Genomic DNA, 114751 nt, shown 5'->3' on the forward strand with positions numbered 1-114751 from the left:
TGTTAAAAATGAAGCAAAATCATGCATTTGTACGGCCTCAGCCGCGTCTTGTGTCCGCTTTTTTTGCCCTAACCGATTGGAAAGAGCCGACAGCTTTGATACATCTTTTGCGACTTCGACCGCGCCTATTAACTCGTTATCTTCGATAATAGGCAATGTCGTGTTCACTGTTTCAATCCTTTCTCCATTTTTATTCAAATAGGTTTGCAGCGAATGATAAATGGGCTTTCCTGTTCGCAACACATGCATGAGCGTACTTGTTTTTTCAGTTAAAGAGGGATACACATCAAGGATGTACTTGCCAATCACCTCTTCTTTTTGTAAAGAGTCAAACTTAGCGGCATTATGATTGTAAAAAATCGTCATCCCTCGATCATCTACAACGTGAATGGCTTCATCAATAGCTTCTAAAATCAATTCAAACCAATCTGCTCTTTCGACAACCTTCCCCATTCTTTCCCCCTCACTTTCAGTGCCAAAAAACCGGCATCAATTGCCAAGTTTTCAGCGGCTTGATCATTTCTTAAAGGTTCCTGTCCTTTTCATGTTTCGCTTTTTCCTTTCTACTTCCTGCAATCATTGCGAAAAAAGCACCCCTCTTATGAGGAGTGCTTTCGTCTGGATGTTTGATAAAGAGACATATCGAATTCTTGCAGCGATTCCCTATACAGCGGCACAATCGGGTTTCCTTCCTGAAAAAACGCAAATTGGGATGGGTACAGCTTAATCGGCTGATGATAAAAAGCAAATCGCTTCACGACCTCAGGATCAATACGGCAAAAGGCATAATGCACAAGTAAATAAACATCTTGTTTCCATTTAAACAGGCGCCTGTTTGGCGGACTGAAAACTGGAGAAGCCTGAATTATGCTGCCATCCTCAAATGCCTGAAGCTGATCATTTGAAATCGTATAGATCTCCTTAGGGTGAAACTGAAAATATTGCACGTCACGTTTTGAAGCAAACCGTCTTTTTTTCTGATCTTCAATATAAAAGAACGTTTTCCCATTATCTGCGGTAACGACTGTATAATTGGGTACTGCCAGCTTCTCTTTCATTTCATATTTCATCTCACATAACAGCGGAACACGGATCGCACGCCTGTTCTTTTCATTGATCCAGCGTTTTTCAATTCCATGAAGTTTCCCGTCTGCGATTTGATAATAATCTCCTTCTTTTTCAATGACCGTTCCGTCAATTAAATCATACGGCATACTCGAAAACAGATGATGAAAGGAATGGGGCGTTTTATACGTTGTATCCAGTACATCTTTTAATGGAAAAAACGCAGCGAAATGATTCAGCCTCATCCAAAATACAGAATCTGCATGATGCCAGTGCTTTGGCTCATCATCCCAATATTGTCCGTATTTTTCATAGATCAGTGGAAGCAAGCAGCTTCTGTGCATGACCGAACAATGGTCCACTTGAAAGGACGCATGCTCTAAGATTTGATCTGCTTCTCGAATAAAACTCATCGTTTCCACTAAATGCTGATCAACATGCACGACCCGCTGCGAGGAATACACAATATCTATGTGAGGCTTCGACCGAAAAACATCCACCATTTTAAGCAAACGATCTTGATGGTACATGGTATCATCGGTTAAATAACAAATGAGCTCACCTGTTATACGGGTTAATGCTTCATTAATAAGCGTCGCATATCGTGCGGTTAACAGCCGTTTTGCTGGATGAACTGTGTGCGAATACAGCTGAATGCGTTCATCACTTAAATAGGGCTGGATCTTTTGAATGGTGCCCTCTTCTGAGCCATCATCCATAATCAAAAGCTCCCAATGCGGATACGTTTGTTCTAGCATACTCTTTAGCACACGATCAATGAAATCTGGTTTATTGTAGCTTGTTAAAATCACCGATACTTTCATGATCATTATCCTTTTTGATTAGATTAAAAAGCCCCCCAGCTGACAATGTTCACATAAGGAACACTCACTCTTAGCTGATTTGTCGCGTTTTTAAAGACCGCTACCGTATCAAACAATTGCACGACAACCACGTTTTGAAGTACATCTCCATTAACTAAATGAACACGCGGCACCGGAATGCCAAGCTCAAGCCATGGACGAAGTAATTCTTTGATGTCTGACACATTCTCATCATCACTTTCTTCTAAAAGGCGAAGAAGAAGTAAAATCAAGATGACTTCAAGCACTCCTTCCGACTCTAGTAATTCTTCGTTCCAACCATCTAATAATTGTTCAAATTCCATTCATAATCCCTCTCTCTTCACATTTAATCTTTACTAGAGTATGAGAACTGCTTCATTTAGCCTCAGCATTTGAAAACATTTTTAAAAATGTGTGAACTGATTAATTGAAAAAAAGAACAAGGAATCAGCGTTATGCTTATGCCAAAAAAAATGAATGGCATATACATAGGGGTGAGTTTGAATTGATGAGGAAAGGATGGGGAAAAAATGAGCGAAAAGCGTGCTGAATTAAAAAAGGAACTATTGAAAGTGTTTTTCAAACCAATTACTCATGCATTAACAGCTAATCTCGAAGAAGGAGGAGTTCAAATGGAAGAAAAATTGAACGATTTATTAAGTGAAGTGGCAGCTGAGGCATCACCTTCAGATTCTGCTACAACACTCGATGTATCTCAGCCAGCAAGATGGATCTTTGCAAGACTTGCACCAGGAACAGTCATTAGCATTGTCACTGACTCAGGAGATTTAATTGGGCCAGTTCAATTTGTATCATTCGATGCTTCAACAGGCGTTGTATTTGTTACACAAGAAAGCTCTGTCACACCTACAGGCTCAGCAACGACTCTATTAGATGTAGATAAAGTTGAAAGTGTTACATTCACTTCTTAATGTGAGAGGATCATCATGAAGCTTCTTTATATCAGTTCTGGCTACGGCGGAATCTATCACATGTTTGATCAATGGGTAGAAGAAAGCTTCATTGATTCCCCCTTTTCATGTGTAAAGATTGATAGAGAATCTCTACCCACGAACATGCACAAAATCCGGACATTTTCTCCGGATTTTGTTTTGATGATGATCGGTGATCATGTTCCGAAAGATGTGCTTCATCAATTCAAACAAGAAAAAATCCCGATTGTTCTTTGGATGACAGAAGATCCCTTTTATACAGATGTGTCAGCTGCTTGCGCACATGAAGCTCAGCTTATATTAACGATTGATGAAGGGGTTTTGCCATTTTATAAACAATTAGGCGCTGATCATACGCACTACTTTCCCATTCCGGCAAATACACGTGTCTTTCAGAAAAATGAATCGCCAGAAGAGATGTGCACGTATGACATTGCACTCATTGGCTACCCTTATCCCAACCGCATCAAAGCCATCGATACACTCTTGCAGCAAAACAAATGGCGTATTCTCGTTGCAGGTAAGGAATGGCACCGTCACTTAAACAAATCACGGAGACATTATCGTGATTTCACACTCATAACGAATTGGCTGAGTCCTCAGCAAATGGCGGACATTTATCAGCAGACAGCGATTGTCCTGAATCCGCATAGGCCGGCTCAATTTGCGTATAACAAAAACAAAGCCATGATTCAAAATATGAGCCTCAATAACAGAGCATTTGACATTGCTGCAACTGGGAGTTTTCAATTGACGGATCTACCTCCGCCGCCTGCTTTTTCAAGCTTTGCTTTTTACAAAGATGAGGACGATTTGATAGAACAGGTTGAATACTATGGATCAAATGCAGGTGAAAGAAAGACGGCCGCACTGAACAACTACGAGCAAGCCGTTCGCTGGAATACATTTGATACGATGCCACAAAGGCTTTATGACATTGTAAAAAGCGCCCTATAACTGGGCGCTTTTTCTCGTTGAATGCCAGCTTATGCATGATCTTCCGCATCTCGGTGAGCTAATAAGATTTTCTCTGCCTCTTTCCGGTCTGCCTCCTGTTTCACCACAAGCGACCGCGTGCGATCCATCATATAAGCTCCGACAGATCCTTCTAAAAAGGAATGAATGCATTCTTTTGCATAATGAGCATGAAAAGCATATACCGCACCATTTAGCCGGCCATACGTATATGGCTGCTCATGCTTTGGCATGAAAAAGTAATGATTGTCCTTATATAAAGTAGCTTCATTGTTTTCATGCAGTGTCCAAGTTTCATTTGGGTTTTCTAACGCCTCTGTAAAAGATGCGGTGCAGTCATATCCCCCTTCCACTAAAAGCTGCAAGCACTTCTCGATATCTGCCGGCTGTCTTAGAGGAGACGATGGATGCAGATACAGCACAATATCAAAGGTTTTTCCCTCCCGCTCTAAATAAGCAAGCGCATGCTTCACAGCTAACAGTGACGGCGTTTGTTCTGTCACATGTGTGCTTGGCAGTTCAATCACATTTGCTCCGTAGTGAGATGAAATGATTTGCGTATTGACATCCTCTGAGGAGACGATGACTTCATCTAATTCAATCATTTGCAGTAACGGCTGAATGGTCCAATAGATAAGCGGCCTCTCTGCCAATATGCGTATGTGTTCATCATGCTGGCCGTCGTGACTTCTAAATGCAGGTATCATAGCTAAAATACGATTTCCCCTATACATGTCTTCTCTTCTCCCCTCGCGCACAGCTCCCTTACCATTTTCTTCCCGAGCTGACCGCAGTACTGAAGTATTCAGGTCTCTCGTTTTTCTAGTTGATCTCTTATCTCTCCATATTCTATTAAGACGACTAGCAGATGGTTATAATTTGTTCACCTAATTTATGCATGAAGTGGTTCTTTTCCTCAAACGAATGCCGCTCTTTCACATATGATGCAAAGTAGAGAAATGAGAGTTGGGGGATTAGATATGTCCAAACAGATAGAAACGACTTTGAAGACCTTTTTTCGTGACAAAACGATATTGGTTACAGGCGGTACGGGGTCAATCGGCCGGCAAATCGTGAATAAATTAACAAGTTGCTCTCCAAAGAAGATAATCGTCTTCAGTAAAGATGACAGCAAACAATACATGATGAAAAATGAGTACGCAGAACATCCAGAAGTCGTATTCGCTTTAGGAGATGTCCGGGATGCAAGCCGCGTGAGACAGCTCGTCAAGGGTGTGGATATCATTTTCCATGCAGCGGCCTTAAAACAAGTACCCACTTGTGAAGATAATCCGTTCGAAGCCGTTCAAACGAATATCATCGGCGGACAGCACGTCATTGAAGCCGCCCTCGAACATGAAGTGAGTCATGTCGTCAACATTTCAACTGACAAAGCGGTTTCTCCGACGAATGCCATGGGTGCAACAAAATTGATTTCAGAAAAACTATTTTTCCAAGCAAACGAAAGTATTCCGAATCAAAAAACCAGGTTTTGCTCTGTACGCTTTGGCAATGTGCTTGGATCTAGAGGTTCCGTTATTCCGATCATGCTCCAGCAGCTATTAAATGAAAAACCTTTGACCGTGACTGATCCTCATATGACACGTTTTTTTATGTCTATTGAAGAGGCTGTTTCCCTCACACTTCAAGCAGCAATTATGATGAAAGGCGGCGAAACCTTCATTCTCAAGATGGAGTCCTTACAGCTTGCCGATCTTTTAAAAGCGTTTCACGAATATGCCGCTCAAATCAATGCTCAATCTCCAGATGTTCTTGTAGTCGGAAAAAGACCTGGCGAAAAGCTTCACGAGGAGCTCACATTCCCGCACGAAGCAGATGCACTGTTTGAACATGAACAATTTTATGCCATTTTACCAAGACCACATTTGCACCCTGCCTTTCAAAAAGTCGACTTAACGAATTACACCTCAAAAGAAGCACCGCTCATTACAAAAGAAAAGCTGTTCCACATCATTGAACAATTACATCATACACATCATAAAAAATAAAAAATCGTCACACGGAAGCAGCTGCTTTCCATGTGACGATTTTTAAATGGATCAATCAAATAGATGTTTCAAATCCCCGTAGCCTTCTTTTTCAAGATCATCCTTTGGGATAAACTTTAAAGCGGCTGAGTTAATACAATACCGAAGACCGTTTGGCCCTGGGCCATCAGGGAAAACATGACCTAGATGAGAATCAGCTGTTTTACTGCGAACCTCTGTCCGCACCATTCCATGACTCGTATCAACCTTCTCTGCTACTTCTTCCTCTTCAAGCGGTTTTGTAAAACTTGGCCATCCGCAGTGGGCATCAAACTTATCTAAAGAAGAAAAAAGCGGCTTTCCTGAAATGATATCCACATAGATACCTTCTTCTTTATGATCCCAAAATTCATTTTGAAATGGCGGCTCCGTGCCATTATTTTGCGTGACTTCGTACTGCATGCGGTTTAATTCTTTTATACGCTTTTCTTTTTCATTTGCCATTATTTATCACTCCAATGGGACTCAATAAAACCGGCTCTGCCCGAACCGACATGATATCGTTCGTAGTGCATTTTGTTTTTCTTATAATAATGCTGATGATATTCCTCTGCTGGATAAAAAGGACCTGCGTCTAAAATTTCTGTAACGATTGGCTTTTTGAAAATCCCGCTTTGGCTCAGCTGCTCTTTCGATGCTTCTGCTAGCTTTCGCTGCTCGTCATGATGAACATAAATACCTGTACGGTAAGATTCCCCTCTATCGCCAAATTGCCCCCCATCGTCTGTTGGGTCTATTTGCTGCCAATACAGCTCTAGCAGCTTCTCATACGGGAACACGTCAGGATCAAACGTGATTTGAACCGCTTCTCTATGTCCCGTTGTATTTGTACATACTTCCTCATAGGTCGGATTCACTGTATGTCCGCCAGTATACCCTGATTCAACTTTGATAATGCCCGGCTGTTCATCAAAAGGTTTAACCATACACCAGAAGCAGCCTCCTGCAAATGTGGCTAATTCTTGTTTTTCAGACATATTAGTGCCCCCTTCATTTAAAAAATGGTATCATCATATTATAACATGATAAAAAATAATGAAAATGATACGACTTGTCTACCTAAAATAAAAGAAAGCATTCTGTCGTATCTTTAAAATATAATGGGGGTTTAATGATTGGAACAAAGAAAACAAATGATGTACGAAATGGACACTTTACTGAGAACCGTATTTAAGCAGATCCGTTATGAAATTAACAGCCTGCTCGAAAACGAATTATCTCGGAATGAATTTCTTATTTTAAATCTGCTCCGTGAGCAAGGTGCAAAAAAAGTAACGGAATTCGCTTCCATTCTTGGAGTGTCAGCAAGTCATATTACCGCTGTGACTGACACACTCGTAGAAAAAGGCTGGATCACCCGTATCCGCTCAAAAGAGGACCGCCGCATCATCAAAATCCACTTAACCGATAAGGGTAAGGAAATTACTGAGCATTTTGAGAAAAAGAAAACCGAATACTTTATGGAGCGATTTGAATCATTTGATGACGAAGAACTAAAAACAATGATCAAATTATTTAAAAAGCTGGATAAAAGTCAAAAGGATTAAGCATAGATTTTAGCGCTCAGGACATGCTACGGATAAAAAGAGGTGGAACAAACCATGACAAGCCCTTATCTTTGTCCAAACTGTAAAACAAACAGAACGCGCTTTAATCTCATTGAGCAGCTTTCAGAACCTGTAAAGCTTGATCCAGCAACAGGAGCAGTTGTTGAAAGATACGAAGGAGAACAGCTGTCTCCTTTTCACTTGAGCTATCAAGGTCCTCAAATGAAAGTCCAGTGCGGTGTTTGTGGTTTAATTGAGGATGAAAAAACGTTCATTAAACTAGCTGAATATCATCAATATTCTTCTCCTTCTTAACATGCCGGCCTGACGGAAAACGTCAGGCTTTTTTCTATGCTTCTTTTGCCTATACAGATCGTCTTTTTCATGCATACGCTACAAAAAACACCATTGCATGAGAAAGAAGGGATTGATGACATGCAGCAGCTCTTTTATCATGACTTTCCATATCGGCCATTCGCTGACACCTACGAGCATCTTCAAAGCAGCCCTTCATCAAAAGCCTTTATTCGATTATTTCACGCTGCACCAGATCTCAGTGAGCTCGCTGTTTATGTGAACCGGAAGCAGATAATGAAACCAATGCCTTACAGCCATTTGACCGCTTATATGGAGTGGGATGAGGGAATGTATGAAATAGAAGTGTTCAAACTGGCTACAAATGAGAGAATTCTTCATTCCCGCATTCGATTTAAGAGCGGCGAGGTCTACACATTATGTATCACAGGTGCCCGTGCAGGCTTTGCACTCTTGACTGAGCAGCAGGCTACTTTGATCAAACAAGAAGACCTGTCAGCACTTACATTTGTACAGCTGTCTCCGGACCTTCCTTCTATAGATATATACGAACGAGACCATGGGGTTATATCGAAGGAGCTTGATTATGTAAACAGCACCCACATTCATCATTTCTCCCCGAACAAATATCATTTTGAATTGAAAGCCGCCGGCACTCAAAGTGTACTGCTTGATATCCCAAAAGTTCATCTGCAAACAAAGCGTGCATACCTGATTCTGCTTCATGGTTTTGCTAACGGAGATCCTGAACTTATGGCAAAGGTGGTCTTGTCTCGGCAATTATAAAAAAGAGCCTTTCCTAAAGAGGAAAAGGCTCCTTACGAGACATCTTCAGCTTTTTCTTGCTTTTGAAAATCAAAAGCAAGAATCATCGTGCCTAGAAATAATGCACAGTAGGCAATATTTAAGTAAAACTGATCGATATTTTCTGCTTTTAAAGCATTGGCAGCTGTTATGCCAAAGTACGCAGCAAATAAAAACGACAGTAAACTAAAATATTGATAGACTCGCTTCATGATTTCACTCCTGACTCACACGTTCTATTGCTTTGGATGATAATATGAGAATTCAATTTCATCGTTCTGCAGATCAATTTTATTTGCTTTCACATACATATCATTCGTCAGCGGCATTTCTGAAAGACGCACTTCAACCGTTTTTTGATCCGGTTTTACATGAACGAACTCTGGCAGCTCATAGAACTGACCCATGTAGCTTAAAACAAAACTAATCGGAATGCTCAATTGTCCAATTGAAAAGTCATCCACCTTCAAAAGCACATCACCATTATCTTCAACAGTTGGCGTAAATGAGACGTTTGCATCAATCGTTGAAGAGAAAGCTTTAATTGCGCCTGTTACTTTCACATCTTGATCGATTGCTACATGAAAGTCTGGCATATCATTTGATCCTTGATTTTTCAAATAATCATTCACAAAGCTGGTGAGTGATTCCTTTGAGCTGGATATATTAAAAGCATATTCGCTTTTCACTTCTTTGGTTGAAGCGGATTGACCGCCTGGCAGCAGCATCAAAATACCGCAGCCAATCACAATCAATAGATTGATTGCAAGTAAAATAAAAAATAAGCTTTTCCATTTTTTCATCTGTTTCACCCTATTCCTTCGGCAGTCCTTCTTTTTTCACTTCGGAGAATAAACGATTTGCCATAAGAGAGTACCCCTTTTGGTTTGGGTGGAAATCATCTTCTGCCAGTAATTTTTCATCAGAACCTTCTTCAAATAAATCTGCTACATTGATCATATCCGCATTGCCGTCTTTTTTGAGTTCCTTTTTGGCAGCGGCATTCCAGTCTTGAACGACTTCATCAATATCTCGCAGCTCAGACAAACTGAATTTAAAAGGATTGTACATGCTGACATACATGATTTTCGCATGGTCATTCTGTTCTCTCAGTTGAGCAAGAATGGTTTTAAATCGCTCTTCAAAAGGACCCTGCTCTTTTTGAAAAGGAGCAAACGTCAAATTAAGCACATTTTGACGGACAACATGCATGAGATCATTCCCGCCGATCGTAAAGAAAATATAGTCAGCGTCTTTCAGTCCGTCCTGCACCTTTTTTTCTTTTAATCTTTTTAATAAATCTACTGTTCTACTGCCTTTAATGGCATAGTTTTTTAATGTGACAGACTGCACGCCGTCCACTGCTTCTATCTTGTCACGGGTTATGCCTGCATAGCCTTTTTTATCTTGATCTCCGATTCCTTCTGTTAAGGAATCTCCAACCGCTGCGATGGTAATATGTTCTTTTACTTTTGGTGTGTCTTCTAGTTTATCCTTTATGCCAGCCTCTTGCGCGGAACATGCAGAAAGAACAAAAGCTAGAGACATCACAATCAAAATCAAACGAGCCTTCAAACGATGATGTCCCTCCTTTTTCTGATTAAAAAAGTGTATCATGTTTTCGCCCATTTGAACATCCTTATGCTAGCTTCGGTTCAGCGTTTTGATGTCCTTGATGATGTCATCATAAGGTGTGTTTTGCACCCCATCATAGTTTTTCATCACTTTCCCATCTTGATTGACAAGAAAAAACAGGGACTGATGAATCACTTGGTCTTCATCTTCAGGTTTTTTTACAATGGTTTTAAAGCTTTTCATTGCGAATTTTTCAATTTCTGACTGTGAATACCCAGTGAGAAAATCCCAATTTTTAAAGGACAATGGATAGGCTTTTGCAAATTCCTTTAGCTTTTTCGGTGAATCGACCTCTGGGTCCACGCTAAAGGAAATGATATGAGCATCCAATTTTTCTTCTTTTAACCGTTTTTGCAGCTCTGTCATATGAGCAGTCATCGGCGGACAAATCGTTTCACAGCTTGTGAAAATAAAATCAGCTACCCATACTTTCCCCTTCAAATCATCCAATGACACCTTTTGGCCATCTTGGTTTTCAAACTCAAACGGCTCTATTTGATAATTTAAAGCATCTTTGATTTGTCCATTTGAACATGAGACTAAAAGAAGCACGCTTACCATCATAAGCGCACCAAGTAAGGCTCCCCTTTTTCTATCCATGATATGTCCATCCCCTTTTTCTATCAATCGGTATAAAAAGTAAAGCCTATTGCACCCTTTCCGGTATGACACGAAATAATCGGTGTTGTGTAGGCGATGTCAATCAGTGCTTCAGGTGTGTGATCAAGCAGCGCTTTTTTTAGCTTTTCAGCGAGTTCTAATGCATCTGCATGTGCGATCCCAATGGCTTGAACTGTTTTTCCCTTCACCGCCTGTACATACTGTTTTGTCAGATGGCGGACAAGCGCAGAGTAGCTTCTCACATTCGCTTCTGGCGTATATACCCCGTCTGTCAAGCTGGCAATAGGTTTGATGTGAAGAAGTGAGCCGATGAGCGCCTTTCCTCTTCCAATTCTGCCGCCTTTGACGAGATTTTCTAATGTATCGATCGTGACATATAGCTTTGTTTGATGACGGATTTTATCTAATTCTGTGATAATATCTTCACGGCTTGCACCCTTTTTGGCTAGTTCTGCTGCTTTGATGACTTGAAATCCTAATCCATAGGAAATAAAATGCGAATCAATCACCGTGATATTTCCATCTACCATTTTCGAAGCGCTTTCAGCAGTTTGAACAGTACCGCTCATACCACCAGTTAAATGGATACTGATCACTTCGCTTCCATCTGCCGTCAGCTTTTCATATAATTCGACGAATTGACCGATCGCAGGTTGAGACGTTTTCGGCAGTTCCTCAGCGGCCTCCATTTTCTCAATAAATTCATCTGGCTGTATATTCACCCGGTCAATATAATCAACTCCAGAAATGGAGATATTGAGCGGAATCACGTGAATGGAAAGATCATTGATTTTTTCTTGCGGAAGGTCCACAGTTGAATCTGTTACAATTTTAATTTGTTTCACTATCGTCTCATCCTTGCTGTCTTAGTCTTTACTTATGATATTACCTTATTTCCTGCACACTTGAAAACAACTGACCTAACGTTTTTGAAATTGTCACATTTTCTTCTTGTCAAGAAAAAAATCCTTGCCAAACTGAGCAGCGGCCACTTCAAAATGGCTGCTTACCCCTTTTGACAAAGATTCCTGCTTACGCATTGTGTTTCAGTGTAGGCTCCTGATAGATCTGTTCATATGTGCTCCACTTGACGTTACGTTTCACATCCTCTCTGAAAGAGTACACAGTTCTCTTTCCTTTAGATACATAGACTTTTTTCAAGAAAGCTTCAAGTCTAAAGGTGAGCATGAAACGATACGTCTCATCTCCCTTTAGAACAGGGACTTCTGTTACCTTGATCTGAGCTCCATCCATCCGTCTAAAACATATTGTTTTGAGCAGCACAAACGATCAATCCTCTTTTCCAATTATCTGTTAAGCCTAAATAAATAGGTGGAATAAATCTTGATCTTTATTCACTTCAACATAGTGAAAGCCTTTTCTATCCATCCGCTCAATCAGCGCTGCATAGTCATCTCTTTCTTTCAACTCGATGCCGACTAGCGCAGGACCTTTGCTTCGGTTATTCTTTTTCGTATATTCAAAGCGTGAGATATCATCATTTGGCCCTAACACTTCATCTAAAAATTCCCGAAGCGCTCCTGCTCTTTGCGGAAAATTGACAATAAAGTAATGTTGAAGCCCTTCATAGATCATCGAGCGTTCTTTGATTTCCTGCATTCTGCCGATGTCATTATTTCCTCCACTGACAATACAGACAACATTTTTCCCTTTGATCTCCTCACGATGAGCATCTAATGCTGCGATTGGCAATGCGCCTGCCGGTTCTGCTACAATCGCACATTGATTATACAGCTCTAAAATCGTTGTACACACTTTCCCTTCGGGTACAAGACTGATTTTATCGACAACAGACTGAAGCGATGTAAACGTCTTTTCGCCAATCCGCTGAACCGCTGCTCCGTCTACAAACTTATCAATCGAATCAAGTGTCACAACCTCGCCCTTCTCATGCGAGGCATGCAGTGAAGCTGCGCCAAGCGGTTCGACTGCAATGATTTCGGTTTCTGGTGAGATATTTTTGATATATGTACCAACACCAGATAACAGACCTCCACCTCCGACACTTGCAAATAAAAAGTGAGGCTCCACTTCGATATCATTTAAGATTTCGACAGCAGTCGTTCCTTGTCCTGCCATCACATCCAGATCATCAAACGGATGGATAAATTCGCGCTTCTCTTCATCTCCGCATTTTACGGCTTCATGATACGAATCATCAAACGTATCTCCGGTTAAGATAATTTCAACATATTCTTTTCCGAACAGCTCCACTTGTGATACTTTTTGCCTTGGCGTCGTAGCAGGCATAAAGATTTTCCCGTGGATGCCTAAATATTTACAAGAATAGGCAACACCCTGTGCGTGATTTCCTGCACTTGCACAGACAATGCCATTTTCTAGTTTATCTTTTGGAAGCTGGCTCATTTTATTAAAAGCGCCTCTTAATTTAAAGGAACGAACTACTTGAAGATCCTCTCTTTTTAAGTAGACATTGCATTCATATCGTTCAGAAAGTCGCTCATTTTTTTGAAGTGGTGTATGAATGACTACATCCTTCAAATTTTGATGGGCTTTTAAGATGTCTTTCACTTGAATTAGCGTATTTTCTTTGAGCAACGGTTTCATGTACAAGATCCTTTCTCTTTAACCTTATTTAATTTGTCATTATAACATGAATATTCAAAAAATAAACCAATAGATCATGGATCCATCATAAATTTTATAAACTTTTTCGTTTTCCTGTACATTTGTTTTAATTGGGTGTTACAATTGAACCAATTAGAACCACAAAGAAAGGAATCACCCAATGGCCACTCAATCATTCGCATCTATCTATGGTGATCATCAAGATATCAAGCATGCAATTCATCTGGCAAAACAATTTTCGAAAAACGAACAGCCGGTCTTGATAACAGGAGACATCGGTACAGGCAAAACGCTATTCGCCCAAGAAATGGCGAACGTATCTGTTCCACACGCATCACTGACACACATGTATTGCCCCATCTTGAATGAAGAAACCTTACAGAAAGCCTTCATAGAAAAAAACAATCAAATTCTTTATTTAGATGAAATCGGTGCATTAAGTATTTCTATGCAGCACCAGGTCATTCACTTTCTAGAAACGTCACCTGCAACAAAAGTAATCGCTTCTTCGTCTTTATCAATAGAGGCACTCAGGGTTTCTTCTACCTTTTTACCCGAGCTGTTTTATCGTCTGAATGTTCTTCATTTGGCCCTTCCAGATTTAGCCGAACGAAAAACAGATATTCCTGTGTTAACAAATGTTTTCTTTCAAGAGCTGAACATGGCACCTGATATTGATCCAAGTGTTTGGGAAGCCTTGCAGCAGTATCCATTTGAAGGAAATGTCCAAGAACTCAAAAATATCGTTCATTACGCTGCGTCCATACTCGAAGGCCACACGGTATTTTTACATCATTTACCGCCCTTTGTGTTAGCACCTCTTCCCTCAGCCGTGAAAGGTAAAAAGGAAGAACACCAGCTCACACTAATGGAAAAACAAGAGTTTGTTTTCTTGCTGGAAGCCATTAAATCTCTTAATGAAAAAGGAGAAGCAGCCAGCAGGCGCATCTTATCTGAATTAAGCAAACAAGGAGATATCCCGCTGACCCCTCAGCAGGTGCGAAACCGCTTAGATGATCTTGAGAAAAAAGCATACGTGACGAAAGGAAAAGGCAGGGCCGGAACGAAGATTACACTTGAAGGTCTTTCATTCCTGAAGTCGCTTGATGGTTATATACCGGTTCAATAAAAGGAGGACATCCATTGTTTACTGTAAAAGAAGAAATTGCAAACGCCATTACACATGGCATAGGTGTTATTTTATCCATCCCAGCCATTGTGTTTCTCGTCTTATTCGCTGTTCAATACGGCACTGTCACAGACATTATCAGCTTTTCGATATTTGGTGCATCCATGCTGCTGCTTTATTTAAGCTCAACCCTGCTTCATAGCATTCGGCACAAAAAAACAAAAGATATTTTTGAAATCCTCGACCACTCGGCTATTTATGTATTGATTGCTGGTACATATACACCCTTTTTACTTGGACCACTAAAAGGTGCACTCGGCTATACGCTCCTTGCCATTGTATGGGCGCTTGCTGCTGGTGGGATTGTCTTTAAAATCTTTTTCGTCAAACGCTTTATTATCGTATCTACCCTTGTCTATTTATTAATGGGCTGGATGATCATCATCGCCATCAAACCGCTTTATATCCAATTAACAGGTGCAGGATTTGGCCTCTTACTGTTAGGCGGCATATTATATTCAGTCGGAACCATCTTTTATATTTGGCGGAAAATTCCCTATCATCATGCGATTTGGCACAGCTTTGTTCTTGGCGGCAGCGCATCGATGTTCTTCTGTATTTTATTCTATTGCGTAAACATTCCTGCTGCATAGAATGAAAAAACCAGCATCCACTATTCGGATGCTGGTTTTTTCTATGCACGTTTTTGTGCGTAATCACTGATCATGACAGGAGCTTTAATATGAATATCGACATTAACAGGACGCAGTCTTTTCACGATCTTCCCAGTTAAAAGACGATCCGTTCCGCTAGTTTCAATTGGTACAAGCGGACAATCGTATTCTTCAGCAAGCGCCTCTGCAATATGACGATACGCTTCTGAAAGCAATAGACTCTGCCCAGACACGATTCTTTCCTTTGCTTCTTCTAATAAGACCTCATCCGTTTGATTCTGATGGATAACCGCCATTTTTTTGAGCCATTGTTTTAAAATCGGATACCGAAAGAGCTTCGGCTTTGCCATGAAAGCAAATGGCTTCTCAAGGTGGCCGATCAATAATGTCGTCGTGACTGAATTCAGCTCTTTTGTGACATAAATAACCGGGCCATCTGGCAGCTTCTTTTGCTGATGAATGGTCATGACTGATCCTGATTGATCAATACATCCCCGGGAAAACCTTTTTGCATGCTCATGAATGAGATGCATTCGTTTCGTATAGGAAATGCGTGGATCCGTTAATTCATGATCGTACAAATGCCTCATACTTTTTAAAAAGGATACAACAACATAAATCGTTAAAAACCAATAACGAAACAACCGTACTCCTCCTACTCACTTATCCTTTTTTGTCATATACGACAAATTCATAATTGTAGGGGTTCTTTTCGTCACGATGGCCTTTTTCGCGTGATACAATCGTCCATTCATCTTCATTGTAATACGGGAAATAGCGGTCTCCTTCAAACGCATGGTGAATGTGCGTGATATAGAGACGATCAGCATATGGCATCATTTCTTCATACAGCTTAGACCCGCCAATGATAAATAACTCTGTCTCGCTTTCCCCAATTGCCAAAATATCAGCAATTGAATGAACAACCTCGCATCCTTCTGCTTTAAAAGAAGAACTTGTGGTCAGCACAATATTTCGGCGGTTAGGCAGCGCTCGTCCAATCGATTCAAAGGTTTTTCTGCCCATGACAATCGTATGACCGCCTGTGACTTTTTTAAAATACGCTAAATCTGCTGGTAAATGCCAAGGCATTTGATTATCTAGACCAATGACTCTGTCTTCTCCTGTCGCCGCAATCATGGAAATCATACACTGACTTCTCCTTTTATATGCGGATGCGGATCATAGTTCTCAAGCACAAAATCATCAAACGTAAAATCAAAAATGCTCTTTACATCTCTTGTAATACGAAGCGTAGGAAGCGTGCGTTCCTCGCGCTCTAGCTGCATTTTCACCTGTGGAAGATGATTTTGATAAATATGAGCATCTCCGAGTGTGTGAATAAACTCTCCTAGCTCAAGATTTGTGACTTTGGCAATCATCATCGTTAGAAGGGCATATGAAGCAATATTAAATGGCACGCCTAAAAAGATATCTGCCGATCTTTGATATAGCTGGCAGGAAAGCTTCCCGTTTGATACGTAAAATTGAAATAGACAATGACAAGGAGGCAGCGCCATTTGATCAATTTCCCCCGGGTTCCAAGCGCTGACGATCAGTCGTCTTGAATTCGGGTTGTGCTCAATATCATGAATCAGCTTTGTGATCTGATCCACTGTCTCGCCGTCTCCGCTCGCCCATGATCTCCACTGTGCACCGTATACACGGCCCAGCTCTCCATTTTCATCTGCCCATTCGTTCCAAATGCGGACACCATTTTCTTGAAGATATTTGACATTTGTATCACCTTTTAAAAACCAAAGCAACTCATGAATGATCGATTTCAGGTGTAATTTCTTTGTGGTTAAAAGAGGAAATCCTTCCTGTAAATCAAATCTCATCTGGTAACCGAACGTGCTGATTGTACCTGTACCCGTTCTGTCACCTTTTTCATCCCCGTGCTGTAATACATGACGGCATAACTCTTTGTATTGTTTCATTTTTTTCATCCTTTATTTATGTTCTTGTTGTAGTTTACCTTATTTCGGCTTTTCTTGAAACCAAAAAAACATGCCTGCATGATGAGCAGACATGTTTTTCTTTTTATGCTTGATTCACTCGTTCCTGCTCTTCATCCTTAATATCTTGGTGTGAGTGAGCAATGCGGCTTGCAGCTGCTGCGGCAAGTGCAGCGACTAGGTCATCAAGGAAAGTATGCACTTCACCTGGACGGCCTTCATCTAATTCACGAATAATACCAAATTTCTCTTTATCTAAATAACCGAAGTTGGTCAAACCGATTGATCCATATACATTGACAATGGAAAGCGGAATAATCTCATCAATTCCATATAGCGGCTCATCTGTTTCAACTAAGTGCTGTAAAGGTTCTGGCAAGAGCTTTTTTTCTGCCAGCTGATCAAGGGCAAGTCCTGTTAAAACTGCATGGACAATTTCTCTTTTATTCAGCACTTTTTCAACATTTTCAATACAGACACTAAGTGGAAGGTTTGGATGATATTTTTCTTGGAGCTTCAGCACAATGTGTGCGATATCTTCAATTTTCACTCCGCGATCGTTTAACATTTGTTTTGTAATCTGCACCATTTCGTTCATTGTATATTTTTTCAATTGGCATGACATCTCCTTCTAGTGGCTCATCCAGCTCGGCGGGGTGTTTTTGTCCCAGTAAATATTACCGAGTTCGTGATGCGTCTGGAATCCATCTTCTGCTGTATGGTAATGAAAGTTAAACCAATATCCGCTGTGAGGCGGCTGATCTCTTCTGACATGAAAACGGAGCAAATCTTCTCCGGTCTTGCGGTTGTAAATGTGGAAGATTTTTTCGCCATTTCCGCTTGAAGGCTGATCAGTTAAAACAACATCTTGAAATTTTTCGTCATCTTTGAAATTTGTTAAATAGTCGGTTAACACTTGTTCAATCTTCGGCTGAATCTCTTCTCTGTACTCGTCCTCAATGACAGGTGTGATTTTACGGCCAAATTTGAGAAAGGATTGATTTTCTGCACTTGACAGCACCTCTTGCTTATATTGCTCAAAGGGATCTAACTGTTCTTTGCTTTCCTCTTGCGTTAGTTCCCAGCTGCGCATTTCATCTGATGTATCATAAACAGCTGTATAAGGCGTTTTATCAGATGAAGAAAGTTCAGAGGGCTTGTCTGTCATCAAAGCCGACGGAGGAGAGACTAAACCAAAAGTTGCAATCGTAAAGAGCGCAACAAGCGTTTTTCTCATCCACATCTTCATGATATCTAATTCCTTCCATAAGTTATCATACTGCTATTCTAGCATATAATGAATTTTCAGTCATTCAATTTGGTCATCGATTTGAGACTTTCTTTTTCATAATAAAACGTTTACAATGGCAGTAATGACGACTAAAATTTGGGAGGAATGGGTATGCTTGAAGGTTTTTTTATTACAGCTTCCTTGCTGACATTATTTTATTTTGTCTATATGGAGATTACAGATTAAAAGCCCTGAATAAGGGCTTTTTTAGATGATTGACAAGGAATTAAAAAGAATTGTCTGCACACCTGAACCTTTAGCGAGGGCTTTTTTCTTTCTCAATATATCCATAATGAAATTGGGCTGTTTTTCGTTTTAAAACGTGAAATTGATAGGATTCTGCTAGAAATCGGGTGCTTTTCCAATGATCTTTTAAAACCACTCTTTTTCTCGCCACTCTCAGTGCTTCTTGGACGGCAGTTTCGTGGTCAAAGTGGTGCTCTGCCGCATGACGGAGCGGTGCGATACTTGCAGATTCTTGAATCGTCTCCTCAAACATCGGGTCAAAATAGACGACATCAAATGATTCATCAGAGAGCTTTTTTAGCTGCTCGATACTGTCTCCACTTACAACAGATATCCGGTTCATCGCCTCATCTGCCTCTCTTACCCCTGTCTCCCATGTGTTTAATCCTTCTCGCACTAGCAATGCTGTCATCGGATTCTTTTCGATACCGACGACCCTTCCATTCGCACCTACTCGCAGGCTTGCTGTAATGGCATCTGATCCTAGGCCAAGCGTACAATCTAAAAAGGAATCGCCCGGCTGAAGCTGCGTGGCTTCGATTAAAGGATCCTTTTCCCCGCGCATGAGCCGCTTCACCCTGAACATCGCTGAGCTTGGATGGAAGAAGAACTTTTCACCATTTGGCTGATACCATTCAAATCTTTCTTTCCCCACAACAAGGACATCTCCTCGTTTCATCGCAAGCTGCTTGACGGATTGTTTGCGCCTTTCTACATACTCACCATGTAAATCCTCTGCAAGGGCTTTTGCTGTTTCAATTGTTTGTTGATTTGCTCTAAAGCTTGTTGTGATAAGCATGCGGTTCCTCCATCATGATCAAGAAAAAATGCCCTGACTTGATCACAGGACATTTCAACATGTGTATTAGCAATGTTTTTCAAATGCAGATAAGACGTTGTTCATGATGTCTTCCATTTCATGACCTTCAATCTCGTCACGCGGAATAAAATGAACGAGTTCATTTCCTTTTAAAAGTGCCATAGATGGAGACGATGGCTCTTCGCCTGTGAAGTATTCTCTCATTTTTGCCGTTGCTTCCCTGTCCTGACCAGCAAAAACTGTGACAATTCGATCTGGAGTTTTTTCTGCCTTCATCACAGCTTGAGTAGCAGCTGGGCGTGCTAAGCCGGCAGCGCACCCGCATACAGAATTAACAACTACAAATGTCGTTCCTTCTGCTTCTTGCATCGTTTGTTCTACTTCTTCTTCCGTTGTTAGTTCTTGAAATCCTGCACTTGTCAGCTCTTGACGCATCGGTACAACGAGCTGGCGCATGTATTCTTCATATGCCATTGACATAAAAAAGCCCCCTCTATAATCCTTATGTTGTGAATAAAGGATACTATAGAGAGAGCCAATTTTCAAATGTTCGATATCAGATTAAATTTTCATGATTCCGCCTGTATTGGCTGATGTCACAAGTTTTGAATATCTAGCAAGATAACCCGTTTTCACTTTTGGCTCAAAGCCTTTCCAGTTTGCTTTTCTTCTTTCCCATTCTTCCTCTGGAACATCTACGCTTAAAATGCGCTGTTCGATATCGACAACGACATGGTCACCATTTTCAACAAATGCAAGCGGGCCGCCCTCAGCTGCCTCTGGAGAGACGTGTCCAATAGACAATCCGCGAGAAGCGCCGGAAAAACGTCCGTCTGTAATTAAAGCAACCTTTGGTCCAAGTCCCATGCCGACGATTTGTGAAGTAGGTGCAAGCATTTCAGGCATGCCAGGTCCGCCTTTAGGTCCTTCGTAGCGAATGATGACAACATGTCCTGCTTCTACTTTTCTATTAATGATACCTTCAAGGGCTTCTTCCTGGGATTCAAATACGATCGCAGGCCCCTCGTGGCGTGTGATCCCGTCTTGTACCCCGCCCGTTTTAATGATGGCTCCATCTGGCGCAAGGTTTCCAAATAAAACGGCTAAGCCGCCTTTTTCAGTAAATGGCTTGTCAATTGGATAAATGACGTTATAATCTTTTACCTCATGCCCCGCAATGTTCTCGCCAAGCGTTTTCGCAGTGACAGTCATTGTATCTAAATGAAGAGCTCCTTCTTTTTTAGACAATTCATTTAGTGCCGCTGTAACACCGCCAGCTTCATGTAAATCCTCAATATAAACGTCTGAAGCTGGAGCAAGTTTTGATAAATGAGGCACACGTTCTGCTACTTCATTGATACGTTCAAGTGAATATTCAACACCTGCTTCATTCGCAATTGCCAATGTGTGAAGAACGGTATTGGTTGAACCACCAAGAGCCATATCTAATGCAAATGCATTATCAATTGCTTTTTCAGTGACAATATCCCGTGGTTTAATATCTTTTTTGATGAGCTCCATGAGTTGTTTTGCAGACTTCTTCGCAAATTCTCTTCGTTCTGGTGATGTCGCCAAAATCGTTCCATTTCCAGGAAGAGCGATCCCGAGTGCTTCCGCTAAACAGTTCATTGAGTTAGCTGTAAACATACCTGAACAAGATCCGCAGGTTGGACAGCCAAACTGCTCTAATTCATTTAATTCCTCTTCATTGATTTTACCTGACTGGTATGCACCAACGCCTTCAAACACAGAAGAAAGAGAAATTTTTCTGCCGTCACTTGTTCTACCCGCTTCCATCGGTCCCCCGCTCACAAAGACAGTCGGGATATTCACGCGCATCGCTGCCATCATCATTCCTGGTGTGATTTTATCGCAGTTAGGAATACAAACCATTCCATCAAACCAATGAGCAGATACAACGGTTTCTACAGAGTCCGCAATGATTTCACGGCTTGGCAATGAATATCTCATCCCGATATGACCCATGGCAATTCCATCATCGACGCCAATCGTATTGAATTCAAATGGCACTCCGCCAGCTTCACGAATGGCTTCCTTCACAATCTTCCCGAATTCCTGAAGATGGACATGTCCTGGGACAATATCAATATAGGAATTACATACGGCAATAAATGGCTTGCCGAAATCCTCATCCTTTACCCCCGCCGCTCTTAGTAAGCTTCGGTGAGGTGCTCTGTCGATTCCTTGTTTAATCATGTTACTGCGTAGTTCTGCCATCTGTTTAAAAAGCCTCCTATACTACAAGTCTTGTTGACTGCATGATTTTGAGTTGATTTTATTTTACAAATTTTCTGTTTATTTAGCCACCTATGAATGACCGATGACTAACATGGCTGCTGAAGCAAGCGCTCAGCAAGGTTCGTGTCATAAAATCTGACCTCCAATATTCTATATTGGTACTACTATATAGAGTTTTTTCGCATATTTCAACAATATTCAAAATAATTTTTCTAAAAAAATTTTTCTGTCTATCATTTTTAGAAAAACAAGCTGCTTTTCATTGGCAGCTTGTTCATCTTTCTCATCATTCTGATGCATTCTTTCTACTTTCTGTCATTTGCTTCCATACAGAGCCTTTTGCTTCTTCTCCATGCTCAATGCGCTCAATCGCCATTTTCACTTGAAGACTGACTTCAAACTCAGGGTCTTGCTCTGCTTCTTTTAATGCTTCAAGTGCCGTTTCGTCCCCTTCTTCATAAAGAAACATAGCTGCACGCCAGCGGACGAGCTTACTCGGGTCCTTTAATGCTGCGATCATGGCTTCGCTAGCACTCGGGTCACCAAGGTCAGAAATACAGTCACCAGCCGTTCTGCGGACCGTCACTGTTTTGTCTTCGAGCCCTTTATATAAAATAGGCAGAATGGCAGGATCTTCAATCATGCCAGCATTCACAACGGCTTGTCTGCGAATAGACGTTTTGGGATCCTCCATTGCTTTCATTAAAACAGGTATATCCTTTAGCTCTGGCTGCATTTGCTCTAAATGGGCAAAACGTTTTTTCCAATCTTCCTCTTGCAGCATGTCTTCTGTTACATCATATGCCTTTCGGTTCACCTGTCTATCTACAGCTTCCTGCCCTTCTTTCACTGCCTCTGTTAAGCGGGCTAAACGCTCATCATCATAGGCTGCTTGCAGCTCCTCTGTGACTTCCTGACCGATATCAGCAAATTCTCCAAAACGAACGCCGTGTTCTTTCCACACACGTTCAAACACGACATTGTCTGAGCTGCTTCTAAGCTTTAAAATGGCTGCTTGAAAACGTTCAGGCATGCCAAACCGCTCTTCTCTTTCACCGTCTGACAGTTTGACCTGCATTGGAATCCCATTAAACATTTGGACAAACACTTTCACTTCACCAAATGTGTCATCGCCTGACTGCGATCCTTCCTGAAGACCTTCTGTTTCTTGTCCAAAGGCTTCTCTAACCTGTTGTAAAATACCCTGCCAGTCAAACTTTGCATTTCGCTCAACCGCTAAGAAATCTGCAACATGATAAACCCCTTTTACACCTTCAATGCTTAAAATACGCTTGATCATTTCTGGCGCTTCGTCTTTTTGATCCTTTTTGTAGTTGTTGCTTTTACCGCCAGCAAGTGCTTCTGTCAAAATTACCTTCATGGTATTCGGACTTGGCGTTGGTTCTATTGCTGTTATTTTCATTGATATATCCTCCTTACACACATAAAGACCCTACTCATCTGTAAGGCCGCATTCTTCTTTCCACTTCTTGATAAATAAACTCATCAATTCATGCCGCTCATCAGCAAGCTGCTTTCCTGCATGAGTGTTCATCAAGTCTTTTAATTTGAGCAGTTTTTCTTCCATATGCTTTAGCACAGAGCCCTGCTGCGTGTCCTCTGTATAATGGGGCTCACCTGTAGCGCCAGCATACGTAAACACTCTAGCGATACCGCTTGCTCCTATCGCATCCAGCCTATCGGCATCTTGAACAATGGCCCCCTCTAACGTCATTGGCTTAAACTGCTTATGCCGATGACGAAAAGACATCGTTGTAATGATGTCCATGATATAGCGGACATCCCGCGTGTCCAATTCCCACAAAAGGAGCTGGTTCTCAAGCTGCTTTTCAGTGACCTTCCATTCACTTGACAGCTTTTCATCAATGACATCATGTACAATCGCTGCCATCTCGATGATAAATAGAGAGCCGCCTTCCTGATTTGCAATACGGACGGCAAGCTGGCGCACACGAGCAACATGAGCCGCATCGTGTCCAGTCGGTTCATCCTTCAGCCTGTCTGAAACAAAGGAGGCAGCTGCCTCCAATTGTTTTCGCTGCATGACTGTCAGCATCTTATTTGTTGAGCAGAGCGATGATTGAGCTTTCTAATTCTTTTGGTGGTGTTTTCGGCGAGAATCGTTCAATAACTTCTCCGTCTTGGTCCACGATAAATTTTGTGAAATTCCATTTCACTGTTTTTGTCCCAAGCACACCTTTCGCTTGACTTGTTAAATGCTTGAACAGCGGGTGCGCCTCTTCGCCATTGACATCTACTTTCGCAAACATAGGGAAGGTCACTCCATAATTCAAAGAACAGAATTCTTGAATGGCTTCTTCTCCTTCTGGCTCTTGGTTCATAAATTGGTTACACGGAAATCCTAAAATTTCAAGGCCCTTTTCATGATATTGATCATATAACTCTTGTAATTGTTTAAATTGAGGAGTCAGCCCACATTTGCTTGCTGTATTTACAATAATGAGCACTTTTCCTTTATAATCTGCCATCGATTGTTCCTGACCGTTAATGGTCTTGACCTGAATATCATAAATTGACATCTCATAGCCTCCTAGGATTCACTTTTTCCTATCGTAACATGCTTCTTTTAGAAAATCGCTTTTTATGCTCCCGTTTAAAAGAGTCCTGTCACACTGCCGTCTTCTAATATATCCATTTCGAGAGCCGCAGGTTTTTTAGGTAAGCCAGGCATTGTTAAAATGCTTCCGGTTAAGGCTACAATAAACCCTGCTCCTACAGATGGCTTTAACTCTCGAATCGTAATGGTAAAGCCTTTAGGTCTGCCGATTAAAGCTGGATCATCTGAAAGAGAATATTGTGTTTTTGCCATACAAACCGGCAAATGAGCCCAGCCGTTTTCTTCAATGGCAGCCAGCTGCTTTCTTGCTTTAGTTGTGAGCGTGACCCCATCTGCACCGTAAACCACTTTGGCCACTTTAGATAACTTTTCTTCGATGGAATCGTTCTCTTCATACAAATAGGTAAAGTTGTTCTTTTTCTTTTCAATGAGTGCTGCTAGTTCCTCGGCAAGAGCTGTTCCGCCTTCGCCTCCTTCTTCCCATACATTCACGGCTTTGACTGGATGGCCATGTTTGCCGCACCAATCTTCTATCGCTTGAATCTCTTCTTTTGTATCCGTTATAAACCGGTTTACCGCCACAATATATGGAAGACCAAAAGCTTGCACGGTTTCAATATGCTTTTCTAAATTATGTATACCTTCTATTACGGCGTGTGCATTCTCTTCTTTGAGTTCGGTTTTCTTCATTCCGCCATGCATCTTTAATGCTCTCACTGTCGCCACAATGACAACTGCACCAGGTTTGAAATCACCAGCTCTTGTTTTAATGTGGAGGAATTTTTCTGCTCCAAGATCTGCTCCGAATCCTGCTTCTGTTACGACATAATCAGCTAATTTAGCTGCCATTTTGGTTGCAATTAAACTATTGCATCCATGTGCAATATTAGCAAAAGGACCGCCATGGACAAGGGCTGGGGTTCCTTCAATCGTTTGAACAAGGTTCGGTTTGAGTGCGTCTTTTAAAAGTAGCGTCAGAACACCTTCATATCCAAGTGCTCCCACTGTGACTGGCTCGCCTTCTTGATTATAGGCAACAACAATAGAAGAAAGACGTTTTTTTAAGTCGTTTAAGTCTTCTGCTAAACAGAGGATCGCCATCATTTCGGAAGCCACTGTAATATCAAATCCGTCTTCTCTAGGATACCCATTTAACTGACCGCCAAGTCCGACAACGACCTGTCTTAATGCACGATCGTTTAAATCAAGCACCCGCTTCCACACAATGCGCCGCGTGTCGATACCGAGTTCATTTCCGTGATGGATATGGTTATCAATAAATGCAGATAAGGCGTTATGTGCAGATGTAATGGCATGAAAATCCCCTGTGAAATGAAGATTTATTTCTTCCATTGGCAGCACCTGTGAATATCCTCCGCCCGCTGCTCCGCCTTTAATCCCCATTGTAGGACCTAATGATGGCTCACGCATCGCAACGATCGCTTTTTTGCCAATTTTTTCAAAGGCTTGACCAAGGCCGACAGTTACGGTGGATTTCCCCTCACCTGCTGGCGTAGGGTTAATCGAAGTGACAAGAATCACGTGTCCTTCTTTTTGTTTCTTTAAACGGTCAAAAATAGTCAAAGATATTTTCGCTTTTGTGAAACCATAGCATTCTAATTCTTCGTCATGTATTTGCAGCTTTGCTGCGATGTCTTGAATCGGTCTCAGCTTAGCCTTTTGGGCAATGTCAATATCAGATAAATGCTTTGTGATCATAACAAAATGGCCTCCTTTTTTTACAGAAACAGCATTCTTTTTTGCTCTATTTTTCATTGTAACATAATTGAAACATTGAAATATCGCCAGAAAGTTCCTATAATGAAGTGAAATTAGCTTTGGTTCAGGGGGTGGCGAGTTGCCTATTAACATACCAGTTCATCTGCCGGCAAAACAAATACTAGAGAGCGAAAATATTTTCGTCATGGATGAGACAAGGGCATTCAAGCAAGATATCCGTCCTTTGAATATCGTGATCTTAAATTTAATGCCAAAAAAAATACAAACTGAAACGCAGCTGCTGAGAATGCTCGGAAATTCTCCTTTACAAGTGTACTTCACGTTTTTGATTCCAAGTACACATACACCGAAGAATACGTCGAGAGAGCATCTAGATGAATTTTATACGACCTTTGAATCGATCCGCCATAAAAAATTTGATGGAATGATCATCACTGGCGCACCAATTGAGCACTTACCTTTTGAAGAAGTTTCTTATTGGAAAGAGCTGCAGGACATTTTGGACTGGAGTAAAACCAATGTAACGTCTACCCTTCATATTTGCTGGGGTGCACAGGCAGGTTTATATCACCATTACGGGATTGAAAAAATCAAGCTTCCCGAGAAAAAATTTGGTGTATTTGAGCATATTGTGAAAGAGAAAAAAGAAAGATTAGTCAGAGGTTTTGATGAAGTATACTATGTCCCACATTCTAGGCATACAGATATTAATACAGAACAATTAAAAAACACGCCGAATTTGAAAGTCTTGAGTATGTCTGAAGAAGCGGGTGTTTGTTTAATTGTTTCAGATGATGATAAACAAGTATTTTTAACTGGACATCCTGAATATGATACAGATACATTGATGCAGGAATATGAAAGAGATTTGTTGAAACATGATACAGTCCAAAAACCTGTCCACTATTTTATAGAAGATGGTGACACATTAATCCCAGTAAATCGCTGGAAAGCCCATGCAACCTTATTGTTTATGAATTGGCTAAATTATTATGTTTATCAAGAAACACCATACGTTTGGGAATAAAATAGACTGTGGTCTGATGATAAATCGTCAAAATGTGTTAAAATACAAATGGCTCTGTCTTCCATTATCAATTGAATCTGTTTGTTTTTTAAAATTAGTTTAATTCTTTCGTAACGAATGATATGCTCTAACTGTTTATATGTTATCTTTATGTATATGTAGACCTATGAGATTAATAGTTTTCGTACGAAGTTTTGTTGTTGTTGATTACATTTGAGGTGAATATTCTTGAATACCAATAAAAAAATATTAATCTTGACCGCAAATTATGGAAATGGACATATGCAGGTAGCAAAAACACTGTATGATGAATGCAAATCCCAAGGGTTTGAACATGTTGTAGTTTCTAATTTGTATCAAGAATCGAATCCCATTGTGTCAGAAGTGACTCAATATTTATACTTGAAGAGCTTTTCCATTGGGAAACAATTTTATCGCTTGTTTTATTACGGTGTAGATAAAATTTACAATAAACGCAAATTTAACATTTATTTAAAGATGGGAAATAAGCGTCTCGATGAATTAATTCAGTTACACAATCCGGACATCATCATTATTACATTCCCGATGATTGTTGTACCAGAATACCGAAACAAAACCGGTAAAGTGATTCCGACTTTTAATGTCATGACAGATTTTTGTCTCCATAAGATTTGGGTACATGAAAACATCGACCGATACTATGTTGCAACCGATTATGTGAAACAAAAATTAGTGGAAATCGGCACACATCCAAGCGATGTCAAGGTGACAGGTATTCCTATTAGACCACAGTTTGAAGCAGACGTGCCAAAATCGATGATCTATAAGAAATATGGATTATCATCAGATAAAAAAGTTCTTCTCATCATGGCCGGTGCTCACGGTGTACTAAAAAATGTGAAGGAATTATGTGAGGCGCTGCTTCTCGACAGTGAAGTACAAATTGTTGTTGTATGCGGAAAGAACGCCGCGCTGAAACAATCGCTTAGCGTTCTTGAACAAGCACACCCAGATCAATTGAAGGCGCTTGGATATGTGGAACAAATTGATGAATTGTTCAGAGTAACAGATTGTATGATTACAAAACCAGGCGGCATTACTTTAACAGAAGCAACTGCAATCGGTGTCCCGGTCATTCTTTATAAGCCTGTCCCTGGACAAGAAAAGGAAAATGCTCTTTTCTTTGAGGATTATGGCGCTGCCATTGTCATTAACCGACATGAAGACATTTTAGAATCTGTGACCAACTTGCTGCAGGACGAAGAAAAATTAGAAACAATGAAACAAAACATGAAAAAACTGCACTTAAAACAATCTTCTCAAACCATTTTGGAAGATATCGTTGAGCAGTCAGATCTCATCATGAATAACAAAACATATGCTCGCGCATTATCATAAAAAGGTGTCCGTCATTGACGGACACCTTTTTCCTCACCCTTGATTTCCATTTGTTGTGTATACTTCTTCAAACGGCTGAACGACAACAAAGCCGCTTCCGGTAAACTTCATTTGAATGGACTCTCCGCTTCCCCTGCCAATAAACGTTTTAAAGGAAACATCTGTCACAAATTCAGTTTTTAAATCCCCTGACCACGCAACAGTCGCATTCGGATCTGTATAAACAGAATCACCCGGCTGAACAATGAGTGTCAGCGGCTCATAATGACTTGTGATTGCAACTAAGCCTGCCCCTTCTAATTTGACATTAAATAATCCGCCTGCAAGCATACCAGACACTTTTTTCATCAATTTGATATCCCAGCGGACAGATGGTTCAAACGCAAGCAGGTCGTTTCCATTCACAAAAATGGATTCTCCTTGTGCCAAACGAAGAATCGAGATTTTTTTACCTTGATCTGCCACATATAATTTCCCATCACCTGTCGCCTTCATTAGTGAGGTGCCTTCTCCTGAAAGCATTTTTTTGAACATCTTGGAGACGCCGTGCTCAAAAACACCTTCACGTTCAAATTTGATTTTCCCTCGATAGGAAACCATGGAACCCGTTTTTGCCCAAATCGTGTCAGTCAAATTAATTTCTAAAAGTCTTGGTGTTTCAAGTTCGAAGACCCCTTCTCCTTTATCTTCTTGCTGCGTATTCTGAACAAATTCTTCAAGTGTATAACGATTCATGATTGCACCTCTTTCTGTATTTTTTTTTATATACGGACAAGCTGCACGTGAGGTTCCGAAAACGTTTTATATTTCATTGTTATTCACCAAAAAAACAAAAAAATCAAACATTCTGCTCAAAATTTGGCTCGCCTGCTTGACGCTTTACTTTTGATGGTGTATAGTGGAACCATCATTTAACAACTGCAAAGTCGTTAGGTGATGAAAATTTTTTTTAGTATGCCAAAAGGTGTGCTACAGTACTAGGAGGAAAAAGCAATATGCAAAACGGTAAAGTAAAATGGTTCAATAATGAAAAAGGTTTCGGCTTCATTGAAGTTGAAGGCGGAGACGATGTATTCGTTCACTTCACAGCTATCGAAGGTGACGGCTACAAGTCTTTAGAAGAAGGACAAGAAGTTTCTTTTGAAATCGTTGAAGGTAATCGTGGACCTCAAGCTGCAAACGTAACAAAAATCTAATCAACTAAATCAATGATGAAACGACAAAATAAAGAGAGGCATATGCCTCTCTTATTTGATTTTCAGCTGAATTTCAATTGCTAAAATATTTTGCTTCAGTCGTTGTTCAATTTCAGAAATATCTTTTTCGAGAAAAGGTCTTCCCTTCTTTGCTACATCTACTAGCTGCTCTAGATCGCTGTATACCTCTTGAAATGTTCGATGTAATACCGTTTCGAAATCCTTATTATCCATGCCGGCCTTCCCCTTTTCCTCTATTATCCGTCACTTAGTCAAAAAGTAACTCAACCAAAACTTTCTATAGTTATATCGGCTCATTTTTCAGAATATGTTCTCTTTTTACACATTCTATCCGTTTTTTTTCATGAGCGGATGTTTGAGCAGGGAAAACCGGGGCGGCAGCCGCTTACTTTTTAAGCAGCGTCTGTCCGTATTCTTTTATTTTCTCTCCTACTGTGCATTGCTGAATACAAAAGGAGTGGGCGTATTTTTTTCCATATTCTTTTCGAAAGTGCTTCTTAATCAAACAATCTGAACAATACGTGTCTTGGAGATCCGTCAATTCTTGTACTGCTGTTTTTTTATCCACATTATTCAGCTCCGTCTGCTTCTAATTTCAATTTACTTTCAATTGGAACGTCTGCAAGCATCTGCCTTGCAAGCTGATCCGCCTCTGCATTTTGTTTACGATCGATGACTTCATATGTTGGCGTAAGCCTCAGCTCCCTTAAAGCCGCTTCAATCCGGTCGAGCCATTTGTTATGTATATCATCATAACAAGGCCATTCTCCTTTTAATTGATTCATGACAACAAGTGAATCGCCTCTAATCGTGACAGAATTTCTGCTTGCTCCAAGATCTTTTAAAGCTTTGACAGCCTCAAATAAAGCCGCATATTCTGCTTCATTATTGGTGATTCCTTGGAAGGGCTGATTTTTTCTCAAACGATAAGCATCTTCTCCGAGCTTATAGTAAACGACAACCCCAAGACCAGAGTCGCCTGTTTCTTTGTGAAAACTTGCATCAAAATAGACCTGAAGCTGATCAGGTTCAAGCTTTAGTTCTTCATTTAGTTTTTCAAGTTCTTTAATAGACCACATCGCCCCTTTTTCATCTTCAAATGATAGGAGTGACTGTGGTTCTTTTTTGTCGATATGTTTGGCTAAAATCAAGGCCTCTTTTAGCTCCATCCAATCTTCTTGGAAAAAAGCAATGGACCCAATCGATTTCACTTTCATTGTATAGTGTGCTCTTAATTTCATTGATCACATCGCCTTCCCGTGCTTTTAAGGTAAACGTTCGTTATGCTATAATCAAAAAGTTACATTTCACAATGAGAAAGGAAGTTCATGTCACTTGTTTAATGAAGGTATTTGGATCTTATTTGCGATCATTAATTTTATCATTGTTCTTCTATTTTATAAAGGATTTGGCAAAATGGGCCTTTTCGTCTGGATTGGCTTTGCGACGGTTGCTGCAAATTTACAAGTGGTCAAAACCGTTGAATTGTTTGGCTTAACGGCAACACTTGGAAACATTTTATACGGCAGTGTATTCTTTGCAACGGACGTATTGAATGAAAAATACGGACAAAATGAAGCGAGAAAAGCTGTCTGGATTGGTTTTGCCACTCTTTTAACACTAACCGTTGTCATGCAGGAGGCTTTACTTTTCCATCCCGCTCCATCCGACATTTCTCAAACATCCCTGGAAACCATTTTTGGCTTTATGCCAAGGGTCGCACTTGGCAGTCTTGCTGCTTATATCATCAGTCAAATGTTAGATGTTTATGTATATTCGTTTATTCGCCGGATATTTCCTTCCGATGGTGCGCTCTGGGTGCGCAACGCTGGAAGTACGATGATCAGCCAGCTGCTTGATACACTGATCTTCACAACAATTGCCTTTCTTGGCACCTATCCATTTCATGTATGGATCGAGATCTTCATCACGACTTATGTGATTAAATTTATCGTCGCCGCGATTGCGACACCATACGCGTATGCAGCGAAAAAAATGGTTCCGCTTGATGAAAGGGTGAAATAAATTGCCAGCTGAAATATACATTGATGGTGCTAGCGCAGGTAATCCGGGTCCTTCTGGCATCGGCATTTTCATTAAATATGATGGAAAGGCAGAATCTTTCTCGATTCCTCTTGGATCAATGAGCAATCACGAAGCAGAATTTTCCGCTCTCATTGAAGGGATGAAAATCTGCGTAGAAAAAGGACTGCGATCCGTTTCGTTTCGAACAGATTCACAGGTAGTTGACCGTGCAGCCAATGCAGGATTTGCTAAAAATCCAGCCTTTCAGCATTTTATAAAAGAGATGATCGAGCTTCAAAGCCAGTTTGATTTATTTTTCATTAAGTGGATTCCAAGCAAGGAAAATCAAGTAGCTGATCAGCTCGCTAGAAAAGCGATTCACCTTTCTAAAGGATGAATCGCTTTTTTTCGGTTATGCTAATGTATGAGGTGATACTGATTGGATAAAGAAAATAAAGGTCGTGTCACAAATGGGACAACGCCTCAAGGTGATGCGCAAACAAAAGATAAGCAGCCACTATCTCAGCTCGAAAATAGAGCGAAGAAAAGCAATACAAAAAGATGAATGTAGGGATCAGCTTAGCTGATCTCTATTTTACTTAACCGATTCACCATCGGTTCAATTCCTTTGATTTGATGGTATCGCAGCATGGCAGCAGCCCGTTCTTGATTGATGTTCACCTTCGTCTCTTCTATTGGACAGCTCAGCGGGACATCACATTTGATCTCTGCCAATAAACGGGAAAGCTTCAAATCTTCTAATCCTGCTTGCATTTTCTTTTGCTGGGCAGCCGTTAGTTCATGAACATTTTCTAATAATCCGTCAATGGTTTGATATGTTTGAATAAATTTTAATGCTGTTTTTTCTCCGATTCCTTTGACGCCTGGGTAATTATCACTTGAATCCCCCATAAGTGCTTTCATCTCGATCAGCGCCTTTGGAGAGATGCCCATTTCCTCTTCAAATAAAGCTTTAGTATAATGTTTATAGTTCCCGATTCCTTTTTGCATTAGAGCAACCGTCACTTGTTCATTCAATATTTGCAGCAAATCTCTGTCCCCAGTTAGGACAGTCACACGTGCTTCATTCTGATAGACTGCCGCCAGCGTGCCGATACAATCATCTGCCTCAAAGCCCTTTATACCAACGTTTACAATTCCTAGTTCTTCTGTCGCTTCCTTCGCTAAATCGAATTGCGGAATGAGCTCGACAGGTGCCTCTCCTCGATTTGCTTTATAATCTTGAAACAATTCATTTCGGTATGTTTGGCTTCCCATATCCCAGCAGCAAACAATATGGGTTGGCTCAAATGTTTGAACAGCGGTTAATAAATGCTTCAAATAGCCATTTACTCCATTCGTCGGGACACCGTGATCATTTATCATAAAATTTCGATGGACAGCCGTTGCATAAAACGATCTGAATAGAAGCGCCATGCCATCAACAAGCAATACGTGTTTATTCATTCTTATAAACTCCCTTTTTCAAAACAATACTCCTATTCTATCATAGAACATAGAATTCGACATAAAAAAGGCGCCTTCTTCTTTTGGAAAAGAAGTGGCACCTGGGGATTACTTTTGACCGTATTGCATTTTTTTCGATTCTGCTTCTGCGTAGGACGGCATCTCTTTTTGTTTAGGATGACGCTCATCCTGCTTTTTTGCATGCTGTTTTTTTTCCATCATCATTCCCCTTTCTCGGTTCACTTGTTAAGATGACCAAAAAAGAGAAAGTTACTCTTTACTTCTGTTTTCGTTCGACATACTCCCTGACCATATCAATCGTGACATGCTTACGCAGCGGAACAATTCCGCCTCGTGCAAGCTCATTCATCTTCGAAGTAATCGCATTGATCTCGTCAGTTGTAAATGGCTCGTTTTGCTCACACTTGAAAACAGCAGTCTCTATTGCCTGCTCTCTTTTCTGCTCAAGCGCAAGAAACGATTTGATATGAGCATTCTGTTTTTGTGAATGTGCGGAAATTTCTTCGTGTACGCTCGTCATTTTTTATCAACTGCTTTCTTTTTTATATAGTCTATCATGAATCAAATGGTTTTCAACTGGTTCTTCCATTCATTTGTTTGCTTGTATACTTGTTCTATCATCGCCTGCTCTTTCGCATCTGTCGTCAAGCTCATGATAAATGTTTGTTTTTGTTCACTCAGCTGCTTGAGCGCTTCTGTTTCATATCTTTCAGTAAAGGTCTTCACCATCATATCGTATCTGCTCTGTAGTTCTTCTTTTTCTTTATCTGCCCATTTCGTCGTTAACTGGAAAAGAACATCTCGAATCGCTTCTATAAACGCTGCCTTCCCGTTCTGTTCAAAGAAAGCTTTCGCTGATTTTTGCTTCTTTAAGAGCGGCTCAAACGGCGTCAGGTCCGCTTCCACTTCAATTTGTTTCAGCTCGGCATTTTTCTCATCTGGCGGCGACAGCCGGAGAGAAAAGTAAGGATCTTCTGCACACGCAGCCTGTAATCCTTTCTCCCACTCCTCTTTGAAATATTGAGTGATAAACGATTCCATTCGAATATCAAGCGCTTTTATCTCCTGTACAAATTCAAATTCATAATCCTTTAGCGCCTGTTCAAGCGCTTTTTTCAACTCCTGTCTGAAGTCCCCTTGAGATATTCCAGGATAAAAGGCTGTCTTTAACAGATCATTAGCATAAAGTGACAAGCGCTGAACAATGTGGTAAAGCTGTTCGTGCAAGTCCTTTTTCACACTTTCTGTTACTAACTTAGATCGTTTAATATAGCTCATTTGATCAACGATCGCTTCATAGGATGTGTTTATCTTTTTCTTTTCTGCTTGCTTTTCATCTTCCGACTGATGCAGCGTCTCATGCAGCTTGTCAACTGTTCTACATAATGTACTAGCTTCAAAATACAGAAGCTCAATCGCATCTTTCGTTAATTCTTCCTCAATAAAATAGTCGAGCTGTGTTCTAAGCTGTGCATACTGGTTATAAGGCGACTGTCCCTTTCCTTCGATCTCTTCTTTGCTGGATACGTGATGAAGGTTTGGGTGCCGAATGCCTTCTTTTGTGAGCTCATTTTTCACATAGTCAAAGACGGTTTCAAGCTCTGCTTGATCCTTTGCGAGGTCAGCTGCATTGATAATAAAAAACATTTTATCCATGCTAAATGAATCTTTTACAAGCCCGAGTTTACGTAAAAATGACCGGTCTGCTTTTGAGAAAGAATGCTGGTAGTAAGTTAAATAAAGAAGGGCATCAGCATCCTTCATATATTGAAAGGCAATCTCTGTGTGACGTTTATTCATACTGCTGGCGCCTGGTGTATCAACAATCGTCAGTCCTTTATCTGTTAAAGGTGTACTTAAATAGACCGTCACTTCCTTCACCACACAAGAAACAGCCTCTTCAGCCACATATGGCTTTAATTCTTGCAGGGTGACATTGAGCGGCGTTTGTTTTTGAATCGAATCACGGAACGTTTCATGAGCGTTTAAAAAATGGTCAACAATGATGCGGTGATCCTGTTCAAGCTCTCTTTTTTTCAGCGTCCGCTCGAGTTTCGCTTGAAACGTATCTCCCTTTTCTTCTGTTATAGAATAACCGAGAATTTGATCGAGCTCCTCTAATATTTCCTGCTCGGTTTTAAACACCACTTTCACACTTTCATGCGGATGGTCTTCTGTCGGCCGGGTCAGCTTATTGATCGTGGCCGTCGTTGGTGTAGGAGATGATGGCAGCACCTTTCTCCCAACAAGGGCATTGGCAAACGAAGATTTCCCCGAACTAAAAGCACCGAATAAGGCGAGTGTAAATTCCTTCGCTTGCAGCCGCTTTGTTCGTTTTTCAAAGGACTTTCTTTGAGACCCAAGCGCGTTTAATGGCATTAAAATTTGAGAAAGCTGCTCAAACTGGTCAATCGACTGCGCTGTCGGGATATGCTGTGATTGTCGCATTTGATCAAGCTCTGTCTGCTGCTGATTTTCTTTTTCGCTTTCTTCGGTATGAGTTGATGTTTGATTCTGATTTAGCTCGTCATGCTGCATCCGGTGTTTTTTCACATAAAACCAATCTTCTTCGATCTGCTCATTTGTTCCGTTTTGCCATATATCCCATACATGCTCAATATCTTTTCTGATGTGATCATTTTTTTCCATGCATTGCTCCAGCGCTTGGAGCTCCTGTGCTGCCTGGACCCATTTATCTTGCTGCTTTCCCTTTTCATTCAGGAGCTGGGTTTTCAGCATCTCGGTCATTTGTTCAATCAATGGTATTGCTTTCTGTTTCGTCTGTCTTTTCAGTGCTTCACCCGCATCTTTTGCATATTGCAAAACGTATTCATTTGAAAATGTCGCACCGTGATGGATCACGTTTTCAAGCAGTGATTCTTCTACAGGTGTTTCAAAAGCCATCACTTGATTTAATAGCTCTTCACCAAGCTGATGTTTCTTGACTTCTTTTTTGAGCAGCTCAGCAATATGCCAGTCTACTTCTGCTTTCATTCTTGCTTTGACATCTGCTAAGAACTCGTTCGCCCGCTTTTCTTTTTCCTGCTCGGTTTTATTTTTAGCGAACAGCAGACCTACCTTAAAGCCAGGTGCTTTCGATTCAATATAATCACTTGCGAGCTCCCTCATTTTAAATGGGGTTAGATTTGCATTTTTTAAAATGTTCTCGACTTCAGAAGACACTTCATCTTCTAACTGTTTTGCTCCATTTTCAATGAAGCTGCTTCTCGCTTCAAGTTCCTTCACTTCTTTTCTTTTTTCTTGAAGCTGTAAATCCAGATCCTCTTCCTGCAGCTCTTCTTTTAATGAGTCAATATGTTCTTTTAAAACATGCTCTATTTTCTGCTCGGTATAGGCGCGAAGCGATGCTTTCGGCAATGTTTCTAATTCTTGCAGTTTCTCGATTAAACGAATCATTTCGTTTCTTGGATGCGACTCATCGGTTACAGATGTAAAGTATAGATGTTCTTCTTCAATGCCTTCTTTTTGAAGCATATCAACTACTTGATTTTTGTAGTCTTCAAATGCTGTCTCATGCTCATCATGTCGATCGACTTGATTGACGATGAAATAAAGATTTGGCACTTTCTCTTTAATGGAGCGAATGAAACGAATGTTTTCCTCAGAATGAACATGGTTATAATGAACGACATAAAAAAGAGCATCTGCTTGATGAAGAATAGACGCAGCAGATAAAAAGTGAGCATGATCCGTTGAATCAATTCCGGGTGTATCAATCACTGCCACCTTTTCTTCCAGTCCTCTATAGTCCCCGCTAATTTCCACCATTTCAATCTGTTCTCCATCCTTACAAAAACGCTGAACTGCTTCTTTATCATAAGAACCGCTCATTTTTGCAAAGCGGCCATCTGAGGTGTGAAGCTTTATTTCACTCTTCCCCTTCCTCACGACGACCAAGTTGGCACTTGTTGGAATTGGACTCGTTGGCAGGATGTGATCATGAAGCAGATGATTCACAAGAGATGACTTTCCAGCTGAATAGTGGCCGGTAAATGCGATATACACTTCTTCTTCTGCTTCCTTTTTGATAATTGATGCAAGTTTTGCTGCGCGTTCATGATCATCCCTTTTAAGAAGGCTTTGATATAAAGCACCTGTAGTTTGAACGAGCGAATCTCGAATAGACAAGTCTTCCATGACGATAAACCCCTTTGTTTTTAGAAAAGTCAGTTATGTATGTGATACCATTTTACACAAAATGAAGAGATTTTTCTTCTGATCTGAGGAAATAAAAAAAATCTGCTTCCCGATCAGTCGCAATTGACTGCGATCAGGAAGCAGATTTTTTAGAAACACCTTTTAATACGAAGCCAATTAATAGGCTGTATACACAGACCGTACCGAGTAAGAAAACCATTGTCATGTGATCACCGTCCATCCTTCGTGATTGAGAATGCTTATCATTAATGAAAGTGTATCACAATTGATAATGATTTTCAATATTAATTTAACAAATACTGATTGAGCGCTTTCTCTTCTGTTTGAATTCTCACAGCCATCATCCATGCATTTAAACATGTGAACAAAATGGCGGTAAAATAAGCATTAAACAAAAGCGGGATCAGCAAAAGCTCAATCGCCACCACGACATAGTTAGGATGCTTTAACCAGCGATAAGGTCCTTTTTTCACCATCATCGCATTTGGTACAACTAAAATCTTTGTATTCCAATACGTCCCAAGAGAACATAATGCCCAGTATCGAATCACCTGTGCGGCCAGCAGGAAAACGAGAAGCACAAGAAAATAGCGAGACGGCGGCCTGTTTAACCCCCATACCTCAACCATAAGTGAGAGAAAAAAGCCCGCATGCATAGCGACCATATAAGGATAATGACTTGCACCAAATTCAATGGCACCGATCGCTTTTACTTTCTTTTCATTTCTTTTAGCCACAAGCATTTCAATAAGCCGCTGACAAACGAAGAAACCAATGACGAGCCAAATGATCATGATAAGACCTCCTCCCATTTCATGAGCAGCAGCTCTGAGGAAAAGCCCGGACCAAGCGCTCCGCAAAGACCCATATCTCCCGCTTCAGCGGATTGATGTTCAAGATAATGTTTGATCACATACAAAACTGTGGCAGAGGACATATTCCCGTGTTGTTTAAGTACCTCTTTTGATGAAAAAAGTTGATCCTCTTGTAAGGATAGACTTTCAATATAGGCGTCAATCACTTTTTTTCCTCCAGGATGGGCAAGAAAAACTGATAGATCTTCTGCCGAATACCCTTGCTGCTCTAAAAATTGATCAACCTGCTCTTTTAACCAGCCGGAAATAATGGAAGGAATGTCACGGGAGAAAATAACCCGAAAGCCGTCACTTGTAAATTCCCATCCCATCACATCCTCAGACTCTTTCATTGTGACGGATTGTGTACCAATCACTCTAGGAACTGTTTTTAGATCGGCGTATTCAGATACACCTTTTTCTCCAGTTAAGAGTACCGCTGCTGTCCCGTCTCCGAACAAAGATGTCCCGATTAAATTGCTTTTTGATTGATCTTGCGGCTGGAAAGTTAAACTGCACAGTTCACAGGCGACAACCAGCACCTTTGCTTCTGGAAATGCCCTTATGTATTCGTAAGCCCGGGACAACCCTGCCGCTCCGCCCCCGCACCCTAATCCCCAGATCGGCACTCGTTTCGTATAAGGCGAAAAAGGAAGAACGTTCATTAGTTTTGCATCAAGACTTGGTGTCGAAAGTCCGGTGCTAGAAATAAAAAACAATGCATCGATCTCTTCAAACGGAATCGGTTTTTTCAGGAACGCCTTCTCATGAAGACAGTGTATGACTGCTTCTTTTGCATGAGCCAATGCTTTTTCCAAATAGAGATTGTTTTTCTCCTCAAAAGAGTGGTGCGTCTGATACCATTCAATTGGCTGCACAAACTGTCTGCTCTCGATTTCTCCGTTTTGAAAAGCTCTCAGCAGCCGGTCGATATCTTTAAACGATCGTTTAAATTGGGATCTAGCAAAATCAGCCGCCTTTTTCTGATCCACATGATGTTTTGGCAGACTCGTTCCAACAGAAAAAATGTACGCCATCGGCTTCACCTCTTTTTTCGATTAATATCCCCTATCGAAAAAAGGATATACATGCCAAAACGTCACAATTCAGTCAAAATATTTTCCTCCGGCTAACTTTTTGTCTTGACGACAATTGATAAATATTGGATAATATAGGTGAAAACATGATGTAGTTTTCCTCCTTCACAGGTTCGTTCTAAGCCAAGCGAACCTGCTTTTTTTATGCAAAAAAACACCTCTAAAAGAGAAGTGTTCAGAACGTAGACACCCCCCCCTTTACTTATACAACACTTTCATACGGAATCTCCCTTTCGCTTCGAATTAATGGTCAAATCTGCTGCTATCTTAGCGTATAAATATTAACGTTTCGATCATTATTCAGAATGATTTCATTTAAACATGAATGGATCACCTTTTTTTGCTGATCAACACAAAGTAACAACCATAAATTTCTAATTCATTCATTTGAATTTTCTATATAAAAAGGATTTTTTCCACTATATATTTAATCAATATGAGTACCAGGAAAAACAGTGAAAAAAGAAAGAATCTACAACATGGTTCGGCTCAAAATTAAATTGACTGGAGTGATTGTAATGAAAAAGGTTTCCAAAAAAAAGACACCCTACAACACGATACTTCTCTCAAAGGTAATTGGTTTAGTGCTTCTTACACTGTTTCTCTTTTTTATCTGGGATATGTCTAAACCCCATTTGCAGGCGACAAATGGGCAAGCAAAAAATGCTGCCAGCAGTGACTTCCGTGACACAAGCATCAGTCTGAAAGCAAAAGATCAGTCTACAAGAACATTGGATACACATTTTAAGACCAATCCAAACCAACAGGCAACGAATAAAACAGTCTTTTTAACATTTGATGATGGTCCTTCTGCTACATCAAATCAGCTGTTAAATGTATTAAAAGCACATCACGTGAAGGCGACGTTCTTCATGCTTGGACCGCAAATCCAAGCACACCAATCAGCTGTGAAAAGACTTTATCAAGAAGGACATCAATTAGGTCTTCATGGCATGACGCATGATATAAACCTCTTTTATCAGAACAGCGAGTCTCCAGCAAATGAAATGAGAGAAGCTCAGCGTATTCTTGCCTCTGTTACAGGCGTCTACAGCCGTCTTGTAAGAACCCCCTTTGGCAGTGTTCCAAATTTAACATATCATCAAAAAGTACGTTTAAACCAAAATGGCTTTATTTACTGGGACTGGACGATTGATAGTCTTGACTGGAGATATAAAAACGCACAATATGTTCCAGAGGTATTGAATCAATTGCAAATGTTTGAGAAAAATAAACCATGGGAACCAAAAGTTATATTAATGCATGATCAACCCACTACCACAAACTATTTAGATAGCCTGATTATACAGCTAAAAGCAAGGGGCTATACATTTGCAGTCATTAACGAAACAATGCCGCCGGTACAACATTAATAGTGCTAATCACAAAAAGCCCGTATCCAAAAGATGCGGGCTTTCAGCTTGTAGACAAACCCTCACACGCTCCTTCCTAGGATCCTAGGACTTCAAAGGTTTTTTATCAAGCTAAAAAGAAGACAAAGAGCTAAAATAAAAGGTCATTTTAGCTCTTTGTCCATAATCTGAACCCCCTCTCCAAGAGAGGGGTTTACATAACAGATTGCTTAGGTTCTTCTACCAGGTCATGCCCGGCTTCTTTTTTAAAAGGAATCATGTGATAAATAATATGAAGCAAAATAGCGGTAAAGCTTCCGGCCACAATGCCGTTACTTGTTAATAATTTAATCGAATCTGGCAGATGCTCAAACATTTGCGGTACGACAGTAACTCCTAAGCCGATTCCCACGGAGCAAGCGACGATCAGCAAGTTCTCCTGCTTTGCAAAGTCCACGCGCGAGAGCATTTTAATACCGTATGCAATGACCATGCCAAACATGGCAACCATTGCACCGCCAAGGACTGACTTTGGAATAATCGTCGTAAAGGCAGCGATCTTAGGAAAAAGACCAAATAACATGAGCAATGCCCCTGTGACGACAATGACTTGGTTTTTCTTGACTCCTGTTAACTGGATCAATCCAACGTTTTGCGAGTAGGCTGTGTATGGAAAAGCATTAAAGATTCCGCCTAATAACACAGCAATCCCCTCTGCCCGATAGCCTTTAGCCAAATCCTTCTCTTTTAATGACCGGTTTGTTAAATCACCTAATGCGAAATAAACGCCTGTTGATTCAACTAATGACACAATCGCAACTAACGTCATGGTCATGATCGGTGCAAATTCAAAGGTCGGCATCCCAAAATAAAATGGCTCAATCATCCGGAAAACCTGAGCGTTTGCTACCTCAGCTGTTTCCACTTTCCCCATAAACGCGGCAGCTGCTGTCCCAAGAAGAATACCGATTAAAATGGCGATCGCCTTCATAAATCCTTTCGTGAATCGATAGAGCAGTACAATGATAAACAGTACAAGGAAAGCGAGTCCTAGATTTTCAAAAGAACCATAGTCTGCACTTCCTTCTCCTCCTGCCATATTGTTCATCGCTACAGGAATGAGGGTGATACCAATAATGGTGACGACAGAACCTGTGACAACAGGCGGGAAAAATTTCACAAGCTTCCCAAAGAAAAAAGAAAGAAGAATGACAATACATCCAGAAGCGATAATACTTCCATAGATAGACGAAATGCCATACTTAGAGCCAATCGCAATCATCGGCGAAACCGCAGTAAATGTACAGCCTAATACAACAGGCAGACCGATCCCAAAGAAGCGGTTTTTCCATACTTGAAGCAATGTGGCAGCCCCGCACATGAAAATATCCGCAGAGATTAAGTAAGTCAGCTGTGCAGGCGTGAGCCCGAGCGCATCTCCAACAATGAGCGGTACAAGAACAGCACCTGCATACATTGCCAGTACATGCTGAATACCCAGTGAGAGCGTTTTGACTTTTTTAGCGGTACTCATGATTGTACCTCCCGTACAAACGTGACTTTCCCTTCCTCAAGTGATTCAATACGTGCGAGGGACTCAACGCGGTAGCCCATTTGCACAAGCGCATTTCTTCCAGGCTGGAATGATTTTTCGATGACAATGCCAAATCCGGCTACTTTTGCCTTCGCCTGCTTTGCAATTGCAGCAAGTCCTTTCGCGGCTTCACCATTCGCTAAAAAGTCATCGATGATTAACACACAATCATTTTCACTAAGATGCGTATTTGAGACAGCAATCGTGCTTTCTACTTTTTTCGTAAAAGAGTACACACTGGCTGTTAACAGGTTATCCGTTAATGTGAGTGATTGACGTTTTCTTGCAAACACAACAGGTACTTGAAGAGCAAGCCCAGCCATCACAGCAGGTGCGATGCCAGAAGATTCAATTGTGATGATTTTTGTAATGCCATCGTGCTTAAATAATCTAGCAAACTCTTGCCCGATCTCATGCATTAACACAGGATCAATTTGATGATTTAAAAAAGCATCTACTTTTAACACTTGATTTGACAGAACGATTCCTTCGTTCTCAATTTTTTGACGTAACAATTCCATCATTTTTCCCCCTAGCATAATTGGCAAACATTCAATTTTTGGCATAAAAAAAGCATTGCTGTCCATGAGGAGCAAGCAATGCGAAAACGATCAACGGATCTTCAGCTCAAACAAGAGCTGTTTCATTTTGCTCACTCATAGTCGGACCGTATCGGTGTCCGGTAGAAACTTGCGTGCCATCATCACGCGATTATATGAGTGTTATAGTGTTCAAATTATAACAAGATTTCAGACGCTTGGAAAGCACTTTTCTAGAAAAATACCGAACTTAAATAATAGATCAGAACAAAATGTTCGTTTTTAGAATATTCAAGCATCAAAAAAGCACCCCTCTCATGAAAGGGTGCCCTTCTTTTATGATAAATACAGTTTTGTATATTTATCTGTTAAGTAGTCGATTAAATATTGAACATTTAATTCTTCGCCTGTTGCATCTTGAATGATTTCAGATGGCTTTTTCCGTTTTCCATGCTGGTGAACATGTTCCGTCAGCCATTCTTTTATCGGTGCAAAAGACCCATTTTGAATAAGCTCATCAAAATTTGGTAAATCTTTGATCATTTGCTGCTTTAATTGCGCTGCATACATATAACCAAGAGCATATGAAGGGAAATAGCCAAAGCTTCCATCAGACCAGTGAACATCCTGCAAGATACCGAGTGCATCATTAGGAGGCGTAATGCCAAGATACGCTTGATATTTTTCATTCCAAAGTGCAGGCAGATCTTCAACTGCTACTTCTTCATTGAAAATCGCTTTCTCAATTTCATAGCGGATGATAATGTGAAGCGGATATGTCAGTTCATCGGCTTCAATTCGAATGTAAGTCGGCTTCGATTCATTCACTGCATGCACAAAGTCTTCTAAAGAAACATCTTTAAATTGCTCAGGAGAAGCTTCTTGTAGCTTTTGATAATACGTTTTCCAGAAATCTTCGTGTCTGCCGATAAAGTTCTCAAAGAAAAGAGACTGTGATTCATGGATTCCCATCGAAGTCCCATCACATAAAAGTGTTCCGCTCAGTGCTTCATCAATGTTTTGCTCATAGATCGCATGACCACATTCATGAATTGTTCCAAAGATCGCCATTCGAAAATCATGCTCATCATAACGGGTCGTCACACGTACATCGCCTCTGCTTAACGTTACAGCAAATGGATGAACTGTTGTATCCAGGCGGCCTGCGTCAAAGTCATATCCTAATTCTTTTAAGAAAAAGAGACTCAATTCCTTTTGTTTATCGATTGGGAAGCTTTTCGATAAAAATGAAGTATCCGGCTTATTAGGTGAGGCTTCGATTTTTTTCACAAGAGGAACAATAGCGTCACGAAGTGCACCAAACTTTTGATCAAGCTGTTCAACCGTCATATCTGGCTCATAGTTATTGAGCAGCACATCATAAGGCGTTTTTTTCACGCCCCAATATTGGATGAAACGCTTGTTAAAGTCAATAAGCTGTTTTAAGTATGGTGCAAAGAGTGAAAAGTCTGATTTCTCCCTTGCTTCTACCCAAACATGCTCCGCTTTTGATTGTAAAATCGAGTATTCTTTAAATTCTTCTTTCGGAATTTTACTGTTTTCATCATACTCTTTTTGGGATAATTCGAGCGCCTTCTGTGTATCTTTTGACAGCTCATCTCGGTGTTTGTTTAATGCGTGAAGAAGATCTCTCATTTCGTCAGAAGTCTTCATATTAAAAATATCACTTGATAATTGACCGATCGTTTCAGCTCTAAAATCCGCACTTTTTTTAGGTGCTTGTGTTCTAGAGTCCCAATAAAGTAAATGGAGCGCCTCTGTATAATGGGCGATTTTCCCTAGTAATTGATAAAACGCTTTCTCAGTTGCTTCAAGACTCATGCGTTTGTTCCCCCAATCAATAAAATATGTATGTACGTTTCAAGGCTACTTCAATGAATGTTCTTTTGTCAATGAAAAAGGAGGATACACCGTGGTATCCTCCTCATTTGCAAGTTTTCAGCTATTTAAGATGTGATGATGGGCTTCACTGGCAGGACGGATTCAATTTTACTTTGAAGCTTAGTATCTTCTTTACGATCAAAGTAAATATGAATGCTTCCTGCGTCTTGGCTTGTCCGGATCAGTCTTCCGATACCTTGGCGTAAGCGAAGCAGCATATACGGAAGGTCAACTTCAGCATGTGCATCCTTTGCTTCATTACGTTTCGCTTCAAATACCGGATCATGCGGCGGATAAGGAAGTCCCCAGATGATCACATTCGTTAATGATTGACCTGGAATATCAAGCCCTTCCCACAGATGAACAGAACATAACACGGATGTTTCATCTGCTTGGAACTTTTGAACAATCGTGCTGATTTCCTCGTCTCCCTCAAAATATACGTCAAACGGCAGTGATTCATTTGCTGCTTCAAGTTGTTTTCTAAAGAAATGAAGTTCATCAAATGAAGGGAAGAGAATCAGAGATCGTCCTCCATTTTCTTTCAGCTGAGTGATCACTTGCTGTGCTTTTGCCTCTTGCTCAGCGAGCTGCTGAATTCCATGGAAATAAATCTTCATTTGTTCATCGTAATCATACGGCGAAGCGACACTCATTGATAAGTAATCTTTAATCCCAAGACTTTCAGCTAAATAATCAAAGGATTGATTCTCAGACAATGTAGCGGAAGAGAAAATATATGGTCTTTTTTGCGAGAATACTTTTTCGCCAAGCACCTCTGCAACCGTCTTTGGCATCACAACAAATGTTGTATCTAATTCCTGTTTTTCCAGCCAGCTAATGGCATTTTTTTGATAAAGCGATAAAGAATACGCCATTTGTTCAATGTATTCTTCCACAACAGATAATTCGTATTGATCGATTGTATACATCTCAGATTCAAACACGAGCGCTTCTCCGATTTTTTCAAGCAAGTCACACAATTCACTTGCAGAACGCTTCACCTCATCCACACGCCCAATTTCAAGCCGGTGCGAGCCTTTGACTTCTTTGGCATGTGTTTTTAAGAGATAAAAGAACTCATCGTTTGTTGCAAGTGCATCTTCAACAAGCTCTGCAAATTCTTCGCGTATGTCGTTTTGCAAAAGACGTTCCAAAAATGTTTCGAGCGTTGATTGCTTCACTCGGTACGTTAACGCTTTTTGTGCGGCAAACTCGAGAAGATGTCCCTCATCAAATACGACGGAGCTATGCTCAGGAAGCAGCGGAAGCTGGCCCTCACGTTTCCGGGATTCCTTTGTCCACACATGCTCCATGTAAAAATCATGTGAACAGATGATGAGGTCTGTCGCTTTCCGGTAATGATCTCTTGATAAATTCAAACCACAGCGATGACGCATATCGCACGTCAGACAGTCCTGAAACGAGTCATAGCCAATTCGTGACCATTCATCATTTGATAACTCCGGATACTCTTTTCGATCGCCATACGGATAAAAGGTTTGCATGCCATGTGATTCATGAACAAATGAAGGCAGTGATTCATAAATATCGAGCCACTTTTCATCATCTTCACGCTGCATCGTTTTCTCCAGCTTCTTTAAGCATAAGTATTGATCATGCGATTTACTTAATCTCGCATCTATTTGAATATCAAGGTGATTAGCAATTTTATAGATATCACCTTCTTGTTTAACGAGCTGTTCAATTAACGTTTCGTCTGCACATGCAATAATCGCAGGCTTCCCTGTATACCTTGCATATGTGACGGCAAATAATAGATAGACGATGGTTTTGCCTGTGCCTACCCCAGCTTCGGCAAACATCACACTTTTTTCTTTAAAGGCTCTTTCTAGTTGAAAAGCCATAAATATTTGTTCATCTCGAAGATCAAAGCCCTTTTCTGGCAAAATGTCATAAAACACATCACCAATCCAGTTGCCCAGTTCTTCGTAAAAATTGTGTTCTTTTGATAATGAAAAAGGCAAACGAGATGCTGTCACCTGCTTCAACCCCCAACTTTTGAATCATTCAGACATTCAATAGTACCATTTACGCTGGGGAAAAACAATCTTTTTTTATGAGCGCAGGCGATGTTGATAGCTTTCCTTCATTAAAAATGCATGCTCAGAACGTTCTATGTATGCCTGAGCCAGCGCCAAATCTTCGATGGCTGCCGTAAGCTGAGCAGATTGTCCACCTTCATGCCCTTCTATTTCTTGAGCAGTCGAATTGAGTGCTTTTTGGATTAACTGAATTTGATCATAATGAATCATGAAGACACCTCTTTTTTTAAAATCAAGTTCAGTTTATTCCGCCACGCGAGGAGTTATACCTTTTCAGCATAAAAAAGCCGCACCTTTTTTCGGTGCGGCCATTTATTACGATTCGGTTGGTTGCTTTCTAGGCGGACGTTTTCCCCAATATTGATAATAGTCGGTTTTAATAAATCCATTAAACAGCTTTCTCTTTTTCGTCGCTTTTCTTCCGAAGCACTCTTCGAATTTTTCGTGTGACGTTAAGATGTAAATGGACCATGTATCTAGGTTCTTAAACGCTTCACCCATTCCTTGATACATTTTTTCAACAGCTGGTTTATCACTCAGTCGTTCACCATAAGGAGGATTTCCAACAATCACACCGTACTCTTCTTTTGTTTGAAAGTCTTTTACTTGCATTTGTTTGAACTCAATCAGTTCACTCAGTCCTGCTTCTTCTGCATTCATTTTTGCGATGTCCACCATACGATGGTCGATGTCACTTGCGATAATGCGGAGCGGCTGATCATAGTTTGCTTTTTCTTCAACTTCCACACGCGCTTTGTTCCATACGTCTTCACCGATCCATTCCCATGATTCAGACGCAAAATCCCGGTTAAATCCTGGGGCAATGTTTTGTCCTATCATCGCTGCTTCTATGGCGATTGTTCCTGATCCGCAGAAAGGATCAACAAACGGACGGTCAGGTGTCCAGTTCGTTAATAAGACGAGCGCAGCAGCAAGCGTTTCTTTAATAGGTGCTCCGCCTTGATCCATGCGGTATCCGCGTTTATGAAGACCTACACCAGATGTATCAAGCGTAAGAACCGCTTTATCTTTTAAAAGAGCGATCTCGATTTTATATTCAGGTCCCGTCTCTTCAAGCCATTCAGACTGAATGTTGTAGGAGGATTTAAGCTTTTGAGCGATGGCTTTTTTGACGATGCGCTGGCAGTCAGGCACACTGGCAAGCTGAGATTTCACAGATTTCCCGATGACAGGAAACGTACTGTTTTTTGGTAAAAAAGCGGCCCAGTCAATCGCTTTCGTTTGTTCAAAAAGCTCATCAAATGTTTTTGCCGAAAATTCAGCAACTTGTACCTTGATCCGGTCTGCTGTACGCAGCCAAAGGTTTGCACGGCAAATGGCAAGAGCATCCCCCTTGAAAATCACTTTTCCGTTGTCGACTGTGCACTCATAGCCAAGGTCTCTTACTTCTTTTGCAACAATTGCTTCAATTCCCATTGGAGCTGTTGCGATGAGTGTATAGGTTTTCATTGATTTATCACCTGTTTTCTCGTCCTTTTATGTATTCAAGATAAAAGCTCTCCATATGTTGAAATAGGAGAGCTTTGTTTCATCATGTTTATGATAACGGATTTAACGTTCTGTAAGCCATGTTTTGTTCCATCGTACTGCAAACGGCAAATGCCTCGTACTCAGGTGGTAATCATCTATCTACAGAATTCTCTGTCCTTCTCTCCGTTTGGTTCCTTTGAGAAAGTTCCCCTACCAAGTTTGGGTTTCTCGCTCGAGGGGTTTACCGCGTTCCACTCTCACCATTTCTAGTGAGACTTCGTCACTGTGGCACTTTCAAGGATACTTTGCCATATCCTAAAAAGGACGTAGGCATTTTTCCTGCCGTCAGCCTTTCCCAGGCTGCCCTGGCTTATTTTTTCGCCAGGCACGAACACTACGGGCATCTCAGCACCGTGCGAGCATGGACTTTCCTCTGCAATGCCCTAAATAGCATTACAGCGATTACCCGAACGTTAATCAATAAGCGTTATTATAAACGACAATGACATCTGACACAAGCTTTTTCAGCAAGACTCAATCATAAAGTTTGCTGCCGAAAACGTGTTTCTCAAGGTTCGATAGTCTTTTTAAAATATCAAAGTTTGTTGTATTAGACTGTGCAGGCTGTCTTTTCCCTTGTTCAACAGCTTCTTCAAGCTGTTTTGACAAGTGGAGGTTTTCTTGTTGAAGTTTTTCGATTTCTTGGTTGAATGTCTCATAGTCTTTAATGACCATATCTAAAAATTTATCGACTTCTTCTTGTTTGTACCCTCTGACACCTGTTTTAAATTCTTTTTCTAAAATTTCTTTCGCAGAAAGCTTTACTTTATCAGCAAGCATCTTTTTCACCTCATATCGTGAATTCATAGTATATTTTTTCAGAAATACGTGACGTTGTCAAATTTTCTCTTGCTTTTAATCAAAAAACGGATCTTCCGCCTCAACCTGCGCTCTTAGATCATCCATCGTGATGTACATAATGGGGTAATCGGTATAGGCTTCCGCCTCCCTGATCATATACTTCGGCGATCCCTCATGCTCGGGATCATATAAGACGAGAAGACCATCTGTTTTTTCAATAAAAAAGCGATTCTTTTGTTTAAATTGTGCCGGACTTTCGTACGGTCTATGCGTGACACTTTCTACAAAATCGGCCTGTGCAAGAATTCCTTCATACAACTCTTTGTTTTGTTCATTCCAGCGCTCTTCCTGTTCATAAAATGGCGTAATGACTGCAAGTTTTAACGCTGGATATTCCTCCTGAAGCTCAAACACCACTTCGGCTGTCCAAATTTCTGCCCCAAGCTGTCCCGATATGAGCACCCATTCCAGACCTTCTTCGATAAGGGCTGTCAGCCTTTTTTGAAGCTCCGCTTTTATGTATTGAAGTGCAGGCTCGTCTTGTTTGAATATCCCAAGCTCAAACGGCTTGTACCCTGTGACAGCAATAATTTTCATTTTTTCACCTGCTTTTAAAAAATGGGACTTATAAAAGTCCCATTCACTTTATCTGTTACAGCAAGGTCCACCGCAGTTAAAGTGTTGATGTGTTGTCGGGTCCACCTGAGAAAACGTATGCGGGAAGTAGTGAACATGTTTGAAATTATGGTGGTGAACATTTGTCACATGCTGCGGGTGGATATGCGGCACAATTGTTGTTGACTCGCTGTGTGTACAGCAATGATTCGTCGGATGAACAATTGGCTGTGTAACATTCGGATGGCAATGATGATGATGGTACATGTAGCATTCCCCTCTCCTTTATTTTCTTACATTATCAATGTATGAATCAAGAGGTGTACATGTACTAATGCATTAACCTATTTTAAAAGTTGGCAAGAAAAATATCTTTATAGTTTGAAAACACAAAAGCGACCAAAATGACCACAAGAAAAAACAAGTAGAAAAGACCCTTATACATGCTAAACGCTCCTCATTCAATATCTAACGTTATTTTACAGGATTCGCGGACTTTCTACAATAAAAGTGCTAAACAATTTTTATTTTCGGCCGAGAGCCGAACGTTGTCATTTTTTGCGCTTTCCCGGGTAATAATATTTCATTGCCCAGCTTTTCTCAATAGCCGTTTTTTTCGCTTCTCAAGCTCTTTTGTGTCTCGCTCGCTTAACGATGAGAAAGATAATAAAGATTCCGTGATGGAAAGAGCTGACTTTGCATCTTTTTGGCGATGCTCTTTACACTTCGCAAGCTCTATACCTGCTTTTAATGCCAAATGGACATCACTTGATTCAAATAATGTTTCCCAAATTCGAACTGCTTCATCCCACTCGTTTAGCCGTTTATATTGTAATGAGAGATCAAAAGCCGCCTGATTGGCATGTTCAAAATCAGCACCTGTTAATTCCCGCAAATGCTTCGTAGCTTCCTGTACATCACGATGCGCAAGATGCCACCTAGCCAGCGCGTATTTCTCATCATGCTCCTTTACCGCATCCATAGATAGAATTTTTTTGGATAGATGGATGTAAAGGCTGATTAACGAAAGGACGTCTAATTCATTATGAGTCAAAATCCCTTCGATGAGCTTCGGTTTTTGTTCCTTTAAAAAGTGAAAATAGATCATCGGTGCTAAAAAACCCGGTGTGTCGCCTTCCCGGTGGACGTGCAGCTCTTCTTTTTCAACCACAGACAGCTCCATTCGTTCATATTTATGCTTCCACAATCGTCTTGACCCATGCAGAAGATCAAAGTGGCCAAACTCTGGAAGCGCAGGGATTTGATCTCGCAACAAAGTATGTCTCGTTTTCACTTGCGGCCAATCGAATGATTTTCCATTATATGTAACGAGTGATTCTACGTTCACTTCATCGAGAAAGCTTTTATAAAGAGCCGCTTCATTTCCCGGATTTGTGAGCAGGTGCTGTTTCACCACTACTTTGTCAGCAAAAACCCGCGCATGTCCTAGCAAGAAAATCATATTTCCCGTTCCGCCAGATAATCCAGTTGTTTCTGTATCAAAGAAAAACAGTTCATGCGGCTTGTAACCTTTAGCCGATAGAGAATGCTGGATGCTGCTTTTGTTCCATGCCTCGATGATCTTTGGCAGTTCCGCAAACGAGTAGAGTCCATGCTTATCATCTAATGAATAGGTGACTTCTCGAATAAGACAAAAGGAATTCTCAAAGTGATAAGGAGCTGCACCCAATTGCTCCCATTCCTTTAAAAATGGAATGTTTTCGGCCGTCACAGGCTGAGGCTGCCCTTCCACTGCTTTTTGCCGTTTTTCGTTTGGCTGGTTGTGCGATAGGTGCTTCTTCATTCGATTTAATTTCCCTTTTAAAGACATGAGTAGGTATCTTCCTCCTTCCTCTTAAAATGCAGACATCAATTCAACAATGCTGCTTTTTCCGCTCACCTCTTTTATTTCCATGCCAATGCAGGATGGACAGCCGTTCTCACAGCGGCACCGCTCTATCAGCTGAATGGCTGCACCTGCTATTTCATCGAAACGAGCTTGGACTTCTTTGCTTAAGCCGATTCCGCCAGGGTAGTGGTCATATAAAAAGACTGTCGGTTTACCGGTATGTGCCGCTTTAATTTGTGAAACAACATGAATATCTGAGCGGTCACACATCACAAAAGCAGGTACAATGTGCTGAAGAACATTTGCGATGCCAAGCAGGAGCTGTTCAAGTGTCTTCTCTTCAAATCTCCGCTCTGCCTCGTGTAATTCAAACCAAGCCGCACTCGTATGAATTTCTTCTTCCGGTAAGTGAATCGGTCCAGACCCGATATTTTCACCAGTACTCAGACGGATTTTCTTAAATATCGTAGGCATTGCGTTGACAGTCACATCACCGTAGTGAACAGATACCGCTTCTTTCTCTGTCGTCTGATCGATTTCAAGCACCTTGAGCTGAACAGCTAAATTAGCATCTGTATAGTATTCTACATCCACCTGTTTCACATAAGCCTTCAAATGCTCGTAATCTAGCTTTTCTACTTGATACTGAACCCCTTCGTGTAAATAAATCGCTTCATCATGCAGCAATGTCATTGCACTGAATCGATCCATCTCTCCAATAATCCGGACATTCGCTACGTCGGATTGATCCACAATCACCACATTTTCCTGACTTGCAGACCGCAGGCTGATGCCATGCGCTGGGAACGATTGATCTGACCAATAATACCGGTTCCCGCTAAAATGAAGAACCCCTTCCTCATGTAAGTATTGCAAAATGTCTTCTACTTCCATGCCGCCAAACTGTTCATCCGTCCGAAATGGCAGCTCGTAGGAAGCACATTTTAGATGATCCACTAAAATAATGAGATTTTCAGGATTGATTCTGGCTGCTTCAGGCGGTCTATTAAAGAAATATTCAGGGTGTCTGACAATATATTGATCAAGGGGTGAGGAACTTGCTACCATGATAATGAGCGCCTCCTCATGACGCCTTCCAGCACGTCCTGCCTGCTGCCATGTACTCGCTACACTGCCAGGATACCCCGTCATAATGCATACCTTTAGCTGACCTATATCTACCCCTAATTCTAGTGCGTTCGTGCTGACGACACCTAGAATGTCTCCTTCTCTTAACCCCTTTTCAATCACGCGGCGCTCTTTTGGCAAATAGCCTCCGCGATACCCGCGAATCGATTTTGGACCGATTTCTTTTTTCACAAGCTCTTGAATATGACTTAAAATCACTTCTACTCGTACCCTGCTTCTAGCAAAAACGATCGTTTGAATTTTTTCTTTTAAAAATGTTTTAGCCAATTGGTTGACGACAGTGGCAGCGCTTTGTCTAATATTTAATGGTTTATTCACCACTGGCGGGTTATAAAACACAAAATTCTTTTTACCGCTGGGCGCTCCGTTTCGTTCAATAAGATGCACTTTGCTCCCTGTGAGCTGCTGCGCCAGCTCTTTTGGATTCGCAATCGTTGCTGAAGTACAAATAAACACCGGATCACTTCCGTAAAATGCACAAATTCGCTTTAACCTGCGAATCACATTGGCCACATGACTGCCAAACACACCTCGATATGTATGAAGCTCATCAATGACAATGTATTTCAAATTCTCAAACAAGCTGACCCATTTCGTATGATGAGGCAAAATAGCTGAATGCAGCATATCCGGGTTTGTGATGACAATATGTCCTGCTTGTCTGACTCGCTGCCGAATAGCTGGGGATGTATCTCCGTCATATGTTTCACTATGGATTGGAACATCCATCTCGTGGATGATCTCGTTAAGTTCACTCTTTTGATCCTGCGCGAGCGCTTTTGTTGGGAATAAATAAAGAGAGCGGTTTGTCTGGTCTTCTGCAATCGACTGAAGGACAGGCAGATTGTAGCAAAGCGTTTTACCTGAAGCTGTTGGTGTAACCGTTACTACATGCTCACCATCCATTACTCGTTCAAAGGCTTCTTTTTGATGAATGTACAGCTCTTTGACGCCTCGTTTTTCAAGCGCCTTTTTTAGCCTGTCGTCCACTCTTTCAGGAACGGGTGAGGTCTGTGCAGGCTTTGCTTCAATTTCATGCCAATGTTCTACCTGTTCGTCTTTCTTTAATTCTTCTATCAGTTCGTTCATTGTTTTCTTTTTCATATTGCGTCCACCTCTCGTTCTAGTGTACCGAATATTTGTTTGCATGACTAGGCGGCAATTTTTTGATGCGGACTTATGAGCAAATACTTTGAACTGTTGTAACAATATCTATTACACTTCTAAAGTGAAATGATTTTATCAAGGAAGAAGATGATCAGATTGAAAAACGAATTTAAGCCTTTATTTGAACCATTTACGTTTCCAGGAGGCGCTTCTATTGATGGCCGGTTAGTCGTTGCTCCAATGACACACTTCGGTTCTCATGACGACGGCACCATTTCAAAAGACGAAATTGACTTCATTACAGCTAGATCAAGTGAAATGGGCATGGTGATTACTGCATGTGCGAATGTGACTCCAGATGGGAAGGCATTTGAAGGACAGCCTTCTATCGCAAGAGATGAAGATATCCCTGGCCTGAAAAAACTGGCTTCAGCTATCCAGGCAAAAGGAACAAAAGCCATCATTCAAATTCATCACGGCGGCTCTCAGGCTCTCCCTCATTTAGTTCCAAACGGTGATGTGGTTGCGCCAAGTGATGTGTTCAAAGATGGAAAACAAATTGCACGCGCTTTAAAAGAAGAGGAAATTACGCAAATTATCGACTCCTTTAAAGAAGCAGCAAGACGAGCGGTTCAAGCAGGGTTTGACGGCGTGGAAATTCACGGGGCAAACGGTTATTTATTACAACAATTTTACTCACCGCATAGCAATCAGCGTACAGATCAATGGGGAGGAAATGAAGAAAAACGTCTAGCTTTCCCTATTGCTGTTGTAGATGCAGTTAAGGAGGCCATCAAAGAACATGCGGCTAAACCGTTTATCTTTGGATACCGGTTATCTCCTGAAGAACCAGAAACACCTGGTTTAACAATGACAGAGACGTTTACATTAGTGGATGTTCTCAAAACAAAAAGCCTCGATTATTTGCATATCTCTCTAATGGAGATTGGCTCTAAAGCAAGACGAGGCGCAGATTCTAATAAAACTCGTATGGAACTGCTAAAAGAACGCTGCGGCGATGCTCTTCCGCTTATTGGAGTAGGCAGTGTCATTACAGCTGAAGATGCACTCCATGCTTACAATCAAGGGATTCCTCTCATCGCTGTCGCACGAGAGCTGATCGTCGACCCAGATTGGGCTAAGAAGATTAAAGAAGGCAGAGAACAAGAGATTGAAACCGTCATTAAACGCAGCCAAAAAGACAAGTATCTCATTCCAGAAGGATTGTGGTCTGTCATGGAAGCAAGTCAAGGCTGGGTTCCGATGGAGGATTAATGTCCTCAGCACAATAAAAAACTACCCTATCAGTGGGTAGTTTTTTCTATTCATGGATTATTTCATTTTCACTGTAAAGAGCTTGGACATCTGCTTTTCTACAGAGCCTTTTGGTTCTTTATCAAGTCGTTCGATAAGGTCACCATTCATAATCACAATCGGTGTCACTGTACTTGATGCTTTCTCTTCAATCAGTTCTAAATCACATGTAATAAGAGGATCACCGATTTTCACTTTATCCCCTTCTTTCATGTGGGCTTCAAATCCTTCACCATTTAACCCAACTGTTTCAAGTCCGATATGAATCAGAAGCTCAAGCCCCGAGAGTGTTCGAATGCCAATTGCATGTTTTGTATGGAAGAGCTGAATGATTTCACCCTCTACTGGTGACACAATCGTCCCACTTTTTGGTTTTACTGCTACGCCGTCTCCCATCATCTTTTGAGAAAAGACGGGATCTGGTACATCAGTCATATCCATTAACTCTCCATCAACTGGAGAATAAATGACTTCTTCCTTTACATCATCTTGGTTTTTTCCGAAACCGAATAATTTTTTCAGCAATGTCAATTTGCTCCCTTCAAGCTTTGCTTCTTAAATCTATTTCGTGCATGAAACTTTACGCCCATACACCTTGCTTCATTCAACACTATTTAATCATAATTTTTTCCTCTCATCAATTGATAACCGCCTGAGCCCCCTCTGCATAGGCTGTAGATGAGAGGTGATTCAGATGAAACATGAAGGCGAAAAAAAACATGAAATGCTGGCAAATGAAGATATGCTATATGAAGCGATTGAACAATTTTTTGCATCCTCCCCGTTTCACGAGATATTAAATAGTGCAGAGGCACTCATGACCACATCGCATTCACTTGCATCCATTACGACCGGTGTGACAGAGGATGAACAGAATGTGTATATCGAGATTCAATTTCCAGACCATTTTGTCGAAGGAGACATTGCGCTAGAAGTAAAAGCCCAATATTTACACTTATCAGTACAGGAAAAAATCAAAACAGATACGACTTCTTCGTATTCAAGCTTTACCAAAACCATTTTAATGCCGGCAAAAATAGATGAAACGAAAATGAAGAGTGTGTGGAAAGATCAATCGCTTCATGTGTCTGCGCCAAAGCAAACAACCCAATAGATCAATCTATTGGGTTTTAGCTATGCTTTAAAAATGCTTGTAAATCCTTTCGCCAATGAGCCTACTTGATTCATTGTACTCATCATTTGGCCAGCTGTATCAAACATTTTGTTAAAATCGTATTGCCCATTCGTCTTTTTGAATTGTGACAGCACACTTTTAAATTGAGATGGCTGCTGTTTTTGCGGCCTTGGCAATGGATAAGGGTTCATAGGCGGCTGCATGGGCATCATGCCTGGAGGCGGCTGCATTTGGGGTGGGTTCATCGCTTCAGGCGGCTGTAAAGGCGGCACGTTTTCTTGGTATCCATAAGGCGGCTGATAAACAGTAGATGGTGCCTGATTGATTCCCCCTCCACCTTGATACGGCGGCATGAAATAGTCTGGAGGCTGCGGAGGCTGCTGCTGCATCTCTGGATACGGAAAAGGCCTTTGCTTGAATTGATTGAATTCATAAGGCTGCTGGTTTGAATAAGGGAACATCTATCTCGCTCCTCTCGCTCTCAACACATATTGATGACACTCATATATTATGACCAAGAGCAGAAGATGTGCCTAAAGAAGCCATAAGAAAAACGCAGCATCATGTCTTTAGCTGCGCTTTTTGATTTCTTCTATTAAAAGGTTCAGAGTGTAAACCACTGACTCAACTAAATTTTTTACACGGGGTGCGTGCTGTTTACCAAAATAAGATTGCAGGACAACCTCTTTTCCATTTTCTTTTACGGCTTCAAGCTGTTCTTGGTGTAAATATCTAGGTTTGGCCTGCTCAATAAACGAGATGGCAGCGGTGAGCCACTCCTCCATTTTCTGATCAAATGTAACAACGGCCGGCTGAATATCCGTATAAAAATCATACGATGGGTACTCCTCTTCAGCCTTTCCCTTTTGGTACTGCTCATACGCTTCTTCGATCCATATTCTCAAGTTTTGTGTATGTTCAAGTAATGTTTGATTATCCAAAGTGTTCACCTCTATGAACCATCCTATCAAACGTTTACCTATTGCTCAAATAGAAAGGCTATCCGGCGTGATATGCCGGTCTTGCTGCCAGTTTATACTCGGCTGCATGAAGCTTCACTTCACAGTCCTTTACTTCTGATTCAAGCCGGTCAATCATTTGTTCTTGCTCTTCTATCGCTGCACGTTTCGTCTGCTTCACAGCAAGAGACAGCTCTTCCTCTACCGCATCAATTTTTCGCTCGATTTCCTCTAACAACTGCATAATGGATTCTTTTGATACAAATTCGCTCATCATCAGATTCCTCCTTTATCGTCTCTCGTTACATTCTCTTTTCTTTCTCACCCTCCTTCACACATGACAAAACTAGAAGCAAATCGCCAATCTAAGTGTAGATAAGCGCTATTTCTTCCTTTTCGACAGATGCTTGTCCTTCTTTGTATGATTGCGTCCGATTGTGTAAATTCTAAAGACAAAAGGAGGTAGATTTCATGAAAAAGCAGCCAGCACCAAAAGAGCAAAAGCCAAAAGGGAAAGAAAACAGTCCAGATCAGCTGGATAAAAAGCTCGGCGGTCCTAATCGTCCATCTACGTAAAAAAAGCAGGCACCCCCTGCTTTTTATTTATGCAAAAAATAGTGCTCTAATGAGAAAAGAAAACGAAGCTGTCTTTTTTTATGAAAATACCAGTCGGTCAGCTCAATCTGCTTTGGCAGCGGCTCTGCCTCAAATAAAGATGGACTCAATTTCTTTTGAAACCAATCTTCCCTTTGATCGTCTAATGAATGTGTCATCACCGGATAAACCGTCCGAAGAAAAGGTGTTGACCTTCTAGCGATCCCTAAAAACGGTTCAAAATCAAACCGAGACCCCGTATGCGGAACGGTATGCAAAAAATGATAAAAATCCGAAAACAAATCGGCTCGAAATAATAGTTTCGCTAGTTTTTTACCTAATGTAATGCGATCCTTTACATTGGAAAACTTCCGTATGGTTAAGCCGTACAAATGCCCGTCCACCGTTGGAAAAACAACGGTTTGGAAATGTCCCCACTCGCTGAAAAGATATTGAATCGAGTGAAAAACATTCTTTTTCAGAAGAGGATTTTGTATAATAGGAGATTGTATAGTATATTGTTCATTTATGATGAGTGCATAAAGCAGACGCTCTGTGTCACGCTTTAGCCAGAAGCGTTCCCACTCAGCGCTCATAAAACGAGACACGGAGAAATAAGGAAGCAGATGAAACAAAGGTTTACTGCATCGCTTAGACCATTCGTACAAAAGAAGCTGAGGGTAAGCATCCGAAAAGATCAGCCAATTCGCTCTTTCATATGCTGTGAAAAAAAGGTGCCCCTGCTGATCCGTTAAACCTGGATGGAAGAGCTCGCCTTTTAAATCCGTCATGGACCACCCAGCATTTCTCGAGACAAAGGAAGCGAGCAGCGACCATTTCATCTCTGGATGCCGGTCATAAAAGCGCTTGTAGGCATTTGTCCTCGTCAGGTTGTCTTTATTTTTTGCTTTCGTTTCACGCAAAATTTGCTGAGTGATGATATGCTCTTCTTGGGACAACATGGTGATCTCTCCAATACAAAATGCATTAAAAGGAGGCTGAAACTTGATGATTCGGTATCCAAACGGAAAATCGTATCAGCCCATACAACAAATTGGGACAAAAAAAAGAATCAGCGGCGAATCCTCTTATAGTAACCGCGGGATGACGCTTGAGGCTGATTTAAATGAAACAAACCAATACTATTTGGTCAACGGGATCGCAGTCATTCATAAAAAGCCTACCCCAGTTCAAATTGTGAATGTGGATTATCCAAAAAGAAGTGCTGCTGTCATTAAAGAAGCCTATTTTAAACAATCATCCACAACAGACTATAACGGGGTTTACAAAGGCCGCTATATCGATTTTGAAGCAAAGGAAACCAAAAGCACTACCTCGTTTCCGCTCAAAAATTTCCACGACCATCAAATTGAGCATATGAAACAGGTTGAAAAGCAAGGCGGTATTTGTTTCGTTATTATATCCGCTTTTGGCTCCGTTTATTATTTGCCCGCTTCAGATCTCTTTTTCTTCTGGGAGCGGCAGAAAAAAAATGGCCGTAAATCCATTAGCAAAGACGAATTAATGGAAGCTGGCCACATAATGACACTTGGATATTCGCCAAGAATTGATTATATTAAAGTAGTGGAGACACTTCATTTTTCGGATGAAAGCAAGCAGCAATTACGTTCGAAAAAGGTTTAACACGAAAGGTTGAGATGTGATGTCTGATCAATTTACAAGTCGTGAACAGCGACGTAAAGCAAGTCAAGAAAACAATAAGAAGCAAAAGAACAAAAAAGGCAAAAAGAAAGCAGGTCTATTTAAAAAAATATTTTTATCTTTACTCGTGATCGGTCTACTTTGTTTAGTTGCCGGAATCACAACTTTTGCCGTTTTTGCATCAAGCGCTCCTTCTATTGATGATAGTAAGCTTAAAACACCATACTCTTCAAAGCTTTATGATAAAGACAAGAAAGTGTTTGCAGAAGTTGGTGCAGAAAAAAGAACGTATGTCTCGATAAAAGATATACCCGATGTAGTAAAAGACGCGTTTATTGCGACTGAAGATGCACGTTTTTATAAGCACCACGGGATTGATCCAATCCGTATCGGCGGTGCACTTGTCGCAAACGTTGAGGACGGCTTTGGTGCTGAAGGCGGAAGTACAATTACACAGCAGGTTGTGAAAAACTCCCTCCTGAGCAATCAAAAGACGTTAAAACGGAAAGTACAGGAAGTATGGCTCTCGATTCAGCTTGAGCAAAAATACTCTAAAGATGAAATTTTAGAAATGTATTTAAACCGTATTTTCTTCTCTCCTTATGCTTATGGTGTTGGGAAAGCAGCTGAACAATTTTTCGGAGTCACAGATTTAAATAAACTAACCGTTGCACAGGCTGCCACACTTGCAGGTATGCCGCAGAGTCCTTCTGCCTATAACCCAGTGAAACATCCCGAGGCAGCGGAAAAACGCCGTAATATTGTTTTAAGCCTTATGAAAAAACAAGGCTATATTTCTGAAAAAGAATATGACGCTGCAAAAGCAACCCCTGTCAGTAAGACAGTTGTTTCAGCTAGTAAATATAAGAGCCAAAACTCTAGTAAGTACTCTGCCTACATTGAAGAAGTGATGGAAGAAGTACAGAAAAAAGCCAAAGTGGATGCATCAACTGATGGATTAAAAATCTATACATCACTTGATCGAAATGCACAGGATCATCTAACTGAAATCATCAATGGAGATTCAGTTGGATTTACGAAAGGGATGCAGGCGGGTGTGACTCTGCTTGATACGAAAAATGGTGAAATTCGCGCCATTGGCGGTGGACGTGATGTACCAGCCGGCGGCTTTAACTATGCGACGGATGCAAAACGCCAGCCAGGCTCCACAATCAAACCGATCTTAGATTACGGCCCAGTCATTGAAAACAAAAAATGGTCAACATATCAGCAAATTGATGATGCACCGTATACGTACTCAAACGGTACGCCGATTAATAACTTTGACAGAAGACACTTAGGGAAAATGTCGATGAGAAGTGCTTTGGCACAATCACGTAACATTCCTGCCCTAAAAGCTTTCCAAGAAGCTGGTACAGACAATGCCGTTCAATTCGCTAATAACTTAGGTATGGACTTACCTTCTGACATTCCAGAGTCCTACTCAATCGGTGGATTTGACGATGGTGTCTCCTCCCTTAAGATGGCTGGAGCATTTAGTGCATTCGGTAATAACGGATACTATAACGAACCGCATGCTGTCACGTCTGTTGAATTTAATGACGGGACAAAACTTGACCTTACGCCGGACTCAAAAGCAGCAATGAGTGATTATACAGCATTTATGATCACAGATATGCTGAAAACTGCTGTCCAATCTGGAACTGGTACACTTGCACAAGTACCGAACGTTCAAGTAGCTGGTAAAACAGGTACAACGAACTTTATAGAAAAAGATATTAAGACACACAATATCCCTTCTGGCGGTGCAAAAGATTCGTGGTTTGTCGGTTATACTCCGCAATACACAGCAGCCGTTTGGACGGGAATCGGTAATTCAAAAGATGCAGACGGCAAAGTATGGCTGAATGAAAACGAGCAGCGTGTTGCCAAAATTGTCTTCCAGCGATTGATTTCTCAAATTGATGATGGAAGCGGCTCATTTGAAAAACCAGACAGTGTCGTTGAAGCTACGGTTGAAAAAGGATCCGATCCTGCAAAATTAGCCGGACCGAATACACCAAGTGACAAGAAGACAACAGAATACTTTGTAAAAGGTACGGTTCCAACAAAAGTGTCTGACACTTTTGAGAAAAAAGAAGCCGATAAGCCTTCTGACTTAAAAGCGGTGTATGATGAAGAGAAAAAATCCATCACACTGACTTGGGGCTATTCTGACGACGCTGATGCTACATTTAATGTCAAGCAAGCAGTTGATAATGGCGGCTATAAAGAGATTCAAAACAGCTCTGCTAAAGAAGCGGTCATCTCTGATGTGAAGCCTGGCTCCACATATAAATTCCAAGTGACAGCCACTGTAGATGATGTCACGAGTAAAGCGGCATCTACCTTCCTCACCATTAAGGATGACGCAGATGAGGAAGAAAAAGCGGATGATGAGAATAAAGAAGAAGAAGAACCGCAGCAGCCTGACGACGAGCAGACAGACCAAACAGACGATAACAAAAATCAGCCCCCTGGCACTGATGAGCAAAAGCCTGATGACAAAAAAGATCAAGATAAGGATCAGGACCAAGGTGGAAATACAGAAAACGGAAATAATGGTTCTTCAGATAATGGCTCAGACAGTACAAATGGGAACAGCAACTCGCAAACTGATAATAAAGATAAAAAGAAAGATGATGAGAAAGCCAACTCTCAAAGTTCCAATTCGCAATCAAATGCTACTTCTCGAAAAGAAGATGAATAATGAAAAAGCACTTGCCTCCTATGGCAAGTGCTTTTTTTAACGCTGCTGTTTGATTTTTTTAAGTGCTTCATATTTTCCATACTGCTTTTTTAATTCCGTGTATAGCTCGTCCAATTGAATAAAGCAATGATATTGAGTTGGTTTTAGCAAAATGAACTCTAAACGTTCCGTCCAATTAATCGGAGCAACAGGAAATGTCTCTTGCTTGATATGTTCCCATTCAAACGTTTGGACACTCTCCCCTTTGATCCAGTAAAACATCGCAATCATACTGACGATTCCTTGCAGCATATCATCTTCTTCACAGCGGGATTTTCTTGTTTGGAAACGAGGAAGCATTTTTTCTTTTAATTCGTCCCACAGCTCAAACATCACAGGAACAAATTCTTCCGTTTCCTGCCATGGAAACTCGTCTGTTAAAGGTTCTGAAGATAGATCATATGCGAGCGGATTGGCCCTCAGTATATCTACTCGATCACCTTTAATCTCTACCTTTTTTTCTTTTAGCTTTTCGACATATGAGGTGAAAACAGCTGCCCCGCTCATGCCAGCTTCACCAATCCTTTTTTCAGCCTCTTCTGCCCTTCTCTGCACATATCAAGAAGTGGACACGATTCGCACTGCGGCCGCTGCGCCTTACAATGATATCTCCCAAAAAAGATCAGACGGTGATGCGTCACAGACCAATCTTCTTTTGGTACCTTTTTCATCAAGGTTTGCTCTACTTCAAGCACAGAATCTTTCCAGCGGCAGATGCCTAGACGTTTACTGACTCGTTCTACGTGTGTATCTACTGCTATTGCCGGTACACCAAAAGCGACCGAAACGACGACATTTGCTGTTTTCCGGCCAACCCCAGGAAGCTTAACAAGCTCATCCCGGTCCTTTGGTACTTCACCGCCATATTCTTCAATCAGCATTTTGCTCAACTTTTGAATGTTTTTAGCCTTATTTCGATAAAGACCAATCGAACGAATATCTTGCTGCAGTTCTTCAAGCGGTACACTTAAATAGTCTTCTGGTGTTTTATATTTTTGAAATAACGTTTTGGTGACCTTGTTTACAAGCACGTCCGTACATTGAGCAGAGAGCGCAACAGCAATCACAAGCTCAAATGGATTGGCATGAACAAGCTCACACTCAGCCTCTGGAAACATATCTCCTATAATGTCTAAACACTCATTGATTTGTTTTTTTGATAACATGCCTTCTCCTTTATTGGTTATTGTTCCAGCCAATTATAAAAAGGAACTTGTCGTTTATAAGTGGACGTCTCTTCGTTTGAAGGCGGCGTTTTCTGCTGAGAACGGAAGTGCTGGCTATGTTCTTTTGCTTCTTCCGCTGTTTTCAGCCCTTTCTTTTTCCACTCAAATAAAATTCGATCAATATAACGGAAATTTAATTTCCCTGATAAAACGGCTTCTCTTAGCGCCAGCCGAATCATCTCAGTATCATGATGGTCTTGATCCATCCAGATCGAAAGTGTTTCTCCTTCAAGAGGAGACAGCGGTCTGCCGAATTCATCTTCAAATAAAGCATATAAAGATTTTTCAGCCTGCACATGATGTTTTTGCGCTTCTTTCGCCTGTTTTGCTTCTAAAAAGTCATACAGCACGCCCCATAAAGGTTCTACTGAATAGCGGTCATGCTGAATACCAGACCTGTCTTCAAATGGCTGAATCGAGATAAATCCTTTTTGAATGAGATGCTGAACCATATACGCACACTCTTCCGCTGAAATGGTCATGCCTTGAGAAAGCTCTTCAAATGTTTGGAAGAAAACGCCTTGTTCTTCATTCATTTTAATTTTAAGCATCACCATCATCTGTGATTCATTCAGTCCTAACTGCTCATAATGAGCAATCAGCAAATTAGGCAAACTTGTCGACCCCATTTGCTGCATATTAATAAATTGCTGTCTATTCATCGGATACACCTCTTCATTTTAAGTATATCACGTTTTATTTCACGTGCCCCTCTAAAAAGACGTTTGAAAAAGCCTCCATTTGTTGGAGGCTTTCACGTCTTAAGGGTATAAACGGTTTAATAATCTTGGGAAAGGAATGGTTTCACGCACATGCGGCGCTCCGCTAATCCAAGCAACTGTACGTTCAAGTCCAAGACCAAAACCTGAATGCGGCACAGAACCATATTGTCTTAATTCTGTATACCATTTGTAAGTTTCCTGATCAAGCCCATGTTCTTTCAATCTTGCTTCAAGAAGCTCTAAATCATGAACACGCTCAGAACCGCCAATAATCTCTCCGTAGCCTTCTGGTGCAATCAAGTCTGCACAAAGGACAACATCTTCACGATCCGGTGCTGGCTGCATATAAAACGGTTTTAATGATGTTGGGTAATGAGTGATAAACACTGGTTTATCATAGCTTTCGGCGATCGCTGTTTCGTGAGGCGCTCCGAAGTCATCTCCCCATTCAATATCATCAAATCCTTTTTCCTGCAAGAATTTAATCGCTTCATCGTAAGTGATGCGCGGGAATGGTGCTTTGATGTTTTCTAATTTCGCTGTATCACGGCCTAGTGTATGCAGCTCCACTTTACAGTTTTCAAGTACACTTTGAACAACATGAGACACATAATTTTCTTGATACTCAAGGTTTTCATTGAATTCGACAAAAGCCATCTCCGGCTCGATCATCCAAAACTCAATTAAATGACGTTTCGTTTTAGATTTTTCAGCTCTAAATGTTGGGCCAAATGAGAATACTTTTCCGAGTGCCATTGCTGCAGCTTCCATGTAAAGCTGGCCACTTTGAGAAAGGTATGCATCTTCATCAAAATATTTCGTAGCAAACAGTTCCGTTGTGCCTTCAGGTGCACTTCCTGTTAAAATTGGCGGATCTACTTTCACGAAACCTTCTTGATGGAAGTATTCATATGTAGCACGAATAATTTCGTTACGGATTTTCATAATGGCATGCTGTTTTTTAGAACGAAGCCATAAATGACGGTGATCCATTAAGAATTCTGTTCCATGCTCTTTTGGTGTAATTGGATAATCTGTCGCTTCATGAATCACTTCAATGGATTTCACTTGCAATTCAAAACCTAGCGGTGAACGCTCATCTTTTGTCACTTGACCTGTTACATAGACAGATGTTTCTTGAGTGACTGATTTCGCAAGCTTAAAGACTTCCTCTTCCACTTCTGCTTTTACTACGACTCCTTGAATAAAGCCTGTCCCGTCACGCAGCTGCAAAAATGCAATTTTTCCGCTTGAACGTTTATTGGCAATCCATGCGCCGATGGTTACTTCTTGATCGACGTGTTTGAACACTTGATTAATCGTTGTTTTCAACATAATTCCCTCCAAAGCCAGAAAGAAACTCACCTTTAGACAGGTGTGAATCTTTTTTCATACATTTTATTATAACCGTTCTAAATCAGCATGGTCAACGCAAGACAGGAGAAACTACGGTGTTAAATTTTTTTCCACGTGTCCTGTCGAGAAGTCGACATAGCTGAAGCTATATTGATTGTTCTCATTTAAGTATGTCACTTCCCAAAGAAGTACGTCACCTTCTCTCGCTAATTTGACTTCTTTTAGCTTAGAGACCGTGTTCTCCTTTTGAACGGCTTGTACTGCTTGATTCGAGGTAATGCCTTCTTTTGCTTTTTTTGCGATCACTTTTTCTTTTTTGCTGGCAGGAACCCAAACGTAGGTCGTTTCATTCTGTTTGTTTTTCCCTTCAACAATAAATTGTTTTTCTTTCCCGACAAAGGTTTCCACTTGCTCCACTTGTACGATATTTGCTTGTTCTTTTGCTCGTTCGATCGCTGCTTCATGCCCTTGTTCTCTTTGTCCCATGGCAATTTGATAAATCCACGTAAAGCTGATGATGCCAATAAGCAGAACGAGAGCCACTACAGATGAAATAATCCAGACTATTTTTTTCATGTCAAGCTTCCCCTATGTGCGGTATATCGTAAATACCGCTTGATTTTGATCTTCTTGATCTAATGCTAATCCAAACATAAGATCTTCTCTTTTAAGCGTTCTGTTCAATAAGTCAACGATTTTGTACAGGTCTTCTGAATGTTTAATTTGAACAGTTGAAAGTACCTCTATTTTACTTTCCACTTCTAATTCCTCCTCGGTACGTAAATATTGTTAGTCATACTTTTCTGCACGGGAACCGATACTATTTTTACAACGGAACACAAAAAGCCGTTACGATAAATTAACTCCAAACCCACACCAGCTAAAGGCCGCTTATGACAGCGGCTTTTCGTTGTTAAGGTTTTCTATATACGCCTCAAGTGACTCTTTTGACATCTCGTGAACTGGCGCATGAGGGAGTGATTCTAAAAATAGTTTTCCATATGAAGCGGTTTTCACTCGGCGGTCTAAAATCAGCAATGTGCCTATGTCTTTTTCAGAACGCAGCAAGCGTCCAGCTCCTTGCTTAAAGGTTAACACAGCTTCTGGTAAAGCGACGGCTTTAAACGGATTTTTCCCTTGTTTTTTTGCTGCATCACATTTGGCTTCAATAAGCGGAGAATCAGGCGGCCTGAACGGAAGACGTGCCATGATGACTGTTGTCAGCTCTGCGCCCGGAAAATCAACACCTTCCCAAAAACTACCCGTACCAAGTAAAATGGCTTGTTTTGCTAATTTGAACATTTTCGTTAATTTTACGGGGCTTCCGCCCGTCAAACCTTGAGCAAAAAGGGCTGACTGCATCCCTTCTGTTTTTAGCTCTTCATAGACTGCTTTTAACATCTCATGTGAATTAAACAAAACCAATATTTTTGCATGCTGCTGCTTTTCCATGACCTTAATATATTGCGCAGCCTGCTTTACATAATCTCGTTCATCACGGTTTGTAATCGGTGGCATGTCTGCTGGAACAATGACCTTAAGCTGTTTTTCAAGTTCGAAAGGTGAATCAATTTGCACAAGATGAGGGTAAAAATCTTGCAGGCCAAACCGTTCCAAGCAATAATCAAAACGGTGATTAATGGTAAGCGTCCCTGATGTGAGGACAACACTCTTTTTGTTCATAAAGAAACGGTCAGCCAAAAGCTCCCCAGTATCTAACGGCTGTGCATGCATAAAGACAGCGTTTTTGGCCCCTTTTGCATCAATTTCAATCCAAACCGTTTCATCGTTTTTCGGTTCAAAGATAAACCGGTACAGTGTACTGCAAAAAGTATGCATAAACGACATGACTTGGTCGTATTCCTCTGCTTCAAAGGCAAAGTGTTCTGTCAGCTGATCACTTTTTTGAAGAAGCTCATTTTTTTGCTGTTCATACAGCTTCTCACAAGCAATTAACAAGGAACAAAGCTTACTTGCCGTTTCTTTAATCCGTTTCCACTGAGCATGCTTTGAATGATGACGTACTCTATGAATGAGACGATTGATGTCGGCTTTTGGTTTTGTCCTTTTCACAAATGAATGGACGGTGCTAAAGAAAGCGTCACTTTCCATTTGAAGCTGATTGAGATACTCATCCATTTCAATAAAGGTGTCTGTCTGTAACCCTGCATGATGAAATCTCTTTTTCAGTTTCTTTAACAATCCGCCTTGCAAGGAGCCAAGCTGTGTTAACTTCGCGTGAAGCTGGATATAAGACGCACTATCCCCTAGGGTTTCATTGGCTGTTTTCTCAAATTGATGGGCTTCGTCTATCACATATACGTCAGCATGCTGAAAGATAGACGATGCCTCCGTTTGTGATAAGAGCAGACGATGATTCGTTAAAATTAAATCAGCTGTTTTTGCCCTTTTTTTAGCGCGCTCATAAAAGCAATACTCTTTAAAACGGCGCTTTTTCGATGTAAACGGCATATGCACACAGGAAATGCGGTCTTTTATATTGGCAGCTCCTGACGGTAAATTCAGTTCAGATAAATCACCTGTTTCTGTTACAAGGAGCCACATTAAAATTTGCGCCTTCGTTAAGACGACATCATAGTTATCATCTTCCTCATGAAGCACATGCTCAAACTTATCTAAACAAATATAATGCGCCCGACCTTTAAATACACAGGCAGCAGGCTCAAACGGGAGCAATTGATTCAACATAGGCACATCACGCTGAAGCATTTGCTGCTGCAAAAGTATGGAATATGTACTAATAATGACAGGTTTTCCTGATTTACTCGCTTCTAGAGCAGCTGGGATGAGGTAAGCGAGCGTTTTCCCAATACCCGGTGCCGCCTCAATTAATGCATAGGCTCTTTCATGAAACACATCTCTCACTTTATTCATCATTGTAAGCTGGCCTTCTCTTACCTCATAGCCTTCTACCGTTTGCGGAAGCTTCTTTTTGATTTCCTCAAACAGCTGTTCATCATCTTCACCTACTGAATGTGTCGCCCTACTGATAGAATTGGTGACATCTTTTACAGCAAAAGAGCCGACTTCCACCAAAGAATCTTCCCGGCTAGCATGACTTGTTTCAAGCTGCTGAATTAAAAGTCCTATATCACTTAGGAGATAAGAGGATAATCTGCGCAGCTGCTTCAGCACGATTTTCGGTGTATGTTTTAATTGATGTAATAAAGTTAAAAATAACATGGCAGTAACTTCCGCATCACTATCCGCCCTATGCGGGTGGTCATGTGGAAGCATGAGCTCTTCACTTAATTCAGTGAGCTTATAACCTTCAAGCTCAGGATAAAGAATTCTAGAGATCTCAACTGTATCAATTGCTAGCACATCCAGCTCATTTTTCCCGCATGCTTTTAGTTCATCATTTAAAAAATTCAAGTCAAAATGAACATTGTGCGCAACAAAATAAGCACCCTGTATGAGATCATTCACCTCTTGGGCAATATCCTCAAAAAACACCGCATCATCAACCATGTGCTGCTGAATGCCTGTCAGCTGTTCAATAAATCCAGGGATTGCTTTTCCCGGGTTCACATATTTTGAATACCGTTCGACAATTTGTCCATTTTCAATGACCACCGCAGCTATTTGAATGATTTTATCACCCTTTTTAGGTGAATTTCCGGTGGTTTCAATATCAACGACAACAAACCTTTGATCGGTCATAAAATGGACACCTCAATTCCTCGTTTCACCCTGAAGTGAAACACACTCTGGACAAAATAGATGAAACAGAACAGCCTCTCTTCTGAAACTGTTCTGTTTCCATGGAGCTTGCGTTATAAAATCGTTCTCGCAGGCTCTTGCCCAATCATTTGTTCAATTTGATTTTGTTTATTTAACACGACCACTTTTGGTGTATGTGTCTTTGCTTCTTCTTCTGACAGCATCCCATAAGCGATAATAATGACTTCATCCCCTGGCTGAACGAGTCTCGCCGCCGCCCCATTTAGACAAATAACACCGCTCTTTCTTTCGCCGGGAATAATATATGTTTCAAGTCTTGCGCCATTATGATTGTTGACAATTTGTACTTTTTCATTTGCCATCATACCTGCCGCATCAAGTAAATCTTCGTCAATTGTAATACTTCCCACATAATGTAAGTTTGCTTCTGTTACCGTTGCTTTATGAAGCTTAGATGTCATAAAGGTTCTATACATGTTTTTCACCGCTTTCAGGAACATGGAAAATCACATTATCAATCAGTCTTGCCCGTGAAAATTTCACCGCAATCGCCATAATGACTTGACCTGTTAACTGCTCAAGCGGCTCAAGTTCTGGATATGAGTAGATCTCAATATAATCAATTTCTCCGCACGTCTGAACAAGTTCCTCTTCAATCAGCTGGTATACACGACTGACATCACGTTCACCTTTTTCAACAGCTGACCGGCCTTTTTTTAATGCGCGGTATAAAGCGGGTGCTTCTTGTCTTTCTTTTTCTGACAAGTACACATTCCTTGAGCTTTTCGCTAAACCGTCTTCTTCTCTGACTGTCGGTACAGATACAAGGTGAAGATCAAAGAAGAAATCCTTGATCATCGCATCGATCACAGCGACTTGCTGTGCATCCTTTAGTCCAAAGTAGACATTTGTTGGTGACACAAGATGAAACAGCTTTGTGAGCACAGTGACAACGCCGTCAAAATGTCCTGGGCGTTTTTTTCCGCATAAGACATCCGTCCGCTTTTGAACCGTCATCGTAATAGATGGTTCATTTTGGTACATTTCCTTCACATCAGGTGTAAATAAAATATCCACCCCTGCTTGTTCTGCAAGACGCTTGTCTCTTTCCATATCCCTCGGATAGGATTCAAAGTCTTCATTTGGTCCAAATTGCAAAGGATTGACAAAAATACTCATCACGACAATGTCATTTTGACCTCTTGCCTCTTTCGCAAGCGTCAGATGTCCTTCATGAAGAAAGCCCATCGTAGGAACAAAGCCGATGGAATGCTGCTTTTCTTGATGCTGCTTGATCAATTCTTTTAGCTCGTGAATATGGGTGACAACGTTCATTTTTTGATTCCCCCATATAAGCCATCAAGGACTTCTTCTTTGATATGAAACGTATGCATGTCCTCTGGAAATGTGCGTGCTTTTACTTCTTTTGTATATTGAATGAGCGCTTCTTCTAAAACAGTATCAATTTGCGCGTATTGTTTCACAAACTTAGGTGTTCTAGACACCCCGTATCCTACCACATCATGGTAAACGAGAACTTGTCCGTCTGCCTCAGCTCCTGCACCAATTCCGATCACAGGAATCTTCAGCATGTCGGTAATTCGTTTTGTCAGTTCGCCAGGTACGCATTCCAGCACAAGTGCGATCGCTCCGGCTTCCTCACATTTCAAGCTGTCTTCAATCAATTTTTGAGCACTTTCGTGGTCTTTTCCTTGCACTTTATACCCGCCAAGTACACCAACTGATTGAGGTGTGAGGCCTAAATGACTGACGACAGGAATTCCGCCTCTTGTTAAAGCTTGAATGGATTCAAATACTCCATCTCCGCCTTCTAGCTTTAAGGCATCGGCACCGCTTTCTTGCATGATGCGTGCTGCATTTTTCATTGTTTCTTCTAACGAATAATGGTAAGACATAAATGGCATATCAGTCACAACAAATGTGTCTTTTGCGCCTCTTTTCACTGCTTTTGTGTGATGGATCATATCATCCATCGTGACTTGAACTGTGGAATCTAGTCCAAGTACAACCATCCCAAGTGAATCACCAACTAAGATCATGTCGACTTCCGCTTTTTCCGCTTGCTTTGCAGCTGGATAGTCGTATGCGGTCAGCATCACAATAGGTTCGTTTTGTTCTTTCATTTTGAAAAAATCTAGCTTTGTCTTCATTTGTTCCTCCTCATTCTGGAGAGGAGATGGCTAGCCTCACATCACATGCTTTGATTTCTCATGTGCGGCGAATCATCCCTCTGTCCAAGTCCCTTAGGATCAAGGCAGAAATTTATCGAATTTTTCTTCCTAACAGGTACAGTTCTTTGCAGATACTGCCCACACGAAGTATATCAAAAATGTGCCGGGTGTTCCACTCAAGTTGACTTGATCTCAATGTCTGCGGAGTAGATTTTTTGGATACCGTCCTCCGTTTCAAGCAATAAAACACCTTCTTCATTGATGCCAAGCGCCTTCCCCGTATATTTCCCATTGACGGTGCGGGCAACAATATGTTGACCGATCGTCATCGCAAACGATTCCCATAATTGTTTAATCGGCGCAAATCCTTGCTTCATGTAATCGTCATACCTTTTTTCAAAAGTGGACATCATCTGTTGTATGAGTGCAGCCCGATCCACTTTTTCATTCAGTTCCATTCGCAGACTTGTGGCGACATCCTTTAGTTCATCCGGGAAGTCATCAACTGTTTGGTTCACATTAATGCCCGGCCCAATGATGACCGCATGAACCTGGTCAGCTTCTGCTTTTAATTCAGTCAGAATGCCAACGACCTTTTTTCCATTCAACAAAATATCGTTTGGCCATTTAATAGATGGATTGAGTCCTGTTTGCTGCGCAATCGCTTCTGCGATGGCTACAGATGCCAAAAGCGTCATTTGCGGCGCTTTATGCAGCGGGATCTCAGGCCGGAGAATAAGACTCATCCAAATGCCTGTCCCATTTGGTGAATGCCACGTTCTTTGAAGACGCCCTTTTCCGTTTGTCTGATGATCGCTGACAACGATTGTGCCGTGGGGCGCACCTTCATTGATAAGATCATGGGCAATCAGCTGAGTGGAAGCGACTTCTTTCTGAAAGTAAATATGCCTGCCGAAGCTCTCTGTTTCCAGACCAAACAGAATTTCGTCCTCACTAATTTTGTCCGGTTTACGAAGCAGACGGTATCCTTTTCTTCTAACTGCTTCTACCTCATACCCCTCTTTTCGCAAGTCCTCCATATGCTTCCACACAGCTGTTCGGGAGCAGCCAAGCTCATCACAAATCTGCTGACTTGAGACAAAATCCTGACTGGATTCTGTAAATAGTTCAATTAATCGTTTTCTAATTGCGGATCGCATGCTTTAAGCCACTCCTCTATGGCTTCTTTTCGGTTTTCTAAACGGTTTTGCAAAACGGCTTTTTTCACAAAATCAAGCTCCTCTGCAATCCATTTCCCAGACGGCTTTTGCCGAAAGGCCATTAAATCTTTTCCTGAAACAGCGAGGTCTTGGAGCTTTTTAATCGGAAGTGCATCATAAGAACGCTTCGCTGACTCCAGTTCATCAAAGAAAATGCGGCGCTCATGTTTTAGCTGTGTAATCTTCAAACTAGATAAGAGCACGTGTTCACCAGCTTCAAACATGGTTTCCGCATCCCAGTCACAATCAACGTATTGACTAATAGCTACTGCGTCTTTCAAAAGCTTTGTTGACAGCTTCCATTCTTTTAAGAAGGCCGCAGCCTCCGCTTCATCTAGGCCGAGCAAATGGATGAAAGCCCCCCATACCTCTTCTCGTCCATCCAGTAAGTAATATGGAAAGGCTTGAAAGGATTCATGAAGACGCTCCTCTTTGAGACCTGGCAATTCTTCATATAATTTGGTTGAAATGAGTACTTGAATGGCCTTCTCACAATGACGGCCTTTTAAAAGCTTCTCCATTTCAATCTTTTTGCGCTCAACTGATATGTTGGCAAGCAGATGCTTATCCTTTTTCATAGCTTCAGCCGTTTCATCAGCGAGTTCAAAGCCAAGCTGGCTTAAAAAACGGACAGCTCTCATCATGCGAAGCGCATCTTCTTGAAAGCGGCACGCAGGATCTCCTACGGTTTGAATTCGTTTCCGCTTAATATCCTGTTTTCCACCTACATGATCAATAATTTCCCCATTTATATCCATGGCCATCGCATTAATCGTTAAATCTCTTCTTAAAAGATCTTCCTTAAGCGATGTGATAAACGCCACTTCTTTCGGTCTGCGAAAATCTTCATATTCTGATTCCGTTCGAAACGTCGTGACCTCATAGCTGACACCATCATGCAACACAATGACAGTGCCATGCTCCTTACCGACATCTACTGTTTTTTCAAATAAGGACTCAACCTTATCAGGTGTTGCATCTGTCGCAATATCGATATCGCCGATTTCCCGTCCTAATAGAACATCTCTCACCGCTCCGCCGACAAAGTAAGCCTGATGCCCATGTTCGTGCAGTGTATGTAATATAGGGATCGCATGTGTGAATGGTTCATTCATCTTCATCATCACCTTCGATCAATTCTAGGTAAAGCTTCTCATATTCACTCACAATCTTATCAGAGGAGAAATGAGCCTGAACACTAGACTGTGCTGCCGCTGACACTTTTTCATGAAGCGCTTCGTCTTTCAGCAGAGACACTGCGTGCTTTGCTGCTCCATCTATATCGCCGAGCGGGACAAGAAACCCTGTTTCTCCATGTGTAATGACCTCTGGAATACCGCCGACATCCGTACCGATACAAGGGACACCGCATGCCATTGCTTCAAGAAGCACAAGCCCAAAGCTCTCCTTCTCCGAAAGAAGCAGCTTCAAATCACTTATTGAATAAAGCTCCTCAACCTTCTCTTGCTTGCCTAAAAACAATACGCGGTCTGTCAGTCCTAATTTTTTCACGAGTTCACATACAACCGATTTCTCAGGACCATCACCAATGAGCAGCAGCTTTGCCTGCACCTGTTCAGAAATCTTTTGAAACACATGAATCACATCATGCACCCGTTTCACCTTTCGAAAGTTTGATACATGGATGATGACCTTTTCGTTCGGTAAAAGACCATAATGTGTCTTTAACAAATCGTGATCTTCACGCAAATACACCCGTTCATCAACAAAATTATGAATCGTATCAATTTTTTTATCTGGTTTGATGAGATCGTATGTCTGCGCAGCTAATGAATGCGACACCGCTGTTACGCGGTCCGATGATTCGATGGCGAACCGGATCACTTCTTTTAATGATGGATCATAGCCTAAAACCGTAATATCCGTTCCATGAAGCGTCGTAACGACTTTCACAGAGTGTCCAGTCATTTGTTTGGCTAGAAACGCACAGACAGCGTGCGGGACTGCATAATGCGCGTGAATAATATCAAGCTTTTCTCGTTTTGCGACTTCTGCCAATTTACTTGCCAGCGCAAGGTCATAAGGCGGATATTGAAAAACTGCATATTGATTCACATCCACCTCATGAAAATAAATATTCGGATATACTTTATTAAGCCTAAACGGAATGCTAGAGGTAATGAAATGAACATCGTGCCCTTTTTCAGCTAAACGTTTTCCAAGCTCCGTGGCGATAATGCCTGAGCCGCCGACACTTGGATAACAAGTAATTCCGATCTTCAGTTTTTTCATAATTACCCCCCAAGTAAGTCATCGTCTATTAAAAGTGGTTTCTTTGTGATAAACCCTTCTGCATAAGCTTTGTTGACTTCTCTTCCATACATAGACTCTCTCATTTTGACAAAATCAATATAACCGTTCACAAGAGGTGTCTCTACTGAGTTTGCCGATTTAACAAATTGGCTTTTATACGCGTGCAAGCTATCAATTTTTTGGTGCATTTCCTCAGAAATATCGATCACAAAATCTGGACGATGGTGCCCATTAATCATGTAATAATACATTTGGCTTATTTTATGCGCTGGCTGCTTGTATGAATCTTCAAATTTATGTATACCTGCAGAAAAAGCGGCCTCTTCTACAAGTGAGCCCGCATGGCCATGATCTGGATGCCGATCTTGGTGGTACGGAGCGAAAATCAGTTTCGGTTTGTATGTTCGAATCACGCCCGCAATTTCCTTCATCGCTTCGTCGTTTAGATAAAGCCCTCTATCTGGCAGTGTAAGCTGGATTCTCGCTCTGACACCTAAAATAGCGGCGGCGGCTTTTGCTTCTTCTTTGCGGCTCTCGACTGTTCCATTTGAAGATAATTCGGCCTGGGTCAAGTCGCAAATCCCGACGCGCGCCCCTTTTTTTACGTATTTTGCAATCGTTCCGCCCATTCCGATCTCTACATCATCGCTATGGGCACCGAATGCAAGGATATCAAGTCGTTTCATTTGTTCCTCCGTTTTTTGCTACATCTCGAAAATCAAACGTACCTTTATTTAAATTCCTGACTAAAATTTCAGCAGTTCCCATATTGGTGGCTAATGGAATGGTATACACATCGCAAAGCCGGATGAGTGCAGATACATCCGGTTCATGCGGCTGCGCAGTTAGCGGGTCTCTAAAAAAGAGCACAAGATCCATTGCATTATCAGCAATTAAAGCACCGATCTGCTGATCTCCCCCAAGTGGTCCTGATTGGAAACGATGAATGGGAAGCCCCGTCGCTTCTTTCACTCTCAAACCTGTTGTCCCTGTTGCGTAAAGTGTATGATCTGCCAAAATATCACGATACGCGGTGGTAAACTGAATCATGTCACTTTTTTTCTTATCATGAGCGATTAAAGCAATGTTCATCAGGAATCCACTCCTTATTAGTCGATGATATTTTCTAAACCATAAACGAGCTGATCAATGTGCATGACCTGCTCTACTGAAAGCTTCACGCCTGACATAAAGGATGCACGGTTATAAGAATCATGACGAATGGTGAGCGTCTGTCCGTCCATTCCAAACAGCACTTCTTGATGTGCAATCATACCAGGAAGTCTCACGCTGTGCAGACGGATACCATCATAATCGGCTCCTCGTGCCCCTTCGATCAATTCTTTCTCTTCTGGATGTCCCTGCTTTTTGCTTTCTCTTACTTCTGCAATCATTTCAGCCGTTTTTAAGCCCGTACCGCTTGGGGCATCTAGTTTTTTATCGTGGTGAAGCTCAATGATTTCAACGTCAGGGAAATAATTCGCGGCCATTTTGGCAAATTTCATCATTAAGACCGCACCGACAGCAAAGTTTGGTGCAATAATACAGCCTATGCCCTTTTCTTCTGTTAATTGCTGAAGCTCTTTTAGGTCATCTTCTGAAAATCCAGTTGTTCCTACGACTGGACGCACGCCATGTTCAAGTGCTTTTTTTGTATGTACTTTCCCGATTTCAGGTGTTGTCAGATCAATTAATACATCTGGTGCTGTTTCTGAAAGACACACATCAATATCCGTATAAATCGGTGCATTAGATGTCGTATGAATCACATCAGATAATTTTTTTCCTTCATGCGTGTGATCAAGTGCGGCCACCAGCTCAAAATGGCCTGTTTCTTCCGCCAGCTTCACAGCCTCTATACCCATTCTCCCTCTTGCTCCAGCGATTACTACTTTGATGGTTTCGTTCGTCATCGTCTCTACTTCCCTTCTTTTTTCGTCCAGCGGTCTTTATCTCTTGTATTGAATTTATGCATCACACGATCATGTGCTTCTTCTAGTGAAATATCAAGTGAATTAGCGAGGCATGTTAACACAAACAAAACATCGCCAATTTCTTCTTCCATGCTTTTTTCTGTTTCCGTTGTTTTTTTCGGCTTTTCTCCATAGTAATGGTTAACCTCTCTTGCCAGCTCCCCTAATTCTTCTGTCAGGCGGGCCATCATCGCAAGCGGGCTGAAATAGCCTTCTTTAAATTGTCCTATGTAATCATCTACTTCTTGCTGCACGTGACGCAGCGTTTTTTCTTTCGTCATGAAGCTCATCCTCCTATCCATCTCTTACATGTTAGCGAAATCATAAATATTTGACAAATGTTTAAGACTCAGTTTGCTTGTTTCTCTCCCATACCATATAATATTATCGCTGTCTAAGCAAAAAAAGGAGTGGTCTCTTGCTAAAAGAAATTCGTCTTAAAAATATCGTATTTATTTTAATAGGATCTGCGATTTTTTCTTTCGGTCTTGTTCATTTTAATATGCAGAACAATTTGGCGGAAGGCGGATTTACAGGTATTACACTGCTTTTATATTTTCTATTTCACATTGACCCATCTATTTCAAACCTTGTCTTAAACATTCCGATCTTTTTTATAGGCTGGAAAATGCTTGGCAGAACGATGTTTACTTATACAATTGTAGGAACAGTGAGTCTTTCTGTCTTTCTTGCCATCTTCCAGCGCTTTCAAATACATATGCCTCTCCAGCACGATTTAGCCTTAGCCGCCCTCTTTGCAGGTGTATTTATCGGAACAGGCCTCGGGATCATCTTTAAATTCGGCGGTACAACAGGCGGTGTGGACATCATTGCAAGACTGATCAACAAGCATTATCAGGTGGCAATGGGACGAACGATGTTCATCTTCGACGCATGCGTCATTACCATCTCTCTGACCTACTTAAATTATAAAGAAGCGATGTATACACTTGTCGCAGTGTTTGTTGCTGCGAAGGTCATTGACTTCATGCAAGAAGGCGCTTACGCTGCCAAAGGCGCCATGATTATCTCTGAAAAAGATGACATCATTCAAAAGAAAATCACGGATGAAATGGAGCGCGGTGTCACCATCTTAAAAGGGGTCGGTTCTTATACGAAACAGGAGCGCAACGTCCTTTATTGCGTCGTTCCGAAAAACGAGCTTGTCCACCTTAAAAGCGTCGTGACCTCAGTCGATCCTCATGCGTTTGTATCTGTCAGTGACGTGCATGATGTACTCGGTGAAGGCTTTACATTAGATGAACACAAAAAGCCGCTCAATCCGCATTAAAAAAGAAGCACCAGTTTTGGGCTTCTTTTTTTATGATTTAGGATAATCAGCCTGACGTTTTTGTTTCTTTTCTTTTTCGGCACGATATTTCCGAAATCCAACATACGTTAACGTTAATAAAATGATACTCCCGGTTGTTAGGATGACCCATAAAAGCGATGGATCAGCTTCATCTTCATCGACGTGAGCAAACACACTCGATAAATCCTCTTCCAGCTTCGTGAGACGTTCAATCTTTGTCCCACTTGATGCTTTTAAAAACTCACCTTGCTCAATTACTTCCATGTGCTGCTTAATTGTCTGCAACTTTTCAGACGAAATATCAATGGTTAAACTTGGATAGATCATATCGTATAAAGAAACCAGCTCATTCCAAGTTTCATAAAATGTCGTCGATTCTGGATCTTTTACTTCTTTTTTCAAAGTAGGAAAAGACCCCATAATGGGCTTCTCCAGCGAACCCCAAAGAGGCTCAGAATCCGACTGGATCGCATCAAGCAGCATTCTAAATTGAGAGGCATAACGAAGCTTTTCGCGCTCATTCAATTCTTCTTGCGGCAGCCCTTTTATCATATCTTGATAGCCAAGTGTAATTTGCCGAATCTGCGTATTCGTCAAAGTTCCACGCCAATTCTCAGCTTTAAATGTCTTTTCAACATACAATGCGACTTGTAACGCCTCATCATATTTACCTTGTCTCGTTAATTGAAAGATGGAATCTGATAGTTCCGTTAATTCTTGCAGCGTGTTAGCAGCTGTTTCCTCACCTTTGGCAACTGCTGGCTGTAATACGAGAAAAAATAATAGAATCATCGCGATTGGCTTTCGTTTCATGCAAGTCCCTCCTAGCCCTTCTCCTTACAGCGTATGAAGAAAAGGACAAGGTTAGACCAACATTGTTAAGGGAGTTCCAGCTTGACCGATTTTTTCGATAGTACGAGATAATACGAAACAAGAAGAACCGCAATACTTAGCCAAAACGTCACGTAGCCGATCTCGTTTGAGTAAGCAGACAGCATAGAATAACGGGGCATCATACCAAATACATAATCAATTACATCATTATGTAAGATCCAAATGCCTGCTACCACGAGATGACGCATTTGAAAACGATAATATGGCGCAAACAATACAGCCTGAACCGCCATCGCAAAGTGAGACCCAATCAGCATGTATCCTTCCCACGGAAAATCATCAACAGATAAAAGCACAAAGATATTCATTCCTACCGCCCATAGCCCATATTTAATCAAGGTCACAAGAGCAAGTGCTTCAAAATAAGGAGCATTTCGTTTCATCAAAAACGCAAGTAATACAAATAAAAAGAAAAAGCTGGCCGTTGGACTGTCTGGTACAAAAGCTAAAAAGACAGCCGGTGTCTCTACGAGCTGCGGAATATACCAATAGTAGCCGTACACAGTGCCAAGGAAATTGATCATAAGCACCAGCAAAAGCATGTAGCGCGTCGCTAGCAAATATTGAATCCATCTCATATGTCTCTTCACTCACGATCTGTTAAAATCAGAAAAAAGCTGACAGCGCCAGCTTTTTCTCTTTTGAGTATATCCTTGTACTTGCATTTAAACAACTGAATTATTTTGATTTGACCTCAGATAAATATTTAGAGAGCTTCTCGAGTTCTTCATCACTGCCTTTAAAAACACCCTTCGGCATGTTGCCTTTACCTTCTACAGCGATTTTAGCGATCTCCTCAGGCGAAAGACCGTTGTCAACAAGTGACGGTCCAGCTGCTCCGCCCTGCATGTTATCCCCATGGCAGGAGATACATGTCTGCTCTTGATAAATTTTATACTCTTCAGCTGAAGTATCAATCTCTGCTTCTTTCTTAATCTCACCTTGTTTTGCCGCTGCTTCCCAATCATGAGTTGCAACAGACTCCCACGTTAAATATGTTGCTGCGCCGACTGCAAGAATCATCATCCCGACTGCAATTGGTCTTCTATACGGTCTGCGTTCTGGACCTGAATCAAGAAATGGTGCGAGCAAAAGTGCACCAAACGCAATTCCAGGCATAATCATCGCGCCGACGACAGTGAAGTTTCCTGCAGCAAATTCATATTTTAATAACTGGTACAAAAATAGGAAATACCAGTCTGGCAGCGGAATATAGCCAGTATCTGTTGGATCAGCCATCCGCTCAAGCGGAGGCGCATGAACAACAGTTAGGACAAGAAATCCAATTAAAAAAACGGCACCTACAAGCCATTCCTTTAAAAGAAAGTTCGGCCAAAAGGCTTCTGTTTTTCCCGGATATTCGGAATAGTCTTTAGGTATGTTAGGTTTTCTTTCTGCCGGTATTCTGGAATCTCCGACAAACTTCATCCCTTTTCCCCTATGCAAAGTCATCCCCTCCTTATTGAACATTCATCAAACGCAGCATTTTAAAGCGGTCCAGAAATTCCTTGCTTACGAATCATAATAAAGTGGGCAGCCATCAGCCCAAATAATGCCGCTGGCAAGAAAAAGACATGGATAGCAAAAAATCTCGTCAGCGTTTGTGCCCCTACAATGTCAGGATGACCTGCAAGCAGCGTTTTGATCTCTTTACCAATGAAAGGTGTTGCTTCTGCTATTTGAAGACCAACCTTCGTCGCAAACAGCGCCTTCATATCCCATGGTAAAAGATAACCTGTAAAACCAAGTCCAAGCATCACAAAGAAAATGAGCACACCAACAATCCAGTTCAGCTCTCTAGGCTTTTTATACGCCCCTTGGAAAAAGACCCTTAGCGTATGTAAAAACATCATCACAATAACTAAACTCGCACCCCAGTGGTGCATCCCTCTGACAATCTGGCCAAATGCCACTTCATTTTGCAAATAATAGACAGATTCCCAGGCATTTTTAATATCCGGCACGTAATACATCGTTAAAAACATGCCCGAAAGGACTTGAATGACTGTCACAAAAAACGTTAAACCGCCAAAACAATACACAAAAGCGGAGAAATGATGTGCTGGATTGACGTGCTCTGGCACCTCGTGATCTGCAATATCTCTCCATATTGGTGTAATGTCCAGCCGCTCATCTACCCAATCGTAAATCTTGTTAAGCATCGTTACCCTTCCCCTTTCGGCACAGCTTTTCCAAGATAGAGGTATCCGTCCTTCACTTGCTGCTTATAATGGTCAAGCGGTGCAAGCGGTGGAGTTCCGGGTACGTTTGTACCATCCTTGTCGTACAGCCCATAATGGCACGGGCAGAAAAATTTGTTTGAATTTTTCGGATCACTGTTCCAGTTCACTGTACATCCTAAATGTTTACAGATTGGCGATAAAGCGACAATTTCATCCCCTTCTTTGTACACCCATGCTGACCTAGATTCCTTTGACTCGTACCATGCATCTACTTGATCAATTTTAAAGTCAAAGCGCTTCGGTTCCTTTGTCAGTTCATCTACACTGACAACTTGAACCATATCCTGATCCTCTGTTCCTTTTAGCACAGGGTCAAGCGCAAAGCGAACCATAGGCATGAGCATTCCAGCGGCCATAAATCCCCCCACGCCGGTCAACGTGTAATTCAAAAATTGACGCCTGGACACTCCATGTCTCTTCTCGCTCATTTTTTTCTCCCCCCCTCAGGTCGTCAGCTACTTTATAACTGAATTAGAAAAAATTTCATAAAACTAGGACACCCTCATAATATATCAATCTATTCACAAGGTCAACATCCTAAAAAGCTATGTACAATGCAAATGTAAGGGTTTTTATGAAGGGTTCCATTTTTGTAACAAAAAGTTCAAAATTTGTTCTACACTGTCTTGAATCACTTTTTGCTTTAATTCAACCTTCAAATGCTCCAGCGGAACCGGCTTGAGCAAAAATAGCGATTCACTGATCTCAGCATGCTCTTTCCACTGGTGATCAGATGTGATCAATACAACATGCTGAAAATGATCGTTGAGCGACTGCTTCATTGTGAGTATGTCTTCTTGTTTCCGGTCACTTACTTCCAAATATGTATGTGGCGGAAAAAGAAAAACCCGCCCTTTTAACTGTCTTTCAAGTTCATCTGCTACAAGAATAGTAAACTCTCCTAAAGACACGGTTTGTTTCATTTGATCCGCATTCATCCCAACTAATGGAATGACAGCGGTATCAATGTAAGCTTTAGATTGCAAAAAGCGATCCGCGTCCTCTGATTGAAATCTCATCAAATTCCCCTCTTTCATGACATAAGCCCTGCCTGTATAGGGCAAGGCTTATTCGTTCAGTTTATGACAATAGGCTTAATTCTTTTGCCAGCTTATTAAATGTTTCTTGATCATGACGGTCAAGTGCTTCATCTATCTCTTTCATGAGCCGTTCTTTTTGGAAAGTTGCGATTGAGTGCTCAAGCACTTTCTCAGCAAGATCCTTATCTTTTTCGTTCTCATAAAGATCCTTTGGAATATGAGGATTTGTTTCAAGAACAGCTGCATATTCCGGCGAACGATAAGCAGAACGGAAATTCAATTGAATAAACAAATCCTGCTGTTTATTCAAACGAATATCATGAAATGACTTTTCAGCATCTGTCGTCATGATGTTTTCTTTATAAAATCTAAAGGGAACTTCATCCACACAGTGTGTTGACATGATGATTCCCCTTGGGCAAAATTCTGCTTGCTCTACAAAATGAACCTTTTCCATCAAAGAGTCGTGACTCATTAAATAATTTAATATCCAAACACACTCTCTTCGCTTTAGCTGATAATGGTTTAAGAACCACCGGATAAATTCCTTTTTTTCATTGACAGAAACAGGGGTCTGCATGTTATTCCCTCCTCTATCGTAAATTAAATTGCTATACATGAATTATTCAACAAACCAGTTCTTCATTCCTGCAAACTATAAGGAAATTTCGTCTTCAATTCTTAAAATCGTTTCTTCAATTTCTTCATTCGTGCCATCTTTCTCTAGAACTTTGCGTAATAACGGCAATGCTTCTTTTTGTCTGCCCTCTTCTAAAAGGAACGAAGCGTATTCATATAAAAAGTCACGTTCCTCATCAAAATCAGGCAGGGCAAGCTTGAAATACTCGGCAGCTTCTTTGTATTCTTCTCGCCCGACAGAAGCAGATGCAGCATACCAATTCCATTTTGGATCATCTTCCCCAAAGCTTTTAACCTCTTTAATAACATCCAGAATTTCATCAAACAGCTCTTCATTTAAATAGATCGCCAGCAATGTTTGAACTGCTTCAATATAACCCGGATCGAGAGCAAGTGCTTCTTGAAGCAGTTTTTTCGCATCTTCTGAATCCCCATTTTTCAAATCAATCTTGGCACCATATAAATATAATTCTTTGTTATACTCATCAACTTTAATACCCTCTTTTATTACCTCTAAAGCCTCGTGATATAGTCCTTCTTCCTCATAACTTTTCGCTAAAGGCATATAAAGTGACGAATAGGAGGGATCAATATCTTTCAGTTCTGTAAGCTGCTGAATGGCTGTTTTCGTTCTGCCAGCCCTCATTGCTGTAAATCCGTAGCCAAAAAGAGTATTCGGGTCTGCTTGATCTTTTACTGCCTTTTCATACCATTCAAGTGCATCCTCAAATTCTCCAGCTGTGCTGAGCGATTCAGCGAGCCGCTGATACACATTGACACCGCCAACCTCATGCTGTTGATCTGCCACTTTGTAGAAATAATCGGCCGCTTTCTTTGAAAGACCTTGAGAAAAATACAACTCACCTAATGCAAAATCGATGATGGCTTCATTCGGAAGTAGCTCTTTCGCTTTTAAAAGCTTTTGTTCACTGACTTCAAATAGTCCTTGCATTTGATACAAATCTGCCATTAACAATAAACTCTCTGGGTACGCATCATCATCTTCAGGAATCGTTTCTAATACTGCAATCGCCTTCTCTTCTTCATCAGAGTCAATCAACAGCTCTGCATAAAAACACGTTAAACCTGTTTCCTCTGGATATAAATCATGTAAATCACTGATGAGATTCCGTGCTTTATCGATATCTCCCCAATCATAATATAATTGAGCCGCTTGCGCCTTTTCTTCATCATGCAAATGCTTCTCTGCTTGAGCAAGTGTTTGGAGTCCTTTTTCAGTCTCACCCGCCTCAACTAATTTTATGGCTTCTTGTAATGAACTATTCAAATCAAACCGTTCCTTTCTGTTTCCAAAAACCTAAACTATTGTTACTTCATATCATAATCGACAGGTACACATCCAGCAAATATGTTGCTCTTTTAAAATGAACCCATTTTTGTGTTTTAAAGACTGTTTTGCATTTCATCCTATACGAAACTGATGATTTGTAAACTGCAGACACTATTTTTATCGGACAAAATGTTTTTTTTCAAGGTTTCACCTTGAGACAAGCTATGCTATATTTCTGACAAATATGCAAAAGGAAAGAAAAAGCCTGAGGACCTCCTCAGACTGTTTTCGTTAAATATTCAATGTGTTCAAAGAAATTCGGGTATGAGACACGAACAGCATCTGTATCTTCAATCTCAATTGCTTGCTTTGTCACACATGCGGCAATTCCCAGCATCATACCGATACGGTGATCTCCGTAGCTTGAGACGACTGCGCCGCCTTGAAGCGTAGTTTTACCATGAATCTTCATACCATCATCTGTTGCTTCAATATTAGCACCGAGTTTTTTAAGTTCTGATACGACTGTATCAATTCGATTGGTTTCTTTAACTTTTAACTCAGCAGCATCTTTAATGATCGTTGTTCCTTCTGCTTGGGTCGCAAGAAGCGCAATAATCGGAATTTCATCGATGAGTCTTGAAATCATGTCACCAGAAATTTCAATCCCTTTTAATGATGAAGTAGAAATCGTTAAATCACCATACGGTTCTCCGCCTTTGGCATCTACTTCATTGATCTCAAGGTTTGCACCCATAAGTTTCAGCACATCAATAATACCTGTTCTTGTTTTGTTTAACCCGACATTTTTTAAGACAATCCGGCTGTTAGGAACGATTGATCCAGCTACAAGGAAAAATGCAGCTGAAGAGATGTCTCCTGGAACAAATATATCTGTTGCTGTTAATGTCTGGCCGCCTTCAATGGAAACACTTTGTTCATCTTCATCTAGTTTTACACCAAACATAGAGAGCATTCTTTCTGTATGATCTCTTGATTTATGAGGTTCAGTTAAAGTCGTTGTTCCCTCTGCTTGAAGTCCAGCTAAAAGGACAGCCGACTTAATTTGTGCACTTGCCACCGGGGACTCATAAGAGATTCCTTTTAAATGACCGCCACGAATAGAGAGTGGTGTAAACTCGCCATTTGCTCTGCCGTCTATTTTGGCTCCTAGTTGTTTAAGCGGACCCGTCACTCGCCTCATTGGTCTTTTGGCAATACTCTCATCACCGATTAGTGTACTGTGAAACTCACAACCAGCTAATATTCCCAACATTAATCGAATGGTTGTACCAGAATTGCCAACATCGAGAATGTCAGACGGCTCCTTGAGCTCTTTCAGTCCTTTACCATGAATGACAACATCTGTCCCTTTTTGTTCAATTTCAACGCCCATCTTTCTAAAGCAATCAATCGTACTTAAACAGTCAGCTCCAGGAAGAAAGTTTTTCACTACTGTGGTCCCTTCAGCAATTGCACCAAACATCACTGATCTATGTGAAATAGATTTATCACCTGGGATATGAATTTCTCCATTCATAGGAGCATTTTTATGAATTTTCATGTTTGTCACCTCAGTCAGCATAAAATGTATCGTAATTCGCTCTATTTTTTATACAGATTTCTGCACGCTTGCGGTCGTCATCTGTTTGAAAACTAATGCGTAAAATCCCATTAATGTCTTCCCGCGTCTCAATAATTCGGATATTTGTAATACTAATGTTTTCACTTGCTAGATGCCCTGTAATCTCCGATATGACCCCAGGGTGATCCGGAACATCGACATACAGATCATAAAAAGCAGGAATGGCTCCTTTTTTCCTTAGAGGAAGTCCATCGCGATATTCCTTAGCATCTTGAAAATAAGAGAACAATCCTTCAGCATCTTCTTGCTCTACGAAGGTTTCAATGCGGTTAATCTCTTTTTTCCATTCATGGAATCGGTCTAAAATCTTGTGTTTATTGTGCAGCAGGATATCCCTCCACATTGCAGGATTGCTTGAAGCAATTCGTGTGATATCACGAAAGCCTCCAGCAGCAAACCGTTTAACAAGTGGGAATTGTTCTTCAAAATGATGTGCTTGATGCACAAGGCTGGCTGCAACAATATGAGGGAAATGGCTGATAACACTTGTCACAGCATCATGTTCTTCTGGTGTCATTTCGATGAAATGAGCATGTGTCCCCTTTAACAAATCCATCAACCGATCAACAGCTTGACGTTTTGTTTCCTTTGCAGGCGTTAAAATATAGAACGCATTTTCAAATAAAAAGTCTTTCGCTGCAATAACACCTGACTTATGAGAGCCTGCCATTGGATGTCCGCCAATAAATTGGTACTGCTCAGGCAGCACTTTTTCAGCAAAATGGACGACCTTTTGCTTTGTGCTGCCGACATCAGTGATTGTGAGCTCTCTTTCAATTCCAGAGTCTGCAATATCACTAAGCATCTTTATTGTTTGCTGGACAGGAGTTGCCAAAATAATGGTCGAAGATTCTTCTAAACCAGCCAAAAACGAATCAGCTGTTGCATCAATAATTCCCAGCTTTGTTGCAGCAACCATTTGCTCTTTGGAAACATCAAATCCTACAATTTTTTTATGAGGATGCTCTTTTTTAATTGAGAGTGCAATGGATCCCCCAATTAAACCGAGTCCAGCGATTAATATTGTTTCGTTTGCATCATTCATATTCATCACCTGATTTTTCGCGAAAATTAAACAACCTATTTCAACAGCTTATATGTATTGAGGTTGGTACAATGAAAGCCATATCCTGCCTTAGGATATGACTTTCTGGTTATGCTACGCACGAATGCCTTGCAGTAAATCGGCAAGTGTGCTTAGAATGTCTTCATTTTGCTCTTTTGTTCCGACGGTAATACGTAAAGAAGTCGGAAAACCAAGTGCTTTACCGGAACGAACAATGTAACCTTTTTTCAATAATGCATTGAACAATTCATCGGCATCTCTTTTAAAATCAATCAGCACAAAGTTTGTTTGAGATGGATAGATATATAGTCCAAAACGGTCAGCAAAATCTTGATATTGCTTGAGACCTGCTTCGTTTTTCTGTCTGCATGATTGTATGAAATCTTGATCTTTGATCGCTGCACGAGCAGCTGCCTGAGCGATACGGCTGGTATTAAACGGCTCTCTCGCTGGTTCAATGGCAGTAATCAGCTCTTCTGATGCAATTCCGTAGCCTACTCGAAGCGCTGCAAGTCCATATGCTTTAGAAAACGTTCGAAGTACAATGACATTTTGATAATTGTGTAATAAAGATAAACTGTTTGGAAAATCTTCCGCACGAACGTATTCAAAATACGCTTCATCTAGTACAACAAGCACGTGAGCTGGCACTTCATCTAAAAACGCCACAATCTCAGATTCTGACAAATGATTTCCTGTCGGGTTATTTGGATTACATACCCAGACAACCTTCGTGTTTTCATCGATCGCATCCAGCATACCCTTCAGATCGTGAGCTCCTCCTTTTAAAAGAGGCACTTCTCGAATTTCCGCCTTTTCAATCACTGCATTGTGACGGTATTGCGGAAACGATGGAGATGGGATGACGGTATTTGTATGTTGGTCAAGGAATGCTCTCGCAATAATTTGCACAAGTTCATCTGAGCCATTCCCGAAAATTAATTGTTTTTCACTTACTTGAAGAAACTCAGCAAGCTCCGTTCTTAAACTTGCGCTGTATCCATCAGGATAAATCGCTAGATGTTCGAGCTCGGCTTGTATTGCCTCTCTTGCATGTACAGAATATCCAAAAGGGTTTTCATTTGAAGCCAATTTCACAATTTTGTCTAATTGATATTCTTTTTTGACCTCTTCAATTGGTTTCCCAGGTTGATACGGTTTTAGCTGTTTTAATTGATCTTTGATTTGCAAAATGTTTCACCTCATTTGAATGAATAGAGGGGACTAAATGTTTTTGCATATGTTTCAAATTCTCTTAAAGCCTCTTGACGTGTATCACTTGCCAGCAATTGTTCTTGAAGCTCTTCAATTTTTTTCACAAGTGCACTTCCGACAACAACACCGTCACTCAGTTTATTCATTGAGTCTACCTGCTCTCTTGTTGAGATGCCAAAACCGACAGCAACCGGTATGTGACTCAGCTGTTTCACTTGTTGAATAAAATCTGTAATTGACGCGTCAAAGGATTGCCTGACACCTGTTACACCAAGAGATGAAACACAATACACAAAACCTTCTGCCTGCTCTACAATGTTTACTAATCGTTCCTTGCTTGTTGGTGCAACGAGTGAAATATATGAAATGTCATGTGTTTGACAGTTCTTTTGCAGCTCGCTGCTCTCTTCAAACGGCAAGTCGGGTGTTAAGAGTCCCGAAATATGATTTTTGCGCAGTAAAGCGAAAAAGTATTCTGTGTCTAATTGTAACACAGGATTATAATACGTAAATAGAATTACAGGAATTTTTACACCGTTTTTTTTCATCTTCCCTGCTAATTCTATCGCTTTTACGATATTCATGCCATGATTTAGAGCTCTTTTGGAGGCTCTTTGAATGACAGGACCGTCTGCTAATGGATCGGAATAAGGAACACCGAGTTCAATCGCATGTGCACCGGCTGCTTGAAGAGAGACAGCTAAATCAATCGTAATGTCTTCTGACGGATCTCCCGCTGTGATAAATGGGATAAATAATTTTTCGCCTTGCTCTAATTGAAACGTGATCATTTTGTTTTTCCCTCACTTTCAAGCACGTTCATTAATGTATGCACATCCTTATCGCCTCTTCCTGACAGGCAGACAAGAACAATTTCATCTTCATTCATCGTCTTGCTTACCTCAAACGCCTTGGCTAACGCATGTGCAGTTTCAATTGCTGGCAGAATTCCTTCTTTTTCAGTCAGCAGCTTTAGTGCATCTAGTGCTTCTTGATCTGTCGCACTCACATATTGAACCCGCCCGCTCGCATGTAAATATGCGTGCTCTGGTCCAATTCCCGGATAATCTAAACCAGCGGAAATAGAATATGGCTCAATAATTTGGCCAAATTCGTCTTGGATTAAGTATGTCAAAGACCCGTGGATCACACCTTTGGTTCCTTTCGTGATGGTTGCAGCATGGAGCGGCGTATCGATTCCTTTTCCAGCTGCCTCTACACCAATGATATCTACCTCTTCATCTAAGAATGCCCGGTACATTCCAATGGCATTACTTCCGCCGCCAACACAGGCAATGACTTTATGAGGAAGCCTTCCTTCTTTTTCAAGCAGCTGCTCTTTTGCTTCATCACCAATCATCCGCTGGAACTCACTGACGATTTGAGGATACGGATGAGGGCCTACAACGGAGCCAATCATGTAAAAATGATCACTGCAGTGCTGAACCCAATAGCGGATAGCTTCGTTGGTTGCATCTTTTAGTGTGCCATTCCCGCTTGTGACAGGTATGACTTCAGCGCCAAGCAGCTTCATCCGAAAGACATTGAGTGATTGTCTTTCCACATCTTCTTTTCCCATAAATACCGTGCAGGATAACCCGAACTTTGCGGCCACCGTTGCAGCAGCTACTCCGTGCTGGCCCGCGCCTGTTTCCGCGATGATGTTTGATTTCCCCATTTTTTTCGCAAGCAGGGCCTGACCAAGCGCATTGTTAATTTTATGAGCACCCGTGTGGTTTAAATCTTCCCTTTTTAAATAGATCTTTGCGCCGCCGAGGTATGCTGATAATTGTTCAGCATATGTAAGCGCAGTTGGTCTGCCTGAATAGTTTCGAAGTAGTGATACATATTCTGCTTGAAAAGCAGGGTCTTCTTTTAATTCACGAAATGCCTGCTCGATTTCTGCAAGTGGCTGCATGAGCGTTTCCGGGACAAATTTCCCTCCGAATTCTCCGTATCTGCCAATCTCATTTGGATATGCGTACATCATTTAACATCCTTTCTTCGAGCGCTTCGATCTTAGCGCTGCTTTTCTTCCCGTTTTCTTCTATTCCGCTTGAAAGATCGAGCGCTTCTGGACCATAGGCAAGGAGCTCTGCTACCGTTTCTGGTGTGATACCGCCTGCAATTATGCAAGTTTTCTCCAGCCGTTTTGCGTGCTGAACGTATGCAGGCACCGCCTCCCAAGTAAATGCTGTTCCAGAGCCGCCTCTCATCCCTTTTACTTTCGCATCAATGAGAAAGCCATCGACAACAGGTGCAAATGCCGTCATTTTTTCCAGCGTGTTTGTGATATTGGATTCGTGGTGAAACACTTTCCAAACGACAGCCCCTGTTTGTTGTTTGATTTCTTTTGCGTCATCTTTCGTTTCATCTCCATGAAGCTGTACGATATCTAAAGGTATATGTTTTGTGATGTCACATACTTTTTCGATCTTTTCATTTACAAATACACCGGTAATTTTTTTCTCACACTTTGTTTGAATGAGCCATTGTTTCACTTGAGCTGGCTGGACTTGTCTTTTACTTGGAGCAAAAATAAATCCAATGGCATCTGCGTGAGATTGCGCAATACATTCCACATCGCCTTGTGATACTGCTCCGCAATATTTTAAGTAAGGCTTCATCCTGTTCATTCTCCAAACAATGTTTGAACGGCTTTTTCTTGTGATTGTTCTCTCATTAATGATTCTCCTACAAGAACTGCACCCGCTCCATGTTCCTTCACAAAGGTCAGATCATCAAATGTTTGAATACCGCTCTCACTCACTAGTAAGACATCGTTTGGAACGAGGGGTGCGATCTCTTTTGTTTGTTCAACTGTTGTTGTAAATGTATTTAAATTCCGGTTGTTCACTCCAATGATTTCAGGGGTAAACAACTTCAAAATATTTTCCAGTGTATCTGCTGCATGTACTTCGACAAGGACATCTAGGCCTTTCTCTTTCGCTTCAGCATAAAGCTCGTGCAGCTTTTGCGGCTCAAGAACTTCTCCAATTAATAAAATGGCATCTGCCCCTATACGTCTTGACTCTTCTACCTGTATGGAATCAATGATGAAATCTTTTCTTAAAATTGGACGATCTACGTGTTTTTTAATGAGGGATAAGTATTCGTTTTTTCCTTGAAAGAACGGTTCATCCGTTAAAACAGATAAGCAATCAGCGTTTGATTTTTCGTAAGCTTTTGCTGTTTGTAAAGGATCAAAATTCGGTTGAATGATTCCTTTGGAAGGAGACGCCTTTTTCACCTCCGCAATGAGACCAATTGAGCGATGAGGATTCATGAGTGCTTTTTTAAATGATCGTCTTTCAAAGTGTTCATCCTCTGGTAACTGCAATGTTTGGATATGTTCTTTTTTGCGAGCAATGATTTGATTAAGCATAGATCTCTTCCTCCTTCGTTTTTTGTTTTAAACGAGCCAATTGTTCTTTGGCTGCACCATTTTTAATTGTTTCAATCGCTTTTAATGTTCCGGCCATGAGGCTTTCTGACTTTCCTGCGACATATAAAGCCGCTCCAGCATTCAGGGCTGTAATATGAAGCGGCGCCCCTCCTGTTTGATGATTCAATATATTCTGAATCAATTTAGCACTCTCTTCCGGTGATTGGACCTGAATATCTGATAAATATCCTTTTTGCAGCCCAAAGTCTTCTGGATTGAGTGTATATTCTGTCATGACATCTTTTTTGAGTTCAATCACATATGAATTTGCTGTAATCGTTAATTCATCCAGCCCATCTTCTCCGCAAACAAACAGCACATGTTCTGGCTCTAACGGTGCAAGGGCTTTTGCCATTAATTTCGCCTTTTCCTTTGAGTAAACGCCGATGATTTGCTTTTTGGCTTGCATTGGGTGGCAAAGCGGGCCTAATAGATTAAATACCGTCCGGAAGCCGAGCTGCTTGCGGACTGCGGCTACTTGTTTCATAGATGAATGATACAATGGGGCAAATAAAAAACCCATGTTTTTCTCTTGTATTTGTCTTCTTGTTTCTTCTGGTGTGGATTGAATATGAATCCCAAGACACTCAAGTACATCGGCACTCCCGCTTTTAGAAGAAACTGATCGATTTCCGTGTTTGGCGATTTTGGCTCCAGCAGCGGAAGCGACAATGGCGGCGGCAGTTGATATATTAAAGGTGGAGAGTCCATCGCCTCCTGTGCCACAAGTGTCAACAACATCAAGCGATCGTTCCATTGGTGCTGCATTTTGCCGCATGGCTTTCACAAAACCCGTCATTTCTTCAGCGGTTTCTCCTCTATGCGCTAAAATCGAGAGACTAGCAGCGACTTCAGCATCTGTTAAAAAGCCGCTCATCATATCATGCATGAGTTTATTTGCTTCATTTTCTGATAGAAAGCCTCCATTAACAAGAGCTGATAGTCGGTGATTCATCCTGCACACTCTCCTTTTCTGAGAAAATATGTTCCGCAAGCTGAATGGCTTTCAAAAGTGCTCCTGCCTTGTTACAAGTCTCTTCCCATTCATTTTCCGGGACAGAATCAGCCACAATGCCGGCGCCTGCTTGTATAGAAGCGGTCTGATTTTTGACGCTCATCGTACGAATGGTAATACAGGAGTCGATATTGCCGTCGAATCCAATATAGGCAATACAGCCGCCATACGTTTCTCTTGGCTCAGGCTCCATTTCATTTAATAATTGCATCGCTCTTATTTTCGGGGCACCTGTTAATGTGCCTGCAGGGAATGCGGACATGAGCGCATCGACTGGATGTGTATCCCGCTTTAGCTTTCCTGTCACAATGGAGATGATGTGCATGACATGTGAAAAATTCACTACTTTTGTAAAGGTAGGTACGGATACACTGCCGTATTCTGCCACACGGCCAACATCGTTTCTGGCAAGATCCACTAACATGTAATGCTCGGCTTTTTCCTTTTCATCTTCAAGCAGCTCTTTTGCTAGCTCAGCATCCTCTTCTATCGTTCTTCCTCGTTTTCTTGTGCCAGCAATAGGATGAATTTCTAAATGCCCATTTTTTGCATGGATTAATCGTTCTGGCGAGCTGCCGACTAAATCACGATCTTTTAATTTCATAAAATACATATAAGGAGATGGATTCACAATCCGAAGCACGCGGTATAATTCAAATGAACTCACTGACACAGGGATATCAAAGCGCTGCGAGAGTACGCCTTGAAAAATGTCACCCGCTCGAATGTATTCTTTTATTTTTTCAACATCTTTTAGAAATTGCGCTTTTTCATAGGTTGACGTCACATGTTCAAAGGACGGCGGCTCATTCATATTCCCTGATAAAATCAGTTCTTTCATATCAACCTTTGAATGAAGCTTGTGAATCATCTGTTCAAGTTGTTTTTGATTTTCTTTGTAAGCGCGTATTTTTTCGTCTTCTGTTTCATGTCCGGTTAGCTGGGTGTACTGGATAAAATGAACATGATTTGTTTCATGATCAAAAGCAATCATCGTTTGGCAGACAAATAATGTGCAATTTTCTGTCGTCGATGCGCTGCGGTGAGGCCTGACAGAAGGTTCAATGTTTGGGATTAGATCGTAGCTTAAGTACCCAACAGCCCCGCCTGTAAATGGGATATCAATATCTGGCGTTTTGATTTGATATTGCTCCTTCATCCAATCCAGCAGTTTTTTCAGCTCTTGCTTTTGCATGACTTCCTGCCCCGCAGCGTCACGTGCAACGTATTTGTTTTGGTCATCATGTAAGGTTAAAAACGGATGCAATCCAATGAAAGAATATCTCGACCAGCTGGAAGACTCATCTTTGCTTTCTAGCAAATACACAATATCTTGTTTGAGCTTTTCAACAATTTGAATCGGTGAGAGCGTATCGACTGTAATGGTTTCAACAATTGGGATCGTTTTGTAGGACTCACTATCCTTTAAAAATTGGGTCAGGTTTGATTGGGAATTCATAAGCACACTCCTTAAATGGGATTAAGGAGAATGAGGGGACATATAGAGGGTTTGTATGAGTATACAAAATAAGCCTAAAAGAGGGTTACTCTTTTAGGCAGTATGATTAAATAGAAGTATCGTATCTCTGCTCAACTCTACTCATCTCAACTACCCTAGTCTCATTCTCATCTTCTCTAAGCTTGCAATGCCGTTTACACCTGTGTGTAAACTTCGGCTGTTCATATCGTATTATAATTCCTTGTTTTTTGTCAACTGTAAATCAGGGCGAAGCGTCACAGCTTCTTCCAAGTATACATGCTGTATGTCTTCCTGCTTTGTATCTGTCTGGACAGTCATTAAGACACGAATACATTGCTTTAAACCGCCATCAATGTCCAGTTCCTGCATACAAGTAACCGGTACATATGTCCATCCTTCAAATTGACGAAGTGCTTTTGCCGGAAAAACGGAGTGAATATCTTGTGTAGCTGAAATCAAGATCTGCACGACACGTTCTGGATCTACTTGGTTTCTTGAAATGATCGCTTCTAGCAGCTGTTTCGTTTTATTTAACACTTCTGTTTCTGTATCTTCTATCACAGTTGTAGCCCCACGTATCCCGCGAAACATCATAGACATCCCTCCTCCCGTTTCCATTCTTCGAGCCAGTAGTGCAGCTCATCTTTTGTGAAAGACTGTAAGGTGACGTCTCCAACCTGTTTTAATAAAACAAATTGAACACTGCCGCCTCTTGCTTTTTTATCACCAATCATCCGGTCAACAAATGTTTTCGTGGAAATATCTTTTGTGACTTTGACCGGGAAACCGAGCTCTTTCATCCACTCTTTTAGTTCCAAACGATTAAGGCTGAGCCCCAGCTGCTTTTCGCTCACATACAGCGCAAACTGCATGCCGATTGCAATGGCATCTCCGTGCGTGATGGCGCCATATCCATACTCTGCTTCAATGGCATGCCCTAGTGTATGGCCTAAATTCAAAAATGCACGCACACCTTGTTCTTTTTCATCTTCTTGAACGATTGACGCTTTGACTTGAATGCCTTGATACAGCATATGTGCCAGCTCGCTTTTTGATAAATCCGTCAAAGAACGAATGGACATGAGTTCTGATAAAAATTCTTCACTTGAAATCAGTGCATGTTTGATGACTTCTGCAAAGCCTGATCTTCGTTCAATTTGAGAGAGGGTCTCAAGCATACTAGTATCATAGATCACAGCTTTCGGCTGATGAAACGCACCGATTAAATTTTTACCGAGCGGATGGTTGATCCCTGTTTTCCCGCCAACTGCACTATCATGTGCCAGCAGCGTCGTCGGCACTTGGATAAAATCAATGCCTCTCATATAAGTGGCAGCAGCAAAGCCAGCCAAATCTCCAATCACGCCTCCTCCCAGCGCAATGATGCAGGAGGAACGATCAAGCTGAAATTGAATGGCTTTCGTATGAATATGCTCAAATTCGGCAAAGGATTTTGACTGCTCTCCGCTTGGCACAACCACTTTGTTCACAGGCCACTTCTGCTGAAGTAAGCGAACCATCTCATCCCCATAAATGGCATCAACAGCTGCATCTGTGACGATTAAGAGCTTCGTATAGGAATGCCCAGTGGAAGTTATCAAGTCGACGATATTGTGTTTAATCCCATCACCGATAAATACAGGATAAGTGGCTGAAGACGTCTTAACTTCCAGTGTTTTCATTAAAATTCCCTCTGAAGCTGGCGCATTTTCTCAACATTTTCTTTAATGCGGTCGATTTGGTCAAGGCCAAACTGCTCCACAACTGCATTGGCAATTTCCCATGCAACGACTGCTTCTGCAACAACACTTGCAGCAGGAACAGCACAGCTGTCAGATCGTTCAATACTTGCAGAGAAAGGTTCTTTTGTTTCAATGTCAACGCTTTGAAGCGGCTTATAAAGCGTTGGGATTGGTTTCATAACTCCTCTTATGACAATTGGCATACCGGTTGACATTCCGCCTTCAAGACCACCTAGGCGATTTGTTTTTCTCGTATAGCCCTTTTCTTCATCCCAGATGATTTCATCATGGACCTCACTGCCGTTTTTAGAGGCTGCCTCGAAGCCAATACCGAATTCAACCCCTTTAAAAGCGTTGATACTAAGTACAGCGCCCGCAAGCTTGCTGTCCAATTTACGGTCGTAATGAACATAGCTGCCAACCCCAACCGGCATCCCTTCAACGATGACTTCAACAATTCCGCCAATTGAATCGCCGTTTTTCTTCGCTTCATCAATTGCATCCATCATTTTCTGACCTGCTTCACTGTCATAGCAGCGAACAGGTGATTCTTCTGTTACCTTCTGCAAATCTTCAATAGACTCATATGCTGTATGAGCTGCTTTCACTCCGCCAATTTCAAGAACGTGGCCAGCTACTTTAATCCCTAGATGTGCCAAGATTTGTTTGGCAACTGCGCCTGCTGCTACGCGAACAGTTGTCTCGCGGGCTGATGAACGCTCTAAAACGTTTCTCATATCACGGTGTCCATATTTGATCGCCCCATTTAAATCCGCATGTCCTGGTCTTGGACGGGAGATTTGACGCTTCATTTCACTTTCTTCTTCTTCCGTGATCGGCTCTGCCCCCATCACCTTTGTCCAATGCTTCCAGTCGTTGTTTTCAACAACAAGTGCGATTGGAGAACCTAATGTTCTCCCGTGGCGAACACCACTTAACACTTTCGCCTGGTCTTTTTCAATCTGCATTCTTCTTCCGCGGCCATGACCTTTTTGTCTTCTAGCCAATTCATAATTGATGTCATCCTGCTCTATGTAAAGTCCCGCTGGAACTCCTTCAATAATTGTGGTCAGTTGTGGACCATGTGATTCACCTGCTGTTAAGTACCTCATGACTCAATCTCCCTTCATCGCATTAACGCTTTTAAGTAAAAATATAATAACACACTTGCTACTAAAAAGTCAGCTACATACCCTTCTTTTGATAAAAGAAAGTATCAGCAGATGTCAGTCCAAACTTTTCTGGGTGAAAAATTTGCTCTGTAGAACCAACAAATAATACGCCATTTTGTTTTAAACTGCTGCTCATTTTTAAGTAAATTTCTTCTTTTGCCTCTTCAGTAAAGTAAATCAGTACATTTCGGCAGACGATGAGGTCAAGCTGTTTTTCATATGGATCTGCTAAAAGGTTGTGCTTCTTAAATTGAATATGCTTTCGAACCTCATCCTTCACAGTGTAAAATGAAGAATCTTCTTTTGTGAAATATTTTTGCTTGATATGATCTGGCACCTCTTGCAGAGAGCGTTCATGATATCTGCCTTTTTGAGCTGACTGCAGAACTTTATCATCAATATCAGTGGCAATAATTTGGAAGTCTTTCACAAGAGGATGGCTTGATAGCAGCATGGAGAGTGTATATGGCTCCTCTCCTGTCGAACATGCTGCACTCCAAATCTTTAAGGTGCCGCCATTTTTCGAAAGCAGCGGCAGAATTTTTTGATCAAGTACTTCCCAGCGCTGATAGTTTCGGTAAAATTCTGACACATTTATCGTCATGCGGTCCATCGTCTCATCTAATAATGCTCTGTCCTTTTCAAGCGCGGCCGCGAATGCTTCAAAATCTCTATATCCTTTTTTATCATAAAGTGATGTTAATCTCCGTTTCATTTGTGCTTCTTTATATAAATTTAGATCAACCCCGGTTAGTTTTTTCCATTTTCCAACAAATACTTGATATGGATCCATCAATGTCCTCTCCTGTCTCATCTATCTTTGTCCTAGTATAGCTGTTTTTATCGAAAATTTGTATCTTCTCATGAGAAATTTCGTGCAGAAAGTTCAATATAAAAAAAAGCCAAAGTGCCCATTAGATGAACACCTTGGCTTGAATCTTAATAAATCCAGCTTGAGATGGTTTGATCCCAGCTTGTGAGTTCTTCTTGTTTGAAGAATAAGTTAATTTCTCTTTCAGCACTTTCTGGTGAGTCAGACCCATGGATAATGTTTTTCCCAACAGTCAATCCATAGTCTCCTCTTATTGTTCCTGGAAGCGCTTCCTTTGGATTTGTTTTGCCGATAATCTGTCTTGTTACGTCTACTACCTGTTCACCTTGCCATACCATTGCAAATACAGGTCCTGACGTAATAAAGTCAACCAATTCCCCGAAAAATGGTTTTTCTTTATGCTCTCCGTAATGTGTTTCTGCTACTTCCTTTGGTATACTCATTAGTTTTGCACCAACAAGCTGAAGCCCCTTTTTTTCGAATCTTGACACAATGTCACCGATTAATTGTCTTTCCACACCATCAGGTTTGACCATAAGAAATGTTTTGTCCATATACGTTTTCCACCCCGTCGTTATGTATGTATAGGCTTACATTGTTACAAAGTGATCGTATCATTTTTTTTTATAATAATCAATTTTTGACAAAAAATTTCACAAAAAAACCAATCAACATCACGTTGATTAGAATTTTCGTTTCCCAATATATTTTGCAATGGAGGCGAGGGACGTTCTCGCTCGTCCTCGAGGAAGTTTGTCGAGCTGTTCAAAAGCTTTTTTTAAATACATTTCACTCACTCGAATCGAGCGGTCGATCGCATCTGTTTGTTTGAGGCTTTCAATGACAGGCTTCAGCTGCTTCTCCGTCGTTTCACTATTGATCAGCTTCAATTGGCCTTCTAGTGTCGGATTTTTCAGTGCATATAAGACTGGGAGTGTGACATTCCCTTGTAAAAGGTCTCCTCCGACAGGCTTGCCCAGCTCTTCTTCAGTTGATGTGAAATCAAGGACATCATCAATGATTTGATAGGACATGCCGACATAGTATCCAAACCAATAGAGGGCTTTATGTGTTTTTTCATCTGTTCCTGCTGCAATGGCGCCTAATTGACAGCTGCCTGCAATGAGCAAAGCTGTTTTTCGTTTGATTCTTCTTAAATATGTACGGAGGTTTTGATCCATATTATATTTATCTTTCACTTGCTCTATCTCACCAAGACAAAGCTCAACGACCATTTTTGACAAAATTTCATGTGCCATTGGGTGATTGATTTTTGTCATGTATTCAAGTGATCTCGCAAACATATAATCCCCTGTGTACATGGCAATTCTGTTATCCCATTTTGCCTTTATCGTTGGTTTGCCTCTTCTCAGCTCTGCATCATCAATGACATCATCGTGAACAAGTGATGCCATATGAATCAGCTCGAGGGCAACGGCAACATATTTAATTTTATTAATGTCATAGTCACCAAACATGCCTGAAAGGAGAACAAAAACGGGGCGGATTCGTTTTCCGCCCGCTTGCAGCAAATGAAGACCTGCTTCACTTAACAATGCATAATCAGAGCGAACGGTTTGTTCAAGCTCTTTTTCAATTATATCGATATCATGATTTAAAAAAGAGATCATTGCTTTTAGTTTCATTATCTTCACCCAAATATCGTTTATTCAAAGCTTCTTTCCGATATGTGTTGCTGCTACACCGCCTGTAAATGGATGATACGAGACATCAGACAACCCGGCCTCCTCGAACATAGCCGCCAGCTCTTTCATGCCAGGGAACGTTTTGGCTGATTCTTGAAGCCATGAATACTCCTGATAACTTTTGGCAAACAGTTTACCAAAGAGCGGCATAATGTATTTGAAATAGATGTAGTAGCCCTGTTTAAAACCGATCATCTCAGGCTGTGATGTCTCAAGACAGACAACCATTCCGCCAGGCTTCACTACTCTTGTCATTTCCTTTAGCACAGTTAAATAATCAGGAACGTTTCTAAGTCCAAAACCGATGGTGACATAATCAAATGAGTTGTCTTCAAAAGGAAGCTCCATCGCATTGCCGTGAAGCAATTCAATCTGATTGTAGCCCCCAGTCTTCACCTTCGTTTCTCCAACACTCAGCATGTTTTTACTGAAATCAAGGCCTTTGACCTCGCCTTTTTCTCCAACAGCATCTGCAAGCGCAATTGTCCAATCGGCTGTCCCGCAGCATACATCTAATGCTTTAGAGCCTTTTTGCACATTCATGAGCTTCATTGTTTTATCGCGCCATTTCTTATGCTGTTTAAAGCTGATGACAGAGTTCATTTGATCGTAGTTTTTATAAATTTTTTCAAATACACCGTGTACTCGCTGTTCTTTTGATTGCTGCATGACTTACCCTTCTTCCACTTTCTGATGGTACGCAGGCTCATTTTTCATATGATCCAAGCGATTTAATAGCTCTTTTTGAACGACCGGAGATGACACAAGATGCTCCTTGATCGGTCGTTTGGCCTTTTCATAGCCTTCATTCTCAAAATTGTCAAAACACGAATAGGCGTCCGTATAACGATCGTTCAAAAAAAGTTTTAAATGTTTGTCATTTTCTGCTTGTTTCATGAAGCGTTTATAAACAAGAAAACGACTTGCAATCTCATTCCAATGCGTTAATTGAAAGTGCTCAGAAATCCTTTGGAAAAGCGCAGATTCAACTGTAGCTACACTTTTGTAAAAGTGCGCTGCATCTTGAATGGACCGGTCATACAGTCTAATTTTATGTTCATTGATCTCTTTGATCGCCGTAGCGAGCGTGCGGATCATATAAATGTCTTTCATGTCAGAGAGAAGAGAATAATAGAGACCGCTGAAATAGTCTCCTGCCAGGATGGTCAGCTGACGATTTTTGAATTCGTCTTGCTTGATGGCTGCAGCAGTTGTGACTTCGTCATGGGTATCAAGGGCAATTTGCACAAGCATCGCCGTTAAAATATAATTTTCTTTTTTCTCTGCATCGATTTGAGCTTCTTCAAACATTGCATGAAAAAGAAGGAGCTTATCTTCATCGATGAGTGGTGCGCGTAAATGCTTCGCCAAATAAGGATGAGAAAGCTTTTTATTTAATTTTATATTTAGATTAGATAAAATTCCGTAGATGTCTTGCAAAGATATCACCCTTGTCCCAAAAATTACAGTTTCATATGTAGACCTGCACATTGTATAGAGATTTATTATACCATATCAGCTCTCACTTTTATGCTATCAAGTGCTACAAGTTCTTTATTTCTTTGCTTCGCTTTGAATTTCGCCGAAGCTTGTTTGAATGACAGCATCGCCTCTTACTTTGATCGCTGACGTATGCTCAGTAAATTGTGCAATGATCACTTCACCTTTATCGAGTTTCTCGGAATGGTGAAATCTTGTATCAGAGCCTCTTGTTAGGCCGATGACGTTTACACCATTATCAATGGCTTTAATCACCACAAAATCAGATGCTTTATTTTCACTCATTTTGTTCACCTTCCATCTATTGAATTAGTCGTTTTTAATAAAGGAAAGCACTTCTGCTCTTGCGGCTGCATCATTTGCAAATGTGCCGCGGACTGCTGAAGTCACTGTTTTAGCGCCTGGCTTTTTCACTCCGCGCATCGTCATACACATATGCTCTGCTTCAACGACAATCATCACGCCATGCGGATTAAGTGTTTCCACCATACTATCTGCAATGGTTGATGTAATGCGTTCCTGAAGCTGCGGGCGTTTTGCCACGGCTTCGACAGCTCTTGCCAGCTTACTTAGTCCTGTTACTTTTCCGCCGCGCGGAATATAAGCGACATGGGCTTTCCCGTAGAAAGGCACGAGGTGGTGTTCACACATTGAATGGAAAGCAATATCTTTTACAAGGACGAGTTCTTCGTGGTCTTCGCCAAAAATGGTTTTAAAATGTTCTTTTGGATCTTCATTTAATCCCGAGAACACTTCTTCATACATTTTTGCTACTCGTTTTGGGGTATCAAGAAGTCCTTCACGATCCGGATCTTCTCCGATTGCTTTTAATATATCGCGTACCGCGTGTTCGATTAATTCTTTATTTATTTCACTCATGTATTATATCCTCCAAAGGCGATTACATTTCATTCAGATTCTAGCACACTTCAGATCCTAAAAGCAAAGGAGAGCGTTCTAAACGAACCTTTTGATTCAAAAGGAAAAGCCCCTTATGAAAGGGGCTTTTCTAGACCAGTGTGAAACTGTATATGTATAACTCCTTCAACAGGATCATTACACATAACGATTATTTACCTGCCACCGCGTCTTTAAGTGCTTTACCTGGTTTGAAAGCAGGTACTTTGCTTGCAGGGATTTCGATCTCTGCACCAGTTTGTGGGTTACGTCCTTTACGAGCTGAACGCTCACGTACTTCAAAGTTACCAAAACCAATAAGTTGGATTTTGTCACCATTTTTAAGTGCATCTAAAATTGTATCAAAAACAGAATCAACTGCTTTTGTCGCGTCTTTTTTAGATAACTCGCTTGCTTCAGCAACCGCGTTAATAAGTTCTGTCTTGTTCATGCCTTTCACCTCCTCCCAAAAATATGCATTCAGTAGATTGTTATCATTTCTTCACAATTCATCTTCTTTCTATACCCTTTTTCAGAAAAAAAGAGCGTCTAGAAAGCGTTATACATGGCTTTTCATTAGAAAACATCTCTTTGAAGGAATGTTTGTCCAACAAAGTGAAGATTTTCTGTAAGTAGATTAACACATATGAAATACCATATCAAGCATTTTAAAGGGAAGAATCCTTATTCGTCAAGGATTAAGGGCACTTTTGCGAACGAATATTCCTAATTTCAGCCTGAATCTGACTAATCTTTATACAATTGTCTTTTTATGACTCATTCTACACGCAAAAAAAAGACCCCATCAATGAGAGGTCACACTTGCTATAAAATAATCGCGATCAAACCGCCTGATCCTTCGTTAATGATTCTTTCAAGCGTTTCCTTCAGCTTATATCTTGCGTTTTCCGGCATAAGAGACAGCTTCGCTTGAATGCCTTCTCTGACAAGGGAGCTGAGGGAGCGGCCAAATATATCTGAATTCCAAATCGAAAGCGGATCATCTTCAAAATCTTGCATTAAGTAGCGGACGAGCTCTTCACTTTGTTTTTCTGTTCCGATAATCGGTGCAAATTCACTCTCTACATCTACTTTGATCATATGAATAGATGGAGCGACCGCTTTTAATCTCACACCGAATCTTGATCCCTGCCTAATGATTTCTGGCTCATCTAAACTCATATCGGACAACGCTGGCGCTGCAATCCCGTAACCAGTCTGCTTCACCATTTTCAATGCGTCTGATACTTGATCATATTCTGTCTTAGCATGAGCAAAATCTTGCATTAGCTCTAGAAGATGGTCTTTTCCTCTAATTTCTACACCAACCACTTCTTTTAAAATATGATCATATAGATCATCTGGCGCATACAGGTCAATCTCTGCAATCCCCTGACCCATTTCAATTCCTGCTAAACCCGCTCTTTCGATAAAATCAAATTCACTGAATTGACCAACGACACGGTCGACATCTCTTAATCTTTTAATATCCTTTACAGTTTCCTTTACTGAATCCTGATAGCTTTCTCTCAGCCAGTGATCTTCTTTTAGCACCATCACCCAGCTTGGCAGGTTCACATTCACCTCTAGGACTGGGAATTCATATAATGCTTCACGAAGAACGCTGAGTACGTCTTGCTCTCTCATACTCTCTACGCTCATGGCGAGTACTGGAATATCATACTTTTGGCTAAGTTCCTGCCGGAGCGCTTCTGTTTCAGGATGATATGGCCTCACAGAGTTGATGACCATAATAAACGGCTTTCCAACCTCTTTGAGTTCATCAATCACACGTTCTTCAGATTCAATATAATCATGTCTTGGAATTTCTCCAATGGAACCATCTGTTGTAATCACTACACCTATTGTTGAATGCTCTTGAATGACCTTGCGTGTACCAATTTCCGCTGCTTCATGAAACGGGATTGGCTCTTCATACCACGGCGTATTGATCATTCTTGGGCCATTTTCATCTTCATACCCGCGCGCACCAGGGACAGTATATCCCACACAATCGACAAGTCTGATGTTGACATCAAGGCCGTCACTCACGTGAATTGATGCGGCTTGATTCGGTACAAATTTTGGCTCTGTGGTCATAATGGTTTTTCCTGCTGCGCTTTGTGGCAATTCATCCTGTGCTCTTGCACGATCTGCCTCATTATTGATATTCGGGAGCACCACGAGCTCCATAAACTTTTTAATAAACGTAGATTTCCCTGTACGAACAGCGCCAACGACTCCTAAATATATATCGCCTCCTGTTCGTTCAGCGATATCCTTGAAAATATCGACTTTTTCCAAGTGATCCCCTCCCGGACTTGCTATCCTCGTTTTCAAATGAAATACTCTATTCTTCAATCAAACTGTGCTTGAAAGGTGTCTGGACAATATATGTGTATGACGTTGTCCTATTTGAATATGACACCTTTTTGTTTTGAGAGTAAGTTTAGCCATAAAAAAACCTTTCTCCTCATTTATATGCAGAGGAAAAAGGTTCATTCTTGTTTATGACGTCTTTTTTTCTAAAAAGGCAGGCTCACCTTTTTTGTTGATGGTATATGGGACAGAAAACGCGGGTACAAACGGGGTTTCCTGCCAATATACATCCTGAATGTTTTCACCTGGTTTCAGCTTTTGCTTCGTATTCTTCAAAATATGAGCAAAATCACTGCGGTAGTCCACATAGATGTCACCGTTTGATGAAATCAGTAATGGGAGGGAATTCCCTGTCACAGGACTTATCACCGCAGGCGGCGATTTTAATCCTAGTTTTTTTTCATTTAACGTATATAAATTGGCTGATACGACTTTGCCGTATGGCGGATATGTATGTTCATCTTGATACACCTTGATTCTAAGCCGTAATTCATTGATGGTCTGCGTCATTTTGACATCAAGCAGTTTCACAGTGGGTTTCTTTTCGACGTCTGTGAGGACATAAATATATTCGCCCCCGCCTTCATAAGATGTAGACGGTACATCGTGTAAATATCTTGGTGACAAGCGCTTAAAGTCGATGACATATTTCTGATAAACCGGCGTGTCTGCTTCTTTTGTTTCTATAGGCAGAAGACCATTTGTTGCTTTTTGAAATTCCTCAATCGCTGTCTGTACACTTTGCAGCTGCTCTTCGTATGGCACCCGGTTCTCAGCTTTGCGATTTTCTGGATACAGACATCCTGTTAATAAAATAAGTGCTAACAGCGTGACACTGACTTTTGCTTTGATCATCACATTCTTCCTTTTTCTTTATTCATTAACCGGTCCGCTAAAGACAACTAAAAACACAATGATACCTGATATCAGCATCAAGCTGTACGCAACGGTCGAGGCCGTTATTTTAAGAAATTTGCTTTTCAGCTTAAACCTGCTGAAATAAATGGTTACTACAGCTAAAAACATGAGCCCCATTGAACCAAGCGCAAACCACATCTTGATTAAAGCAAAACTCATCGTGCCTGTCCCCCTTCAAAACGAACGAATTGTAAGCGTTTATATTTCATTTTAAACCAAAAATAAGGTAAATATCAATCATTTTTCCAATCATTCAGAAAAAAGCGCATAAAAAAACTGAAGCAAAGAGGGGGACTCTGCTTCAGTCATTGGATCGACTATTTTCCTCATTCTGTAGAGGCAAAGCTCTATTCAAACTTCATTGCTATGTTATGCAAGTCTTCCCCTTCTTGCATCCTCTACATGCCTAAGTTCAGTCTTTCCTTTTATTTTGTTTGGTTTTCAAACATGTTCACAAGGTCTTCCATCTCATGTGTTTTCACACGTGCCATCAATGATTCTACAGCATCGTCAACCTTTTTCCCTTCAAACAGGACGCCGTAAAGAGCCTCTGTAATCGGCATGCTGACCTTGTATTCTTTTGAGAGCTGATAAGCGCCTTTTGTTGTGCGGACGCCTTCGACAACCATGCCCATTTTTTCAAGCACTTCTTCGAGCTTGTATCCTTTACCGAGTAAATTCCCGCAGCGCCAGTTACGCGAATGAACACTTGTACATGTCACGATCAAATCACCAACGCCTGTTAATCCGGCAAATGTAAGGGGATTCCCTCCCATTTTCGTGCCAAGACGTGCGATTTCAGCAAGTCCTCTAGTGATAAGCGCCGCTTTTGCATTGTCACCATATCCAAGTCCGTCTGTGATACCAGCCGCAAGAGCAATGATATTTTTCAATGCGCCGCCAATTTCCACCCCAATCACATCAGGGTTGGTGTACACTCTAAAATGATTGTTCATGAACAAATCTTGAACAAATTGAGCTGCTTCAATGTTTTCTGACGAGACAGTGACAGTTGTCGGATGACGCAGACCTACTTCTTCTGCATGACTCGGCCCTGATAGGACAACGACAGCCTCTCTTTTCTCAGATGGAACTTCTTGTTCAATCATTTGAGAAATTCTAAGAAGTGTATCTGGTTCAATTCCCTTACTGACATGGACAAATGGCACCTTCGATGAGATCAGCTCATTTGCCTGCTTCAATACCTCACGAATGGCCTTTGTTGGCACAGCGACAATAACCGCCTCTGTCCCCTCTAAAGCCTGCTTCATATCGGTTGTCGCCTGAATAGACGCTGGCAGTTCGACATTTGGCAAGTAATCATGATTTTCATGTTTCTCATTGATTTGATCAATGAGCTCTTGTCTATGTCCCCACATGTGTACATCATGATGATTATCAGCTAATACAAGCGCAAGAGCTGTTCCCCAGCTGCCTGCTCCAAGTACTGAAATTTTCTTCATCCTGCTCACCCTTTTTATTTTCTCGCTCTCGCAAATATTTTAATTGGTGTTCCTTCAAAACCAAATGCATCTCGAATGCGGTTTTCTAGAAAACGCTCATAAGAAAAGTGCATAAGCTCTGGATCGTTGACAAACACAACAAAGGAAGGAGGCTTAATGGCCACCTGTGTTGCATAGTAAATCTTTAGGCGCTGTCCATTATGGGTCGGCGTTGGATTCATCGCCACCGCATCCATGATGATATCATTTAAAATATTGGTTTGAACGCGCATTGCATGGTTTTCGCTTGCTGTGATAATAGACGGCATTAATGTATGAATTCTCTTTTTCGTAAGAGCAGACATAAACAAGACAGGTGCATAATCAAGGAACTGAAAATGCTCGCGGATGTTTTGCTCAAATTCCTTCATCGTGCGCTCATCTTTTTCAACAGCATCCCATTTGTTCACAATGATGACAACAGCTTTACCAGCTTCGTGTGCATAGCCCGCAATTCGTTTATCCTGCTCAATAATGCCTTCCTCGCCGTCAAGTACAACAGCGACAACATCAGAGCGGTCAATGGCTTTTAATGCACGAAGTACACTGTATTTCTCTGTTGTTTCATATACTTTCCCTTTTTTCCTCATACCTGCTGTATCGACAATGACAAAGTCACGCTGATTGTACGTAAACATCGTATCGACAGCATCTCTTGTTGTACCAGCAATGTTGCTGACAATGACGCGGTCTTCTCCGAGCATCGCATTCACTAAAGAAGATTTTCCTACATTCGGGCGGCCAATTAAGCAGAACTGAACAACTTCTTCAGCATATTGCGTATCCGGTAAGTTCTTAAAGTGTTCTGCCACTGCATCAAGCAGATCACCAAGACCTAATCCGTGCGTTCCAGAAATCGGAAACGGCTCGCCAAATCCGAGTGCATAAAAGTCATACACATCGCTTCTCATTTCAGGGTTGTCCAGTTTATTGACAGCAAGTACAACTGGCTTTTTCGTACGATATAAAATTTTTGCGACTTCTTCATCCGCAGATGTCACGCCATCTCGGCCATTCACCATAAAGATAATGACATCCGCTTCATCCATTGCGATTTCTGCCTGATGGCGAATTTGCGCCAAGAATGGCTCATCTCCAATATCAATTCCACCAGTATCTATTAAATTAAAGTCATAATTTAACCATTCAGCAGAGCTATAGATTCGATCTCTTGTTACACCAGGTGTGTCTTCTACAATCGATATTCTTTCGCCTGCGATTCGATTAAAAATTGTAGATTTTCCAACGTTGGGCCTTCCAACAATGGCTACGACAGGTTTACCCATAGTACCCTTCCTTTCAATCCAGCCGCGATTCAATATGTTCATCATCATGTTTCAACCGGGATTTATAATTTTCATTCAGTTTTATGAAATAAACCCTTCAAACATGAAGGGTTCAACTTATATATTATATCAATTTTTAATCAGACCACAATGAATAACTTAAAAATGTTTGACAATCAAGTAAAGATCTTCTCCAATGCCGTGTGCAATTCCATCTAAAATGGCCTCTAAATTCATGGCATACATGTCGAGCTCTTCTTTATTTTCACAGAAAAAAACCGCTGTTCCGCCAATGACCCGCTCTTTATTAGTTGTCGCCACAGCCAATATAAATTGTTCAATGGTGTTCGCCATATCTCGTTACCTCACTTTCTTTTTAATGAAATCTGTCGGCATTCTAATGGCATTTTCTAAAATAGGCACCTCTTCTAATACACGGACAGCCAAATCTTCACGCTGCCATTGCGGTAATATGAACACACCAAGTGTACCGGTATTCAGATCACGTTTTGCGAGCGGACAGAGCGATGGTTCACCAGAATCGCGGTACACGCCAAGCACGTTTGATAAATCAAATAAAATGGCTTGCCGCTGTCCAAGGTTGGCAATCGTTGTAGCAGAGTTGAAATTTTTCGGCGTCAAGATAAAGCCCATCCCATGCTCTAAAATGAGCTTTTGCTTTTCAGGCAGCCCGATATTCATAATGTATATATCATTCACATAAAGCCCTGCCCCATCAAAGCGAAGTTCCCCTTTTTGAATGCTGACGATATCCTTTAATTGACTGCCTGACATTAATAGCTTTGCCATGAAAAAACAAAGAATACCGACTACTGTTCCAACAACAAGCGAGAAGAAAATACAGGCTGTCGTTGTAATAAGTGCAGTGAGAATGGCAATATAATTTCGACTTTCAAAGGCAATGGCAATGCCTTCTATATATGTACTGCCTCGTGAGACAAGCTCATACGAATCCATTTGGGTTAACGTATTTCTTTCCATATTTCGGACATCTCGAAATTGTGTGGCTGCCAAAGTGAGAAAGGTAATCGCTGTAAATTCCTCCTGAATTAGTGCAGGCATAATGATCGCACCTAATCCTGACGCAATAAAACCAAGTGCAATGTGAATCACTTGTCCATGAATATACGTCGGGTATTGCCGGTAATCCGTTCTTAACATGTAAAGTCTGGCCGCCATCCCAAAGATGACACCAATAATCACAGGAAACGTATAGTCTGTCATGTTGATTTTGCAGCCCCTTTTACTGATTTTCTTGATGAACGGGCGTTTAAGAGCTTTTCAAGCTGATCGACACCTAATAGGAAGACCGCTCCTTGTACAACGAAGGAAAGAAAAGAGAGATCCCCTAGGACAATTGATGATGTGAGGCGGTGAATCGTCAGCGCATAAAGGGCTTCGCCGAGACATACTGACATCATCCATAAGGTGATTCTTTCCGTTAACGGCTGTCCATATGTCATACACATTAAGATCAGCAGGGCAAATACGACCCAATCCACCTTTATTATCGTGAACCAAACAGGGTCATATAATGCAAACATCATAAAAAAGGCATAAGCGCTCACCATCGAGCCCAATTGCATGATTCTCATCATTCGGTAACTAGGCCTATATATGACGAAAGCAGCACATGCATATAAAAAAGTCATCAAGAATCCCGCATTGATGCTCATATCTAAAACGGATATCATGATATGACTGAATATAATATGGACAAGTACACAGATGCCCAGCACGCTGCGCCACAAACTTTTTTCCATGATAAATGTCACCATAATCCAAACGAACCATATAGACCAATAATAGTACAAAGCCTCCAACGCCTCATCACCTCAATTACATTATGGGAAAATCTCCAATTTTTAAACATGCGGATCGTTACCGGCTCTGTATGAAATAAACAAGCGGTGACACCCTAATAACCTGAGGAGGGATACATGATGGGAAAAGATAGACAGGAAAAACGTTTAAAGGCGTCAAAAAGAGTGGAATCTGACCGCGATCAATCCATTCATCATAAAGGTGCAACTGCATTAGAAGGTCCAGAAAGCGCTCGAAAAAGAAATCAATAAAAAAAGGCATGTGATAATCACATGCCTTAGATTTATTGACAAAGGGCTAAAATGTTCTTTATTTTGGATCTTTGTCTTCTTTTCAGCGTGATAGAAAACCTTTGCAGCCCTAGGAAGGGCGAGTACCGGGGCGGAGCGAATTTGGCATTCGTGAGCACCGGCACGCAGGACTGACACCGAATGCGAGGGTTTGTCTACGCGCTGAGGCATGTGATATCACATGCCTCTCTGACTATAGTACGTTGTGTCAACGCCTCTTTCTTTGAGCCAATGACTTGTTTCCCCTGAGATCACAACTTGAGCCTGTCTCAGTTCTTCAATCGTCTTCACGCCAAGCACTGTCATCATCATCTTGATATCTTCTTGAAGTTCCATGATATCTGCGATGAGGCCGCTTTCTCCTCCACTGGTCAATGATTTTAAGAAAAATCCAGCTAGACCAGCAGCAGATGCGCCAAGAGCCATTGATTTGGTTACATCAAGAGCATCTTGAATACCTCCGGAGGCTAAAATCGTTTGATTCTGAAAGGCTGTATGTACTTCAGCAAGACTCGCTGCAGTTGGAATTCCCCATTGATCAAAGTAACGAAGTGCTTTTTGGCGTCGGAGATTTTCAATCTTGGAGAAGTTCGTCCCACCAAATCCGCCTACATCAACGGCTGCAACCCCAGCATGAAATAACTTTCCTGCCGTCTCCTTGCTCATGCCAAACCCGACTTCTTTTACAACAACAGGCACACCAACAGATTCAACGATCGCTGCAATCCGCTCAAGCGCCCCTCTGAAATCGCGATCGCCTTCAGGCATGACAATCTCTTGGATGACATTCAGATGAATTTGGAGCATATTTGCCTCGAGCATGTTGACTGCTTCTTGAGCTTGCTTCATTGTCGCTTCACTGCCTAAATTCGCAAAGACAATTCCATCCGGATTGACTTTACGAACGACTTCATATGTTCGTCTTTCTTCTTTATCTTTCAGTGCAGCCATTTGTGATCCAACTGCTACTGGGATATTGGTCTCCTTCGCTGCGATCGATAAAGAGCGGTTGATCTCATAGGTGGATTCTCCGCCTCCGCCAGTCATTGCATTGATAAAAATTGGCGAACCGAAAGTCAGTCCGCCAATTGTCGTTTGTGTATCAATTTGTGATGTCGCAAGATCTGGTAAACTGGCGTGAACGAAGGAAACATCATCTAAACCTGTTGCTGCATGCTGGCCAGTGGACAACGCATGCTCAATATGCTGCTTCTTTCTTTCTGCTCGCGTCAATTTTGATCACCAAATTATTTTAGTTTATTGAGTTTATCGCCGATCAGATCACCAAGCTGGAATCCGCTTGTGTTTTCTTCTTTCGCCTGATATTGACGATAATCCTCTTCGATTTGTTTTTCAGGATTTTCTTCTAAATCACGGATGCTTAGTGAAATGCGCTCTTCGTCTTCATTCACATCAAGCACTTTCACTTTCACAGTCTGCCCTTCTTCAAGGACTTCTTGCGGCGTGCCGATATGTTTATGAGAGATTTGGGAAATATGCACAAGTCCTTCTACACCTGGCAGAATTTCAACAAATGCACCAAAGCTCACAAGACGTTGAACGGTTCCTTCAAGCACATCACCTTGTTTTACCTTTTCACCAATTTGGCTCCAAGGTCCTGGTAATGTTTCTTTAATAGATAGTGAGATACGTTCGTTATCACGATCAACAGCAAGTACTTTGACCTTGACTTCCTGTCCTTCTTCTACTACGTCAGATGGCTTTTCTACATGCGCATGGGATAGTTGAGAAATGTGAACTAATCCGTCAATGCCGCCAATGTCAACAAATGCACCAAAATCAGTAAGCCGCTGCACTTTACCATCAATCACACTGCCTACTTCAAGCTTTTGCAGGAAGTCTTGCTTTTTGTCTAATTGCTCTTGCTCAACGACTGCACGGTGCGAGAGAATCACGCGATTTTTTTCGCGGTCAAGTTCTACCACGACAAGTGAGAGTGTTTTCCCTTTGTAATCTGTGAAGTCTTCTACATAGTGTGCTTCTACAAGAGATGCAGGAATAAATCCGCGCACACCAATGTCAACGACAAGGCCACCTTTTACAACGTCTTTTACTTCAGCTTCAAATACTTCTTTTGTTTCAAACTTTTTCTCTAGGTCTTCCCAAGCGCGGTCTGCATCAACAGCACGTTTAGATAAAATCAAAGCATCGTCTTCGACCTTTGTTACTTTAAGCTCTAATTCGTCGCCATCTTTCACGACATCTGATGCTTTTTCAACGTGAAGACTTGATAATTCACTGATTGGGATGATACCAGGTTGTTTCACATTGACGATATCTACATTAACATGCTTGTCCTCAACTTTAGAAACAATTCCTTTCACTACATCTCCAACCTCTGGTACCTGAACATCGATTTGATTCATTTCCTCTGTCATTTCGATAACCTCCTTGGTCCAAACCTACACAGCTTAGTTAAAACGACTGGGCGAATATGTGTCTTAAGCATGATGATTGCCAGCCGAATATGTATTATAGAAACATTCAAATCAATATAATTGCTTGAATGATCAATAAAAATAGTATTAGTATAAACTTCTAATAAAAGACCTTGTTTGTCAAGAGATAAACCTCTAACTTATAAAAGTTTTCTAAAATTTCTTACTGTTTCTCCACGCGGTCTGCTGCATCTAAAATTTTCCCTGCCACCTCTTGAATAGAAAGGGAAGTGGTGTCAATTTCAATGGCGTCATCCGCTTTCTTCAAAGGTGAAACTTCGCGCTCAGAATCAAGCTTATCGCGTCTTGCAATCTCTTCGATCAGCTGATCGTAATTGACATCGTAGCCTTTTTTCTGATTCTCTTCAAAGCGGCGTTTTGCTCTTTCTTCTACTGATGCAAGCAAGAAAATTTTCACTTCAGCATCTGGAAGTACATGAGTGCCTATGTCTCTTCCGTCCATAACGACGCCGCCTCGTTTGCCAAGCTCTTGCTGCCTGCGGACCATTTCTTCCCGAACAGCTCTGTGCTTTGCAACAACCGATACCTGGTTGCTTACGCGGTCTGTGCGAATATCCTCTGTGACATCCGTATTGTTTAGATGGACTTTTTGACCCTCGTCTGTTGTTACTAGTTCAATGACCGTTTTTTTCAGTAATGAATCAAGTGCCTGTTCGTCTTCAAGGTCTACACCTTGATTGAGTGCCGCAAGTGTAATCGCGCGGTACATAGCACCTGTATCAATATAAATATATGATTTTTTGGCTGCGACAATTTTTGCCACAGTGCTTTTGCCTGCTGCTGCAGGACCGTCAATTGCAATAGATAATTTCTTTTTCATAATACCTCTCCTTGATTGAATCTCCCTTATGAATTGTAACACGATCACCGCTCAAACGGGGGAATTTTCTATCAATCCTTCTGCTTAAACGTTTCAATCCATTCTTCAATACTCATGTTATTCACACCCTCATACTGCACGACTTTTGACAAAAAAAGCTCTCCTTTCGTCAAATGAAGTGTAATCTGAACAGTTAGCAATAAAACAAGCTGAATGAGCACCACTTTCAATAACCATCTTTCCATTGTCTTCATACAAAAAGCCTCCACGCTAGATTCTTTCCTCTCTAGTATGGAAGCTTTTTACACCCTTTATTCTTATGCTTTTTTCACACGTGTTAAAAGCTGCTGCTGGAAGCAGTATTTCATGATGTGCTGCTGGTGATCATTTGTGATCTCTGAAAACTCCATGATCGCTCTTGTTTTGCCAGACTGTTCATCTTGATATACTCGATTCATCTCTGCAACCGCTTTTATTTTCACGGGCTCTTTTAGGGGAAGTTCAAACTCTGTGACCACTTCTCCATATTCTTTCAATGACACGCCCTCAGGAACAGAAATTGCTACGCCGCCAGCACTCATATTCACAATAAACGTTTCAAAGGCCTCTTCATCCGTTTGCATAATGGTGGCTTTGACCATCGTATCCACTCTCAGATATTCTCTTCGCTGAAGCCGAATCATTTTTTCTTTTGGCGGAATGGAAATAACAATCATCGGGATATCTTCTTTTCTTTTTCCGATGACTTCGCTTGTACATTTGTATGGAATTTGGTTTTCGTCAAAAAAGAAGACGGTGATTTCTGTTTGCTGGTTTAAGTAGATGGTGCGTCCCGTTTCTTTATCAGCTGGATAATTAATGCAAATATCATCGTTATTATTTTCCAAAACCTTCGATTTTGCTGTTTTCACTTCTTTGTTCTCATTGACATATTCAATTGTGATTGCATCCCCTATTTGTAACATTCCTCATCACTCTTTTCATCTGTGAAATCGTACCCTCTCCTATATTAAACCATGTCTAAAACAAAAGGAAAAGACTTATTAGCCTTTTCCTCGTTTCCTTTTCTATAGGTCTTTATATATAGGTT

132 protein-coding genes, 1 other RNA gene and 1 riboswitch (2 of these 134 running past the window's edge) are annotated in these 114751 nt (G+C 41.2%); of the genes, 22 read left to right on the top strand and 111 right to left on the bottom strand.

All coding sequences use genetic code 11. The features are described 5' to 3' along the window. The 3 genes from NSU13_RS09865 to cgeC all read right to left on the bottom strand — a co-directional run. A protein-coding gene (locus NSU13_RS09865; protein WP_046311516.1) for a sigma-54-dependent Fis family transcriptional regulator crosses the window boundary here: on the bottom strand, positions 1-453 show its 5' end (the start). It extends 924 nt beyond the left edge of the window; only the first 453 of its 1377 coding nucleotides appear in the window; its start codon is at positions 451-453; its stop codon lies off the left edge, out of view. Between the two features lie 146 nt (positions 454-599). Further along, a complete protein-coding gene (locus tag NSU13_RS09870; RefSeq protein WP_342489487.1) occupies positions 600-1895 on the bottom strand; it encodes a glycosyltransferase family A protein in 1296 nt (431 codons plus the stop codon). A 17-nt stretch (positions 1896-1912) separates the two neighbouring features. Next, a complete protein-coding gene (cgeC, locus tag NSU13_RS09875) occupies positions 1913-2233 on the bottom strand; it encodes a spore maturation protein CgeC (RefSeq protein ID WP_041117730.1) in 321 nt (106 codons plus the stop codon). 207 nt (positions 2234-2440) lie between these two features. Between cgeC and NSU13_RS09880 the strand changes: the two genes are divergently transcribed. Together NSU13_RS09880 and NSU13_RS09885 are read left to right on the top strand one after the other, a co-directional pair. Next, entirely contained in the window at positions 2441-2842 is a 402-nt protein-coding gene (locus tag NSU13_RS09880) for a hypothetical protein (protein ID WP_024422714.1), read from the top strand. A gap of 15 nt (positions 2843-2857) precedes the next feature. After that, positions 2858-3820, top strand: a complete 963-nt coding sequence (locus NSU13_RS09885) for a DUF3880 domain-containing protein (protein ID WP_041117732.1) — start codon at positions 2858-2860, stop codon at positions 3818-3820. A 29-nt stretch (positions 3821-3849) separates the two neighbouring features. Here the strand turns inward: NSU13_RS09885 and NSU13_RS09890 are convergent, their stop codons facing one another. Then, positions 3850-4572: an acylneuraminate cytidylyltransferase gene (locus NSU13_RS09890; RefSeq protein ID WP_046311519.1), complete on the bottom strand. Its 723-nt coding sequence runs from the start codon at positions 4570-4572 to the stop codon at positions 3850-3852. A 246-nt stretch (positions 4573-4818) separates the two neighbouring features. Here NSU13_RS09890 and NSU13_RS09895 point away from each other — a divergent pair, with 246 nt between their 5' ends. After that, positions 4819-5847 (top strand): SDR family NAD(P)-dependent oxidoreductase, encoded by a 1029-nt coding sequence (locus NSU13_RS09895; protein ID WP_034280530.1) that lies wholly within the window; start codon positions 4819-4821, stop codon positions 5845-5847. A 51-nt stretch (positions 5848-5898) separates the two neighbouring features. Here NSU13_RS09895 and msrB read toward each other — a convergent pair whose 3' ends face one another. Both msrB and msrA read right to left on the bottom strand, forming a co-directional pair. Beyond that, entirely contained in the window at positions 5899-6330 is a 432-nt protein-coding gene (gene msrB, locus NSU13_RS09900) for a peptide-methionine (R)-S-oxide reductase MsrB (protein WP_024422719.1), read from the bottom strand. After that, on the bottom strand, positions 6330-6863 hold the full coding sequence (gene msrA / locus NSU13_RS09905; protein WP_024422720.1) for a peptide-methionine (S)-S-oxide reductase MsrA: 534 nt from the start codon (positions 6861-6863) through the stop codon (positions 6330-6332). The genes msrB and msrA overlap by 1 nt, the downstream gene beginning before the upstream one ends. A 138-nt stretch (positions 6864-7001) precedes the next feature. Between msrA and NSU13_RS09910 the strand changes: the two genes are divergently transcribed. The 3 genes from NSU13_RS09910 (at position 7002) to NSU13_RS09920 (ending at position 8534) form a co-directional block, all read left to right on the top strand. After that, positions 7002-7433 (top strand): MarR family transcriptional regulator, encoded by a 432-nt coding sequence (locus tag NSU13_RS09910; protein WP_007500780.1) that lies wholly within the window; start codon positions 7002-7004, stop codon positions 7431-7433. A gap of 54 nt (positions 7434-7487) precedes the next feature. Beyond that, complete coding sequence (locus NSU13_RS09915) at positions 7488-7748, top strand: hypothetical protein (protein WP_024422721.1); 261 nt, start codon at positions 7488-7490, stop codon at positions 7746-7748. Positions 7749-7817: 69 nt separating this feature from the next. Continuing rightward, positions 7818-8534, top strand: coding sequence for a DUF4397 domain-containing protein (locus NSU13_RS09920; protein ID WP_235046713.1), 717 nt, complete (start codon positions 7818-7820; stop codon positions 8532-8534). Positions 8535-8566: 32 nt separating this feature from the next. Here NSU13_RS09920 and ypmT read toward each other — a convergent pair whose 3' ends face one another. The 7 genes from ypmT to ilvA all read right to left on the bottom strand — a co-directional run bounded on the left by ypmT (position 8567) and on the right by ilvA (position 13397). After that, positions 8567-8764, bottom strand: coding sequence for a protein YpmT (ypmT, locus tag NSU13_RS09925; RefSeq protein ID WP_024422723.1), 198 nt, complete (start codon positions 8762-8764; stop codon positions 8567-8569). A gap of 24 nt (positions 8765-8788) precedes the next feature. Continuing rightward, complete coding sequence (locus tag NSU13_RS09930; protein ID WP_024422724.1) at positions 8789-9355, bottom strand: YpmS family protein; 567 nt, start codon at positions 9353-9355, stop codon at positions 8789-8791. A 10-nt stretch (positions 9356-9365) separates the two neighbouring features. Beyond that, positions 9366-10127, bottom strand: coding sequence for an SGNH/GDSL hydrolase family protein (locus NSU13_RS09935; protein WP_024428150.1), 762 nt, complete (start codon positions 10125-10127; stop codon positions 9366-9368). Positions 10128-10196: 69 nt separating this feature from the next. Then, positions 10197-10751: an SCO family protein gene (locus NSU13_RS09940; protein WP_029706009.1), complete on the bottom strand. Its 555-nt coding sequence runs from the start codon at positions 10749-10751 to the stop codon at positions 10197-10199. Positions 10752-10810: 59 nt separating this feature from the next. Next, complete coding sequence (locus NSU13_RS09945) at positions 10811-11653, bottom strand: DegV family protein (RefSeq protein WP_111926535.1); 843 nt, start codon at positions 11651-11653, stop codon at positions 10811-10813. A gap of 187 nt (positions 11654-11840) precedes the next feature. Beyond that, on the bottom strand, positions 11841-12092 hold the full coding sequence (locus NSU13_RS09950; RefSeq protein ID WP_024428147.1) for a YpmP family protein: 252 nt from the start codon (positions 12090-12092) through the stop codon (positions 11841-11843). 36 nt (positions 12093-12128) lie between these two features. Further along, complete coding sequence (gene ilvA, locus NSU13_RS09955) at positions 12129-13397, bottom strand: threonine ammonia-lyase IlvA (protein WP_024428146.1); 1269 nt, start codon at positions 13395-13397, stop codon at positions 12129-12131. 181 nt (positions 13398-13578) lie between these two features. Here ilvA and NSU13_RS09960 point away from each other — a divergent pair, with 181 nt between their 5' ends. Together NSU13_RS09960 and NSU13_RS09965 are read left to right on the top strand one after the other, a co-directional pair. Then, on the top strand, positions 13579-14547 hold the full coding sequence (locus tag NSU13_RS09960) for a sigma 54-interacting transcriptional regulator (RefSeq protein ID WP_342489488.1): 969 nt from the start codon (positions 13579-13581) through the stop codon (positions 14545-14547). A gap of 14 nt (positions 14548-14561) precedes the next feature. Next, positions 14562-15200, top strand: coding sequence for a hemolysin III family protein (locus tag NSU13_RS09965; RefSeq protein ID WP_024428144.1), 639 nt, complete (start codon positions 14562-14564; stop codon positions 15198-15200). Positions 15201-15241: 41 nt separating this feature from the next. Here NSU13_RS09965 and NSU13_RS09970 read toward each other — a convergent pair whose 3' ends face one another. From NSU13_RS09970 to NSU13_RS10025, 12 genes are all read right to left on the bottom strand, one after another. Beyond that, complete coding sequence (locus NSU13_RS09970; RefSeq protein ID WP_070326564.1) at positions 15242-15865, bottom strand: 1-acyl-sn-glycerol-3-phosphate acyltransferase; 624 nt, start codon at positions 15863-15865, stop codon at positions 15242-15244. Positions 15866-15884: 19 nt separating this feature from the next. Continuing rightward, positions 15885-16370: a type 3 dihydrofolate reductase gene (gene folA / locus NSU13_RS09975; RefSeq protein WP_024428142.1), complete on the bottom strand. Its 486-nt coding sequence runs from the start codon at positions 16368-16370 to the stop codon at positions 15885-15887. Then, positions 16367-17161 carry a thymidylate synthase gene (locus NSU13_RS09980; RefSeq protein ID WP_342489489.1) on the bottom strand — a complete coding sequence of 265 codons (795 nt, stop codon included), beginning with the start codon at positions 17159-17161 and terminating at the stop codon, positions 16367-16369. The genes folA and NSU13_RS09980 overlap by 4 nt, the downstream gene beginning before the upstream one ends. Positions 17162-17264: 103 nt before the next feature. Then, positions 17265-17792 (bottom strand): phosphatidylglycerophosphatase A, encoded by a 528-nt coding sequence (locus tag NSU13_RS09985; protein WP_024428140.1) that lies wholly within the window; start codon positions 17790-17792, stop codon positions 17265-17267. Between the two features lie 18 nt (positions 17793-17810). Continuing rightward, a complete protein-coding gene (locus tag NSU13_RS09990) occupies positions 17811-18428 on the bottom strand; it encodes a YpjP family protein (protein WP_024428139.1) in 618 nt (205 codons plus the stop codon). A gap of 298 nt (positions 18429-18726) precedes the next feature. Further along, complete coding sequence (locus tag NSU13_RS09995) at positions 18727-19515, bottom strand: class I SAM-dependent methyltransferase (RefSeq protein WP_342489490.1); 789 nt, start codon at positions 19513-19515, stop codon at positions 18727-18729. 66 nt (positions 19516-19581) lie between these two features. Beyond that, a complete protein-coding gene (locus NSU13_RS10000; protein ID WP_024422738.1) occupies positions 19582-20016 on the bottom strand; it encodes a BrxA/BrxB family bacilliredoxin in 435 nt (144 codons plus the stop codon). Positions 20017-20097: 81 nt separating this feature from the next. Further along, the gene (gene ilvD, locus NSU13_RS10005; RefSeq protein WP_024422739.1) at positions 20098-21774 is read right to left on the bottom strand and encodes a dihydroxy-acid dehydratase; all 1677 of its coding nucleotides are present in this window, start codon (positions 21772-21774) and stop codon (positions 20098-20100) included. A gap of 307 nt (positions 21775-22081) precedes the next feature. Next, positions 22082-23218: a conserved virulence factor C family protein gene (locus NSU13_RS10010; protein WP_024428137.1), complete on the bottom strand. Its 1137-nt coding sequence runs from the start codon at positions 23216-23218 to the stop codon at positions 22082-22084. Between the two features lie 30 nt (positions 23219-23248). After that, the gene (locus NSU13_RS10015) at positions 23249-23860 is read right to left on the bottom strand and encodes an HD domain-containing protein (RefSeq protein ID WP_231122788.1); all 612 of its coding nucleotides are present in this window, start codon (positions 23858-23860) and stop codon (positions 23249-23251) included. Positions 23861-23873: 13 nt separating this feature from the next. After that, complete coding sequence (locus NSU13_RS10020) at positions 23874-24356, bottom strand: glutathione peroxidase (protein ID WP_024428135.1); 483 nt, start codon at positions 24354-24356, stop codon at positions 23874-23876. 74 nt (positions 24357-24430) lie between these two features. Beyond that, the gene (locus NSU13_RS10025) at positions 24431-26113 is read right to left on the bottom strand and encodes a formate--tetrahydrofolate ligase (RefSeq protein WP_065214712.1); all 1683 of its coding nucleotides are present in this window, start codon (positions 26111-26113) and stop codon (positions 24431-24433) included. A gap of 139 nt (positions 26114-26252) precedes the next feature. Between NSU13_RS10025 and metA the strand changes: the two genes are divergently transcribed. Together metA and NSU13_RS10035 are read left to right on the top strand one after the other, a co-directional pair. Beyond that, complete coding sequence (gene metA, locus NSU13_RS10030) at positions 26253-27161, top strand: homoserine O-succinyltransferase (protein ID WP_024428133.1); 909 nt, start codon at positions 26253-26255, stop codon at positions 27159-27161. A 228-nt stretch (positions 27162-27389) separates the two neighbouring features. Beyond that, positions 27390-28541 (top strand): diglucosyl diacylglycerol synthase, encoded by a 1152-nt coding sequence (locus NSU13_RS10035; protein ID WP_024422744.1) that lies wholly within the window; start codon positions 27390-27392, stop codon positions 28539-28541. Positions 28542-28574: 33 nt separating this feature from the next. Here the strand turns inward: NSU13_RS10035 and NSU13_RS10040 are convergent, their stop codons facing one another. Continuing rightward, a complete protein-coding gene (locus NSU13_RS10040; RefSeq protein ID WP_024428131.1) occupies positions 28575-29276 on the bottom strand; it encodes an AIM24 family protein in 702 nt (233 codons plus the stop codon). 260 nt (positions 29277-29536) lie between these two features. Between NSU13_RS10040 and cspD the strand changes: the two genes are divergently transcribed. Then, positions 29537-29737, top strand: a complete 201-nt coding sequence (gene cspD / locus NSU13_RS10045; protein WP_003215784.1) for a cold-shock protein CspD — start codon at positions 29537-29539, stop codon at positions 29735-29737. Between the two features lie 51 nt (positions 29738-29788). Here the strand turns inward: cspD and NSU13_RS10050 are convergent, their stop codons facing one another. The 3 genes from NSU13_RS10050 to NSU13_RS10060 form a co-directional block, all read right to left on the bottom strand. Then, complete coding sequence (locus tag NSU13_RS10050) at positions 29789-29971, bottom strand: hypothetical protein (protein WP_008346368.1); 183 nt, start codon at positions 29969-29971, stop codon at positions 29789-29791. 172 nt (positions 29972-30143) lie between these two features. Beyond that, positions 30144-30326 carry a zinc-finger domain-containing protein gene (locus NSU13_RS10055; RefSeq protein ID WP_024422748.1) on the bottom strand — a complete coding sequence of 61 codons (183 nt, stop codon included), beginning with the start codon at positions 30324-30326 and terminating at the stop codon, positions 30144-30146. A 1-nt stretch (position 30327) separates the two neighbouring features. After that, the gene (locus tag NSU13_RS10060) at positions 30328-30999 is read right to left on the bottom strand and encodes a ribonuclease H family protein (RefSeq protein ID WP_120208118.1); all 672 of its coding nucleotides are present in this window, start codon (positions 30997-30999) and stop codon (positions 30328-30330) included. 94 nt (positions 31000-31093) lie between these two features. Between NSU13_RS10060 and NSU13_RS10065 the strand changes: the two genes are divergently transcribed. From NSU13_RS10065 to NSU13_RS10075, 3 genes are read left to right on the top strand one after another with little or no spacing between them, the layout of a single operon-like run. Next, positions 31094-31783 carry a queuosine precursor transporter gene (locus NSU13_RS10065; protein ID WP_024422750.1) on the top strand — a complete coding sequence of 230 codons (690 nt, stop codon included), beginning with the start codon at positions 31094-31096 and terminating at the stop codon, positions 31781-31783. Position 31784: 1 nt separating this feature from the next. Continuing rightward, positions 31785-32180 carry a reverse transcriptase-like protein gene (locus tag NSU13_RS10070; RefSeq protein WP_041109559.1) on the top strand — a complete coding sequence of 132 codons (396 nt, stop codon included), beginning with the start codon at positions 31785-31787 and terminating at the stop codon, positions 32178-32180. A gap of 42 nt (positions 32181-32222) precedes the next feature. Next, positions 32223-32348, top strand: coding sequence for a hypothetical protein (locus NSU13_RS10075; protein WP_003215584.1), 126 nt, complete (start codon positions 32223-32225; stop codon positions 32346-32348). Between the two features lie 14 nt (positions 32349-32362). Here the strand turns inward: NSU13_RS10075 and NSU13_RS10080 are convergent, their stop codons facing one another. From NSU13_RS10080 to NSU13_RS10105, 6 genes are all read right to left on the bottom strand, one after another. Then, complete coding sequence (locus tag NSU13_RS10080; protein ID WP_342489491.1) at positions 32363-33250, bottom strand: 5'-3' exonuclease; 888 nt, start codon at positions 33248-33250, stop codon at positions 32363-32365. A 277-nt stretch (positions 33251-33527) separates the two neighbouring features. After that, positions 33528-33791, bottom strand: coding sequence for a YpbS family protein (locus NSU13_RS10085; protein ID WP_041109561.1), 264 nt, complete (start codon positions 33789-33791; stop codon positions 33528-33530). 41 nt (positions 33792-33832) lie between these two features. After that, complete coding sequence (locus NSU13_RS10090) at positions 33833-37429, bottom strand: dynamin family protein (protein WP_342489492.1); 3597 nt, start codon at positions 37427-37429, stop codon at positions 33833-33835. A 133-nt stretch (positions 37430-37562) separates the two neighbouring features. Beyond that, a complete protein-coding gene (gene fbpC / locus NSU13_RS10095) occupies positions 37563-37670 on the bottom strand; it encodes a Fur-regulated basic protein FbpC (protein WP_306299200.1) in 108 nt (35 codons plus the stop codon). A 64-nt stretch (positions 37671-37734) separates the two neighbouring features. After that, complete coding sequence (locus tag NSU13_RS10100; protein ID WP_342489493.1) at positions 37735-38244, bottom strand: isoprenylcysteine carboxylmethyltransferase family protein; 510 nt, start codon at positions 38242-38244, stop codon at positions 37735-37737. Then, positions 38241-39341: a 3-oxoacyl-[acyl-carrier-protein] synthase III C-terminal domain-containing protein gene (locus NSU13_RS10105; RefSeq protein WP_342489494.1), complete on the bottom strand. Its 1101-nt coding sequence runs from the start codon at positions 39339-39341 to the stop codon at positions 38241-38243. Before NSU13_RS10105 ends, NSU13_RS10100 begins: the two co-directional genes overlap by 4 nt. Before the next feature lie 578 nt (positions 39342-39919). Here NSU13_RS10105 and NSU13_RS10110 point away from each other — a divergent pair. Then, positions 39920-40774, top strand: a complete 855-nt coding sequence (locus NSU13_RS10110) for a polysaccharide deacetylase family protein (RefSeq protein WP_342489495.1) — start codon at positions 39920-39922, stop codon at positions 40772-40774. A 193-nt stretch (positions 40775-40967) separates the two neighbouring features. Here the strand turns inward: NSU13_RS10110 and pbuX are convergent, their stop codons facing one another. The 12 genes from pbuX to NSU13_RS10170 all read right to left on the bottom strand — a co-directional run bounded on the left by pbuX (position 40968) and on the right by NSU13_RS10170 (position 53923). Then, the gene (gene pbuX / locus NSU13_RS10115) at positions 40968-42287 is read right to left on the bottom strand and encodes a xanthine permease PbuX (RefSeq protein ID WP_211043324.1); all 1320 of its coding nucleotides are present in this window, start codon (positions 42285-42287) and stop codon (positions 40968-40970) included. Then, positions 42284-42868 carry a xanthine phosphoribosyltransferase gene (gene xpt / locus NSU13_RS10120; RefSeq protein ID WP_024422759.1) on the bottom strand — a complete coding sequence of 195 codons (585 nt, stop codon included), beginning with the start codon at positions 42866-42868 and terminating at the stop codon, positions 42284-42286. Before xpt ends, pbuX begins: the two co-directional genes overlap by 4 nt. Before the next feature lie 118 nt (positions 42869-42986). After that, positions 42987-43086: riboswitch (purine riboswitch) on the bottom strand. Positions 43087-43222: 136 nt separating this feature from the next. Next, positions 43223-44728, bottom strand: a complete 1506-nt coding sequence (locus tag NSU13_RS10125) for a carboxypeptidase M32 (protein WP_024428121.1) — start codon at positions 44726-44728, stop codon at positions 43223-43225. Positions 44729-44853: 125 nt separating this feature from the next. Further along, positions 44854-46791 (bottom strand): ATP-dependent DNA helicase, encoded by a 1938-nt coding sequence (locus tag NSU13_RS10130; RefSeq protein ID WP_034280490.1) that lies wholly within the window; start codon positions 46789-46791, stop codon positions 44854-44856. A 75-nt stretch (positions 46792-46866) separates the two neighbouring features. After that, complete coding sequence (locus NSU13_RS10135; protein WP_024428119.1) at positions 46867-47064, bottom strand: hypothetical protein; 198 nt, start codon at positions 47062-47064, stop codon at positions 46867-46869. A 105-nt stretch (positions 47065-47169) separates the two neighbouring features. After that, the gene (locus NSU13_RS10140) at positions 47170-48324 is read right to left on the bottom strand and encodes a class I SAM-dependent RNA methyltransferase (protein WP_024428118.1); all 1155 of its coding nucleotides are present in this window, start codon (positions 48322-48324) and stop codon (positions 47170-47172) included. A 108-nt stretch (positions 48325-48432) separates the two neighbouring features. Then, positions 48433-48819: RNase P RNA component class B (gene rnpB, locus NSU13_RS10145), an RNA gene on the bottom strand. Between the two features lie 60 nt (positions 48820-48879). After that, on the bottom strand, positions 48880-49185 hold the full coding sequence (gene gpsB, locus NSU13_RS10150; RefSeq protein WP_012010336.1) for a cell division regulator GpsB: 306 nt from the start codon (positions 49183-49185) through the stop codon (positions 48880-48882). 75 nt (positions 49186-49260) lie between these two features. Continuing rightward, entirely contained in the window at positions 49261-49803 is a 543-nt protein-coding gene (locus NSU13_RS10155) for a DUF1273 domain-containing protein (RefSeq protein ID WP_029706022.1), read from the bottom strand. Between the two features lie 48 nt (positions 49804-49851). Continuing rightward, on the bottom strand, positions 49852-50088 hold the full coding sequence (locus NSU13_RS10160) for a CotD family spore coat protein (protein WP_080652975.1): 237 nt from the start codon (positions 50086-50088) through the stop codon (positions 49852-49854). Between the two features lie 316 nt (positions 50089-50404). Further along, positions 50405-51652, bottom strand: a complete 1248-nt coding sequence (locus tag NSU13_RS10165; RefSeq protein WP_342489496.1) for a ribonuclease H-like domain-containing protein — start codon at positions 51650-51652, stop codon at positions 50405-50407. Between the two features lie 24 nt (positions 51653-51676). Then, a complete protein-coding gene (locus tag NSU13_RS10170; RefSeq protein WP_342489497.1) occupies positions 51677-53923 on the bottom strand; it encodes a DEAD/DEAH box helicase in 2247 nt (748 codons plus the stop codon). A gap of 159 nt (positions 53924-54082) precedes the next feature. Between NSU13_RS10170 and NSU13_RS10175 the strand changes: the two genes are divergently transcribed. Then, positions 54083-55201, top strand: coding sequence for an NADH-dependent flavin oxidoreductase (locus NSU13_RS10175; RefSeq protein WP_231122787.1), 1119 nt, complete (start codon positions 54083-54085; stop codon positions 55199-55201). A gap of 57 nt (positions 55202-55258) precedes the next feature. Here the strand turns inward: NSU13_RS10175 and NSU13_RS10180 are convergent, their stop codons facing one another. Further along, complete coding sequence (locus NSU13_RS10180; RefSeq protein WP_034280784.1) at positions 55259-55765, bottom strand: PTS glucose transporter subunit IIA; 507 nt, start codon at positions 55763-55765, stop codon at positions 55259-55261. A gap of 169 nt (positions 55766-55934) precedes the next feature. Here NSU13_RS10180 and NSU13_RS10185 point away from each other — a divergent pair, with 169 nt between their 5' ends. Next, positions 55935-56354: an Hsp20/alpha crystallin family protein gene (locus NSU13_RS10185; protein WP_034280483.1), complete on the top strand. Its 420-nt coding sequence runs from the start codon at positions 55935-55937 to the stop codon at positions 56352-56354. A gap of 20 nt (positions 56355-56374) precedes the next feature. Here the strand turns inward: NSU13_RS10185 and NSU13_RS10190 are convergent, their stop codons facing one another. The 3 genes from NSU13_RS10190 to NSU13_RS10200 form a co-directional block, all read right to left on the bottom strand. Further along, positions 56375-56836, bottom strand: coding sequence for a YppG family protein (locus tag NSU13_RS10190; protein ID WP_342489498.1), 462 nt, complete (start codon positions 56834-56836; stop codon positions 56375-56377). A 108-nt stretch (positions 56837-56944) separates the two neighbouring features. Next, positions 56945-57325 carry a YppE family protein gene (locus NSU13_RS10195; protein ID WP_224426683.1) on the bottom strand — a complete coding sequence of 127 codons (381 nt, stop codon included), beginning with the start codon at positions 57323-57325 and terminating at the stop codon, positions 56945-56947. A gap of 49 nt (positions 57326-57374) precedes the next feature. Then, positions 57375-57608 carry a DUF5446 family protein gene (locus NSU13_RS10200; RefSeq protein WP_224426684.1) on the bottom strand — a complete coding sequence of 78 codons (234 nt, stop codon included), beginning with the start codon at positions 57606-57608 and terminating at the stop codon, positions 57375-57377. A gap of 197 nt (positions 57609-57805) precedes the next feature. Between NSU13_RS10200 and sspM the strand changes: the two genes are divergently transcribed. After that, positions 57806-57910 carry an acid-soluble spore protein SspM gene (gene sspM / locus NSU13_RS10205; protein ID WP_024422772.1) on the top strand — a complete coding sequence of 35 codons (105 nt, stop codon included), beginning with the start codon at positions 57806-57808 and terminating at the stop codon, positions 57908-57910. Between the two features lie 23 nt (positions 57911-57933). Here the strand turns inward: sspM and NSU13_RS10210 are convergent, their stop codons facing one another. Beyond that, positions 57934-58890, bottom strand: a complete 957-nt coding sequence (locus NSU13_RS10210) for a DUF2515 domain-containing protein (protein WP_061109278.1) — start codon at positions 58888-58890, stop codon at positions 57934-57936. A 46-nt stretch (positions 58891-58936) separates the two neighbouring features. On the opposite strand from NSU13_RS10210, the gene recU reads away from it, so the two are divergent. Then, positions 58937-59572, top strand: coding sequence for a Holliday junction resolvase RecU (gene recU, locus NSU13_RS10215; RefSeq protein WP_034280474.1), 636 nt, complete (start codon positions 58937-58939; stop codon positions 59570-59572). Between the two features lie 19 nt (positions 59573-59591). Next, a complete protein-coding gene (locus NSU13_RS10220; protein WP_342489499.1) occupies positions 59592-62300 on the top strand; it encodes a PBP1A family penicillin-binding protein in 2709 nt (902 codons plus the stop codon). Positions 62301-62336: 36 nt separating this feature from the next. Here the strand turns inward: NSU13_RS10220 and NSU13_RS10225 are convergent, their stop codons facing one another. The 17 genes from NSU13_RS10225 to NSU13_RS10305 form a co-directional block, all read right to left on the bottom strand. After that, positions 62337-62846 carry a YpoC family protein gene (locus NSU13_RS10225; protein WP_065214700.1) on the bottom strand — a complete coding sequence of 170 codons (510 nt, stop codon included), beginning with the start codon at positions 62844-62846 and terminating at the stop codon, positions 62337-62339. Continuing rightward, positions 62843-63505: an endonuclease III gene (gene nth / locus NSU13_RS10230; RefSeq protein ID WP_024422776.1), complete on the bottom strand. Its 663-nt coding sequence runs from the start codon at positions 63503-63505 to the stop codon at positions 62843-62845. The genes NSU13_RS10225 and nth overlap by 4 nt, the downstream gene beginning before the upstream one ends. A gap of 17 nt (positions 63506-63522) precedes the next feature. Beyond that, positions 63523-64227 carry a DnaD domain-containing protein gene (locus NSU13_RS10235; RefSeq protein WP_120208135.1) on the bottom strand — a complete coding sequence of 235 codons (705 nt, stop codon included), beginning with the start codon at positions 64225-64227 and terminating at the stop codon, positions 63523-63525. Between the two features lie 99 nt (positions 64228-64326). Continuing rightward, positions 64327-65619, bottom strand: a complete 1293-nt coding sequence (gene asnS / locus NSU13_RS10240) for an asparagine--tRNA ligase (RefSeq protein ID WP_087975939.1) — start codon at positions 65617-65619, stop codon at positions 64327-64329. Between the two features lie 114 nt (positions 65620-65733). Beyond that, positions 65734-66219, bottom strand: a complete 486-nt coding sequence (gene tseB, locus NSU13_RS10245) for a cell wall elongation/penicillin-binding protein regulator TseB (protein WP_024422779.1) — start codon at positions 66217-66219, stop codon at positions 65734-65736. 12 nt (positions 66220-66231) lie between these two features. Further along, positions 66232-66402, bottom strand: a complete 171-nt coding sequence (locus NSU13_RS10250) for a YpmA family protein (protein WP_065214698.1) — start codon at positions 66400-66402, stop codon at positions 66232-66234. Positions 66403-66534: 132 nt separating this feature from the next. Continuing rightward, the gene (dinG, locus tag NSU13_RS10255) at positions 66535-69327 is read right to left on the bottom strand and encodes an ATP-dependent DNA helicase DinG (RefSeq protein WP_342489500.1); all 2793 of its coding nucleotides are present in this window, start codon (positions 69325-69327) and stop codon (positions 66535-66537) included. 113 nt (positions 69328-69440) lie between these two features. Next, positions 69441-69824, bottom strand: coding sequence for an aspartate 1-decarboxylase (gene panD, locus NSU13_RS10260; RefSeq protein WP_024422780.1), 384 nt, complete (start codon positions 69822-69824; stop codon positions 69441-69443). Then, positions 69817-70683, bottom strand: a complete 867-nt coding sequence (gene panC, locus NSU13_RS10265; RefSeq protein ID WP_034280455.1) for a pantoate--beta-alanine ligase — start codon at positions 70681-70683, stop codon at positions 69817-69819. The genes panD and panC overlap by 8 nt, the downstream gene beginning before the upstream one ends. Further along, complete coding sequence (gene panB / locus NSU13_RS10270; RefSeq protein ID WP_024422781.1) at positions 70680-71519, bottom strand: 3-methyl-2-oxobutanoate hydroxymethyltransferase; 840 nt, start codon at positions 71517-71519, stop codon at positions 70680-70682. The genes panC and panB overlap by 4 nt, the downstream gene beginning before the upstream one ends. Positions 71520-71716: 197 nt before the next feature. Then, complete coding sequence (locus NSU13_RS10275) at positions 71717-72700, bottom strand: biotin--[acetyl-CoA-carboxylase] ligase (RefSeq protein WP_111926509.1); 984 nt, start codon at positions 72698-72700, stop codon at positions 71717-71719. Then, positions 72673-73875 (bottom strand): CCA tRNA nucleotidyltransferase, encoded by a 1203-nt coding sequence (locus NSU13_RS10280; protein WP_342489501.1) that lies wholly within the window; start codon positions 73873-73875, stop codon positions 72673-72675. Before NSU13_RS10280 ends, NSU13_RS10275 begins: the two co-directional genes overlap by 28 nt. After that, positions 73868-75013 (bottom strand): N-acetyl-alpha-D-glucosaminyl L-malate synthase BshA, encoded by a 1146-nt coding sequence (bshA, locus tag NSU13_RS10285; RefSeq protein ID WP_081124530.1) that lies wholly within the window; start codon positions 75011-75013, stop codon positions 73868-73870. The genes NSU13_RS10280 and bshA overlap by 8 nt, the downstream gene beginning before the upstream one ends. A 2-nt stretch (positions 75014-75015) precedes the next feature. Next, positions 75016-75720 (bottom strand): bacillithiol biosynthesis deacetylase BshB1, encoded by a 705-nt coding sequence (bshB1, locus tag NSU13_RS10290; protein WP_046311596.1) that lies wholly within the window; start codon positions 75718-75720, stop codon positions 75016-75018. Further along, positions 75707-76126, bottom strand: coding sequence for a methylglyoxal synthase (mgsA, locus tag NSU13_RS10295; protein ID WP_024422786.1), 420 nt, complete (start codon positions 76124-76126; stop codon positions 75707-75709). Before mgsA ends, bshB1 begins: the two co-directional genes overlap by 14 nt. Before the next feature lie 17 nt (positions 76127-76143). Further along, positions 76144-76947 carry a 4-hydroxy-tetrahydrodipicolinate reductase gene (dapB, locus tag NSU13_RS10300; RefSeq protein ID WP_034280443.1) on the bottom strand — a complete coding sequence of 268 codons (804 nt, stop codon included), beginning with the start codon at positions 76945-76947 and terminating at the stop codon, positions 76144-76146. Between the two features lie 5 nt (positions 76948-76952). Further along, entirely contained in the window at positions 76953-77288 is a 336-nt protein-coding gene (locus NSU13_RS10305; RefSeq protein ID WP_024422788.1) for a nucleotide pyrophosphohydrolase, read from the bottom strand. A gap of 137 nt (positions 77289-77425) precedes the next feature. Here NSU13_RS10305 and NSU13_RS10310 point away from each other — a divergent pair, with 137 nt between their 5' ends. Next, on the top strand, positions 77426-78298 hold the full coding sequence (locus tag NSU13_RS10310) for a YitT family protein (protein ID WP_024422789.1): 873 nt from the start codon (positions 77426-77428) through the stop codon (positions 78296-78298). 30 nt (positions 78299-78328) lie between these two features. On the opposite strand, the gene ypjB is transcribed toward NSU13_RS10310, so the two are convergent. From ypjB to NSU13_RS10490, 36 genes are all read right to left on the bottom strand, one after another. After that, complete coding sequence (ypjB, locus tag NSU13_RS10315) at positions 78329-79132, bottom strand: sporulation protein YpjB (protein WP_342489502.1); 804 nt, start codon at positions 79130-79132, stop codon at positions 78329-78331. Between the two features lie 65 nt (positions 79133-79197). Continuing rightward, on the bottom strand, positions 79198-79791 hold the full coding sequence (locus NSU13_RS10320) for a DUF1405 domain-containing protein (RefSeq protein ID WP_342489503.1): 594 nt from the start codon (positions 79789-79791) through the stop codon (positions 79198-79200). A gap of 100 nt (positions 79792-79891) precedes the next feature. Next, entirely contained in the window at positions 79892-80659 is a 768-nt protein-coding gene (locus tag NSU13_RS10325) for a menaquinol-cytochrome c reductase cytochrome b/c subunit (RefSeq protein ID WP_024422792.1), read from the bottom strand. A gap of 41 nt (positions 80660-80700) precedes the next feature. Further along, positions 80701-81375, bottom strand: a complete 675-nt coding sequence (qcrB, locus tag NSU13_RS10330; protein ID WP_003215804.1) for a menaquinol-cytochrome c reductase cytochrome b subunit — start codon at positions 81373-81375, stop codon at positions 80701-80703. A 2-nt stretch (positions 81376-81377) separates the two neighbouring features. Then, positions 81378-81884 (bottom strand): ubiquinol-cytochrome c reductase iron-sulfur subunit, encoded by a 507-nt coding sequence (locus NSU13_RS10335; RefSeq protein ID WP_342489504.1) that lies wholly within the window; start codon positions 81882-81884, stop codon positions 81378-81380. Positions 81885-82028: 144 nt separating this feature from the next. Beyond that, the gene (locus tag NSU13_RS10340) at positions 82029-82475 is read right to left on the bottom strand and encodes a YpiF family protein (RefSeq protein WP_342489505.1); all 447 of its coding nucleotides are present in this window, start codon (positions 82473-82475) and stop codon (positions 82029-82031) included. A gap of 61 nt (positions 82476-82536) precedes the next feature. Beyond that, complete coding sequence (locus NSU13_RS10345) at positions 82537-83076, bottom strand: ReoY family proteolytic degradation factor (protein ID WP_008344562.1); 540 nt, start codon at positions 83074-83076, stop codon at positions 82537-82539. A gap of 75 nt (positions 83077-83151) precedes the next feature. Then, positions 83152-84423 (bottom strand): tetratricopeptide repeat protein, encoded by a 1272-nt coding sequence (locus NSU13_RS10350; protein WP_342489506.1) that lies wholly within the window; start codon positions 84421-84423, stop codon positions 83152-83154. Between the two features lie 280 nt (positions 84424-84703). Then, complete coding sequence (aroA, locus tag NSU13_RS10355; RefSeq protein ID WP_340900181.1) at positions 84704-85990, bottom strand: 3-phosphoshikimate 1-carboxyvinyltransferase; 1287 nt, start codon at positions 85988-85990, stop codon at positions 84704-84706. A gap of 10 nt (positions 85991-86000) precedes the next feature. Beyond that, positions 86001-87116 (bottom strand): prephenate dehydrogenase, encoded by a 1116-nt coding sequence (locus NSU13_RS10360; RefSeq protein WP_065214689.1) that lies wholly within the window; start codon positions 87114-87116, stop codon positions 86001-86003. Positions 87117-87230: 114 nt separating this feature from the next. Then, the gene (gene hisC, locus NSU13_RS10365; protein WP_081124538.1) at positions 87231-88328 is read right to left on the bottom strand and encodes a histidinol-phosphate transaminase; all 1098 of its coding nucleotides are present in this window, start codon (positions 88326-88328) and stop codon (positions 87231-87233) included. Positions 88329-88339: 11 nt separating this feature from the next. Next, positions 88340-89143: a tryptophan synthase subunit alpha gene (trpA, locus tag NSU13_RS10370; RefSeq protein WP_081124539.1), complete on the bottom strand. Its 804-nt coding sequence runs from the start codon at positions 89141-89143 to the stop codon at positions 88340-88342. Then, positions 89140-90339: a tryptophan synthase subunit beta gene (gene trpB / locus NSU13_RS10375; protein ID WP_034280432.1), complete on the bottom strand. Its 1200-nt coding sequence runs from the start codon at positions 90337-90339 to the stop codon at positions 89140-89142. Before trpB ends, trpA begins: the two co-directional genes overlap by 4 nt. After that, a complete protein-coding gene (locus NSU13_RS10380) occupies positions 90320-90988 on the bottom strand; it encodes a phosphoribosylanthranilate isomerase (protein ID WP_180951409.1) in 669 nt (222 codons plus the stop codon). The genes trpB and NSU13_RS10380 overlap by 20 nt, the downstream gene beginning before the upstream one ends. After that, complete coding sequence (gene trpC, locus NSU13_RS10385; protein WP_034280430.1) at positions 90985-91737, bottom strand: indole-3-glycerol phosphate synthase TrpC; 753 nt, start codon at positions 91735-91737, stop codon at positions 90985-90987. Before trpC ends, NSU13_RS10380 begins: the two co-directional genes overlap by 4 nt. Then, positions 91730-92752, bottom strand: coding sequence for an anthranilate phosphoribosyltransferase (trpD, locus tag NSU13_RS10390; protein WP_034280429.1), 1023 nt, complete (start codon positions 92750-92752; stop codon positions 91730-91732). Before trpD ends, trpC begins: the two co-directional genes overlap by 8 nt. Beyond that, the gene (gene trpE, locus NSU13_RS10395; protein WP_065214682.1) at positions 92724-94271 is read right to left on the bottom strand and encodes an anthranilate synthase component I; all 1548 of its coding nucleotides are present in this window, start codon (positions 94269-94271) and stop codon (positions 92724-92726) included. Before trpE ends, trpD begins: the two co-directional genes overlap by 29 nt. A 231-nt stretch (positions 94272-94502) precedes the next feature. Then, positions 94503-94886, bottom strand: coding sequence for a chorismate mutase (gene aroH / locus NSU13_RS10400; RefSeq protein ID WP_024422804.1), 384 nt, complete (start codon positions 94884-94886; stop codon positions 94503-94505). After that, entirely contained in the window at positions 94883-95974 is a 1092-nt protein-coding gene (gene aroB, locus NSU13_RS10405) for a 3-dehydroquinate synthase (protein WP_342489507.1), read from the bottom strand. The genes aroH and aroB overlap by 4 nt, the downstream gene beginning before the upstream one ends. Continuing rightward, complete coding sequence (gene aroC, locus NSU13_RS10410) at positions 95974-97146, bottom strand: chorismate synthase (protein ID WP_342489508.1); 1173 nt, start codon at positions 97144-97146, stop codon at positions 95974-95976. The genes aroB and aroC overlap by 1 nt, the downstream gene beginning before the upstream one ends. 73 nt (positions 97147-97219) lie before the next feature. Beyond that, complete coding sequence (locus tag NSU13_RS10415; RefSeq protein ID WP_061109292.1) at positions 97220-97999, bottom strand: protein-glutamate O-methyltransferase CheR; 780 nt, start codon at positions 97997-97999, stop codon at positions 97220-97222. 146 nt (positions 98000-98145) lie between these two features. Beyond that, positions 98146-98592: a nucleoside-diphosphate kinase gene (gene ndk, locus NSU13_RS10420; RefSeq protein WP_024422808.1), complete on the bottom strand. Its 447-nt coding sequence runs from the start codon at positions 98590-98592 to the stop codon at positions 98146-98148. Between the two features lie 129 nt (positions 98593-98721). After that, positions 98722-99684: a heptaprenyl diphosphate synthase component II gene (gene hepT / locus NSU13_RS10425; protein WP_061109294.1), complete on the bottom strand. Its 963-nt coding sequence runs from the start codon at positions 99682-99684 to the stop codon at positions 98722-98724. 24 nt (positions 99685-99708) lie between these two features. Further along, positions 99709-100413: a demethylmenaquinone methyltransferase gene (locus tag NSU13_RS10430; RefSeq protein WP_342489509.1), complete on the bottom strand. Its 705-nt coding sequence runs from the start codon at positions 100411-100413 to the stop codon at positions 99709-99711. A 3-nt stretch (positions 100414-100416) separates the two neighbouring features. Then, positions 100417-101184 (bottom strand): heptaprenyl diphosphate synthase component 1, encoded by a 768-nt coding sequence (locus NSU13_RS10435; protein ID WP_061109295.1) that lies wholly within the window; start codon positions 101182-101184, stop codon positions 100417-100419. Positions 101185-101298: 114 nt separating this feature from the next. Further along, positions 101299-101529 carry a trp RNA-binding attenuation protein MtrB gene (gene mtrB / locus NSU13_RS10440; RefSeq protein WP_008344541.1) on the bottom strand — a complete coding sequence of 77 codons (231 nt, stop codon included), beginning with the start codon at positions 101527-101529 and terminating at the stop codon, positions 101299-101301. Positions 101530-101553: 24 nt separating this feature from the next. After that, positions 101554-102123 carry a GTP cyclohydrolase I FolE gene (gene folE, locus NSU13_RS10445; RefSeq protein ID WP_003215789.1) on the bottom strand — a complete coding sequence of 190 codons (570 nt, stop codon included), beginning with the start codon at positions 102121-102123 and terminating at the stop codon, positions 101554-101556. Between the two features lie 190 nt (positions 102124-102313). Continuing rightward, positions 102314-102592 carry a non-specific DNA-binding protein Hbs gene (hbs, locus tag NSU13_RS10450; protein ID WP_003215863.1) on the bottom strand — a complete coding sequence of 93 codons (279 nt, stop codon included), beginning with the start codon at positions 102590-102592 and terminating at the stop codon, positions 102314-102316. A gap of 374 nt (positions 102593-102966) precedes the next feature. Next, complete coding sequence (spoIVA, locus tag NSU13_RS10455; protein WP_008344534.1) at positions 102967-104445, bottom strand: stage IV sporulation protein A; 1479 nt, start codon at positions 104443-104445, stop codon at positions 102967-102969. 204 nt (positions 104446-104649) lie between these two features. After that, entirely contained in the window at positions 104650-105375 is a 726-nt protein-coding gene (locus NSU13_RS10460; protein ID WP_041117833.1) for a hypothetical protein, read from the bottom strand. A gap of 18 nt (positions 105376-105393) precedes the next feature. After that, positions 105394-105597: a DUF2768 domain-containing protein gene (locus NSU13_RS10465; RefSeq protein ID WP_034280421.1), complete on the bottom strand. Its 204-nt coding sequence runs from the start codon at positions 105595-105597 to the stop codon at positions 105394-105396. 266 nt (positions 105598-105863) lie between these two features. Further along, a complete protein-coding gene (locus tag NSU13_RS10470; RefSeq protein ID WP_024428086.1) occupies positions 105864-106901 on the bottom strand; it encodes an NAD(P)H-dependent glycerol-3-phosphate dehydrogenase in 1038 nt (345 codons plus the stop codon). A gap of 14 nt (positions 106902-106915) precedes the next feature. After that, entirely contained in the window at positions 106916-108226 is a 1311-nt protein-coding gene (gene der / locus NSU13_RS10475; protein ID WP_034280419.1) for a ribosome biogenesis GTPase Der, read from the bottom strand. A 159-nt stretch (positions 108227-108385) separates the two neighbouring features. Then, positions 108386-108580, bottom strand: coding sequence for a hypothetical protein (locus NSU13_RS10480; RefSeq protein ID WP_008344527.1), 195 nt, complete (start codon positions 108578-108580; stop codon positions 108386-108388). A gap of 6 nt (positions 108581-108586) precedes the next feature. Beyond that, positions 108587-109471 (bottom strand): YIEGIA family protein, encoded by an 885-nt coding sequence (locus tag NSU13_RS10485; RefSeq protein ID WP_024422816.1) that lies wholly within the window; start codon positions 109469-109471, stop codon positions 108587-108589. Further along, entirely contained in the window at positions 109468-110010 is a 543-nt protein-coding gene (locus NSU13_RS10490; protein WP_034280415.1) for a hypothetical protein, read from the bottom strand. The genes NSU13_RS10485 and NSU13_RS10490 overlap by 4 nt, the downstream gene beginning before the upstream one ends. Before the next feature lie 180 nt (positions 110011-110190). Here NSU13_RS10490 and NSU13_RS10495 point away from each other — a divergent pair, with 180 nt between their 5' ends. Beyond that, positions 110191-110322, top strand: coding sequence for a YpzI family protein (locus tag NSU13_RS10495; protein ID WP_064497540.1), 132 nt, complete (start codon positions 110191-110193; stop codon positions 110320-110322). 216 nt (positions 110323-110538) lie between these two features. Here the strand turns inward: NSU13_RS10495 and fni are convergent, their stop codons facing one another. From fni to ypeB, 6 genes are all read right to left on the bottom strand, one after another. Then, positions 110539-111594 carry a type 2 isopentenyl-diphosphate Delta-isomerase gene (fni, locus tag NSU13_RS10500; protein ID WP_065214679.1) on the bottom strand — a complete coding sequence of 352 codons (1056 nt, stop codon included), beginning with the start codon at positions 111592-111594 and terminating at the stop codon, positions 110539-110541. A gap of 14 nt (positions 111595-111608) precedes the next feature. After that, a complete protein-coding gene (gene rpsA, locus NSU13_RS10505) occupies positions 111609-112760 on the bottom strand; it encodes a 30S ribosomal protein S1 (RefSeq protein WP_024422818.1) in 1152 nt (383 codons plus the stop codon). Positions 112761-112983: 223 nt separating this feature from the next. After that, positions 112984-113661 (bottom strand): (d)CMP kinase, encoded by a 678-nt coding sequence (gene cmk, locus NSU13_RS10510; protein WP_024428083.1) that lies wholly within the window; start codon positions 113659-113661, stop codon positions 112984-112986. A gap of 71 nt (positions 113662-113732) precedes the next feature. After that, positions 113733-113915 carry a DUF5359 family protein gene (locus NSU13_RS10515; RefSeq protein WP_024422820.1) on the bottom strand — a complete coding sequence of 61 codons (183 nt, stop codon included), beginning with the start codon at positions 113913-113915 and terminating at the stop codon, positions 113733-113735. Positions 113916-113978: 63 nt separating this feature from the next. Continuing rightward, a complete protein-coding gene (locus NSU13_RS10520) occupies positions 113979-114626 on the bottom strand; it encodes a flagellar brake domain-containing protein (RefSeq protein WP_252049541.1) in 648 nt (215 codons plus the stop codon). A gap of 102 nt (positions 114627-114728) precedes the next feature. Next, on the bottom strand, positions 114729-114751 hold the 3' end of the coding sequence (gene ypeB / locus NSU13_RS10525) for a germination protein YpeB (protein WP_101676906.1). The gene runs 1327 nt beyond the window's last position; only the last 23 of its 1350 coding nucleotides appear in the window; its start codon lies beyond the right edge, outside the window; the stop codon is at positions 114729-114731.

The sequence above is a fragment of the Bacillus sp. FSL M8-0049 genome (assembly GCF_038593355.1).
Taxonomy (GTDB): domain Bacteria; phylum Bacillota; class Bacilli; order Bacillales; family Bacillaceae; genus Bacillus; species Bacillus safensis.

What these genes read in the sequence shown, in the direction of transcription:
- NSU13_RS09870 (WP_342489487.1), bottom strand. Translation starts at nt 1,895, where the DNA reads ATGATCATGAAAGTATCGGTGATTTTAACAAGCTACAATAAACCAGAT.
- cgeC (WP_041117730.1), bottom strand. Translation starts at nt 2,233, where the DNA reads ATGGAATTTGAACAATTATTAGATGGTTGGAACGAAGAATTACTAGAG.
- NSU13_RS09880 (WP_024422714.1), top strand. Translation starts at nt 2,441, where the DNA reads ATGAGCGAAAAGCGTGCTGAATTAAAAAAGGAACTATTGAAAGTGTTT.
- NSU13_RS09885 (WP_041117732.1), top strand. Translation starts at nt 2,858, where the DNA reads ATGAAGCTTCTTTATATCAGTTCTGGCTACGGCGGAATCTATCACATG.
- NSU13_RS09890 (WP_046311519.1), bottom strand. Translation starts at nt 4,572, where the DNA reads ATGTATAGGGGAAATCGTATTTTAGCTATGATACCTGCATTTAGAAGT.
- NSU13_RS09895 (WP_034280530.1), top strand. Translation starts at nt 4,819, where the DNA reads ATGTCCAAACAGATAGAAACGACTTTGAAGACCTTTTTTCGTGACAAA.
- msrB (WP_024422719.1), bottom strand. Translation starts at nt 6,330, where the DNA reads ATGGCAAATGAAAAAGAAAAGCGTATAAAAGAATTAAACCGCATGCAG.
- msrA (WP_024422720.1), bottom strand. Translation starts at nt 6,863, where the DNA reads ATGTCTGAAAAACAAGAATTAGCCACATTTGCAGGAGGCTGCTTCTGG.
- NSU13_RS09915 (WP_024422721.1), top strand. Translation starts at nt 7,488, where the DNA reads ATGACAAGCCCTTATCTTTGTCCAAACTGTAAAACAAACAGAACGCGC.
- NSU13_RS09920 (WP_235046713.1), top strand. Translation starts at nt 7,818, where the DNA reads ATGCATACGCTACAAAAAACACCATTGCATGAGAAAGAAGGGATTGAT.
- ypmT (WP_024422723.1), bottom strand. Translation starts at nt 8,764, where the DNA reads ATGAAGCGAGTCTATCAATATTTTAGTTTACTGTCGTTTTTATTTGCT.
- NSU13_RS09930 (WP_024422724.1), bottom strand. Translation starts at nt 9,355, where the DNA reads ATGAAAAAATGGAAAAGCTTATTTTTTATTTTACTTGCAATCAATCTA.
- NSU13_RS09940 (WP_029706009.1), bottom strand. Translation starts at nt 10,751, where the DNA reads ATGATGGTAAGCGTGCTTCTTTTAGTCTCATGTTCAAATGGACAAATC.
- ilvA (WP_024428146.1), bottom strand. Translation starts at nt 13,397, where the DNA reads ATGAAACCGTTGCTCAAAGAAAATACGCTAATTCAAGTGAAAGACATC.
- NSU13_RS09960 (WP_342489488.1), top strand. Translation starts at nt 13,579, where the DNA reads ATGGCCACTCAATCATTCGCATCTATCTATGGTGATCATCAAGATATC.
- folA (WP_024428142.1), bottom strand. Translation starts at nt 16,370, where the DNA reads ATGATTTCCATGATTGCGGCGACAGGAGAAGACAGAGTCATTGGTCTA.
- NSU13_RS09980 (WP_342489489.1), bottom strand. Translation starts at nt 17,161, where the DNA reads ATGAAACAATACAAAGAGTTATGCCGTCATGTATTACAGCACGGGGAT.
- NSU13_RS09990 (WP_024428139.1), bottom strand. Translation starts at nt 18,428, where the DNA reads ATGAAGATGTGGATGAGAAAAACGCTTGTTGCGCTCTTTACGATTGCA.
- NSU13_RS09995 (WP_342489490.1), bottom strand. Translation starts at nt 19,515, where the DNA reads ATGCTTATCACAACAAGCTTTAGAGCAAATCAACAAACAATTGAAACA.
- NSU13_RS10000 (WP_024422738.1), bottom strand. Translation starts at nt 20,016, where the DNA reads ATGTCAATGGCATATGAAGAATACATGCGCCAGCTCGTTGTACCGATG.
- ilvD (WP_024422739.1), bottom strand. Translation starts at nt 21,774, where the DNA reads ATGGCAGAACTACGCAGTAACATGATTAAACAAGGAATCGACAGAGCA.
- NSU13_RS10010 (WP_024428137.1), bottom strand. Translation starts at nt 23,218, where the DNA reads ATGAAAATAACAGCAATAGAACCAACGCCAAGTCCGAATACCATGAAG.
- NSU13_RS10015 (WP_231122788.1), bottom strand. Translation starts at nt 23,860, where the DNA reads ATGCAGCGAAAACAATTGGAGGCAGCTGCCTCCTTTGTTTCAGACAGG.
- NSU13_RS10020 (WP_024428135.1), bottom strand. Translation starts at nt 24,356, where the DNA reads ATGTCAATTTATGATATTCAGGTCAAGACCATTAACGGTCAGGAACAA.
- NSU13_RS10025 (WP_065214712.1), bottom strand. Translation starts at nt 26,113, where the DNA reads ATGATCACAAAGCATTTATCTGATATTGACATTGCCCAAAAGGCTAAG.
- NSU13_RS10040 (WP_024428131.1), bottom strand. Translation starts at nt 29,276, where the DNA reads ATGAATCGTTATACACTTGAAGAATTTGTTCAGAATACGCAGCAAGAA.
- cspD (WP_003215784.1), top strand. Translation starts at nt 29,537, where the DNA reads ATGCAAAACGGTAAAGTAAAATGGTTCAATAATGAAAAAGGTTTCGGC.
- NSU13_RS10050 (WP_008346368.1), bottom strand. Translation starts at nt 29,971, where the DNA reads ATGGATAATAAGGATTTCGAAACGGTATTACATCGAACATTTCAAGAG.
- NSU13_RS10060 (WP_120208118.1), bottom strand. Translation starts at nt 30,999, where the DNA reads ATGAAATTAAGAGCACACTATACAATGAAAGTGAAATCGATTGGGTCC.
- NSU13_RS10080 (WP_342489491.1), bottom strand. Translation starts at nt 33,250, where the DNA reads ATGAATAAACACGTATTGCTTGTTGATGGCATGGCGCTTCTATTCAGA.
- NSU13_RS10085 (WP_041109561.1), bottom strand. Translation starts at nt 33,791, where the DNA reads ATGACGAGCGTACACGAAGAAATTTCCGCACATTCACAAAAACAGAAT.
- NSU13_RS10090 (WP_342489492.1), bottom strand. Translation starts at nt 37,429, where the DNA reads ATGGAAGACTTGTCTATTCGAGATTCGCTCGTTCAAACTACAGGTGCT.
- fbpC (WP_306299200.1), bottom strand. Translation starts at nt 37,670, where the DNA reads ATGGACGGTGATCACATGACAATGGTTTTCTTACTCGGTACGGTCTGT.
- NSU13_RS10100 (WP_342489493.1), bottom strand. Translation starts at nt 38,244, where the DNA reads ATGATCATTTGGCTCGTCATTGGTTTCTTCGTTTGTCAGCGGCTTATT.
- NSU13_RS10105 (WP_342489494.1), bottom strand. Translation starts at nt 39,341, where the DNA reads ATGGCGTACATTTTTTCTGTTGGAACGAGTCTGCCAAAACATCATGTG.
- NSU13_RS10110 (WP_342489495.1), top strand. Translation starts at nt 39,920, where the DNA reads ATGAAAAAGGTTTCCAAAAAAAAGACACCCTACAACACGATACTTCTC.
- pbuX (WP_211043324.1), bottom strand. Translation starts at nt 42,287, where the DNA reads ATGAGTACCGCTAAAAAAGTCAAAACGCTCTCACTGGGTATTCAGCAT.
- xpt (WP_024422759.1), bottom strand. Translation starts at nt 42,868, where the DNA reads ATGGAATTGTTACGTCAAAAAATTGAGAACGAAGGAATCGTTCTGTCA.
- NSU13_RS10125 (WP_024428121.1), bottom strand. Translation starts at nt 44,728, where the DNA reads ATGAGTCTTGAAGCAACTGAGAAAGCGTTTTATCAATTACTAGGGAAA.
- NSU13_RS10135 (WP_024428119.1), bottom strand. Translation starts at nt 47,064, where the DNA reads ATGATTCATTATGATCAAATTCAGTTAATCCAAAAAGCACTCAATTCG.
- NSU13_RS10140 (WP_024428118.1), bottom strand. Translation starts at nt 48,324, where the DNA reads ATGAAAACCTATACACTCATCGCAACAGCTCCAATGGGAATTGAAGCA.
- gpsB (WP_012010336.1), bottom strand. Translation starts at nt 49,185, where the DNA reads ATGCTTGCTGATAAAGTAAAGCTTTCTGCGAAAGAAATTTTAGAAAAA.
- NSU13_RS10155 (WP_029706022.1), bottom strand. Translation starts at nt 49,803, where the DNA reads ATGAAAATTATTGCTGTCACAGGGTACAAGCCGTTTGAGCTTGGGATA.
- NSU13_RS10160 (WP_080652975.1), bottom strand. Translation starts at nt 50,088, where the DNA reads ATGTACCATCATCATCATTGCCATCCGAATGTTACACAGCCAATTGTT.
- NSU13_RS10165 (WP_342489496.1), bottom strand. Translation starts at nt 51,652, where the DNA reads ATGTCTTTAAAAGGGAAATTAAATCGAATGAAGAAGCACCTATCGCAC.
- NSU13_RS10170 (WP_342489497.1), bottom strand. Translation starts at nt 53,923, where the DNA reads ATGAAAAAGAAAACAATGAACGAACTGATAGAAGAATTAAAGAAAGAC.
- NSU13_RS10185 (WP_034280483.1), top strand. Translation starts at nt 55,935, where the DNA reads ATGAAACATGAAGGCGAAAAAAAACATGAAATGCTGGCAAATGAAGAT.
- NSU13_RS10190 (WP_342489498.1), bottom strand. Translation starts at nt 56,836, where the DNA reads ATGTTCCCTTATTCAAACCAGCAGCCTTATGAATTCAATCAATTCAAG.
- NSU13_RS10200 (WP_224426684.1), bottom strand. Translation starts at nt 57,608, where the DNA reads ATGAGCGAATTTGTATCAAAAGAATCCATTATGCAGTTGTTAGAGGAA.
- sspM (WP_024422772.1), top strand. Translation starts at nt 57,806, where the DNA reads ATGAAAAAGCAGCCAGCACCAAAAGAGCAAAAGCCAAAAGGGAAAGAA.
- NSU13_RS10210 (WP_061109278.1), bottom strand. Translation starts at nt 58,890, where the DNA reads ATGTTGTCCCAAGAAGAGCATATCATCACTCAGCAAATTTTGCGTGAA.
- recU (WP_034280474.1), top strand. Translation starts at nt 58,937, where the DNA reads ATGATTCGGTATCCAAACGGAAAATCGTATCAGCCCATACAACAAATT.
- NSU13_RS10220 (WP_342489499.1), top strand. Translation starts at nt 59,592, where the DNA reads ATGTCTGATCAATTTACAAGTCGTGAACAGCGACGTAAAGCAAGTCAA.
- NSU13_RS10225 (WP_065214700.1), bottom strand. Translation starts at nt 62,846, where the DNA reads ATGAGCGGGGCAGCTGTTTTCACCTCATATGTCGAAAAGCTAAAAGAA.
- nth (WP_024422776.1), bottom strand. Translation starts at nt 63,505, where the DNA reads ATGTTATCAAAAAAACAAATCAATGAGTGTTTAGACATTATAGGAGAT.
- NSU13_RS10235 (WP_120208135.1), bottom strand. Translation starts at nt 64,227, where the DNA reads ATGAATAGACAGCAATTTATTAATATGCAGCAAATGGGGTCGACAAGT.
- tseB (WP_024422779.1), bottom strand. Translation starts at nt 66,219, where the DNA reads ATGAAAAAAATAGTCTGGATTATTTCATCTGTAGTGGCTCTCGTTCTG.
- dinG (WP_342489500.1), bottom strand. Translation starts at nt 69,327, where the DNA reads ATGACCGATCAAAGGTTTGTTGTCGTTGATATTGAAACCACCGGAAAT.
- panD (WP_024422780.1), bottom strand. Translation starts at nt 69,824, where the DNA reads ATGTATAGAACCTTTATGACATCTAAGCTTCATAAAGCAACGGTAACA.
- panC (WP_034280455.1), bottom strand. Translation starts at nt 70,683, where the DNA reads ATGAACGTTGTCACCCATATTCACGAGCTAAAAGAATTGATCAAGCAG.
- panB (WP_024422781.1), bottom strand. Translation starts at nt 71,519, where the DNA reads ATGAAGACAAAGCTAGATTTTTTCAAAATGAAAGAACAAAACGAACCT.
- NSU13_RS10275 (WP_111926509.1), bottom strand. Translation starts at nt 72,700, where the DNA reads ATGCGATCCGCAATTAGAAAACGATTAATTGAACTATTTACAGAATCC.
- NSU13_RS10280 (WP_342489501.1), bottom strand. Translation starts at nt 73,875, where the DNA reads ATGAATGAACCATTCACACATGCGATCCCTATATTACATACACTGCAC.
- bshA (WP_081124530.1), bottom strand. Translation starts at nt 75,013, where the DNA reads ATGAAAAAACTGAAGATCGGAATTACTTGTTATCCAAGTGTCGGCGGC.
- bshB1 (WP_046311596.1), bottom strand. Translation starts at nt 75,720, where the DNA reads ATGAAACGACTTGATATCCTTGCATTCGGTGCCCATAGCGATGATGTA.
- mgsA (WP_024422786.1), bottom strand. Translation starts at nt 76,126, where the DNA reads ATGAACATTGCTTTAATCGCTCATGATAAGAAAAAAAGTGACATGATT.
- dapB (WP_034280443.1), bottom strand. Translation starts at nt 76,947, where the DNA reads ATGACGAACGAAACCATCAAAGTAGTAATCGCTGGAGCAAGAGGGAGA.
- NSU13_RS10305 (WP_024422788.1), bottom strand. Translation starts at nt 77,288, where the DNA reads ATGACGAAAGAAAAAACGCTGCGTCACGTGCAGCAAGAAGTAGATGAT.
- ypjB (WP_342489502.1), bottom strand. Translation starts at nt 79,132, where the DNA reads ATGAAACGAAAGCCAATCGCGATGATTCTATTATTTTTTCTCGTATTA.
- NSU13_RS10320 (WP_342489503.1), bottom strand. Translation starts at nt 79,791, where the DNA reads ATGAGATGGATTCAATATTTGCTAGCGACGCGCTACATGCTTTTGCTG.
- qcrB (WP_003215804.1), bottom strand. Translation starts at nt 81,375, where the DNA reads ATGCTTAACAAGATTTACGATTGGGTAGATGAGCGGCTGGACATTACA.
- NSU13_RS10335 (WP_342489504.1), bottom strand. Translation starts at nt 81,884, where the DNA reads ATGAGCGAGAAGAGACATGGAGTGTCCAGGCGTCAATTTTTGAATTAC.
- NSU13_RS10340 (WP_342489505.1), bottom strand. Translation starts at nt 82,475, where the DNA reads ATGAGATTTCAATCAGAGGACGCGGATCGCTTTTTGCAATCTAAAGCT.
- NSU13_RS10345 (WP_008344562.1), bottom strand. Translation starts at nt 83,076, where the DNA reads ATGCAGACCCCTGTTTCTGTCAATGAAAAAAAGGAATTTATCCGGTGG.
- aroA (WP_340900181.1), bottom strand. Translation starts at nt 85,990, where the DNA reads ATGAAAATTCATAAAAATGCTCCTATGAATGGAGAAATTCATATCCCA.
- NSU13_RS10360 (WP_065214689.1), bottom strand. Translation starts at nt 87,116, where the DNA reads ATGAATGATGCAAACGAAACAATATTAATCGCTGGACTCGGTTTAATT.
- trpA (WP_081124539.1), bottom strand. Translation starts at nt 89,143, where the DNA reads ATGATCACGTTTCAATTAGAGCAAGGCGAAAAATTATTTATCCCATTT.
- trpB (WP_034280432.1), bottom strand. Translation starts at nt 90,339, where the DNA reads ATGTACGCATATCCAAATGAGATTGGCAGATACGGAGAATTCGGAGGG.
- NSU13_RS10380 (WP_180951409.1), bottom strand. Translation starts at nt 90,988, where the DNA reads ATGAACAGGATGAAGCCTTACTTAAAATATTGCGGAGCAGTATCACAA.
- trpC (WP_034280430.1), bottom strand. Translation starts at nt 91,737, where the DNA reads ATGCTTAATCAAATCATTGCTCGCAAAAAAGAACATATCCAAACATTG.
- trpD (WP_034280429.1), bottom strand. Translation starts at nt 92,752, where the DNA reads ATGAATCACCGACTATCAGCTCTTGTTAATGGAGGCTTTCTATCAGAA.
- trpE (WP_065214682.1), bottom strand. Translation starts at nt 94,271, where the DNA reads ATGAATTCCCAATCAAACCTGACCCAATTTTTAAAGGATAGTGAGTCC.
- aroH (WP_024422804.1), bottom strand. Translation starts at nt 94,886, where the DNA reads ATGATGTTTCGCGGGATACGTGGGGCTACAACTGTGATAGAAGATACA.
- aroB (WP_342489507.1), bottom strand. Translation starts at nt 95,974, where the DNA reads ATGAAAACACTGGAAGTTAAGACGTCTTCAGCCACTTATCCTGTATTT.
- aroC (WP_342489508.1), bottom strand. Translation starts at nt 97,146, where the DNA reads ATGAGGTACTTAACAGCAGGTGAATCACATGGTCCACAACTGACCACA.
- NSU13_RS10415 (WP_061109292.1), bottom strand. Translation starts at nt 97,999, where the DNA reads ATGGATCCATATCAAGTATTTGTTGGAAAATGGAAAAAACTAACCGGG.
- ndk (WP_024422808.1), bottom strand. Translation starts at nt 98,592, where the DNA reads ATGGACAAAACATTTCTTATGGTCAAACCTGATGGTGTGGAAAGACAA.
- hepT (WP_061109294.1), bottom strand. Translation starts at nt 99,684, where the DNA reads ATGAAACTAAAAGCAATGATCTCTTTTTTAAATCATGATATCGATATA.
- NSU13_RS10430 (WP_342489509.1), bottom strand. Translation starts at nt 100,413, where the DNA reads ATGCAGCAATCAAAAGAACAGCGAGTACACGGTGTATTTGAAAAAATT.
- mtrB (WP_008344541.1), bottom strand. Translation starts at nt 101,529, where the DNA reads ATGAGTGAAAATAAAGCATCTGATTTTGTGGTGATTAAAGCCATTGAT.
- folE (WP_003215789.1), bottom strand. Translation starts at nt 102,123, where the DNA reads ATGAGTGAAATAAATAAAGAATTAATCGAACACGCGGTACGCGATATA.
- hbs (WP_003215863.1), bottom strand. Translation starts at nt 102,592, where the DNA reads ATGAACAAGACAGAACTTATTAACGCGGTTGCTGAAGCAAGCGAGTTA.
- NSU13_RS10460 (WP_041117833.1), bottom strand. Translation starts at nt 105,375, where the DNA reads ATGATCAAAGCAAAAGTCAGTGTCACGCTGTTAGCACTTATTTTATTA.
- NSU13_RS10465 (WP_034280421.1), bottom strand. Translation starts at nt 105,597, where the DNA reads ATGAGTTTTGCTTTAATCAAGATGTGGTTTGCGCTTGGTTCAATGGGG.
- NSU13_RS10470 (WP_024428086.1), bottom strand. Translation starts at nt 106,901, where the DNA reads ATGAAGAAAATTTCAGTACTTGGAGCAGGCAGCTGGGGAACAGCTCTT.
- der (WP_034280419.1), bottom strand. Translation starts at nt 108,226, where the DNA reads ATGGGTAAACCTGTCGTAGCCATTGTTGGAAGGCCCAACGTTGGAAAA.
- NSU13_RS10480 (WP_008344527.1), bottom strand. Translation starts at nt 108,580, where the DNA reads ATGGCGAACACCATTGAACAATTTATATTGGCTGTGGCGACAACTAAT.
- NSU13_RS10485 (WP_024422816.1), bottom strand. Translation starts at nt 109,471, where the DNA reads ATGACAGACTATACGTTTCCTGTGATTATTGGTGTCATCTTTGGGATG.
- NSU13_RS10490 (WP_034280415.1), bottom strand. Translation starts at nt 110,010, where the DNA reads ATGGAAAAAAGTTTGTGGCGCAGCGTGCTGGGCATCTGTGTACTTGTC.
- NSU13_RS10495 (WP_064497540.1), top strand. Translation starts at nt 110,191, where the DNA reads ATGGGAAAAGATAGACAGGAAAAACGTTTAAAGGCGTCAAAAAGAGTG.
- rpsA (WP_024422818.1), bottom strand. Translation starts at nt 112,760, where the DNA reads ATGACAGAGGAAATGAATCAAATCGATGTTCAGGTACCAGAGGTTGGA.
- cmk (WP_024428083.1), bottom strand. Translation starts at nt 113,661, where the DNA reads ATGAAAAAGAAATTATCTATTGCAATTGACGGTCCTGCAGCAGCAGGC.
- NSU13_RS10515 (WP_024422820.1), bottom strand. Translation starts at nt 113,915, where the DNA reads ATGAAGACAATGGAAAGATGGTTATTGAAAGTGGTGCTCATTCAGCTT.
- NSU13_RS10520 (WP_252049541.1), bottom strand. Translation starts at nt 114,626, where the DNA reads ATGTTACAAATAGGGGATGCAATCACAATTGAATATGTCAATGAGAAC.